The following is a 115343-nucleotide window of genomic DNA, read 5'->3' as shown; positions in this document are numbered from 1 at the left end:
TCGACGACGACGAGGTCGCGCACGAGGTCGGGAGCGGATGCCGCGACGGCCGCCGCGGTGAGGCCGCCGAGCGAGTGCCCGACCAGCACCTGGGGGCCGTCGGTCCACGCGCGGATCCCCGCCGCGACGTCCGGAGCGAGGACCCGGGCGACGTACGCGGCGTCGTCCCGCCAGGATGAGTCGCCGTGGCCGGGGAGGTCGATCGCGAGCGCGGGGAGCCCGAGCGCGAGGATCGTGGTGTCCCAGGTGTGGGCGTTCAGACCCGCCCCGTGGAGGAAGGTGATCGCGGGACCCGTCGTCGCGGTGACAGGGGTGTACCGCAGCGCGCTCAGCGTCCGGCCATCGGCGAGGGCCAGCGACAGGCGTTCGGCGCGGGGGAGCGGACCGGTCGCGCCGGCGTCCGAGGCCTGCGCGGGGAGGAAGGAGAACTCGTTCTCGGGCTCGGTCATCCGCCCATTCTGTCCCGTCGAGGCCCCACCGCGCGTGGGTAGGCTGACGGCATGAGTCCGGAATCGCGCGTGCATCTGTCCCGCTCGGCCCCCGCGGCCTACAAGGCGCTCGCCGCGTTCTCCACGACCGTGGGGTCGCTCGCGGCGTCGAGTGCGATCGAGCCGCGGCTGAGCGAGATCGTGCAGATCCACACGTCGCAGATCAACGGGTGCGCGTTCTGCGTCCGCGTCCACGTCGACCGCGCGGCGAAGATCGGCCTCGGCGCCGACGTCATCGCCCAGATTCCGGTGTGGCGGGAGTCGGGGGTCTTCACCGACCGCGAGCGCGCGGGACTGGAGCTGGCGGAGGCGTACGCCCGCATCCACGACGGAGGGGTGTCCGACGAGCTGTACGACCGGGTCGGCGGGATCCTCAGCGAGGACGAGTACGTCGCGCTCAGCTGGATCCTTGTGGCCATCAACGCCTTCAACCGGGTCGCGATCGCGGGGCGATACGCGGTGCCGCCGCGCGAAGATCTCCAGGGAGAGGATCGCGACGCCGCCGCGGGGTCCGCGTGGTGAGCGGGGAACCGGTCGACCTCGCCGCGGTCGCGGGGTCGATGAACCTGCGCGACGTCGGCGGACTCCGCGCAGGCGGCGGGATCACGCGGGAGCGGACGCTCTACCGGTCCGGGACGCTGGCGCACCTCGCCGACGACGGTGTCGCGGCGCTGTCCCGGCTGTCGCTCCGCCGCGTCGTCGATCTGCGTGATGCGGCGGAGGTCGACGCGAACCCCAGTCGGCTTCCGGCGGCGGTGCCGGTGGAGCGCGTGCCGCTGTTCCTCGGATCAGTGACGTCGTTCTTCGCCGAGGACATCGGGCTGGAGGAGATGTACCGGCGGATCGTCGACGACTCATCCGACGCGGTGGTCCGGGCGGTGCGTGCCGTGGTCGTCGATCAGCCGGTGCTCGTGCACTGCACGGTCGGGAAGGACCGCACCGGTGTGACGGTCGCCGTCGCCCTGTCGGCGGCCGGTGTCGACCGCGACGAGGTGGTTGCGGATTACGCGCGCACCGCGGCGCTCCTCCCCGTTGAGCGGACGCGCGCCGTCATCGACTGGCTGCGCGCGCAGCATCCGGGGTCGACGAACCTCGAACAGCTCGTGGCGGGGTCGCCCGCCGACGTCATGGAACGGCTGCTCGGTCGCATCGACGCCGAGTACGGATCCGCGCGCGACTATCTGCTCGCGCACGGACTGAGCGACGACGAAGTCGTCGAACTCGGTCGGGTGCTCGTCGCCCGCTGACCCGATCGCGCCGACCCCTGCGACGGCTCACGACGGCAAGGCTGCTGATCCGGGATCGGCGTCGTGGAAATCCCCGAGTGAGGTAAGGCAACCCTTCATCGGGGTTATGCTGGACGCATCATGTCGCACAGCACCGAGCACTCCGCCGCCGCGTGCCGGGCTTCCCGTCACACGCGCGTGCAGCACCTCATCACCGCCGACGAGTCGTCGCTGGTCGAGCTCGAGACGCTGCTGTCCACGCTCCCCCTGTGCTCCACGGGCCGCGTGTTCATCGAGGTGTCCGACGCGTCGCACGTCTTCGCGCTCCGCGCCCCGGCACGCATGACGGTCACGTGGCTCGACCGCTCCCGTCGCTCGGGCGCCCCGGGCTCCGCCCGCGCCTGCACGCCGGGCCTCGCCCTGGCTCGCGCGGTCGGTGCATGGGCCGACGAGATGCTCTGCGCCGACGACGACCAGACCCGCATCCACCTGCTCGGCGGTTACCTGGGTACCGCGGACATCGTCGACCACCTCACCGACCTCGGCATCCCGGCCGAGCGCGTCCACGCGCCCGAGCGCTTCGGACTCACCGCCCGCCGCTGACCCGCGGCAACCGACGCGGGCCACCGACCCGGCGCCGCCGATCTCGACCCGGTGTCATCGCGTTCAGCGCGCGACCGGCTCCATCCGCGTCGTCCCGCGGCGGCGGGGCAGATACCGCCCGTCCTCCAACCCCGCCTCGATCTCGAAGCGGTTGCGCAGAGGGTCGCGCCCTGCGAGGGCGTAGAGGAGCGGCATCAGGAAGCCGTACCGCTGCCACTGGCGCTTGTGCACCGCTTCGTGGCGCAGCAGCCGATCGTCGATCGCGCCGCTCCCGGTGAGGAAGCATCCGCCCACACACACGCCGCCGCGCGGGAAGGTCCAGCGCGGCATACCGCGGAACACCCACAGCCCGCCGCGGCGCTGCACCCGACCTGTGCTCCAGAGCGTCCCCCACACCCAGCCGACGGTGCAGCCGTACAGGTAGCCGAGCCGGCTGATCGGCGAATCCAGTAGCACGGGCGGGATCCAGCGGTCGATCCGACGCCCGGTGGCGAGGGCGTGCGCGGCGGCGGCCGCCTGCGCGGTGTTCACGCGAGCGCTCCGACGATCCGCAGCAGCGGGCCGAGGTCATCGGTTGCGACCGCTGCCGAGGCGGGGGAGTAGCCGCTCAGCGACGCACCGACGAGCGGAACCCTCTCCCGCGCGCCGGCGACGGCGGCGGTGAGCTCCGTCACACTCGGGCCGAACGGCACCGGACGCACCATCCCGGTGACCGCGGACGGGTCGAGGGCGGCGACGTCCACGTGCACGTAGAGCCCGTCGGCGTCCATACCCGACAGCGCGGCGAGGAGCCCGTCGGTGTCGCCCGGGATCATGAACGAGAGGATGCCGAGCGCCGCCGCCACCGTTTCCTCCGCCGTGTCCGCGGCCCGCGCCGCCGCCAGCAGCACCCGCTCGGGAGCGACGGTGCCGGGGGCGAGGCCGAGTCCGGCATCCGTGCGCCCGAGCACCGCGCCGAGCGCCATGGTCTCGAACGCGCCGCTGGGCGACGACGACGGATCGTGGAGCGCCGGATGCGCGGCGACCCACAGCACCGCGAGCCGCGAGCACCGCGCGGCGGCGTGCGCGATCGCGGCCGGGGCGACGCCGGCGTCACCGCCGACGGTGAGGACCGGCTCTGCGGACAGCTCCAGGGCCGCGTCGAGCTGCGCACGGATGCGGCGGAGCGAGCTCGCCCGCAGCACCCCGGTGTCGAGCGCCTCCCCGGCCTCCATGGGCACGTCGACGACGACGGTGCGCGGCCGCGGAAGATCCCCCGCGAGGGCCTCCGCGCCGTCGATCAGCTGCATCGCGCGCGACGACGCGCTGCCCTGCCACTGGGGGACGACGATGAACCGCGTCATCGGCGGTCTCCTTCCGCTCGCTCCGACATCGCACCCGGAATGCGCCGTGGGGCGCCGATCGCGATGATCGACGCCCCACGGCCACGGGTCACGGGGTGGTGGGCGCGTTGATCGCGGCGGGGGCGGTTCCGCCGGACTTCAGCATCGCCAGGCGCGCCTCGACCTCGGTCAGCTCGCCGACATCCTCCAGCGCCGTGAACTGCGCGTCGAGGCTCGACGCGGCCAGCTCCTGCTTGCCCTGAGCAAGGGCCTCCTGGCGGCGGACCTTGTCTTCGAACCGGCCGAGCTCGCTCGTCGGGTCGAGGACGTCGATCGACTTGACCGCGTCGTGGACCTTGTTCTGCGCTTCGGCGACCTTGGCCCGCGAGAGCAGCTCGCTGCGCTTGGAGCGCAGCTGGTCGAGCTTCTGCTTCATGCCGTTGAGGCCGTCCTTGAGCTTGTCGACGACCTCGGTCTGCGCGGCGATGGTGGGGGCGATCGACTTCGCCTCGTTCTCCTCGCTGATCTGACGCTGCAGCGCGATCTTGGCGAGGTTGTCGAACTTGTCGGCGTCGACGGTGTTGCCCTGTCCGCGCAGTTCGTCTGCCTTGCGGCTGGCGGCGAGGGCCTTGTTGCCCCACTCGGCCGCGGCCTGGACGTCCTCCTGGTGGTCGCGCTCGAGGAGGCGCAGGTTGCCGATCGTCTCGGCGATGGCGGCCTCGGCGTCGGCGATGGAGTTGGTGTAGTCGCGCACGAGCTGGTCGAGCATCTTCTGCGGGTCCTCGGCGGAGTCGAGAAGCGCGTTGATGTTGGCCTTCATGAGGGTCGAGATGCGACCGAAGATGGATTGCTTGGCCATGGTGTTCCTTCCTGTCGAACGATCGAGATGAGGGGAGAAGCGGATGCCGCGGCGCGGCGCGCCGCGTCGGTCGCGGCGGATCAGAAGCGACCACCTCCTCGGCGACCGCGGGTGCCGCCGCCGCCGAAGCTGCCGGGACGCATCCCGCCCCCGGATCGGCCGCCGCCGCCGCTGAAGCCGCCGAAGCCGCCGCCGAATCCTCCGGAGGAGCCGCGGGACGAACCGCCGCCGAGGAGGGAGTTGATGACGATGCCGCCGAGGACCGCGCTCATCATCCCGTTGCCGCCGCCGCCCTGCGCAGGGCCGGCCGAGAAGGCTCCGACGTCGGCCTGCGCGCGCTGCATCGCCTGCGCGGCGAGCTGCTCGGCGCGCTGGGCCTGTTGGAGCGCCTGCGCGGGATCGGCGGCCTGAAGCTGCTGGGCGCGCACGAGGGAGGCGCCGGCCTCGGCGAGGCGCGTGCGTGCTTCGGCGCCGACGCCGCCACGGCGGGCGGTGATGTAATCCTCGGCCGCGGAGACCTGGGCCTGGGCCTGCAACAGGTGCTGGGCGAGCATCTGCCGTGCGCGCTGGGCGGCCGCCTCGGCGTCGCGTACCCCTTGCACCACGGCATCGATCTGCGTGTCGACCGACTCCAGGCCCTGCAGCATCGCCAGCGGGCGCCGCGCCGTGCCGGCGAGGTTCTCGCGGGCGGTGTCGATCTGCGTCCGGGTGGCGGCGATCGCCGCGGCGACACGTCCGTCGCCGTCGGGGAGCGTGGAGGCGGTGACGATGTCCCGCTCGAGCTCGGTGATGAGCGCCTGCGCGCCGCGCTCACCCTCGACGAGATCGACGGCGAGGGCCTCGACGGCCTGCTCGAGCAGGCGCGCCTGCGAGACGGCCTCTTCGGCCGCGCGGATGCCGACGGCGGCCTCTCCGCCGCGCCCGGCGCCGATCGCGGCGGTCGCGATCGCGATCTGCTCGTCCGCGAACTCGATCCGTGACCGCGCCTGGGAGGGGTTGTCCGCCACCGCCGCCAGCGCCTCGTCGGCGTACGACCCGCGGAGCCGCGCGAGGGTCGCGTCGGCCGTCGCGAGGGCGCCGAGCACCTGCTCGCGCTCCTCCTGCACCCGCGCGAGGGCTTCGGGCGCGTTCTGCTCGAGGCGGCGAAGTTCGTCGAACGCCTCGGCCTTGTCGTCGAGGCGCGCCCCGGCCCCCTCGCACAGCTCGATGATGCGGGTGGTGGCGGCCCGCACCTCGGCATCCGAGTCGGGGGTCTCGTCGTCGAGGGTCTGCTGGATCTCGAAGGCCTTGTCGAGGTCGGCCCGCGCCTCGGCGAGGACGCGGGAGAACTCCTCGGTGGCCGCCTCGCCGAACTGGGCCGTGGCGAACCCGAGCTCCTGCGTGCTGGTCTTGATCGCGTCGTCCATCTCCACCAGAGCGGAAGCCGCGCGGCGGGTGAGCTCGGACGTCGGCACGGCCGGGGGACCGGAGGTGCCCACGGCACCCCCGCCGACACCGGAACGGCGTCGCCGGACGAACACCACGATGACGGCGATCGCGGCACCGACCGCGGCGATCGCGAGGATCACGGTGAGGATGCCGCCTCCGGACCCGCCGTCGGATCCGCCCGTGCCCCCGGCACCGTTCCCGGTGGCCGCGGTGATCCCGGCCGCCGCGGCGTCGACCGCGCCGAGCCAGTCCTCGGCGGCCAGCGCCGGCTGCACGTCCTGCTGCTCGATGGCGCCGAGCTGGTCGAAGGTGACCGGGCCCTCGCTGTCGCCGGAGATGTAGAACTGCCGGCTGTCGACGGCGACGGCCATGAGGTACTGCGTCGGTCCGAGACCGTTGCGGTCGGCCGTCTCGTTCGCCCACGCCTCCGACGAATCCGGATCGGTGAAGGTGTCCACGAACACGACCCAGAGGTCGACGCCGGTCTCCGCGCGCAGCTGCGTGAGGCGTTCCTCGGCGGCATCCGCGTCGGCACTGGAGAGCACGCCGGCGTCGTCGAGGACGTAACCGGAGCCGAGGTCGACCGGGGGCGTCGCGGACGCGGCGGTCGCGGGGACGCACACCAGCGCGAGCACCAGCGCGAGCATCGCCGCCCACCGTGCGCGCATGGAGATCCCCCTTCGGTGAGAGCCGTTCCCGACCCACGGGGCGAGTCTATGCACCGCCGCGCATACCGCGGAAGTCCGCCGGGATCCTCTCGGCGTTCCCGCGGGTCGGGCCACCCACGACCTGCTATGCGGGTAGCGTGCCGTGGCGGAGGACGCATGGACGATCGATACGGCACCGACGTGCTGGCAGCCGGGTGGAAGCAGCGCGCGGCGAAGAAGCTCGCGCGGGTGGAAGCGGCGCGCGACACCGTGGTGGAGGTCGCCGACGACGGCTTCTGCGGCGCCGTGACGGCGGTCTCCGGCGGCATGGTGGAGCTCGAGGACCGGCTCGGGCGCCGGCGCCTGTTCCCCCTCGGCGCGGGCTTCCTCATCGACGGCGCGGACGTCGTCCTCATCCCCCCGGCGCCCACGGCGCCCGCGGGCCGCCGCCGCACGGCATCCGGTTCCTTCGCGGCGCCCGAGGCCCGTGCCCGCACCGCCCGCGCGAGCCGCATCCTCGTCGAGGGCCGGCACGACGCCGAGCTGGTCGAGAAGGTGTGGGGCGACGACCTGCGCGTCGAGGGTGTCGTCGTGGAGTACCTGCAGGGCGTGGACCTCCTCCAGGCCACCCTCGACGACGAGCCGCCCTCGGCCGCGCGCCGGTACGGCGTGCTGGTCGATCACCTGGTCCCGGGATCGAAGGAGTCCCGCGTCGCCGACGCGGTCGCCCGGGGCCCGCACGGCGCCCACGTGAAGATCGTCGGCCACCCGTGGGTGGACGTCTGGCAGTGTGTCACCCCGCGCGCGGTCGGCATCGAGCGCTGGCCCGACGTCCCCCGCGGCATCGAGTACAAGGTCGGGGTCTGTCGCGCGCTCGGGTGGCCCGCGCGGGATCAGGCCGACCTCGCCCGCGCGTGGCAGAGGATCCTCGCTTCGGTCCACTCCTACCGCGACCTCGAGCCGGAGCTGCTCGGCCGGGTGGAGGAGCTCATCGACTTCGTCACCGCCGTGGACTGACGCCGCACCGTCGGCGGGGCACCCCGCCGGTAGCCTGGGGGAGTGTCCGAGACCGCGTCGCCGAGCCCCGTCCCCTCCCGCGGATTCCGCGACCGCCCCGTCTCGTTCGTCCGCCGGAGCGGTCGGATGTCGGAGGCCCAGGAGCGCGCGTGGCGCGAGCTCGCGCCCGCCTTCGTCCTCGACGTCGACCGCGACGAGGCCGCCACCAGCGTCCGGCCGGGGACGGTCATCGACCCGGCCTCGGTCTGGGGGCGCATGGCACCGCTCATCGCCGAGATCGGATCCGGACAGGGGCACGCCATCGTGCACGCCGCGGAGGCCGCACCCGACACCGACTTCCTGGCGGTCGAGGTCTTCGCCGCGGGCCTCGCGCGCACGATGCTGGACGCCGAGCGCGCGGGTGTCGAGAACCTCCGCCTCGTCGAGGCGAACGCGCCCGAGGTCCTCCGTCACCTCCTGCCCGCCGGCGCACTGAGCGAGCTGTGGGTGTTCTTCCCCGACCCGTGGCACAAGAAGAAGCACAACAAGCGACGCCTCGTCACGGCCGAGTTCGCCGGGATCGCCGCATCCGCTCTCCGTCCCGGGGGAGTGCTGCGTCTCGCGACCGACTGGGAGGATTACGCGCTGCAGATGCGCGACGTCCTCGACGGCGCCGACGGGTTCGCGCGGTCGTTCGAGGGCGACTGGGCGCCGCGGTTCGACGGGCGGGTGCTGACGGCCTTCGAACGCAAGGGCATGCGGGTCGGGCGCGAGATCCGAGACCTCGCCTACCGCCGGAGCGGCGGCGTGTGAGCGAGACACCGGACCTCCGCGCGACCGGTCCGCAGCCGACGGGACCCATCCCGATCGGTGCGCACGCCCCGGGGGCGGCGCCGCGCGATCGGTGGCGCATGGTCCGCCCGCTCGGGCATCCCGACTTCCGGATGCTGTTCGCCGCGGTCGTCCTGTCGGTCTTCGCCGCCGGCATGTGGGCGGTCGTGATGGTCTACACCGTCATCGACGCCGGGGGTGATGAGGTCGCCCTCTCGATCGTCGCCGCGGCGAGTGCGGTGGGCCTTCTCGCCTGCGCGATACCCGGCGGCATCGTCGCCGATCGGGTCTCCCGCCGCACCGTGCTGCGGGTCGTCGAGGCCGCGAACGTCGTCGCGATCGGATCGGTCGTCGCCGTCAGCTTCGCCGCGACCGTGACGATCGCGCACCTGGCGATCGTCGCGTTCATCCTCGGCGCCGGTGCCGGGTTCTTCTTCCCGGCCTACAGTGCGATCCTCCCGCGGATCCTCCCCGCCGAGCAGCTCTTGGCCGCGAACGGGCTGGAGGGGGCGATCCGTCCCGCCCTGCAGCAGGCCGCGGGCCCCGCCGCGGCCGGCATGGTGGTGGCCGCCGTCATCGCCCCCGCGCACGCCACCGTCGGCGTCGCGCTGGCACACCTGATCGCGCTGGTACTGCTCTTCTTCGTCCGGAGCGAGGATGCCGTCCCCGAGGCGGAGAGCGACGTCGCACCGTCGCGGGGCGTGCTCGGCGACCTCGCCGACGCCGTCCGCTTCACCGTCCGCACCCGCTGGCTCCTGTGGACGCTGCTGTTCGCGACCGTGTGGGTCCTCGTCGTCCTCGGCCCCGAAGAGGTGCTGCTGCCCTTCCTGACCCGCGACCGGATCGGCGAGGACCCGCGCTGGTTCGGCTTCCTCCTCGCCGTCTACGGCATCGGCGGCGTCGTCGGGTCGCTCGTCGTCTCGGCCCGCCCCCTCCCGCGCCGCTACCTCAGCGTGATGACGCTCGTCTGGGGTGCGTCGACCCTGCCGTTCATCGTCATCGGACTGACCGACGTGTACGCGCTCATGATGGCGTCGGTGTTCGTGATCGGCTTCGGCTTCAGCTACGGCAACGTCATCTGGGGCACGCTCCTCCAGCGCCGCGTCCCGCGGCACATGCTCGGCCGGGTGTCGTCGCTGGACTTCTTCGTCTCGCTCGCCCTCATGCCGGTGTCGATGGCGCTCGCCGGACCCCTCGCCCAGGTCGTGTCGATCCCCACCATCTTCATCGTCGCCGGCCTCGTGCCCTTCGTCCTCAGCTTCGTCGTGCTGTGGGCGGCGCGCATGCGGCAGGACGAGATCGCCCACCCGCTCGACCGCTGACCTGCTCGACCGCTGACCTGCACGACCGCTGACCTGCTCGACCGCTGAAAGGACACTCCATGCCCGCTCATGCCGCCGTACCCGTCGCCACCCGTCCCGCCTGGACGTGGCGACTCCTCCCGGCGTTGGCGGTGTGCCTCGCGGCCCCGGCGTTCTTCGTCCTCCTCACCCCCTGGCTCGCCTGGGTGCTCCTCGCCGTGGGCGTGGGCGCTGCGCTTCTGATCGAGCGGCGCGAGGCGTTCGAGCGGCCGCCGTCGACGGATGCCGCGGGGGACGGCATCCGTCGCCCCAGCCTCACGCGCGACCTCTCGCTGATCGCCGTCGGCCTCCTGGTCGTCAGCGTCATCCCTCTGAAGGCGGAGCTGGACAACCTCGCCTTCCTCCGCTTCACCCTCGCCCTCGGCGGCGCCGTCGTGGTGCCGTACGTGCTCTCGCGCTGGGTCTACCGCGATTACGCGATCCGGTTCCCGTGGCGCGGGGGCGGGCGGTGGACGAAGTTCCAGTGGTCGTGGCTGGTCGCCGTTCTCGTCCTCGGCTGGCTGATCCTGCCGTTCTACTTCATCACCTCCGGCGTCTACATGAACTGGCCGGTCGTGGACACCCCGGACCTCATCGCGCGCCTCTTCGTCGGCGTCGGTGCCGTGGGCATCTGGGACGAGCTCTTCTTCATCTGCACCTGCTTCGCGCTGCTTCGCCGGCACTTCCCCGACTGGCAGGCGAACATCCTGCAGTCGATCGTGTTCGTGTCGTTCCTGTGGGAGCTCGGCTACCAGGCGTGGGGTCCGTTCCTCACGATCCCGTTCGCGCTGCTCCAGGGCTTCATCTTCATGAAGACCCGGTCGCTCGCCTACGTGGTCACGGTGCACCTGCTCTTCGACGCGGTCGTCTTCGCGGTGCTCGTCCACGCGCACAACCCCGGCCTCCTCGACGGGTGGTTCCTCGTCTGAGCGGTGTGTCGCGGGCTCTCGCGGTGTTCGTGTGTCGCTCGTGGCCCCCTCGATCTCGCGGAGGCGGCCGCGAGCGCCACCTGAGCGCGCGCACCCACCCTGCCCAGGGGGTGCGCAGGGTCGGGCGCTAGAGTGGTCGACGGATCCCGACCGGATCCCCGGACGAGGGTTCAGTACCCGGTGAGCGACAAGACTGGCCATGGAGACGTGCCATGTCGTGGATCATCCTCATCCTGTCCGGAATCCTCGAGGCGGTGTGGGCGACCGCCCTCGGCAAGACCGAGGGTTTCACCAAGCTCTGGCCGACCGTGATCTTCGGCGTCGCGCTCGTGGTGAGCATGGGCGGACTCGCCTATGCGATGCGCGAGATCCCGACGGGCACCGCCTATGCGGTGTGGGTCGGCATCGGTGCGGCGCTCACCGTCGGCTACGCGATGATCACCGGTGACGAGAGCTTCTCGTTCGTCCGCGTGCTGCTCATCCTCGGGCTCATCGGCTGCGTCATCGGGCTGAAGCTCGTCGGCGGCGACCACGCCTGACCGCGCTCGCAGATGCTTCGCTCCGGGATTGCGCGCACCCGCGCGATCCGTACGCTGGATGAGCATGGGAACCGCCGAACTCTCCGAGATCGCCGCAGCGAAAGACCTCCAGGTCGCCGTCGCCGAGTCGCTCACCGCAGGGCTCCTGGCGAGCGCGATCGGCAGCGGTGCGGGCGCGCGCGAGTGGTTCCGCGGGGGAGTCGTCGCCTACCAGACCGGCGTGAAGAACGAGGTCCTCGGGGTCGACGAGCACCTGGATCCGTGCTCACCGGAGGTCGCGCGTCAGCTCGCCGTGGGCGTGCGAGGCCTGCTGCGCGCCGATCTCGCCGTCGCGACGACCGGCGTCGGCGGTCCTGAGGGCGATGACGGTCACCCGCCGGGCGAGGTCTATCTCGGTTGGGCGACCGCGGATGCCGTCGGCCACCGGCGGCTGGAGCTGGAGGGCGAGCCGCACGAGATCCTCGCTGCGACCGTGGATGCCGCCGTCGAGCTGCTGACCTCACTCGCCGCCGACCACGAGTGAGGCGGAACCCACCAGAAAGGGACCGCCCTTCGGACGGTCCCTTTCACGATTGGTGCCCCCGACAGGAATCGAACCTGCGACCTTTGGTACCGGAAACCAACGCTCTATCCCCTGAGCTACGGAGGCGTACCGGTCGAGATTACCACCCGGGCGCGGGCGTTTCCGCCGCGGCGACGGCCGGGACGGCGAGGGCGCGCAGCGCGTCCACGAGCCGTTCGGCGAGATACGCGTGGCCGTCGGTGGACGGATGTCGGAGCCCCACGGGGCCGATGTCGATGACCGACAGGTAGTTCTCCTCGGTGATCCACTCCTCCGACAGGGGGGAGATGTATCCCCATCCGCGCGCGGCGGCGAGCGCGGCGAGGTCTCGATCGATCGCGACCACGGCCTCGTCCACGGGCAGGACGTGGGGCGCGGGACCGAGCACGACGAATGCGGCGTCGGGGTAGGTCGCCGACAGCGCATCCCACGCTGCGGTCACCGCGGCGTCGTACCCCTCGGGGTACCGACGGCGGTCGTTGATCGACCCCTGCACGATCACCACGTCGAACGCGGCATCCGTCGGCAGTGCCGCGATGCGCTCGCCGTAGGTGCCGCCCTCCCACCCCTCGCGGAGATAGCCGCTGCCCGGCTCGCCGTCGATGACCGCGTGGGCGCCGAGGGTCGCCGCGGTCCGCGGAGCGTAGCCGAGGGCGCGGGTCAGGGCGCCGAGTCCGAACGTCCACGAGTCGCCGAAGACCAGCATCCGCTGCCCGTCCGCCACCACGAGGGCGCGGGGTGGGACGCGCGCGTCGGCCTCGGCCGCGACGTCGTCGGAGGTCGCGGGGACGGCGCGGAAGAGGCCGAAGAAGCCGGTCCCCACGGCGGTCGCGCCGAGCGCGAGGACGATCGCGAGGACGACGGCGACGCCCGTGAGGACCCACACCGGACGCCGGTGCCAGACCTCGTCCTCGTGCCGCATGGGATGACGGTACTGCACGCGGCCCGAGCGGCCTTTCCGGCGTGCGAGGATACTCCGGTGCATCGCGTCGTGACCGCCGAAATGGAGCTGGAGCTCGCCTCTCCCGTCGACCTCATCTTCCAGATCACCGCGGCCCAGCCGGTGCCCCGATCGAGCGAGCAGCTGAGCTTCACGCAGGACGATCGCGTGTACACCCCGACCGAGATCGTCGATCAGTCCGGCACGCGTCTGCACCGCCTGACCGGCGAAGCGGGACTCCTCTCCGTCCGCTACGAGGCCGTCGTGGACGGGGTCGCCACGGCCAGCCGGACGAGCGACCTCGAGGCGATCACGTATCTCCGCCCGAGCCGGTACTGCCAGTCCGACGAGGTCTTCCTGCAGGCCCGCCGCCAGTTCCGCGGTCTCAGCGGGTACGACCTCATCGCCGCGGTATCGGACTTCGTGGCCACCAGCACCACCTACACCCCGGGCCTCAGCCACGGCACCGACAGTGCGGTCACGACCCTCATGACCGGACAGGGCGTCTGCCGCGACTACGCGCACGTCGTCATCGCGCTCCTGCGCGCCATGGACATGCCCGCGCGGTACGCGGCGTGCTTCGCTCCCGGCCTTCAGCCGATGGACTTCCACGCCGTCGCGGAGGCGTACCTCGACGGCGCCTGGTACGTCATCGACGCCACGCGCCTGGCCGACCGGCGCTCGCTCGTGCGCATCGCCACGGGGCGCGACGCCGCGGACTGCGCGTTCCTCAGCTACCACGGCGGCAACGTCGGACTCCGCCACCTGCGCGTGGACGCGTGGGTCGCCTCCGATCAGGTGCCGGATGCCGACGCCGCGGCATCCGTCGCGGAACCGGACGACTTCACGGCCCTCGTGCAGATCGGCTGATCTCCGCGCTGGAGCGCCCGGACGCATCCGGCGCGCCGAGGCGGGCGAACTAGACTGAGCGGTCTATGAATCCCGACGTCCTCTCCGCCGCTCTGCTCGCCGTCATCACGCCCCTCGTCGAGGCGCGACGACCCGGCGCGGCGGAGGGTCTCACCACCGCTGACCTTCCGCTCGAGCGGCCGAAGAACCGCGACCACGGCGACTGGGCCTCCAACGCCGCGTTGAAGCTCGCCAAGGTCGCCGGCGCCAATCCGCGTGAGTTCGCCGCGGAGATCGCCGCCGGTCTCGAAGCGGTCGAGGGCATCGACTCGGTCGAGGTCGCCGGCCCCGGATTCATCAACATCCGACTGGATGCCGCGGCGGCCGGGGCTCTCGCGAAGACGATCGTCGAGGCGGGGGACAGCTTCGGCACCACCGACGCGCGCGCCGACGAGATCATCAACCTCGAGTTCGTCAGCGCCAACCCGACCGGCCCCATCCATCTCGGCGGCACCCGCTGGGCCGCCGTCGGCGATGCACTGGCCCGTATCCTCGCCTCGCAGGGGGCCCGCGTCACCCGCGAGTACTACTTCAACGACCACGGTGCGCAGATCGACCGCTTCGCGCGCAGCCTCATCGCCGCCCACGAGGGGGCGCCCACGCCGGAGGACGGTTACGGCGGGGCATACATCGCCGACATCGCCCGGCGCGTCGCCCTGGCCTACGACGGCGACATCGATGCCCTCGACCCGGCGGCCAAGCAGGAGGCGTTCCGCGAGCTCGGCGTGAACTTCATGTTCACCGAGATCAAGCAGTCGCTGCACGAGTTCGGCGTCGACTTCGACGTGTACTTCCACGAGAACGATCTGCACGATTCGGGAGCCGTGGAGCGGGCGGTGGCGCGTCTGCGCGAGCTCGGCCACATCTTCGAGGCGGACGGGGCCACGTGGCTGCGCTCGACCGACTTCGGCGATGACAAGGACCGCGTCGTCATCAAGTCCGACGGCAACCCCGCCTACATCTCCGGCGACCTGGCCTACTACCTCGACAAGCGCGAACGCGGGTTCAACCGCTGCATCATCATGCTCGGCGCCGACCACCACGGGTACGTGCAGCGGCTCATGGCGATGTGCGCGGCGTTCGGCGACGAGCCGGGCGTGAACCTGCAGATCCTCATCGGCCAGATGGTCAACCTCGTCAAGGACGGGCAGCCGGTCCGCATGTCCAAGCGCGCCGGCACCGTCGTCACGCTCGAGGACCTCGTCGAGATCGTCGGGGTGGATGCCGCGCGCTATGCCCTGACGCGCAGCTCCGCCGACTCGAACCTGGACGTCGACCTCGACGTCCTGCAGCGGCGCACCAACGACAACCCGGTCTTCTACGTGCAGTACGCCCATGCCCGCACGCACAACGTCGGGCGCAACGCGGCGGCCTCGGGTGTGGACCGGAGCGACTTCGCCCCCGAGACGCTCACGCACGAGACCGAGGCCGCGCTCCTGGGCGCCCTGCAGGAGTTCCCGCGCGTGCTCGCCTACGCCGGCGAGGTGCGCGAGCCGCACCGGGTCGCGCGCTACCTCGAGGAACTCGCCGGTCTGTATCACCGGTGGTACGACAACTGTCGCGTGATCCCGCAGGGCGACGATCCCATCGAGCCCGTGCACCGCACGCGCCTGTGGCTGAACGACGCGACCGGACAGGTGCTGCGCAACGGACTGCGCCTGCTCGGCGTGGGTGCTCCCGAACGCATGTGACCGGCTGAGGAACGGGTGGAGATGGCAGATCAGGGGCAGACCCGACCGACCGAGCCGCTGCCCGACTGGGCCGTTCCCGCGGCGGCACCCGAGCGCCGGCGCCGCCGCGCGTGGCCCTGGATCGTCGCCGTCCTCGTGGTCGTCGCGCTCGCGATCGGCGCCTGGTTCGCCGGCGAGGCCATCGCCCGTTCGATCGTGACCGCGACGGTGCGCGAGCAGGTGATCACGGCCCTCGATCTCCCCGCCGATCAGCCTCTGGAGGTCGAGGTCGCCGGCACCGTGCTCCCGCAGCTCATCGCGGGGCGTCTGGACGAGCTGACCCTGTCATCCGAGGACGTCGCGCTCGGCGACGCCTTCACCGGCGACATCCGTGTGGTCGCGCAGGGCGTTCCGATCAGCGGCGGGGCGATGGAGGCCGGCTCCGCGACGGTGACGATGGACGCCGATCAGCTCCGTGCGCTCCTCGCGACGATCGACTCCTTCCCCGTCGACACGGTCGATCTCGCCGCCCCCGACGTGACGGTGTCGATCGACGTCCCGGTCTTCGCCGCGGAGATCCCGGTCGGCGTCGCGCTGACCCCGGTCGCCGACGACGGCGACATCGTCCTGACCCCGTCCGAGATCGAGGTCGCCGGCACGGCACTGTCGGCAGAGCGCATCCGGCAGCAGTTCGGGCTCGTCGCCGATGTCATCCTGCGCGACTGGACAGTGTGCGTGGCCGATCAGATCCCGGCCGGCGTCACCCTGCGGGAGATCTCGGTGCAGGAGGGCGCCGTCGTCGCCGAGCTCGACATCGACGGTGCGATCCTCTCCGATTCCGCACTCCAGGCGGAGGGTGTCTGCGCGTAGCGCACGGCTTCGGCATCGCGGATGTCACAGAGTGCGCAGCGCGCGGGGTGCCGCGGGCGTGTGCCGTAGACTTCAGGCACTGTCCGCAGGGACGCCCCGGCGCGTGATCGCACCGGCCGGGACGCCCGCACCTTTCGGATCCCGGCGGGCCGCGCCGAAGCATCCATCGATTGGTCTCACCCGTGTCCGCCGCCCCGCACTCCTCCTCGCCCGCCTCGGCATCGCCCGCCGCGCCGGGCGACGCCAACGCCCTGGTCGCGGCGGTCTGGCCGAGCCGCGCGACACGCGACGACCGCGGCGTCCTGACCCTCGGCGGCATCCCCGCCACCGAGCTCCGCGACCGCTTCGGAACGCCCCTGTGGGTGCTCGACGAGGACGAGGTCCGCGCGCAGGCGCGTCGGGCCCGGTCCGCGTTCGAGGTCGCCTCCGCCGCGCACGGCGTCGCGGCGCGCGTCTACTACGCGGGGAAGGCGTTCCTGAGCATCGAGGTCGCGCGCTGGGTGACGGAGGAGGGGCTCGCCCTCGACGTTTGCACCGGCGGCGAGCTCGCCGTGGCCCTCGCCGCGGGTGTGGATCCCGCCCGACTCGGCTTCCACGGCAACAACAAGAGCGAGCTCGAGTTGCGCGCCGCCCTCGACGCCGGAGTCGGCACGATCGTGATCGACAGCTTCGTCGAGATCGAGCGTCTCGCGGCCCTCACCTCCGGGCGTGCCGCACCCGCCCGCGTGATGGTCCGCGTCAACAGCGGCGTGCACGCCGAGACCCACGACTTCCTCGCCACCGCGCATGAGGACCAGAAATTCGGCTTCACCCTGACGGATGCCGTCGCCGCCGCCGCGCGGATCCGCGAGGTTCCGGGACTCGAGCTGGTGGGCCTGCACGGCCACATCGGCTCGCAGATCTTCGGAACCGCCGGATTCGTGGAGTCGGCCGCGCGCCTCGTCGACCTCCACGCCGCGCTGTCGGCGGACGCGCCACTGCCGCTGCTGAACCTCGGCGGGGGCTTCGGGATCGCCTACACCGCGGCGGACGACCCGACCCCGATCGAGGATCTCGCCCGGGGGATCGTCGACGCGGTCGCGGCCGAGTGCGCCGCCCGCGGCATCCCGATGCCGGACCTCGCCTTCGAGCCGGGCCGCTCCATCGTCGGTCGCGCCGGCGTGACGCTGTACTCGGTCGGCACGACCAAGCCGGTCACCCTCGACGAGGGGCTGACGCGTCTGTACGTCAGCGTCGACGGCGGCATGAGCGACAACGCCCGTCCCGCGTTGTACGGCGCGCAGTATTCGGTGCGCATCGCCTCGCGCGCCAGCGACGCCGACCCGGCACTCGTGCGCGTGGTCGGCAAGCACTGCGAGTCCGGAGACATCGTCGTGGACGCCGACCACCTTCCCGGCGACGTCGCGCCCGGCGATCTCCTCGCCGTTCCCGCGACCGGCGCCTACTGCTTCTCCCTCGCCAGCACCTACAACTACGTGCCGCGTCCGCCCGTCGTCGCCCTCCGCGGCGGTGAGGCGCGCGTGATCGTCCGCGGCGAGACGGTGGACGACCTCCTCGCGCGTGATGCCGGGTACACCGGCGCGGCCCGTGCACTCCTGACCTCCGCACCCGAATCCCCGATGGAAGGGACCGCATGACGACCGACTACCGCCGCCTGCGCGTGGCTCTGCTCGGCGCGGGAGCCGTCGGCTCCCAGGTCGCCTCGCTGCTGCGACAGCACGCCGACGAGCTCGCCGACCGTGCCGGCGCACGCCTGGAACTGGTCGGCATCGCCGTCCGCGACCTGGACGCGCCGCGCGAGACGGAGTTCCCGCGTGAGCTCCTGACCACCGACGCCGAACAGCTGATCCTCGGCGCCGACATCGTCATCGAGCTGATGGGCGGGATCGAGCCGGCGCGCGAGTACCTCCTGCAGGCCATCGGCGCGGGCGCGGACGTCGTCACCGCCAACAAGGCCCTCCTCGCCACCCACGGCCCCGAGATCTTCGACGCCGCCGACCGCGTCGGCGCGCAGGTGTACTACGAGGCCGCCGCGGCAGGAGCGATCCCCATCATCCGCCCGTTGCGCGACTCGCTCGCCGGCGACCGGGTCGTGCGGATCATGGGCATCGTCAACGGCACCACGAACTACATCCTCGACCGCATGGACACCGAGGGTGCGGAGTTCGGCGACGTCCTCGCCGACGCGCAGGCGCTCGGCTACGCCGAGGCCGACCCGACCGCGGACGTCGAGGGCTACGACGCGGCGCAGAAGGCCGCGATCCTCGCGAGTCTCGCCTTCCACACCGCCGTGCCGTTGGACGCCGTCCACCGCGAGGGCATCACCCACATCGACAAGGCGATGATGGATGCCGCACGCCGCGCCGGGCAGGTCATCAAGCTCCTCGCGATCTGCGAGCGTCTGCCGGAGTCGGCCGACGGGGCGGCGGGCGAATCGATCTCCGTGCGCGTCTACCCGGCGCTGGTATCCCGCGAGCACCCGCTCGCCACGGTCCACGGCGCCAACAACGCCGTGTTCGTCCAGGCCGAGGCCGCGGGCGACCTCATGTTCTACGGCGCCGGCGCCGGCGGCGTGCAGACCGCCTCCGCCGTCCTCGGCGACGTGGTCTCGGCCGCCCGCCGCCACATCGCCGGCGGCGTCGGCGTGGGCGAATCCACCCGCGCGAACCTCCCCGTCGTCCCGATCGGACGCGTCATCACCAGCTACCAGATCACCCTCGAGGTCGATGACGAACCCGGCGTCCTCGCCACCGTCGCCGGCATCCTGAGCGAAGGACGCGTGTCGATCGCGACCCTCGAGCAGACGGTGGTCGCGGATGCCGCCTCCGGTGGCACGGCCCGCATCGTCATCGGCACCCACACAGCTCGCGAGCAGGATCTCAGCGACACCGTCGACCGCCTCGCCGCCAGCGGGGTCGTCGAGCGGGTCGTGTCGGTCCTGCGCGTGGAAGGAGACTGACATGGCACACCTCTGGCGCGGAGTCCTCCGCGAGTACGCAGACCGGCTGGGCGTCACCGACGCCTCGACCGTCGTCACCCTGGGGGAGGGCGGTACGCCGCTGCTGCCCGCTCCGGCGCTGTCGCACCGCACCGGCGCCGACGTGTGGGTGAAGTTCGAGGGGATGAACCCCACCGGATCCTTCAAGGACCGCGGCATGACCGTGGCCCTCTCCCGGGCGGTCGAGCACGGCGCGAAGGCGGTCATCTGCGCGTCGACGGGCAACACCTCCGCCTCGGCGGCCGCCTACGCCGCGCACGCGGGGATCACCGCGGCGGTCCTCGTGCCCGAGGGCAAGATCGCGATGGGCAAGCTCAGCCAGGCCGTCGCCCACAACGGCCGCCTCATCCAGATCCGAGGCAACTTCGACGACTGCCTCGAGATCGCCCGCGAGCTCGCCGACCACTACCCGGTGCACCTGGTCAACTCCGTCAACCCCGATCGCATCGAGGGCCAGAAGACCGCGGCCTACGAGGTCGTCGAGGTGCTCGGCGACGCGCCGGACTTCCACTTCATCCCCGTCGGCAACGCCGGCAACTACACCGCCTACTCGCGCGGCTACCGCGAGGAGGCCGCCCGCGGCGCCGCCACGCGCGTCCCGCGCATGTTCGGATTCCAGGCCGAGGGCTCCGCGCCGCTCGTCCGCGGCGAGGTCGTGCGCCAGCCCGAGACGATCGCCAGCGCGATCCGCATCGGCAACCCCGCCTCGTGGGAGCTCGCTCTGGAAGCGCGCGACGCCACCGACGGCTGGTTCGGCGCGATCGACGACGAGCGGATCCTCGCGGCCCAGAAGCTCCTCGCGGGCGAGGTGGGCATCTTCGTCGAGCCGGCCTCGGCCATCAGTGTCGCGGGCCTTCTCGACCGTGCCGAGAAGGGGATCATCCCCGCCGGCTCCCGCGTCGTGCTGACCGTGACGGGCCACGGCCTGAAGGACCCGCAGTGGGCACTTCGGAACGCCGACGGTTCGCAGGTCGAGCCCACCGTGGTCGACGCGGCGACGTCCGAAGTGGCGTCGGTGCTCGACCTCGTCCCGGTCGAGGCGCCGGCGTGACCGCACCCGTCGCGCCGGAACCGGGGCGACGCGTCCTCGTGCGGGTCCCCGCGACCAGCGCGAACCTCGGGCCGGGGTTCGACACCCTCGGACTCGCGCTGAGCATCTACGACGAGCTCGACGTCACCGCCCTCCCCGAGGGCGAGCTCGAGATCGACGTCGAGGGGGAGGGGATGGGCGACGTCCCGCGGGACGCCTCCCACCTCGTCGTGCGCGCGATCGCCTACGCCTACGAGGCGGTCGGACGCCGGATGCCGGGCCTGCGCCTCCGCGCGCGGAACGTGATCCCGCACGGCCGCGGCCTCGGCTCCTCCGGCGCCGCGGTGGTCTCCGGGCTCCTCGCCGCGAAGGGACTCCTGCGCGGGGACGTCGAGATCGGCGACGAGACGCTCCTGCGGCTCGCCACCGAGCTCGAGGGCCATCCCGACAACGTCGCGCCCGGGCTCTTCGGCGGCCTCACGATCGCCTGGGTCGACGAGACGGGGCCGCAGCACAAGAAGCTCATCGTGCACCGCGGCGTGTCGCCCCTCGTGTTCGTGCCGGACTTCACGATGTCCACGAGCGTCGCTCGGAGCCTGCAGCCCCTGCAGGTGCCGCGCGAGGATGCCGTCTTCAACGTCTCGCGCTCCGCGCTCCTGATCGCCGCACTCACGCAGAGCCCCGAACTCCTGCTCGCCGCGACCGAGGACAAGCTCCACCAGAGCTACCGCGCGCAGGCGATGCCGGGCACCGATCAGCTGGTCCGGGCCTTGCGCGCCGAAGGGTTCGCCGCCGTCGTGTCGGGAGCGGGACCGAGCGTCCTGGTGCTCGCCGACGGTCCCGGCCGACGCCTCGAAGCGGCCGCTCTGGCCGCGAAGACGGCGGACACCCCGTGGGAGGCGCACATGCTCGCCGTCGACGTCAAGGGTGGTACAGTGGGCGAGTACGCGGAGAGTGCCACGTAAACACGTGATCTGGCCTCCGTCGCAATCTGCGAAACCCGCACAGCCCCTTCCCGCTGACGGTCTCTGTACGCCATCGCGACCTTCGAGGTCGTAACGGCTCTCTGAGCACGCTTCGGGTTCGGCGCCCATCATCGCCGCGCGTTCGTGCATATTCCATTCGTTTCACAAGGGAGAACTCGTGGAGTCCATCTCCGAGATCCACACCGACGTCCAGGCCGACGAGCGCGCTGAGGCGCCCGAGAACGCCGAGACCGTCGAGACCACCGACGACACCGCTGCGGCGGCATCCGTCGACGACGCCGACGAGGCGCCTGCCGCCGACGAGGCGCCGGAGGCCGACGCCGTGGAGCCGGCAGAGGCGTCCGTCGACGCCGAGGCCGTCGCCCCGACCGAGGAGGCCGCGCCCGCCGAGGCCGTCGCCCCGACCGAGGATGCCGCGCCCGCCGAGGACGCTGTGCCCGCCGAGGACGCGGCCCCCGCCGAGGAGGAGGCGCCCGCCAAGGCGCCGCGCAAGCGCGCACCGCGTCGGGCGAAGACCGGCGACGCCCCGGTCCGCAAGACCGCGGCCAAGAAGGTCGCCGCCGATGCGGCGGAAGCCCCCGCCGAGACGCCCGCCGAGGACGCACCCGCGAGTGCCGCCCCCGCCGCGGACGCCGGCGCCACCGCCGAGGCCGTGTCGACCGACGATGCAGCTCCCGCGACGAGCGAGACGCCCGCCGTCGCCGAGGCCGCCGAGGCCCAGCCCGCCGCCGAGACCGAGGAGCCCGCCGCCGAGGCGCCCAAGGCCCCGCGCGGTCGCGGTCGCGGCTCGCGCGCCAAGAAGCCCGCCGTCGAGGAGGCGCCCGCCGCCGAGGCCGTCGAGCCCGCGGCCGACTCCGCCGCCGAACCGGCATCCGACGCTCCGGACTCCACGCCCGCCGCAGACGCGACGGACGGGGCCGCCGAGGGCGACCGCTCCGAGGGCGACCGCTCCGACGGCGACGAGACCTCCGGCCGTGGCCGCGGCCGCAGCCGCAGCCGGAACCGCAACCGGAACTCCGGCGGCCAGAACGCGCAGAACGGCCAGAACGGCCAGAACGCCCCCGCCGGGAACACCGGTCCGGCCCCCCAGAACGCCTCCGACGACGACGGTGAGGCGGGCGGGAACGCCCGCGGCCGTCAGCGCAACAAGCGTCGTGGTGCCCAGAACGCCGACGAGTTCGACACGGAGATCGGCGAGGACGACGTCCTCATCCCGATCGCCGGCATCCTCGACGTCCTCGACAACTACGCCTTCGTCCGCACCACGGGGTACCTGCCCGGTCCGCAGGACGTCTACGTCTCGCTCGGTCAGGTCAAGAAGTACCACCTGCGCAAGGGCGACGCCGTCGTGGGTGCGATCAAGCAGCCGCGCGAGGGCGAGCAGTCCGGTCGTCAGAAGTACAACGCGCTGGTCAAGGTCGACGCCGTCAACGGCCTGTCCGTGGACGACGCCGCCGGTCGGGTCGAGTTCGGCAACCTGACCCCGCTGTACCCACAGGACCGCCTGCGCCTGGAGACGGCGCCCGAGAAGCTGACCCAGCGGATCATCGATCTGGTCGCCCCGATCGGGAAGGGCCAGCGCGGTCTCATCGTCGCGCCGCCCAAGGCCGGGAAGACGATCGTGCTCCAGCAGATCGCCAACGCGATCGCGACGAACAACCCCGAGGTGCACCTGATGGTCGTCCTCGTGGACGAGCGTCCAGAAGAGGTCACCGACATGCAGCGGACCGTGAAGGGCGAGGTCATCGCCTCGACCTTCGACCGTCCCGCCGAGGACCACACGACCGTCGCCGAACTCGCCATCGAGCGTGCGAAGCGCCTCGTGGAGCTCGGTCGCGATGTCGTCGTGCTGCTCGACTCGATCACCCGCCTCGGGCGTGCGTACAACATCTCGGCGCCGACGTCGGGTCGCGTGCTCACCGGTGGTGTCGACGCCTCGGCGCTGTACCCGCCCAAGCGCTTCTTCGGCGCGGCGCGCAACATCGAGAACGGCGGATCGCTCACGATCCTCGCCACGGCGCTCGTGGAGACCGGGTCCAAGATGGACGAGGTCATCTTCGAGGAGTTCAAGGGAACCGGCAACAGCGAGCTGCGTCTGTCGCGTCAGCTCGCAGATAAGCGGATCTTCCCCGCGGTCGACGTCAACGCCTCCAGCACGCGTCGCGAAGAGATGCTGCTCTCGGCGGACGAGGTCAAGATCACCTGGAAGCTCCGCCGCGCGCTCGCGGGCCTGGACCCCCAGCAGGCGCTGGAGGTCGTGCTCGGCAAGCTGAAGGAGACGCAGTCCAACGTCGAGTTCCTCGTGCAGATGCAGAAGTCGATCCCGGCGCCCACCGGCTCCCACGCCGGCGGTCACAGCCACGGTCACGACAACAGCATCCGCTGAGTCGTCCCCGCCGTGTTCGATTCCGTCGCCGCGCTGATCCAGGAGCACCAGGCCGTCCAGGTCGAGCTCTCGGATCCCGCGGTGCACGCGGATGCCGCGCGGGCCAAACGGGTCAACCGGCGCTACGCCGAACTGTCGCGGATCGTCGCGGCCCACGACGCGTGGGTCGCGGCGTCCGATGACCTCGCCGCCGCGCAGGAACTGGCCAAAGAGGACGCCGTCTTCGCCGAGGAGGTCCCCGGCATGCAGACGCGCGTCGCCGAGGCGCAGGAGAAGCTCCGCCGACTGCTGATCCCGCGCGATCCGGACGACGCCCGGGACGTGATCATGGAGATCAAGCAGGGGGAGGGGGGCGCCGAGAGCGCCCTGTTCGCCGCGGACCTGCTGCGGATGTACATCCAGTACGCCACCGCGCAGGGGTGGAAGACCGAGCTGCTCGAACGCAACGAATCCGACCTCGGCGGGTACAAGGACGTCCAGATCGCGATCAAGGGATCCTCCAGCGACCCCGCCCAGGGAGTCTGGGCCCATCTGAAGTACGAGGGCGGCGTGCACCGCGTCCAGCGGGTGCCGGCCACCGAGTCGCAGGGGCGGATCCACACCTCCACCACGGGAGTCCTCGTCTTCCCCGAGGTCGACGAGCCCGAGGAAGTCCAGATCGACCAGAACGATCTGAAGATCGACGTCTTCCGCTCCTCCGGCCCCGGCGGACAGTCGGTGAACACGACCGACTCGGCGGTGCGGATCACCCACGTGCCGACGGGCATCGTCGTGTCGATGCAGAACGAGAAGTCGCAGCTGCAGAACCGCGAGGCGGGCATGCGCGTCCTCCGCGCGCGTCTGCTCGCCCGACAGCAGGAGGAGCGCGACGCGCTGGCCGCCGACGCGCGCAAGTCGCAGATCCGCGGCATGGACCGCTCCGAGCGCATCCGCACCTACAACTTCCCCGAGAACCGCATCGCCGATCACCGGACCGGCTACAAGGCCTACAACCTCGACCAGGTGATGGACGGCGCCCTCGGTCCGCTCATCGAATCGGCGATCGCGGCCGACGAAGAGGCGCGCCTCGCCGCTCTCGGCACCGACGCCTGACGGACGGCACGGGCTATCCTGAGCCCGTGATCACGTTCCTCATCCGTGCCTTCATCTTTCTGGCGTCGGCAGCGCTCGGCCTCCTCGTCGCCGACCTCCTGCTTCCGGGCTTCCGGATCGACTGGTCGAACTGGTGGGGCTTCGTCCTCGCGATCGTGATCTTCGCGACGCTGCAGAGCGTGCTGAGTCCCTGGGTCGCGACCGTCGCGCGGCGGAACGCCCCCGCTCTGCTCGGCGGGATCGGCATCTTCTCGACGCTCATCGCGCTGGTCATCGTGGTCCTGATCCCGGGCGCCGGCCTCACCATCGGCCAGCCGTTCCTGCTCACCTGGGTCCTCGCGCCCGTGATCGTGTGGCTCGTCACGGCTCTGGCGACGCTGTTCCTGCCGATGCTCCTGCTGAAGAAGCGCCTCGACGAACGTCGGGACAAGAAGGCCGGCGCCGCCGGCGCCTGAGGCGGGAACCCCGCCGCCCGGTCAGATGATGTACTCCGGGGCGGCGAGGAGGGCGCGGGTGTCCTCGCCGGCCTTCCGCGGTCGCGCCTTCGCGGGCACGCCGACCAGCACGCTGTCCGGCGGCGCGTCGCGCGTCACGACGGCGTTGGCGCCCACCGCACTGCCGGCCCCGATCATGATGGGGCCGAGGATCTTCGCTCCCGCGCCGACGGCGACCCCGTCGCCGAGGGTGGGATGCCGCTTGCCGCTGTCGCGGGTGCGGCCGCCGAGCGTCACCCCGTGGTAGAGCATGACGTCGTCGCCGACCTCGGCGGTCTCGCCGATGACGATCCCCATCCCGTGGTCGATGAAGAACCGGCGACCGATGCGGGCACCGGGATGGATCTCGATCCCCGTCAGCCAGCGCGTCACCTGCGATCCGGCGCGGGCGAGGAAGCGCGCCCGCCGACGCCACAGCGCGTGCCACACGCGGTGGGCCCAGATCGCGTGCAGACCGGGGTAGAGCAGGGCGATCTCGAGCGCGCCGCGCGCGGCGGGATCGCGAAGCTTGGCTGCGGCCAGGTCCTCCCGGATGCCGGCGACGGCGCGGACGAGGACGGGACGGCGGCCACCGGGCCGTGCGGCGCTCACGCGGACTCCGCCGGCTCGCGCAGATGCGCGTACAGCGCGGTCGAGAGGTAGCGTTCCCCGCTGTCGGGGACGATGACGACGATGCGGGATCCGCGGGCTTCCGGTCGGGCGGCGATCTGCAGAGCCGCCCACACGGCGGCGCCCGCGGACATCCCCGCGAGGATTCCCTCCCGGGTGCCGAGCGCACGCGCGACATCGATCGCCTCGTCGAAGCCGACCGTCATGACTTCGTCGATGACGGACCGGTCCAGCACCTCGGGGACGAAGTTCGGACCGATGCCCTGGATCCGATGACCGCCCGCGCGCCCCTCGCTCAGCATCGGGGAGTCGGCCGGTTCGACCGCGACGACCTTCAACGCGGGGGAGCGCTCCTTGAGCGCCTGCCCGACGCCGGTTAGGGTCCCGCCGGTTCCGGAACCGGCGACGAACCAGTCCACGCGGCCGTCGGTGTCGCGCCAGATCTCCTCCGCGGTCGTCCGTCGATGGATCTCCGGATTGGCCGGGCTCTCGAACTGGCGCGCGAGGATCGCCCCCGGTGTCTCCGCGACGATGCGCCGGGCGGTCTCCACCGCCTCGGTCATCCCCTTGTGCGGGTTGGTCAGGACGAGTTCCGCCCCGTAGGCCTTCAGGAGCGTGCGCCGCTCCTTCGACATCGAGGCGGGCATGGTGAGGATCACCCGGTATCCGCGCGCGGCGCCGGCGAGAGCCAGGGCGATCCCGGTGTTGCCGCTGGTGGACTCCACGACCGTCCCCCCGGGACGGAGCTCGCCGGAGGCCTCGGCCGCGTCGAGCAGCGCGATGCCCAGGCGGCACTTCACACTCCGACCGGGGTTGTAGAACTCCAGCTTCGTCACGACCTCGGCGTCCAGGCCCTCCGTGAGCCGGTTGAGTCGGACGAGGGGAGTGCCCCCGAACGCGGTGGTGATGTCGTCGTGGATGCGCGGGGGAGTATCGACCGGCGCTGCCGGCGCGGTCATCCCTCGCGGAGGTCTTCGAACAGCGCCGTCGAGAGGTACCGCTCGCCGAAGGAGGGGATGATGACGACGATGTTCTTGCCGGCGGCCTCGGGGCGGGCCGCGATCTGCAGAGCCGCCCAGACGGCTGCGCCGGAAGAGATGCCGACGAGGATGCCGTCCTTGGTGCCGACCGCGCGAGCGGTGGAGATGGCATCGTCGAACGCGACGTCGAAGACCTCGTCGATGATGTCGCGGTCGAGGATCGCGGGGACGAAGTTGGGGCCGATGCCCTGGATCTTGTGCGGTCCGGGAGTGCCGGTGGTCAGCAGCGGCGAGTCGGCCGGCTCCACGGCGACGACCTTCGCGCCGGGGACGCGCTCCTTCAGGACCTGGCCGACGCCCGTGATCGTGCCACCGGTGCCGATGCCGGCGACGAAGTAGTCCACCTTGCCCTCGGTGTCGCGCAGGATCTCCTCGGCGGTGGTGCGACGGTGGATCTCGGGGTTGGCCTCGTTCTCGAACTGACGCGCGAGAACGGCCCCGGGGATGTCGGCGACGAGCTCCTCCGCCTTGGCGACGGCGCCCTTCATGCCCTGCGCGGGCTCGGTCAGAACCAGCTCGGCGCCGTACCCCTTGAGGAGGAGGCGGCGCTCGATCGACATCGACGCGGGCATCGCCAGCACGACGCGGTAGCCGCGGGCGGCGCCGACCATGGCCAGGGCGATGCCGGTGTTGCCACTGGTGGCCTCGACGATGGTTCCGCCGGGCTGCAGCGCACCGGAGGCTTCTGCGGCGTCGACGATCGCGACACCGAGGCGGTCCTTCACGCTGGAGGCGGGGTTGTAGAACTCGAGCTTGGCGAGGATCGTGCCGGGCAGGCCCTCGGCGACCCGGTTCAGGCGCACCAAGGGGGTGTTCCCGAACGCGCTGGTGATATCGGAGTGGATGCCGGTCATCTTCGGGCCCTTCAGAGTCGGTCGTGACAACTGTTCCAGCGTAGGCGACGGGCCTGGGAGGGGGATCTGCCCGGTCGCATTGTGACGTGCCGCGCGGTCTATCGTGGAACCCGCCATGACCGACCCCGCCGCCGCGCCCGTCCCCCCGCCCGCCCCGCTCGCCACCGAGCTGGATGCCGCCGTCGCGGTCCTCTCCCGGTCGGGCGTCGAGGACCCCCGGGTGGACGCCGAGCTCCTCGCCGCCCACGTGCTCGGCATCGGTCGCGGCGAGCTGCAGGCGCGGCTGGTGACCGGCGGGACGCTGGGCGATGACGAGCGCGACGCACTCCGACGGGCGATCGAGCGGCGAGCGACCCGCGAACCTCTTCAGCACATCACGGGGGTCGCCGCGTTCCGGCACCTCGAGCTCCGCGTGGGGCCGGGGGTGTTCGTGCCGCGCCCGGAGACCGAGATCGTCGCCCAGATCGCCATCGACGCCCTCGTCGCCGCGGCGACGCCGGAGCCGATCGCCGTGGACCTCGGCACGGGAAGCGGCGCGATCGCCCTCGCCCTGGCGACAGAGGTGCCGCACGCGCGCGTGCACGCCGCCGAGAACTCCGTCGACGCCTTCCTCTGGACCAGGGAGAACTTCGACCGGGTCGGCGCCCCGAACGCGCGTCTGGCCTTCATCGATCTCGCCGAGGCGTTCCCCGAGCTCGACGGCGCCGTGTCGGTCGTCGTCTCCAATCCCCCCTATGTCCCCGACGGTGCCGTTCCGCGCGATCCGGAGGTCCGCCTCTACGATCCCCCCGCGGCCCTGTACGGCGGAGCCGACGGCCTCGACGTCGTGCGGGTGCTGAGCGACACGGCGCTGCGCCTGCTCCACCCCGGGGGGACGCTCGTGATCGAGCACGGCGAGTGGCAGGGCGCACCGATCCGCGACCTGCTCACCGCCGCGGGCTGGCGCTCCGCCGCCACGCACCCCGACCTCACCCTGCGCGATCGGGCCACCACCGCGGTCCGTCCCTGACGCGCGGGACGCCCCGGACGCCCCGGGGCGCGGCATCCGCCCGGGACGGCTCGGACACGGCTGCCGCGCCCGCGCGCCGTAGAATGTGCGGGTTATGTCCCCGATCTACGATTGCCGCAGCGAGGCCGACCTCCTCGCCGGACTCCGTGAAGCCCGCCGCGCCCTCGGGCGCGGAGAGCTCGTGGTGCTCCCCACCGACACGGTCTACGGCGTGGCCGCCGACGCCTTCTCGCCCCAGGCCGTCACACGTCTGCTCGAGGCCAAGGGCCGCGGGCGTCAGTCGCCCCCGCCCGTGCTCGTCGCGGGCGTCTCCACCCTCCGCGCCCTGGTGTCCGAGGTTCCGGAGGCGGTCGAGCGTCTCGTGGAGGAGTTCTGGCCCGGCGGACTGACCATCGTCCTCCCGGCCCAGCCGTCGCTGTCGTGGGATCTCGGCGAGACCCGGGGCACGGTCGCGGTGCGGATGCCCGCCCACCGGATCGCCCTCGAGGTCCTCGAGGACGTCGGTCCGCTCGCCGTGTCGAGCGCCAACCTCACCGGCAAGGCGGCCGCCGTCACCGCGGGCGACGCCGAGGCGATGCTCGGCGAGAGCGTCCGGGTCTACCTCGACGACGGATCGTCGAAGGACGGCGTGGCCTCGACGATCGTGGACGCGACGTCGCTGGCGACCGGGTACGACGGCGAGCCGATGGTGCGGGTCCTCCGAGAGGGCGCCGTGTCGCGCGAGCAGCTGCGCGGTGTGCTCGGAGACCTGCTGGAGCCCGATCCCGACGCCGAGGACGCGGACTCCGCGTGAAGCAGTACGTCTTCACGATCCTCTTCACGGCAGCGGTGACCTTCGCCCTCTCGTGGGGGGTCTGGCGACTCAGTCTCAAGTACAAGCTCTATCCCGGTATCCGGGAACGGGACGTGCACACCACCCCGACCCCGCGGCTCGGGGGAGTGGCGATGTTCCTCGGCGTGGTCGCGGCGTTCCTGGTGTCGTCGCAGCATCCGTTCTTCTCGCTCTTCTGGGTCAACCCCGGCCCGGTGTGGGCGATCCTCGGTGCCACGGCGCTCATCGTCGTCGTCGGCGTCGCCGATGACCTGTGGGACCTGGACTGGATGATCAAACTCGGCGCCCAGTTCCTGGCCGCCGGGGTCATCGCGTGGTTCGGCGAGCTGCAGATCTACTCGCTGCCGATCGGCGGTCTCGCCGTCGGCTCCAGCTGGGTGAGCTTCACCCTCACCGTGCTGTCGATCGTGATCGTGATGAACGCGGTGAACTTCATCGACGGCCTCGACGGTCTCGTGGCCGGCGTCGCCCTCATCGCCAACGGCGTCTTCTTCGCCTATTCGTACATGCTCGTGCGCGACACCGGAGCCAGCACCTACTTCAACCTCGCCTCCTTCATCGCGGCCGTGCTCATCGGCGCCTGCATCGGATTCCTGCCGATGAACTGGAGCCCCGCGCGACTGTTCATGGGCGACTCGGGTGCGCTGATGCTGGGGCTGCTGATGGCGTGCTCGGCGATCGCCATCACGGGCAGCCTCGACCCCGCCATCGTCGGCGACAACGACGAGTTCGGCCGCTCCCAGCTTCTCGGTGCCTTCATCCCGATCCTCCTGCCCATCGTCGTGGTGCTCCTTCCCCTCCTGGACTTCGGGCTCGCCGTGGTCCGACGGATGCGGGCGGGGAAGTCGCCGTTCTCGCCCGACCGCAAGCACCTCCATCACCGCATGCTGGACATGGGCCACACCGATCGCGACGCGGTGCTGATCTTCTACGCGTGGACCGCGGTGGTGAGCTTCGCCGTCCTGCTGATGTACATCGGCACCTCTTCCGAGTGGCCGGGCGATTACCTCCTGGGCGTCCTCTTCGGCGTGATCGGCATCGCCGCCTGCCTGTTCCTGACCTTCCTGCCCTCGCGACGCGGCGGCAGGCCCGTCGACCCCTTCGAACCCGACCCCCGCGACAGCGGTACCCACCTGGAGGACGCCCGATGAGCGCCAGCCCCGTGTCCAGCAACCCGATCCTCCGGGTCACCCTTCTCGCCGGCGGCGCGGTCGGTCTCATCGTCATCGTCCTGGCGACGCTCATCGGATGGTGGGCGGCCGGAGGCGAGGGGGCGGCGAGCGGCGCGATCGGTGCGGCCGTGGGGATGATCTTCCCGGCGCTGACGGCGGTGAGCATCCTCGTGGCCAACCGCTGGTTCGGCAGTCCGGCCTATCTGCAGATCTTCTTCGGCGTGGTCCTCGGCGGCTGGCTGCTGAAGTTCGTGCTCGTCATCGTCGCCTTCCTGGTGCTGGCGCAGGTGGAGTGGCTCGTCGACATCGTCTTCTACGTCTCGCTCGTCGTGGCCGCCGTGGCCTCGCTCGTGGTGGATCTGGTGGTCATGAGCCGCATGCGGCTCCCCGGTGTTTCCGACATCGCCCTGCCCGGGGAGTAGCCCGTGCACACAGGAGCCCCGCGTCCCTGGTAGGCTCTAAACATTCCTGCGGCTGGTGTGCAGCGGTGACGCTGAGGCCCCGCGAGATGATCTCTTCTCATTCCACCGCGTTGGCATGCTCAGCGCGAGAAGCTGGAGCCAATCCGTTGACTCAAGCGAGCACGATCGTGTCTGCGGCAGATAACCAATTCTCCCCGCCCTCGATCTCCGACTTCTTCCCGCCGGCGCTGCTGTTCGAAGGAACCCCCTTCGAGTTCACGCGCATCAGCATGATCCAGTTCATCGCCACGGCGGTGCTGGTCCTCATCCTGGTGCTCGGGACGCGGCGCATGAGCGTCGTCCCCGGTCGCTTCCAGAGCGTGATCGAGTTCGCGTTCGGGTTCGTCCGCGAGCAGGTGGCCTTCCAGGTCCTCGGCGAGAAGGACGGGCGGCGCTTCCTCCCGATCCTGACGGCGATGTTCTTCGGCATCCTGTTCTTCAACCTCACCGGTGTGATCCCGTTCGCGAACATCCCGGGAACGTCCGTCGCCGGGGCACCGCTGGTGCTGGCGCTGACGGCGTACGTGCTGTTCATCTACGCCGGCATCCGGCGTCACGGACTGCCCCGGTTCCTGAAGAACTCGCTCGTCCCCTCGGGTGTGCCGATCTACCTGCTGCCGATCATCGCGGTGGTCGAGCTGATCTCGACCTTCATCGCGCGTCCGGTCTCGCTGTTCCTCCGACTGCTGCTGAACATGATGGTCGGGCACCTCATGCTCGTGCTGTTCTTCTCGGCGACGCAGTTCTTCCTCCTCAGCGGCGGCTGGCTCATGCCGCTCGCCGGTGGCACGCTCGCCCTCGGCTTCGCCTTCACGCTCTTCGAGATCTTCGTCTCGCTGCTGCAGGCCTACGTCTTCACCATCCTCACCGCCGTGTACATCCAGCTCGCGGTGGCGGAAGAGCACTGACGAGTAGCTGTCCGGCTACTCGACCTACGAAAGGAAACCCTCAGTGGACGCAACGACTGTTCTCGCGCAGATCACCGGCAACATCGCGACCGTGGGCTACGGCCTCGCCGCCATCGGCCCGGCCATCGGCCTCGGCATCATGATCGGCAAGACGATCGAATCCACCGCTCGCCAGCCCGAGCTCGCCGGTCGCCTCCAGACCACGATGTTCATCGGTGTCGCCTTCATCGAGATCCTCGCGCTCATCGGCATCGCGACGCCGTTCATCTTCAACGCACTTTGATCCCGGTTCGCCCGTAGGAGTAAGGAGACAGGATGCTGAAGCCTCTTGTCGCGATCGCCGCCGACGAGTACGGAGGGGGAAACCCCCTGCTGCCCGCGGTGTACGACATCATCTGGTCGGGGGTGTGCTTCGTCATCATCCTCCTCGTGGTGATGTTCGTCGCCCTCCCGCGGCTGAACAAGGTGCTCGACGCCCGTAGCGCCGCCATCGAGGGCAACATCGCCAAGGCCGATGAGGCCCAGCGACAGGCCGAGGCCGCGCTGGAGGAGTACACCGCGCAGCTCGCCGCCGCCCGCAAGGAAGCCGGTGAGATCCGCGACGCCGCTCGCGAGGACGGCAAGAAGATCCTCGCCGAGGCGAAGGACGCCGCGTCCACCGAGGCCGCGCGCCTGACCGCGTCCGCGCACGCGCAGATCGAGGCCGAGCGCCAGACCGCTCTGGTGTCGCTGCGCAGCGAAGTGGGCACGCTCGCCCTCGACCTCGCCGGCGGTGTCATCGGTGAGACCCTCTCCGACGACGCGAAGGCGCAGGCCGTGGTCGACCGTTTCCTCGCCGACCTCGAGGCATCCGAAGGGGCGAAGGCGTAATGGGCAGCGCGACCACTCAGGCCCTCGCGGCGACGACGCGGGCGCTGGACACCGCGTCGGACATCGACCTCGGCGTGGCCGGTGAGCTCTTCGCCGTCGCCCGCGCCGTGGGCGACTCGTCGCAGCTGAGCGGCGCGCTGGCCGACTCCGCCGCCGACCCGGCCGCTCGCCGGAAGGTCGTCCAGGACGTCTTCGGTCGCGCGGTCTCGCCGGCGACGCTCGGGCTCCTGGGCGCCGCCGTCGATCAGCGCTGGTCCTCCTCGGCCGACCTGGTCGAGGGGATCGAAGAGCTGGCGATCCGCGCAGCGGCGCGTGCCGACGGCGCCGCCGACATCGAGGATGAGCTGTTCCGCTTCTCGCGCACCGTCGCCGCCAACCCGGAGCTGGAGCTCGCGCTCGGCAGTCGCCGTGGTGACGACGCGGCGAAGGGCACGCTGGTGTCGTCCCTGCTGAACGGCCGCGCGAGCACCGCGACCGTGCTCATCGCGTCCTCGCTCGTGCAGCAGCCGCGCGAACGACGCGTGCGCCGCCTCCTCTCGTGGGCCATGCGTCTGGTCGCCGATCAGCGCGGGCGCACCGTCGCGACGGTGTTCACCGCCGTCCCGCTCAGCGAGGCCCAGCGCAGCCGCCTGGCAGCGACCCTGTCGACGCGCTACGGCACGCAGGTGTCCGTCAACGCGGTCGTGGACCCGAATGTCGTCGGAGGCCTGCGCGTGCAGATCGCCGACGACGTCATCGACGCCAGCGTGGCATCGCGCCTGGCCGACCTCCGTCAGCGACTGGCCGGCTGAGACAAGACTTCCCGCATCAGGCGGAGATTTCGGGGCTGAGGCCCCACGAACGAAGGAAGACAATGGCAGAACTCTCTATCAGCCCCGACGTCATCCGTGACGCGCTGAAGGACTTCGTCGCCGCCTACGAGCCCACGGGCGCCGCGGCCAACGAGGTCGGCACCGTCATCGACGCCGCCGACGGCATCGCCCACGTCGAGGGTCTCCCCGGCGTCATGGCGAACGAGCTGGTGCTCTTCGCCGACGGCACCCAGGGCCTCGCGCTGAACCTCGACGAGCACGAGATCGGTGTCGTCGTGCTCGGTGACTTCTCCGGCGTCGAGGCCGGCCAGCAGGTCACGCGCACCGGTGAGGTCCTGTCCGTCCCGGTCGGCGACGGCTACCTGGGCCGGGTCGTCGACCCGCTGGGAAACCCGATCGACGGCCTCGGCGAGGTCGCTGCGACCGGCCGCCGCGCCCTCGAACTTCAGGCGCCCGGCGTCATGCAGCGTAAGAGCGTGCACGAGCCGATGCAGACCGGCATCAAGGCCATCGACGCGATGATCCCGATCGGCCGCGGTCAGCGCCAGCTGATCATCGGCGACCGCCAGACCGGCAAGACCGCCATCGCGATCGACACGATCATCAACCAGAAGGCCAACTGGGAGTCGGGCGACGCCACCAAGCAGGTGCGCTGCGTCTACGTCGCCATCGGCCAGAAGGGCTCGACGATCGCGGCCGTCAAGGGCGCGCTCGAGGATGCCGGCGCCATGGAGTACACCACCATCGTCGCCGCCCCGGCATCCGACCCGGCGGGCTTCAAGTACCTTGCTCCCTACACCGGCTCCGCCATCGGTCAGCACTGGATGTACGACGGCAAGCACGTCCTCATCATCTTCGACGACCTGTCCAAGCAGGCCGAGGCCTACCGTGCCGTGTCGCTGCTGCTGCGCCGCCCGCCGGGCCGTGAGGCCTACCCGGGTGACGTCTTCTACCTGCACTCCCGTCTGCTCGAGCGTTGCGCGAAGCTCTCGGACGAGCTCGGCGCGGGATCGATGACGGGTCTTCCCATCATCGAGACCAAGGCGAACGACGTCTCGGCCTACATCCCCACCAACGTGATCTCGATCACCGACGGCCAGATCTTCCTGCAGTCCGACCTGTTCAACGCCAACCAGCGCCCCGCGGTCGACGTGGGTATCTCGGTGTCGCGTGTCGGTGGTGACGCCCAGGTGAAGTCCATCAAGAAGGTCTCCGGAACGCTGAAGCTGGAGCTGGCGCAGTACCGGTCGCTGGAGGCGTTCGCGATGTTCGCGAGCGACCTGGACGCCGCGTCGCGTCGTCAGCTGGCCCGCGGAGCGCGCCTGACGGAGCTGCTCAAGCAGCCGCAGTACTCGCCGTACCCGGTGGAGGAGCAGGTCGTCTCGATCTGGGCCGGCACCAACGGCAAGCTCGACTCGATCGAGGTCGAGGACGTGCTGTCGTTCGAGCGCGAGCTGCTGGACTACCTCCGTCGCAACACCACGGTGCTCGACGACCTCCGCGCCTCCAACGTGCTCGATGACGCGATCCTCGCCGAACTCGAGCGCAAGACCGACGAGTTCATCCTCGAATTCCGCTCCGGCAAGGGCCAGGCCATCGGCAAGCCGGGTCACGAGGAGGTCGCCGCCGCCGAGGCTGCCGACGTCAACCAGGAGAAGATCGTCAAGGGCCGCCGCTGAGGCGGACGAGGACACAGACATGGGCGCACAACTGCGGGTCTACAAGCAGAAGATCGCTTCTGCTCAGACGACCAAGAAGATCACCAAGGCGATGGAGCTCATCGCCGCCTCGCGCATCCAGAAGGCGATGGCGCGAGTGCGCGCGTCCTCGCCGTTCGCGACGGCGGTGACCCGCGCCGTCTCGGCGGTCGCGACGTACTCCGACGTCGACCACCCGCTGACGGTGGAGCGGGAGAACATCCGGCGTTCGGCCGTGGTGATCTTCACCTCCGATCGGGGTCTGGCCGGCGCGTTCAACTCGCAGATCCTCCGCGAGGGGCTCGAGCTGGCGGAGCTCCTGCGTCAGCAGGGCAAGGAGCCGGTGTTCTACCTCGTCGGCCGGAAGGCGGTCGGGTACTTCCAGTTCCGCCGGATGGCCGCCGTGGCCGAGTGGACGGGTGACACCGACACCCCGCACTTCCACACCGCCGAGGAGATCGCGGCGAGCCTGCTGGACGGGTACACGCGCGGCAGCGAAGACGGTGGGGTGGACGAGATCCACCTCGTGTACAACCGTTTCGTCAGCATGATGACCCAGTCGCCGGAGCAGGTTCGTCTGCTGCCGCTCGAAGTGGTCGAGGCCGACGACAGCGCGCCGTCCCAGGTCTACCCGCTGTACGAGTTCGAGCCCGATGCCGAGGTCGTCCTGGACGCCCTGCTCCCGGTCTACATCCAGAGCCGCGTGTTCAACGCCCTCCTGCAGTCGTCGGCGGCGAAGCACGCAGCGACGCAGAAGGCGATGAAGTCGGCCAGCGACAACGCCGACAAGCTCATCACCGATTACACGCGCCTCCGCAACAACGCCCGTCAGGCCGAGATCACCCAGCAGATCGCCGAGATCGTCGGCGGCGCCGACGCCCTGGGCTCCGGCAAGTGACCTCCGCGCACACAGACCACACCGAAAGAGAAGAAGCCATGAGCCTCACCGCTGAGAAGACGGAAGCCCCGGTCGTCGGCCGCGTCGCCCGTGTCACCGGTCCCGTCGTGGACATCGAGTTCCCGCACGACGGGATCCCCGAGATCTACAACGCCCTCAAGACCACCATCGTCATCGGGGACACCTCCACGGAGATCACCCTCGAGGTCGCACAGCACCTCGGCGACGACCTGGTGCGTGCCATCGCCCTGAAGCCGACCGACGGCATCGTCCGCGGCCAGGAGGTGCGCGACACCGGCGAGCAGATCACGGTTCCCGTGGGAGATGTCACCAAGGGCAAGGTTTTCAACGTCACCGGCGACATCCTCAACGCCGCGCCGGGTGAGACGATCGAGATCACCGAGCGCTGGCCGATCCACCGTCAGGCGCCCAACTTCGACCAGCTCGAGTCGAAGACCGAGATGTTCGAGACCGGCATCAAGTCGATCGACCTCCTCACCCCGTACGTCCAGGGTGGGAAGATCGGCCTCTTCGGCGGTGCCGGTGTCGGCAAGACCGTCCTCATCCAGGAGATGATCCAGCGCGTGGCGCAAGACCACGGTGGTGTCTCGGTGTTCGCCGGCGTCGGCGAGCGCACCCGTGAGGGCAACGACCTCATCGGCGAGATGGAGGAGGCGGGTGTCTTCGACAAGACCGCCCTCGTGTTCGGTCAGATGGACGAGCCGCCGGGAACGCGACTGCGCGTCGCCCTGTCGGCTCTGACGATGGCGGAGTACTTCCGTGACGTGCAGAAGCAGGACGTGCTGCTGTTCATCGACAACATCTTCCGCTTCACGCAGGCCGGTTCCGAGGTCTCGACGCTCCTCGGCCGCATGCCCTCCGCGGTGGGCTACCAGCCGAACCTCGCGGACGAGATGGGTGTGCTCCAGGAGCGCATCACGTCCACGCGCGGTCACTCGATCACCTCGCTGCAGGCGATCTACGTCCCCGCGGACGACTACACCGACCCCGCCCCGGCGACCACGTTCGCGCACCTCGACGCGACCACCGAGCTCTCTCGTGAGATCGCATCGAAGGGTCTGTACCCCGCGATCGACCCGCTCACCTCGACGAGCCGCATCCTGGACCCGCGCTACATCGGTGAGGACCACTACCGTGTGGCCACCGCCGTGAAGCAGATCCTGCAGAAGAACAAGGAGCTGCAGGAGATCATCGCGATCCTGGGCGTCGACGAGCTCTCCGAAGAGGACAAGATCGTCGTGTCGCGTGCGCGCCGCATCCAGCAGTTCCTCTCGCAGAACACCTACATGGCGAAGAAGTTCACCGGCGTGGAGGGCTCGACGGTCCCGATCAAGGAGACCATCGAGTCGTTCGACGCGATCGTCAAGGGCGACTTCGACCACGTCGCCGAGCAGGCCTTCTTCAACGTCGGCGGTATCGGCGACGTCGAGGCCAAGTGGGCGCAGATCCAGAAGGAGAACGGCTGATCATGCCGCTGAAGGTGAGTCTCGTCTCCGCCGACGCGGAGGTCTGGACGGGGGAGGCCTCGCTCGTCGTGGCCAAGACCGTCGAGGGAGAGATCGGCTTCATGCCCGGTCACGAGCCCGTCCTGGCGATCCTCGCCGAGGGACAGGTGCGCATCACGCAGAGCTCGGGATCGAAGATCATCGCCAATGCGCAGGACGGTTTCCTCTCGATGGAGGGCGACCAGCTCACCATCGTCGCCGGAAACGCCGCGCTGATCTCCTGATCGACCCGCGCACACATCGCGCCGAACCGGCCGAGCCCCACCCGGGTGCTCGGCCGGTTCGTCATTCACCCTCGACCCCACGGATGCCATGCTGATCCTCCTGCCCCCGTCCGAGACCAAGCGATCCGGTGGGCGGGGTGCATCCATGCGCCCCTCGGACTGGGCGCACCCCGGGCTGCTGCCGCAGCGCGCCGCCGTCGCGGAGGCGCTCATCGCGCTGTCTGCGGATGCCGAGCGCGCCGCCGCGGTCCTCGGCCTCGGCCCGCGCCAGCTGGATGACATCCCGCGGAACGCGGAGCTCGCCTCGGCGCCGACGATGTCGGCCGTCGACCGTTACACCGGTGTCCTCTTCGACGCGCTCGACGCCGCGTCGCTGCCCGCCGCGGCACGTCGGTGGCTCGGCGCACACGTGCAGATCCATTCCGCACCGTTCGGCCCGGTCGGAGCGCTCGACCCGATCCCGGCTTACCGCCTCGGCGCGTCGGCGGCCCTTCCCGGGCTCGCGCCGCTGAAGCGCGTGTGGGCGGACGCCGTCTCCACCGCGATCGCGGTGTCGGCTCCCCGCTTCCTCCTCGACCTTCGGTCGCAGGCGTACGTCGGGCTCGGTCCGATCCCCGCCGAGGTGCCGTCCGCGTACGTGCGTGTCGTCTCCGCGGGGCCTGACGGCGTCGTCCGGGCGCTGAACCACTTCAACAAGCGGACGAAGGGCGAGCTGGTGCGCGACCTCGCCCAGTCGCGCCCGCGGGTGCGTTCACGCGGGGACTTCCTCGCCTGGGCCGAGGAGGCCGGCTGGGACGCGCGCGAGGACGTCTGCGGGGAGATCCTGCTCGTCGCCCGGCATCCGGCGAGCTGATCCGCGCGTTCGCGCGCGTCATGTCCTGTAGCGGGCACGCTCGCACCGCTAGCATGTGGCGTGCGGGACCGGGGGTTCCGACGGCGTAGGACGCCGACCGACGTTCTTGGGAGGACGCTCATGGATCCATATGGCAGTGACGGAGGCATCCTCGCCTTCTATGCCGCTTTCCTGTTCATCGCCTTCATCTTCGCGATCGCGGGCTACATCATCGGATCGATCTTCCTCATGAAGATCTTCGACAAGGCGGGTGTGCAGGGCAAATGGCGCGCCTGGATCCCGGTCTACAACTGGATGGTGTTCTCCAAGCTCGGAGACCTGAGCCCCTGGCTCGTCCTGATCGCCTTCGGCGCCTCGGTGCTCCTCGGCTGGATCCCGGTCATCGGACAGCTCGTGCTCATCCTTCCGGCGCTGGTCATCCTCATGGCGGCCTGGCGCGTGGGCCTGAAGCTGCAGAAGGAAGCGGTCTGGCTGATCCTCTTCTTCTTCCTCAGCATCGTGTGGCTCGGCATCAACGCCTTCGACAAGTCGCGCTGGAACACCGCGATCCCGGCCGCGCCGTGGGCGAACAACGGGTTCCTCTCCGACCGCACGACCTGGGCCGGTGTCCCGGCGCAGGCGCCCGTCGGCGGATACCCCGCCAACCCCGCGACGACCGGCTACACGCCCCCGCCCGCGCCGCAGGGTCCGCCCGCCGGCTACACGCCCCCCGCCGCCCCGCCCGCCGGCTACACCCCGCCCGCCGCACCGCCGGCCGGAGGGCAGCCGCCCACGGCGCCCCCGCCGCCTGCCGGACAGCCGCCGCAGGTCTGACCGATCGACGAAGACCCCCGGGATCCCGACGGATGCCGGGGGTCTTCGTCGTCCCACGGCCCTGAGGAGGGCTAGCGTGAAGGGATGACCTCACCGCTCCCGCATCGGCGCCTGGGCGCCTCGGGTCTCCTCGTCTCCGCCGTCGGTCTCGGTTGCAACAACTTCGGCCGGCCGGGGACGCTCACCGAGACGCTCGAGGGCACGCGGGCGGTCCTCGACGCGGCCCTCGAGGCGGGCGTGACGTTCCTCGACACGGCGGACATGTACGGGGGAGAGCCGGGGCAGTCCGAGACCCTCATGGGTCACGCCCTGCGGGGACGCCGCGACCAGGTCGTCCTCGCGACGAAGTTCGGCCACAGCGGGCGCGACATGGGCTACGGGGTGTCGGCGGGGAAGGCATCCCGCTCCTATATCCGACGCGCGGTCGAAGCCTCGCTCACCCGGCTCCAGACGGAGTGGATCGATCTCTACCAGCTGCACACCCCGGATCCCCTCACGCCCGTCGAGGAGACCCTCGACGCACTCGGCGATCTCGTGCGCGAGGGGAAGGTCCGCTACATCGGCCACTCCAACCTCGCCGGGTGGCAGATCGCGGATGCGGCCCACATCGCCGAGCGCCGCGGAGACGTGCCGTTCGTGTCGGCGCAGAACCACTACAGCCTCCTCGCCCGCGCGGCCGAGCGCGAGGTCCTCCCCGCCGTCGAGCGCTACGGCCTGGGCTTCCTGCCCTACTTCCCCCTGCACAACGGCCTTCTCGCGGGCGGCTTCACGCGCGACCACGCCCCGGAGGATTCGCGGATCATGCGTCAGCGGCCGCACATCTGGCGGGACGCGCCGTGGGAGGCGCTCGAGGCCTTCGACGCGTTCTGCCGCGAACGGGAGATCTCGATCCTCGAGGCGACCCTCGGGTGGCTGCTCGCGCGCCCCGCGCTCTCCAGCGTGATCGCCGGGGCCACCCGCCCGGAGCAGGTGCGGGCGAACGCGGCCGCGGGGACCGCGTGGACCCCCACCCCGGCGGACGTCGCGACGATCGACGTGATCTTCCCGCTTCCCGAAGATCCCGGTGCGCGGGTCTGACGCGCCCGTCGAAGGAGACAGAATGCTCGGCACGCTCCTGGTGCGGTACCTCCGCCCCGCCTGGCCGCTCATCGTGGCGGTCGTGGTGTTCCAGCTGGCGCAGTCCATCGCGGCGCTGCTGCTGCCCACCCTCAACGCCGAGATCATCGATCGCGGCGTGGTCGTGGGCGACATCCCCGTGATCTGGTCGACCGGCCTGGTGATGCTCGGAGTGACGGGCGTGCAGATCGTCTGCGCGATCATCGCGGTGTACTTCGGCTCCCGGCTGGCCATGGGCCTCGGGCGAGATCTCCGCGCGGACCTGTTCCACCGGGTGGTCGCCTTCTCGCAGCGCGAGGTGGGCAGATTCGGCCCCGCCTCGCTGATCACCCGCAACACCAACGACGTCCAGCAGGTCCAGATGCTCGTGCAGACGGCATCCACTCTCATGGTCTCGGCCCCGATGCTCGCCATCGGCGGCGTGATCATGGCGATCCGACTCGACCCCGGGCTCTCCTGGCTGATGGCGGTGTCCATCCCCGTCCTCGTCCTCGTCGTCGTCCTCATCGTGGTGCGGATGGTCCCCGCCTTCACCGTGATGCAGAAGCGCATCGACCGGATCAACCAGATCATGCGCGAACAGCTGACCGGCATCCGTGTCGTCCGCGCTTTCGTCCGTGAACGCGAGGAGACCGCGCGCTTCACCACGGCGAGCGACGCGGTGCAGGAGGCCGCGTTGCGCGCGGGCAACCTCATGGCGCTGATGTTCCCGGTGGTCATGCTCGTGATGAACGTCTCCAGCGTTGCCGTGATCTGGTTCGGGGCGTTCCAGATCCAGCAGGGCGAGACGGAGATCGGCACGCTGTTCGCGTTCCTCACCTACCTCATGCAGATCCTGATGGGCGTCATGATGGCGACCTTCATGTTCGTCATGATCCCGCGCGCGGCGGTCTCCGGCTCGCGCATCGGCGAGGTCCTGGACACGCCGCCCTCCGTGAAAGTCGCCGAGCGACCGGTCGCGATGCCCGCCGCTCGGGGCCTCATCGAGTTCGACGGCGTTGACTTCTCCTACCCCGGTGCGGAGGACCCCGTGCTGCGGGGGATCTCGTTCCGCGTGGAGCCCGGGACCACGACGGCCGTCGTCGGATCGACGGGGGCGGGCAAGACGACCCTGATCGGGCTGGTGCCGCGTCTGTTCGACGCGACGGCGGGGAACGTGCGGGTGGACGGGGTGGATGTCCGCGACGTCGATCCCGACGCCCTGTGGGAGCGCATCGGCCTCGTCCAGCAGCGCGCGTTCCTCTTCTCGGGCACCGTGCGCTCCAACCTCCTCTACGGCGACGCGACCGCCGATGACGGCGAGCTGTGGCGTGCGCTGGAGATCGCTCAGGCGCGCGACTTCGTCGAGGCGCTTCCGGAGGGTCTGGACGCCCCCATCGCGCAGGGCGGGTCGAATGTGTCCGGCGGTCAGCGCCAGCGGCTCGCGATCGCGCGGGCACTGGTGAAACGGCCGCCGATCTACATCTTCGACGACTCGTTCTCCGCCCTCGATCTGCGGACGGATGCCGCCCTCCGCGCCGCCCTCGACGTGCACCTGCCGGGCGCGACCCGACTGGTCGTCGCGCAGCGCGTGTCGACCATCCGCGGCGCCGACCAGATCGTCGTCCTCGACCACGGCGTCGTCGTCGGGATCGGAACCCACGACGAGCTCGTGGCCGACAACGACACGTATCGCGAGATCGTCGACTCCCAGCTGTCGGCGGAGGCCTCGGCATGAGCGGCGCACAGCCCGGCCGCGCACCCGCCCGCGGCCCGTTCGGCGGCCCGATGGGGCGTGGTGCGGCGCCGATCGAGAAGGCCCGCAGCTTCGGCCCGAGTGCACGGCGTCTCCTCGGGACGCTCCGCCCGGAGCGGGCCGGACTCATCGCGGTCGTCCTGTTCGGCATCCTGTCGGTGGGCCTGACGGTGCTGGGACCGAAGCTGCTCGGCGACGGCACGAACATCGTCTTCGCCGGCTTCATCTCCCTGCAGTTCCCCGCGGGTACGAGCGAACAGCAGGTCGTGGACTCCCTCGTCGCCGCGGGACAGCAGGAGCAGGCCGACATGATCTCCGCGATGAGCTTCACCCCCGGCGCGGGCGTCGACTTCGCCGCCCTCGGGGCGATCCTCCTGATGGTCCTGACCGTCTACGTCCTCGGCAGCATGTTCGCGTGGCTCCAGGCTCGGCTGCTCAACGGCATCGTCCAGCGCGCCATGCACCGGCTCCGGATGCAGGTGGAGCACAAGGTGCACCGGCTGCCGCTGCGCACCTTCGATCGGATGCAGCGCGGTGAGCTGCTCAGCCGCGTGACGAACGACGTGGACAACATCGGACAGAGCATGCAGCAGACGGTGTCCCAGGTCGTGACGTCGCTGCTCACCGTCGTCGGCGTGATGGTGATGATGTTCGTCATCTCGCCCCTTCTGGCGCTGATCGCCCTCGTGACGATTCCCCTGACCATCGGCATCACCGTCCTCGTGGCGCGGCGCTCGCAGAGTCTGTTCGCGGCGCAGTGGAAGAACACCGGCATCCTGAACGCGCGCGTCGAGGAGACCTTCTCCGGCCACGCGGTGGTGAAGGTGTTCGGGCGTCAGAAGGCCGTCGAGGCGGACTTCCGCGCGGAGAACGAGGAGCTCTACCGGGCGAGCTTCGGAGCGCAGTTCGTCTCGGGCATCATCATGCCCTCGATGATGTTCATCGGGAACCTCGTCTACGTCGCCATCGCGGTCGTCGGCGGCCTCCAGGTCGCGGGCGGGATGCTGTCGATCGGCGCGGTGCAGGCGTTCATCCAGTACTCGCGGCAGTTCACCCAGCCCCTCAGCCAGCTCGGTTCCATGGCGAATCTGCTGCAGTCCGGGGTCGCGAGCGCGGAGCGGGTGTTCGAGTTCCTGGACGAGGCGGAGGAGACCCCCGACGACGACGCGGCCCCGACCCTGCGGCCGGATGCCGGTCGGCTCGCCTTCGAGGACGTCTCCTTCCGTTACGTCGCGGACACGCCCCTCATCCACGGGCTCTCGCTCGTCGCCGAGAGCGGGGGGACGGTCGCGATCGTGGGACCGACCGGGGCGGGGAAGACCACCCTGGTCAACCTCGTGATGCGCTTCTACGACGTCGACGCCGGTCGGATCACCCTGGAGGCGGCATCCGGGGATGCGGTGGACATCCGACGGATGTCGCGTGCGGACCTTCGCCGGCGCACCGGCATGGTGCTGCAGGACACGTGGCTGTTCGCCGGCACCATCCGCGAGAACATCGCCTACGGTCGGCCGGACGCGACCGAGGAGGAGATCCTGGCGGCCGCGCGCGCCGCCTACGTCGACCGCTTCGTCCACGCGCTGCCCGAGGGGTACGACACCGTCCTCGACGACGACGCGACCAATCTCTCGGCGGGGGAGCGGCAGCTCGTCACGATCGCCCGTGCGTTCCTCGCCGATCCGCGTCTGCTGATCCTCGACGAGGCGACCTCCTCGGTCGACACGCGCACGGAACTCCTCATCCAGCGTGCCATGTCCCGGCTGCGCGCGGATCGTACGTCGTTCGTGATCGCCCACCGTCTGTCGACGATCCGCGACGCAGACCTCATCCTGGTGATGGAAGCGGGCGCGATCGTCGAACAGGGCACGCACGAGACGCTTCTGCGTGCCGGTGGCGCCTACCGTCGCCTCTACGACGCGCAGTTCGAGGCGGCGCCGGATGCCGGTGCGGGGGTGGACGCGGTCGAGGAGGCGGCACTCGCCGCGGCCCCGACGGAAGCGGATCGGCCCTGACCCCTTAGGATGTGAGAACGCCGTGAACGCCGGATCGCGGCGAACCGGCTCGCGGAGAGGAACTGAGCGTGCTCGATGTCTCGACCCGCTCGCGGACCGTGCGTGTCCCGGGTGGAGAACTTCACCTGTCGTGGGCGGCGATGACCCACACCGGGCGCCGCCGCGAGGTGAACCAGGACGCCGTCTTCGCGGAGTTCCCCCTCTTCGTCGTCGCCGACGGGATGGGCGGTCACGTCGGCGGCGAGATCGCCAGCGCCAGCGCCATCACCCGCCTGCACGAGACGGTCGACGCGGGGACGGTCTCGCCGAAGACCATCGAGAAGGCCCTCGCCCGCGCCGTCAAGGACATCGCCTCCCACCCCGACGCCACCGACGAGGGCACCGGGACGACGGTGACCGGCGTCTATCTCGAGACCAGCGGGGACGAAGCGCACTGGGTGACGCTGAACATCGGGGATTCCCGGGTCTACCTCCTCCGGGATGACGCGATCGTGCAGATCACCACCGACCACTCCGTGGTGCAGGAGCTCATCGCCGCCGGGCGATTGAGCCCCGAGGAGGCGGAGAACCACCCGTACGGCAATGTCATCACGCGTGCCGTGGGTCCCAGCGACGGGGTCGTCCCCGATTACGTGCGTCTGGACGTCGTGTCCGGGGATCGGTTCGTGATCTGCTCGGACGGTCTCACGAAGGAGCTGACCGACTACGGGATCCGGCATTTCCTCACCGAGAACGCCGATCCCGCCGCCGCGGTGTCGGCGATGATGGACGCCGCGCTCGAGAACGGCGGACGCGACAACATCACCATCGTCGTCCTCGACGTCGCCCCCTCCTCCCCAGCCGCGGACTGACCCCCACTCGTCCACAGACCGGACGCTCCGGTGCGCCTCCGAGGCTGCGCCGGAGTTGACTCGCCTGTGTGAGACGCCCTTCCGCCACGCCGACGTCCGACCCGCGCGAGCCGCCGGATCCGCCGCACGACGATGCGCTCGTCCTGCCGGCCGCGTGGGCGGCGCCGCCGCGCCCTCCGATCCCGATCGTCGCCGCGACGGTGCCGGTCATCGGGGCGGTGGCGCTGTGGCTGGTCACCGGATCGATCCTCTCCCTGTGGCTGGCGGCGCTCGGGCCGCTGGTGGCACTCGCCACCGCGGGGGATGCGGCGCGCACGGCGCGACGGGATCGGCGGCGCCATCGGATCGAGGGCGACGCGCAGCGCGTCGCCCTCGCCGAACGCGTCACGCGCCGGCACGAGATCGAGCGCCGGCACCGCCGGTTGCAGCATCCGGATGTCGCGTCCTACCTCGACCGGGACGGCGAGGTCTGGCGATCGCGGACCGAGCGGGGTGAGCTGCTCGTGCTCGGATCGGGTGACGTGGAATCGGGCGTGCGCATGAGCGGAGGCGAGGGGGATCCGGCCTCCCTCGCCCTCCGCGCGCGGGCGGCACGGCTCACCGACGCTCCGCTGGTCGTCCCGGCCCGGGCGGGTGTCGTGGTCTCCGGGGCGCCGGTCCTCGCGCGCGGGGTCCAGCGCGCGCTGGCCCTGCAGCTGTGCCTCGCGCTCCCGCCCGGAGAACTCCGGATCGTGGGAGCCCTCGACGCCGATCTCGACTGGGCGGAACACCTCCCGCACCGTCGGGCCACCTCGGGTGTGCGGCTCATGCTCCTGGCGCCGGGCGAGCGCGCGGACGGCACCGCCGACATCGTCCTCGCACGCCGGAGCGCGGGAGAGCCGGCGCCGCTCGGATGCGCGGTCACCGTGGACGTGGAGGCACCGACCCGCGCCCGGGTGGATCACGCCGGCGCCGTGGGAGCCCTCGCGATCGAGGCGCTGTCCGCCGCACAGGCCAGGGCCGTCGGGGAGGCCCTGTCCGAGCGGGCGCGCGTCTCCCTCCGGGACGTCCTGGCCGGGGCCGCGCCGGTGGCCCTCGCGGAGCTCGTAGCCGACGCCCCGCAGCCTGCCCCCGGGACGCTCCCCGCCGCGATCGGACGCGACGCGCAGGGGGCGGTGACGATCGACCTCGTCCGCGACGGCCCGCACGCCGTGGTCACCGGTGTCACCGGTGCCGGCAAGAGCGAGCTGCTGATCACCTGGGTCCTCGCTCTCGCGTCCGCGCACACCACCGCGCAGGTCAGTTTCCTCCTGGCGGATTTCAAAGGCGGGACCGCCTTCGATGCGCTCGCCGACGTGCCGCACGTGACCGGAGTCATCACCGACCTCGACGGCGACGGAGCGCGGCGGGCGTTCGAGAGCCTCCGTGCGGAAGTCCGGTGGCGGGAAGGCGCGCTCGCCGAGTCCGGTGCGCGGGACATCGCCGACGCGCGGGTGCAGCTGCCGCGTCTCGTCGTGGTGATCGACGAGTTCGCCGCCGTCCTGGCCGAGCACCCCGAGTTGAACGCGCTCTTCTCGGATCTCGCCGCCCGCGGCCGCGCGCTCGGGATCCACCTGATCCTCGGCACACAGCGCGCATCCGGGGTCATCCGCGACAGCCTCCTGGCGAACTGCCCTCTGCGGATGAGCCTCCGGGTCACCGATGCCGCCGACAGTCGCCTCCTCCTCGGCGCGCCCGACGCCGCTGAGCTTCCCGGAGACCGCGCGGCGGCGGGGCTGGCCCTGATCCGCAGGGCCGCCGACGCCGAACCGCAGCGGGTGCGCATCGCGCTGTCCCATTCGGACGACGCCGCCGCCATCGTCGCGCGCGGCGAGCCGCGGCCGCGCCGGCCGTGGCTGCCGGACCTCCCGAACGAACTCCGCGCGCGGGATCTCCCCGCGGGGGATCCGGGAACGCTCGTGCTCGGGCTCGCCGACGAACCGGACCGGCAGCACCAGGGCCCGGCATCCGTGTCGGTGGCCGACGGCAGCCTCCTCGTCGTCGGTGGTCCGCGCGCGGGGAAGAGTACCGCGCTGCACCTCGTCGCGGATCGGGCACAGGACAGCGCCCCGGAGCCGCCCGTGGTCGTCCCGGCGGACGCCGAGGCGGCGTGGGACCTGTTCGCGACCTGGCGGTGGGCGCCGCCGCCGCGAGGGACGGTCATCGTCCTCGACGACCTCGACGGTCTCGTCGGCCGCTTCCCGGGCGATCACGCCCGCGCCTTCGTCGAGGCCGTGGAGGACGTCGTCCGCGCTGCGCGGGAGCGCGGCATCCTGATCGTGGCGAGTATGCAACGGGTCGCCGGTGCTGCGGCGCGGACCGCCGAGCTCTTCCACCGTCGACTGCTGCTGAGCCTGCCCTCGCGCGCGGATCACGTCGCCGCAGGCGGCGACCCCGCGCATCATGCCGCACGAGCGCCGGCGGGCCGAGGCCGCCTCGATGACGTGCGGGTCCAGATCGCCCTGCCTCGGACCGCCCCGGGGAGCGTCGGTCTCGTGGCCGCCGAGGCGTGGTTCCCGGAGGCCCCATTCACGGGCCTCGTCGCCCGGCGCACGCCGGCGGTCCGCGCCGCGCTGGAGTGCTGGGAACGCGCGGGCGCGATCATCGTGGGGGTGGAGGATGCCGACCCCGTCCTCGCGCCCGGGGAGCGGCTCGTCGCAATCGGCGAGCCGGACGAGTGGCAGCGGAAGTGGCCGCTGCTCACCCGCGCACGCGTCGAGCACGATCTCGTGATCGACGCGTCGTGCGCGGCGGAGGTGCGCCTGCTCACCGGTTTCCGCGAGCCCCCGCCGTTCTGCCGAGCGGGCGCCCCGCGGGGCTGGCTGATGCGCTCCGGCGCGGATCCCGTGCGCATCGTCCTCCCGGCGACGGATTCCCGGGCGGATCGTGTCGTCGGCGATGCTTGACCGTCGAGGGGCCGACCCCTAGCGTCGCAGTCATGTCCACCACGCCGATCAGACTCGAACGGCCGGACGGCAAGGGATTGGCCGCGGGAACGCTCGGTCTGTGGGGATCCACCGTCATCGGCCTCGCCTCCACGGCGCCGGTGTACTCCCTGGTGGCGACCCTCGGATTCGTCGTCCTCGCGGTGGGCGCGCAGGCGCCCATCGCCTTCGTCGTCGCCTTCGTGCCGATGCTCTTCATCGCCTTCGCCTACCGTGAGCTGAACAACGCCGTCCCCGATTGCGGAACGACCTTCACCTGGGGCACGAAGGCCTTCGGCCCGTGGGTGGGGTGGATGGGCGGCTGGGGTGTGGCCGTCGCCGGCATGGTGGTGCTCGCCAACCTCGCCCAGATCGGCGGCATCTACTTCTGGGCGCTCGTCGACGGCATCATCGGGTCGGGCCAGGACGCCCTCCTCTCCGACAACGTCCCGCTCGTCACCGCCACCGGCGTCGTCTTCATCGCCCTCATGACGTGGATCAGCTGGCGCGGGGTGGAGATCGGCGAGCGGGTGCAGAACGTGTTGCTCGCGATCCAGTACCTGGCGCTGGCGATCTTCGTCGTCGCGGCGCTGTGGCAGTACTTCGCGGGATCCGCGCCGGGCGCCACCCCGTTCGCCTGGGACTGGTTCAACCCGCTCGCGTTCGAAGAGTGGTCCGGATTCACCGAAGCGATCCTGCTCGCGCTGTTCATCTACTGGGGTTGGGACACCTGTCTCGCCCTCAACGAGGAGACGAAAGACCCGAAACGCATTCCGGGGCTGGCGGCGCTCCTCACGTGCGTGCTGCTGCTGTTCACCTACGTCTCGGTCACCGTCGCCGCGATGATGTACGCCGGGCTCGGCGACACCGGGACGGGACTGGGGAACGAGGCGAACGCCGACGACTTCTTCCTCGCCATCAAGGACGGCCTGCTCGGACCCGTCGGGTGGGTGCTCGTCGTCGCCGTCCTCATCTCCGCCGTTTCCTCGACGCAGACCACGATCCTCCCCACCGCGCGCGGCACGCTCGCGATGGGGGTCTACCGCGCGCTCCCCGCGCGGTTCAAGACCGTGCACCCGCAGTACAAGACGCCGTCGTTCTCCACGCTCGTGATGGGCGTGGTCGCGTCGGTCTACTACATCGGCATGACCCTGATCAGCGACAACATCCTGCAGGACTCGATCCTGTCGCTGGGTCTCGCGATCGCCTTCTACTACGCCATCACCGGCTACGCGTGCGTCTGGTACTTCCGCCGCGAACTCTTCACCTCCGCACGCAACGTCGTCTACCGGCTCGTGCTGCCCCTCCTCGGCGCGCTCATGCTCACGTACGCGTTCGTCCAGTCCGCCATCGACATGTTCGACGTGGATTACGGCTACACGGTGCTCTTCGGCATCGGGGGGACCTTCGTCCTCGGGGTGGGGTCTCTCGCCCTCGGGGTGGTGCTGATGGTGCTGTGGTTCCTGTTCCCGCGCTCGAAGCGGTTCTTCCGCGGCGAGAGCCTGAACCGGGAGACGCCGGTGATGGTGCCGGACGAGCCTGCCGCCGCGGCGCGGTCCGTCGACGGCGGACTCGCCTGACAGCGGCCCGCCCGCGAGGCGCGCGCCGCGTGGCGGTCGTAACTCCTCAGTTCCGCGTCGACACGCCGCGGGTGGCCCTGGGTTCGGGGTCGTGGGGGCCGGATCGGAGGAGTTCGGCCCGCGCCCGGGGTCGGGTGCGCGCGGGGCGCGGGCCGGGGTGACTCAGGCGAGCGCGTCGGCGAGGTCGCCCGCGGGCAGGTCGTGCGCGGCGGCGACCCCGGGATTGACCACGTGCCCACCGTGGGTGTTCAGCCCCGATGCCAGCGCGGCGTCCCCGCGCAGCGCCTCGCGCCAGCCACGACGGGCGATCTGGCGGATGTAGGGGAGCGTGGCGTTGGTGAGGGCGGAGGTGGAGGTGTTCGGCACCGCGCCGGGCATGTTCGCGACGCAGTAGAACACGGTGTCGTGGACCGCGAACGTCGGGTCGGCGTGGGTCGTCGGGCGCGTGTCCTCGAAACAGCCGCCCTGATCGACGGCGATGTCCACGAGCACCGAGCCGGGACGCATCCGCGACACCATCTCGTTGGTGACGAGCTTCGGCGCCTTCGCGCCCGGGATGAGGACGGAGCCGATCACGAGGTCGGACGCGACGACGGCGCGGTCGAGGTCGAGCGGATTCGACGACGCCGTCTTCACACGCCCCTGGAAGTGGTCGTCGAGGTGCCGCAGGCGCGGGATGTTGGTGTCGAAGACGGTCACATCGGCGCCCATGCCGGCCGCGATCACCGCGGCGTTCGCTCCCGCGACACCGCCGCCGATGACCGTCACCGTGGCAGGGCGCGTTCCGGGCACACCCGACATGAGCAGGCCGCGGCCCCCGGCGGAGCGCATCAGGGTCGACGCGCCCACCATGGGCGCGAGCCTCCCGGCGACCTCGCTCATCGGCGCGAGAAGGGGCAGGCCTCCGCCGGCGACCTGGACCGTCTCGTAGGCGATGGCCGTCACACCGTCCGCGACCAGACGTTCGGTGAGAGGACGGTCCGCGGCGAGGTGCAGATAGGTGAAGAGCACGAGGTCGTCACGGAAGTAGCCGTACTCGCTCGCGATCGGCTCCTTCACCTTCAGCAGCAGCTCCGCGCGGGCCCAGACCTCGGCGGCATCGTCGAGGAGCGTGGCGCCGGCCTCGTGGTACTCGGCATCCGGCATCGAGGAGCCGGCGCCGGCGCCGGTCTGCACGATGACCTCGTGACCGGCGGCGACGAGATCGTGCACGCCCGACGGGGTGAGAGCCACCCGATACTCGTTGTTCTTGACCTCGGTGGGGACGCTGATCCTCATCGTGCGATCCTTTCCGCTCCGCCGTTGGAGCGCTCGGGCTCCGGATCGGAGCGCCTCTAGAACGCGGGGCGGATGGCCCCGACGGTGCGATCGCCGCCGCTGAGCGACAGCGAGAGTCTGGTCATCGTCTCGGCGACGTCCGCCGGCGCGAGGGCCCCGGCGCGTTCGAGGAGACGCAGTGCGACGGCGGTCGCCGCGCGACCGTTCCCGTCGAGGATCTTCAACGCCACCGTCGTCCCGTCGGGGGCGACCATCACGAGAACCCCTTCGGCGCCGGTCTTGGCGAACACGCCGAGGCGCTCGATCGCGACGGTGTCGGGCCGGTCGGGGCCGTCGATCGTCCAGGGATGACTGCGGACCGCCGCAACCAGCGCCCCGGCGCTGCGGTGCAGGGCGAACGGCGACGACGGCGACGCCGTGCCGATGCGGTGGATCGCGCGCGCGAGCGCCGTCAGCGACACGGGGTACACCGGCGCGCCGCAGCCGTCGACGGCTGCGGCGCCGACCTTCTCACCGAGGAGCCGTTCCGCCGTCTCGCGGATCTGAGCCTGCAGCGGATGGGCCGGGTCGAGGTAGGTGGCGGTGTCCCACCCATTGACGGCGCACGTGAGCAGCATCGCGGCGTGCTTCCCGGAGCAGTTCATCCGGATGCGGGCGGGCGCGAGCCGCTCGCGCACGAGCTCATCGCGCGTGGCCGTGTCGCCGGGCCAGGCCGGCGGGCATTGGAGGGCGTCTTCGCCGAGGCCCGCGGCGTCGAGGATGTCGCGGACGACCGCCACGTGTCGGTCGGTGCCGGAGTGGCTGGCCGTCGCGAGCCCCAGGCGCTCGCCGTCCAGCGGTGCACCCGCCGCGAGGAAGGCCAGAGCCTGGAGGGGCTTGAGGCTCGACCGGGGGAGGATCGGCGCATCGACGTCGCCGAGACGGTCGCGGACCGTGCCGTCGGGGGCGAGCACCACGGCGACACCCACGTGGCGGGACTCGACGAAGCCGCTGCGTTCCACGAGGGCGAGCTCGACGGCGTCGGCTGCGGAGAAGGTCTGCGGCACCGCACCAGCCTACCGCCGGGACGTTCGGCACCCCCATGACAGACTGTGCTCATGTTCGGCGAGCATCGATACTCCGTCCGGGCGACCTGGACCGGAGATCGCGGCTCGGGGACGTCCGGATACCGCGACTACGACCGCTCGGTGACGCTGGCGGTGCCCGGAAAGCCGGAGCTGGCGGCATCCGCCGACAAGCCGTTCCGAGGCGATCCCACCCGCTGGAACCCCGAAGATCTGCTGCTGGCGGCGCTCAGCGAATGCCACCTGCTGTCGTACCTCCACGCGTGCGTCGGCGGCGGCGTCGTCGTCCTCGGGTACGAGGACGACGCGACCGGGCTCATGGTCGAGGACGGACGCGGGGGAGGCGCGTTCCGCGAGGTCGTCCTCCGTCCACGCGTGACGGTGGCGGAGGAGTCCATGCGCGAGGCTGCGCAGTCCCTCCACGACCAGGCGCACGCCTGGTGCTTCATCGCCAACTCGGTGAACTTCCCGGTGCGGCACGAACCGACCGTCCTCGTCCGACCGCGCTGACGCCGCTCAGAGCCGCTCGTGCGGCAGCACCTGCTTGATGCGCTCGATCGGGTTCTGCGCGGGCACCTCGTTGTAGGCGCCGGCGAGCTCCTGTCCGGAGAGCGCGTGGATCGCGGCCATGATCTCGTCGGTCGCACCCCGTCGCGCACGGCCCGACGTCGCGGGACCGTGGTGGGACAGGTCCAGCGGCGCGCCGAACTTCACCGTCACGCGGTGGCGCAGGGAGGGCATCTTCGCGCCCACCGGCATGACGGCATCCGTTCCGATGAGACCCACCGGGACGACGGGTGCACCCGTCTGGAGTGCGAGGAAGGCGACGCCGGTGCGCCCCTTGTACAGTCGGCCGTCCAGGGACCGCGTGCCCTCGGGGTACAGCGCCACGGCGCGTCCCTCCTGAAGGATGCGGCGCTGCTGGTCGAGCGCGTCGAGAGCGGCCTGGCCCGCCCCGCGCTGGACGGGGATCGCCCCGATCGAGGTGAAGAACCAGCGGGATCCGGCGCTTTCGAAGTAGCTCGACTTGGCGAGGAAGTGCACCGGGCGCGGGGCGGCGACGGGGATGGCGATCGAGTCGAGGAACGACAGGTGGTTGCTCGCGAAGATCACGGGACCGTGGCGGGGGACGAGGTCTCGGCCCTCCACACGCGGACGGTAGAGCAGGCGGCCGAGGGTGGAGATCGCGAACCGGCCGATCGCGTACGTCGCCCCCATTTTCCGCGCCGAGGCGGGCGCCGCGTCCGCGGTGGACTCGGAGGTCTGAGAGTCGTCCTCGGGGGTGGCTGCCGGGTCCGATGTCACCCGACGAGGGTACTCCGGATCGCATTCTCACGGGGGAATGCCCGTACTCCCAGCACAGACAAAGAAAAAGTGCGCGAAGATGAACACTCCCGTTCTCAACTTCCGAGGTCTTCTCCGTGCGCTTCCGCCCGCTTGCCGCTCTGTCCTTCGCCGCCCTGACGGCCCTCGTCCTCACCGGATGCGCCGGCGGCGCACCCGAGGCGACTCCGACGGCCACCGAGGCCGCAGCCGGTGACCTGTGCGCCGTCGCGGCACCGACGGGCGACGTCGTCAGCTCGATCACGGTGGACGGCGAGGTCGGCGAGAGCGCGACGGCGACGTTCGAGGCGCCGCTGGAGTTCACCAGCGCGGAGCGCGAGGTGCTTGTGGAGGGCGACGGCGCCGCGATCTCCGACGGCGACTACGTCTCGTACGCGCTCGCCGTCTTCGACGCCGCGACCGGCGAGAGCCTGCAGGAAGGCGGCTTCGGCGGTGCGGCCCTCCCCGCCATGCCGATCACCCTCGGTTCCGGCGCGGACTTCTACTTCGGATGCGCCACCGAAGGCTCGCGCGTCGTGGTGACGGTGCCCGACACGACCGGCGCCTCCGCCGGTCAGGTTTACGTCATCGACGTGCTGGGCGTGACCCCGGCGGACGAATGGTGTGCGGTGGCCGAGCCCGGTCCCGACTTCCCGACCGTGGAGTTCGACGGCGAGGGTGTCCCGACGATCACCATCGCGGATGCCGAGCCGCCGGCCGAGGTCCAGCTCGAGGTTCTCGAAGAGGGCGACGGCGCCGTGGTCGAGCCCGGCGACAACGTCACGGTGGACTACACCGGCGTGAAGTGGAGCGACGGAACCGTCTTCGACTCGAGCTGGGAGCGCGGCGAGCCCGCGACCTTCTCCACCCTGGGCGTCGTGAGCGGCTTCCAGCGCGCGCTGGAGGGCCAGACCGTGGGGTCGACCGTCGTGGTCGCCATGCCGCCCGCGTGCGGCTACGGCGACACCGGATCCAGCACCCATGAGCTGGCCGGGGAGACCCTGGTCTTCGTCGTCGACATCATCGACGCCGCCCGCGCACAGCAGTAAGGCGCGCTGGAGCACGGTGTCGGCCTCGAGCGGGGTGTCGGCGCGGCGCTAGGCTGGCCCGATGCGACGCGTCATCGTCCTCGGCTCCACCGGTTCCATCGGCACCCAGGCTCTGGACGTGATCCGGGCCAACCCCGAGCGTTTCGAGGTCGTCGGTCTGTCCGCCTTCTCGCGCGCGGAGGAGATGCGCGCCCAGGCCGCGGAGTTCGAGGTCGAGCACGTCGCCGTCGGCGCCGCGGAGGCGGAGCAGCTCGTCGCCGATGTCGAGGCGGATGTCGTCCTCAACGGCATCACCGGGTCGGTCGGACTCGGTCCGACCCTGGCGGCACTGTCGGCAGGTCGGACACTGGCGCTGGCGAACAAGGAATCCTTGATCGTCGGCGGAGAACTCGTCACCCGGGTCGCCGTGCCCGGTCAGATCGTCCCCGTCGATTCCGAGCACTCCGCGATCGCGCAGGCACTCCGCAGCGGCACCCCCGCAGAGGTGCGTCGGCTCATCCTGACGGCATCCGGTGGTCCGTTCCGCGGGCGCGATCGCGCCTCGCTCGCGACGGTGACCCCCGCCGAGGCGCTCGCGCACCCCACCTGGGACATGGGACGCGTGGTCACGACGAACTCCGCGACGCTGGTGAACAAGGGGCTCGAGGTCATCGAGGCGCACCTGCTCTTCGACGTCGACTACGCCGACATCGACGTCGTCGTCCACCCCCAGTCGATCGTCCACTCGATGGTCGAGTTCGTCGACGGGTCCACCATCGCCCAGGCGTCGCCGCCGGACATGCGGCTGCCGATCTCTCTGGGCCTTGACTGGCCGCACCGTGTGGCCGGTGTGGGTCGGCCGCTCGATTTCACCGCCGCCACCGCGTGGACGTTCGAGCCCCTCGACGAGGACGCCTTCCCCGCGGTGCGTCTCGCGAAGCACGTCGGTCGGGCCGGCGGCACCCATCCCGCGGTGTTCAACGCCGCGAATGAGCAGGCTGTCGACGCGTTCCACGAGGGCCGGATCGGCTTCCCCGGCATCGTGGAGACGATCGAGCGCGTGCTCGACGCGCATTCGGCGCCCGCCGAGCTGACGCGGGACAGCCTCGCCGAGGCGGAGCGTTGGGCGCGGGAGACCGCCGACCGGATGATCGCGAAGGCCTGACCTCGGCGGGTATCGGTCGACTCAGGCCGGTCGGAGCGGATCCGAGGCGGGCGTGGAGTCTTCCGGGTACGGCACCGGCCACGCCGGTTCCGGCACCGGCCACCCGGCATCCCGCAGCGCGCGGCGGGCGAGTTCCCTGGCGGAGTACGGCGTCCGCACGCCCCGGATGTCGCGGTAGTCCTGGTGCCCGGGACCGGCCCACAGGATCGCGTCGCCGTCACCGACGAGGGCGACCGCCTCCCGGATCGCGCGCTCCGGCGGCGAGGATTCGTGGATCTCGGCATCGGGTCGCGCGCGCCGCGCCCCCTCGATGAGCGTCGCGCGGATGCCGTCGGGATCCTCGTGCCGGGGGTGGTGATCGGTGACCACCAGGATGTCGCTGCCGAGCACGGCGGTGCGCCCCATGTCGTGACGCTTGGTCTTGTCGCGGTCGCCGTCCGCGCCGAAGAGCATGACGACGCGGCCGGGGGTCACCCGGCGCACGGCCGCGAGCGTCTTCTCGAAGGCATCCGGGGAGTGTCCGAAATCCACGAAGACCGCCGGGCCCCGCTCGCCCGAGACCAGCTGGGTGCGCCCCGGCAGAAACGCCCGGATCCGGCCGCCGTCGAGTGCCGCGACGAGGCGCTCCCACGGGTAGCCGCCCTCGAGGATCATCACGATCGCGAGCCCCGCGTTGGCGGCCATGTGGCGTCCGATCACGGGGACCACCGTCGTGAGCGCACGACCGTCCTTCGCCGCGAGACGGAAGCGGGTGCCGTCCTTGCGCTCCTCGAGGATCTCGACGGTCCAGTCCGCCGCGGCCGCGGCATCCGGGTCGTCGGCGATCGCCGGGGTTCCCACGGTGACCGCGGGCACCTCGCAGCGCTCCCGGACCTCGGCTCCGGTGGCGGCGTCGACGCAGATCACGGCGCGACGCGCGCGATCGGCGCGGAACAGCGGCATCTTCGCCTCGAAGTACTCGCGCATGTCGGCGTAGTCGTCGAGGTGGTCGTGGGTGAGGTTGGTGAACCCGGCAACGTCGAACACGATGCCGTCGACGCGCCGGCGGCTGAGGGCCTGCGCGCTGACCTCTACGGCGACGGCCTCGACGCCGCGCTCGCGCATGAGCGCCAGGAGCGCGTGCATCTCGTATGCCTCGGGGGTGGTCAGGCGCGACACGATGATCTCGCCCGCGATGTGACGCTCCGCGGTGGACGACAGACCGGTGACGGCGCCGAGCTGCTCGAGGATGCCCTCCAGCAGATGCGACACGCTGGTTTTCCCGTTCGTCCCGGTCGTGCCGAACAGGATCGGCAGGTCGTCGTCCCGACCGGTGCCGTACACCCAGGCCGAGAGGGCACCGAGCACGGCCCGCGGGTCGTCGACCACGAGGACCGGCAACGCGGATGCCGACGCGAGCGCCGCGCCCGCGGCATCCGTCATCACCGCGACGGCGCCGCGTGCGGCCGCATCCTCGACGAACTCCGCGCCGTGGCGATTGACCCCTCGGGTCGCGACGAACAGGTCGCCGGGCCGCAGGTCGCCGGTGGCGAGGGTCAGTCCGTGGATCGTCACGCCGTCCGCCTCCCCGTCGACGTCGGCGGCGAAGGCGTCTGCGAGAGCACGCAGGCTCACGGCGGGTGCAGTGCTCGGTCGGAGCACGGGAGGCAGGTTCGAGGAAGCGTCGCTGGGCATGGCGCTCCCATCTTCTCACCCGCTCCGGGTGGGACGGGATCGGTGCGACGCGACCGGTCGCGCTCCGATGGTCACGGCCGATTCAAAGGCGGGCGGGGGTAGCGTGAGCGCGTGGAAGTGATCGCGTTCGTCGTGGGAGTCGTGCTGCTGGTCGTGGGGCTCGCCGTCTCGATCGCCCTGCATGAGCTCGGCCACCTGTGGCCGGCGAAGGCGTTCGGCGTCCGCGTCGGCCAGTACATGATCGGCTTCGGGCCGACGCTCTTCTCCCGCCGTCGCGGCGAGACCGAGTACGGCGTCAAGGCCATTCCGCTGGGCGGCTACATCTCGATGGCGGGCATGTACCCGCCGTCACCGAAGGAGCAGGCCGCCCGCGCCGCGGGGGAGCGCACGGGACGCGCCGGCGGCGGATTCTTCGCCACCATGGTCCAGGATGCCCGCGCCGCCAACGACGAGACCCTCGACGGCGACGGCGACCCTCGGGTGTTCTACCGCCTTCCCGTCTGGAAACGCGTCGTGATCATGCTCGGCGGACCCGTGATGAACCTCCTCTTCGCGGTGTTCCTGTTCACGCTCCTCTTCTCCGGCATCGGCGTGCAGTCCGCGACGACGACGGTTGCGAGCATCAGCGAATGCGTCATCCCCGCCGGGGAGGAGCGCACCACATGCGCGGCTTCCGATCCCGCGGCCCCCGCGGCCGCTGCCGGCATCGAGCCCGGGGACGTCGTCGTCGAGGTCGCCGGGCAGCCGGTGGAGACGTTCGCGGAGATGACATCCCTCATCCGCTCGTCCCCGGGTGAGCCGCTGACGCTCGTCGTCGAGCGCGACGGGGAGCCGCGGAGTGTCCGACTCACTCCGGCGGCTGTGGAGCAGCCGGTCGTCGACGACCTGGGCCGCGCGGTGACCGACGCGGACGGCGACGTCGTCACCGAGACGGTGGGGATCGCCGGCATCCGTCAGGAATCCGCCTACGTCCGCCAGCCGATCTGGACGGGCCCGCAGACGGCCGTCGAGAACGTCGGCGCCGTCGCCGGCATCATCTGGCAGCTGCCGGTGAAGGTGTGGGAGACCGGTGCGACCCTCATCACCGGCGAGGAGCGCGACCCCAACGGGCCGTTGAGCGTCGTCGGCGCAGGAGTGCTCGCGGGCGAGGTCGCCTCCGCCGAGGCACCCGTGCTGAACCGCGTGGCGGGCCTGCTGTCGCTTCTGGCGTCGCTGAACATCGCCCTGTTCGTCTTCAATCTGCTGCCCCTCCTGCCGCTCGACGGGGGACACGTCGTGGTGGCCCTGTGGGACGGCATCAAGCGCGCGTGGGCGAGGATCACGAACCGTCCGCCGCCGAAGCCGGTGGACGCCACCAAACTGGTCCCGGTCACCTTCGTCGTCTTCATCGCCCTGGTGGTGATGGGTGGCGTGTTGATCCTGACCGACATCGTCAACCCGCTCTCGCTCTTCTGAGCGCGGGCGTCCCGGGTCAGGGCGCCGTCGTGAGGGCGTGGGTCACGAGGCGCTCGAGGGTCACCATGCCGTCGCGCGAGAGGATCGACTCGAGGTGGCCCTGCACCGAGGCGAACCCCGGTCCGCGGAGCGCGTAGACGTCTCCGCTCGCATCGGCGGCCACCTCCGCGTCGCCCACCTCCCGGGTGCCCGGCGCCACGCGCGCGGTGAAGGTGTTGTAGAAGCCGATGGATGCCGGCATCCCGAACACGTCCACGGTCTTCTGCAGGCCCTGGTGCGGGGTCGTCAGAGGCGCGAGATCGAGGCCGACGTCGTCACTCAGGATCTGGTGGCTGAGGCACACCGCGAGGAGGGGGCGCCCCGAGGCGCGACGCTCGGTCACGATCCCGCGCATGCGACGCATGCGCTCCGACGCGGGGTCGCGCGGGTCGCCGGGGCCGGGGCCGCAGACGACCAGCTCCGCGTCGCGGACGTCGTCGGCGGTGACCCGGTGCCACGGCACGATGCGGACGTCGAGGCCGAGGTGGCGCAGCTGATGGGCGAGCATCGTGGTGAACCGGTCCTCGGCGTCCACGACGACCGCCTCGCGACCGCGGAGCGGGCCGTCGGGAGCGGACGCCTGAGGGTTCAGCCAGAATGCCGCGAGGCGGGAGTTGCGCGACGCCAGGAGCGCGGCGATCGCGGGATCGTCCGCCAGGCGCCGGGGCTCGGCGGCGGGCTCGTCCTCGTCGACGGCGTCCGCGCGGGCGGCGAGGGCCGCCTCCTCGGCGACGCGATCGCGGGGGATCGCTCCGATGGCGCCGAGGACTCCCGCCGCCTTGCCGTGTGTCTCACCGACCTCGCCGTACGGGTCCGAGTGACGCACCAGCGTCGCCCCGACCGGCACGCGCAGGCGTCCGTCCGCGAGATATGCCGTGCGGATGAGGATCGGCGCGTCGAGATCGTGCGTCGGCACGGCATCCGCGGCAGAGGCGGTACCTGCATCCGCGTTCTCCGGGCCGCCGGCATCCGCGCGGGGGGTGAAGAGGGCGGCGACGCCGGAGTAATAGCCGCGAGGGGCGCGTTCGTGTCGCGTGATGACGGTGCAGGCGTTCTGCATCGGGGAGCCGGTGACCGTGGGCGCGAACATCGTCTCGCGGAGGATGTCCCGCGGGTCCAGACGGCTGCGGCCGCGGAGGACGTACTCGGTGTGGGTGAGCCGGGACATCTCCTTCAGGTGCGGCCCGGTGATGCGTCCGCCGTCCGAGCACACCGCGCTCATCATCTTCAGCTCTTCGTCGACCACCATGAACAGCTCCTCGGTCTCCTTGGTGGAGGCCAGGAACTCCGTCAGCGTCTCGGCGGTGGCACCGCCGGCGGGGTGGCGGAAGGTGCCCGAGATCGGATTCATCGTGACCACGCCCTCCCGGGCGCTCACGTGCGCCTCAGGGCTCGCCCCGACGGCGACGTGACCGTCCGTGACGATCGCGAACGTCCAGTAGGCGCCGCGCTCGTGCTCGAGGAGCGCACGGAACCAGGTCAGGGCGGCGACGGCGGGGTCGGCGTCGACCTCGGCGGTGAAGTCCCGACGGATGACGAAGTTCGCGCCCTCGCCGCGACCGATCTCGTCGGCGATGACGCGCCGGACGATGTCGGCGTAGGATTCGTCGTCGATGTCGAAGCCGGCGTCGCGCAGGGCGATCGGTGTCGCGGGGAGTCCCGAGAGCACCTCCGCGCGCGGAAGCGCGATGTGGTCGGCGACCACCAGGCAGCGAAGCGGCGCGCCGTCGTCGTGGCACGCGAACCCGCGCTCGCGCACCTGACGGAACGGCACGAGCGCGAGCACCTCGCGCGGCGCGCCGGTGGAATCGTGCAGCGGGATGTCGGCGAGGAGGTCGACGTCGTGGACGTCGCCGGTGAGGACCTCGATGGTCTCGGCGTCGCGCGAGATCAGCGCGAAGGGCGCGCCGGATGCGGCGAGTTCGAGCAGGAGCGATGCGGCGGGGGCGTTCATGTCGATCTTTCGTCGTGGGGGCGGTCGCCCTACGAAGAAGAAAGACCGCCCCGGGGGCGGTCTGTCCTCACGCGCAGCCACCGCCTATACGGTGGGCCACCAGGCGGAGCGCGCGAACATGCGCCGAAACTACCACAGCGCGTGCGCGGGATCCGGGGTGCGGAGGGTGGGAGGGGCCTGGGCGTTGGTGATCCGCCGCGCCTTCGGGCGGTGCGCCGCGTAGGCTGTGGTCGTGCCCGCTGTGAATCTGGGGATGCCGAAGGCTCCTGAAACCCTCGCCCCGCGTCGCAAGACCCGACAGATCAAGGTCGGGAAGGTGCTCGTCGGAGGCGACGCCCCCGTCAGCGTCCAGTCGATGACCACGACGCCCACCACCGACATCAACGCGACCCTGCAGCAGATCGCCGAGTTGACGGCATCCGGCTGCGAGATCGTGCGCGTCGCCGTGCCGTCGCAGGACGACGCCGATGTGCTGCACATCATCGCGAAGAAGAGCCAGATCCCGGTCATCGCCGACATCCACTTCCAGCCGAAGTACGTCTTCCAGGCGATCGACGCCGGATGCGGTGCCGTGCGGGTCAATCCCGGCAACATCCGGAAGTTCGACGATCAGGTCGGCGCCATCGCCGCAGCGGCGAAGGCCGCGAACGTCTCGCTGCGCATCGGCGTGAACGCCGGGTCGCTCGACCGCCGCCTCCTCGAGAAGTACGGCAAGGCCACGCCTGAGGCGCTCGTGGAGAGTGCCGTGTGGGAGGCGTCGCTGTTCGAGGAGCACGACTTCCACGACTTCAAGATCTCGGTCAAGCACAACGACCCGATCGTCATGGTCAAGGCCTACCGGCAGCTCGCCGAACGCGGCGACTGGCCGCTCCACCTCGGCGTCACCGAGGCCGGACCCGCGTTCCAGGGAACGATCAAGAGCGCCACGGCCTTCGGCATCCTGCTCTCCGAGGGCATCGGCGACACCATCCGCGTCTCGCTGTCGGCGCCGCCGGCCGAAGAGGTCAAGGTCGGCCACCAGATCCTGCAGTCGCTGAACCTCCGCGAACGCAAGCTCGAGATCGTGTCGTGCCCCTCCTGCGGGCGCGCTCAGGTCGATGTCTACACGCTCGCCGACAACGTCACCGAGGGACTGAAGGACATGACCGTGCCTCTGCGCGTCGCCGTCATGGGGTGCGTCGTCAACGGTCCGGGGGAGGCCCGCGAGGCCGACCTCGGGGTCGCCAGCGGCAACGGCAAGGGCCAGATCTTCGTCAAGGGCGAGGTCATCAAGACCGTGCCCGAGGCCGAGATCGTGCAGACCCTGATCGAAGAGGCCAACCGGATCGCCGCGGAGATGGGTCCGGACGCTCCTCTCGGGACCGCCCAGGTCGTCACGTCCTGACCCGGGCGGCCGCGGGCGGTCTGCCCTCGCGGGGGCTCAGGGCCAGAGCGAGTGGTACGCGTTGATCGCCGGCTGTCCGCCGAGGTGCGCGTAGAGGACGGTGGAGTCCTTGGGGATGTCGCCCGAGGAGACGAGATCGATCAGTCCCGCGAGGGACTTGCCCTCGTAGACCGGGTCGGTGATCATCGCCTCGAGCTGCGCGCCGAGGGCCATCGCCTCCATCGTCGAATCGACCGGGAGTCCGTAGAGCTCGCCCGCCCAGCCCTCGAGCACCTGGATCTCGTCATCGCGCAGGTCCCGCCCGAGCTCGATGAGGGCGGCGGTGTTGCGCGCGATCCGGGCCACCTGATCGCGGGTCTTCGCCAGCGTCGCCGACGCGTCGATCCCGAGGATGCGGCGCCGCACGCCGGTGAGGTCCTCGAGCGCGGCGAACCCCGCGATCATCCCCGCGTGGGTCGACCCGGTCACGGTGCACACCACGATCGTGTCGAAGGTCAGCCCGAGTTCCTTCTCCTGCGCGGCGACCTCGAACGCCCAGTTCGCGAATCCCAGGCCGCCGAGCCGGTGCTCGGAGGCGCCGGCGGGGATGGCGTACGGCGTCCCGCCGGCATCCTCCACCTCGGCGAGAGCCTCTTTCCACGAATCGCGGATGCCGATGTCGAAGCCCGCGTCGTCCAGCCGCGAGTCCGCGCCCATCATGCGCGAGAGCAGGATGTTGCCCACGCGATCGTTGGTGGGGTCATCCCACGGGACCCACTTCTCCTGCACGAGACGGGCCTTCAGCCCCAGGTGCGCGGCGACCGCGGCGACCTGACGGGTGTGGTTGGACTGGTAGCCGCCGATCGAGACCAGCGTGTCGGCGCCGGAAGCGAGGATGTCCGGAACGATGTACTCGAGCTTGCGGATCTTGTTCCCGCCGTAGGCGAGCCCGCTGGAGACGTCCTCGCGCTTGGCCCAGATCTCCGCGCCGCCGAGATGCTGCGTGAGGCGCTTCAGGTGCTGGAGGGGACTCGGTCCGAAGGTGAGGGGGTAGCGCGGGTGCTGATCGATGTTCACGGGGTGTCTCCTCCGGTGCGGGTGGGTGCGGGTGTGTCGAGGGGTGTGAGGGTCTGCCAGATCTCGGCGACGCAGCTGCCTGCGAGCTCGACGTCGCCTCGCTCGCACAGCTCGACGAGCTCGTCGTGCCGTGCGGAGGAGTCCCGGCCTTCGTGGGAGGCGAAGCGCAGGCGCTCGGCCCGCTCGAGGACCGGCTCGTAGGTCGCCAGGACTGCCGCGAGGGCGGCGTTTCCGCACCGCTCGACGGCGACGGCGTGGAAGGCGGCATCGGCTGCGAGCGCAGCGTCGACGTCGCCGCGCTGCTGTGCGTCGGCGAAGGCGGCGTTGGCATGCCGCATCCGCTCGTGGTCCTCGCCGTTCATCTGCGGTATCGCCGTCTCGACCGCCCAGCGGTGGAGCGCGGCGACGACGCCCTGCGCATCGCGGACGGCGTCGACGTCCAACGGGGCGACCACGGTCGAGCGTCCCGGCGTCGCCTGCACGAGACCCGCGCGGGAGAGCGCGAGCAGCGCCTCGCGCACCGGGGTTCGGCTGACCCCGAGCCACGCCGCGATGTCGGCGTCCCGCAGCTGCTCCTCGGGCGCGAGGGTCCCGTCGACGATCGCGTCGCGCACACGGGCGTAGACGTCGTCGCGCAGGAGCGCGCGCGGGGGGAGCGGGATCGCGGGGAGCGGCACGCAATATATTGCATACTGCGAAGGGTGCGGTGTCAAACCCACGGCTCACGTCTTCGCGGCCTCGCGGGCCGAACTCCTCAGATTCGGTGGTCGCGGGCGGGAATCCGGCCGGTCTGGGGCGATCCGGCCCGGATCGGAGGAGTTCGGCCCGGGGGAGCGGCGTCAACCCCGCCGTGCGGCGGCGCGGTGGAGGCCGGGGCGGCGGAGCCTCGGGGGCGCGGCGGGGCGGGCCGAACTCCTCAGATTGCGCGGGTCCGGGCAGGAATCCGGCCGGTCTGGGGCGATCCGGCCCGGATCGGAGGAGTTCGGCCCGGGGGAAAGCCGGGGGGAGCGGGGTCAGCTGAGGGCGCCGCCGACGAGGGGCGGGTCGACGGGGGTGCGGAGCGTCGTCTCGAGCACGAGCGCCAGGGCGCGGGCGACGTCGGCCGTCGAGACCACGGCGTCCGCCCGGTGATCGGTCGTCCAGGGGACGTGCACGAACCCGGCGCGCACGCCCGCCACCCCGGTGGTCGCATGGAGCGCGTGGAACATCACGTGGTTGCAGACGAACGTTCCCGCCGAATGGGAGACGGATGCCGGCACCCCCGCCGCCCGGAGGTCGGCGACGATCGCCTTCACCGGCAGGGTCGCGAAGAACGCCGCGGGGGCCCCGGGCACGCTCGGCGCATCGATCGGCTGCGCCCCGTCGTTGTCCGGGATGCGCGCGTCCGCGAGGTTCACTGCGATCCGCTCGGGAGTGATGCCGCCGCGGTCGCCGGCGAGGCCCGTGGCGATGACGACGTCGGGGCGGTGCTCGTCGATCAGGGAGCGGAGGGCGGCGGCGGCGCCGTCGAACGAGACCGGGAGGATCGCGGTGACGAGCGCGGCGGGGCCGCTCCAGGACGCCGCCAAGAGCCGGACCGCGTCTCCCGACGGATTCGCGGTATCGCCGGCGAACGGGACGAATCCGGTGACGAGCGCGCGGGTCATCGTCTCAGCGTACGCGCGCCTCAGGGCCATCCGAGATCGGTGCGGATCCGCTCGCGGACCTCGACATAGGCGGGCAGGTTCCAGAAGAAGAGGATCTTCTCCGCGACCGGCGAATCCGGGGCGGGCTCGTCCTCGAGGACGAATGCCTGGAAGGTCTCGGCGAAGTCCTCCACGACGTTGGTGGCCGCGTAATCCGAGACGAAGTCGTCGGGATACGCCTCGAAGAGCGCCTCGCCCCGCTCGGCGTCGGTGTCGTCGGGAGCCGGCGCGAGATCTCCGTACGCGATCCAGAACGTCTCGTCGAAGGCGAAGAGGGCGGAGGATGCCGCGACGCACCCCACGTCGATCCAGAACGTCGCGCAGTCGTCGGCATCCGGATCCACGCCCGCCAGTCCGAGACTCAGGATGTGTCCGTACTCGTGGATGAGCGTCGAGGTGAGCAGGTCCTCGTCGTCGGCGTAGGCGATGTTCGCCGCGAGGGTCCAGAGGGTCGGGTCGTCCTCGTCGCGGTGGACGTAGGCCATCGTGTCGCTGTCGGGCGCATCGCCGACGCGGTACTCCGACATCGCCTCCGCCGCGAACGCGGGGGTGGTGGCGACGCGGACGAACAGGTCCCACACCCGCTGCGCCTCGGGGCCCGGCTCGGGCACCGGTGCGCCGTCGAGGTCGATCGCGTACACCCGCACGTCGCCGAAGTCCTCGTCCGCCTCGAGCGGAGCGGCGTCGCCGGCCGGGCGGAGCAGGACGACGACGGTGACGGCGACCACCGCAGCGAGCACCGCGGCGACCGCCGAGATCAGCACCGCCTGAGCACGCAAGGCGTCAGCGTAGCGCGCCGCGCGGCGCGACCGGCCGCGCGCGTAGACTCGTCGCTCGTGGTCACCCGTCTGTCGAACTTCTTCCTCCGCACCCTCCGCGAAGACCCGGCCGATGCCGAGGTCACGAGCCATCGTCTGCTCGTGCGCGCCGGCTACATCCGCCGCGCCGCGCCCGGCATCTTCACGTGGCTGCCGCTGGGCCTGAAGGTCAAAGCGAAGATCGAGGCCGTCATCCGCGACGAGATGGCGGCGGCGGGGGCGTTCGAGGTGCATTTCCCGGCGCTGCTGCCGCGGGACCCGTATGAGCAGTCCGGTCGCTGGACCTCCTACGGCGACGGCATCTTCCGCCTGCAGGACCGCAAGGGCACCGACTACCTGCTGGCGCCGACCCACGAGGAGATGTTCACGCTCCTGGTGAAGGACCTCTACTCGTCGTACAAGGATCTGCCGCTGACGATCTTCCAGATCCAGGACAAGTACCGCGACGAGGCCCGGCCCCGCGCCGGACTCCTGCGCGGTCGCGAGTTCACGATGAAGGACGCCTACTCGTTCGACTACACCGACGCGGGACAGGATGCCTCGTACCAGGCGCAGCGCGACGCCTACGAGCGCATCTTCCAGCGCCTGGGCCTGGAGTACGTCGTCGTCGCCGCCGACAACGGGCTCATGGGCGGTGCGCGCAGCGAGGAGTTCCTCCACCCCACACCCGTGGGGGAGGACACCTTCGTCCGTTCCGCCGGCGGCTACGCCGCCAACGTGGAGGCCTTCACCACGGTCGTCCCCGACGCCCTCCCGATCGACGGTCTTCCCGAACCGCAGATCTTCGATTCGCCCGACACCCCCACGATCGACACGCTCGTCGCGCACGTCAACGCCCACCTCGACGGCGAGTACACCGCAGCAGACACGCTGAAGAACGTCGTGCTGGCCCTCACCCACCTCGACGGCACGCGCGAACTCGTCGTGGTCGGACTCCCGGGTGACCGGGGCGTGGATGACAAGCGCGCCGAGGTCGCCTTCGCTCCTGCGGCGGTCGAGCCCGCCACCCCGGAGGACTTCGAGCGGCATCCGCTCCTGGTCAAGGGCTACATCGGCCCCTGGTCGCCGACCGGACCCGTCCTGGGCGAGGAGTCGGCGACCGGCATCCGCTACCTGCTCGACCCGCGGGTGGTCGACGGGACGTCCTGGATCACCGGCGCGAACATCGACCAGAAGCACGTGCACTCCCTCGTGGCCGGCCGGGACTTCGCTGCGGACGGCGTCGTCGAGGTCGCCGAAGTCGTACCGGGCGATCCGGCACCCGACGGATCCGGGCCCGTCGAGCTCGCCCGCGGCATGGAGATCGGTCACGTCTTCGCCCTCGGCCGGTTCTTCGCCGAGACGCTCGGGCTGAAGGTCCTCGACGAGAACGGCAAGCTCGTCACCGTCACGATGGGCTCCTACGGCATCGGTGTGACCCGCATCCTCGCGATCCTCGCCGAGCTGAACAACGACGCGAAGGGACTGGTGTGGCCGGAGTCGGTCGCGCCGTTCGACGTGCACGTCATCGCCACGGGTAAGGATGCCGCGGCCTTCGACCTGGCGACGACGCTCGCCGCGGACCTCGAGGCCGCCGGACGCGACGTCCTCTACGACGACCGACCCAAGGTGTCGCCCGGGGTGAAGTTCGCCGACGCCGAGCTCATCGGCGTCCCGCGGATCGTCATCGTCGGCCGCGGTGCCGCCGATGGACAGGTCGAGCTGTGGGATCGGCGCACGGGGGAGCGCGAGGTCGTCGCGGCCGCCGAGGCCCTGCGCGTGCTGGCGGGCTGATCGGGCCCGAGGCCCGCACCGATCAGATGTCGGCGTACCGCGTGCGGGCGAAGAGGAACAGCGCGTAGGCGAGGAAACCCGCGCCGACGGCGCCTCCCAGCCACGAGCCGAACGGCAGGGCCATGAGGGCCTCCACGGCGCCGTCGAACCCGCCCGCGTAGGATCCGTCGACGGTGACGGCGGCCATCGTCAGCAGCACCCCGACGATGCCGAGGGCGATCCCCTTGGCGATGTACCCGATGACCCCGAGGCCGATCACCGCCACACCGAGGACGCCGCCGGGGATGACCATGAACGGTCGGAAACGGGTGAGGACGCCCATCACCGCGAAGGCGATGCCGCTGCCGAGGACCGTGAGGCCGATCGCCCCGAGCAGCCACGGACCCCCGGGCATCTGCAGAAGCGCCGTACTGGCCTGCTGCAGCGACCGATCGCCCTGCGGGCGCGCACCGAGCGCGATCGCACCGGCGATGAATCCGAGGGCGAGGTAGATGACCGCCTTCCCCCACTCGACCGCACGCCGCCGCCATTTCGCCACCGTGCTGCGGTCGCGGACCAGCAGACCCTCCACGACGTAATAGACCCCGAGGGCGGTGACGGCGATGACGAGCGCCCACAGCGCGAAGAGTCCGAAAGGGGCGGCGGCGAGGGCCTTGAAGGCCCCGGCCTGATCGGATTCGCCCTCCCCGCCGAAGACGACGACCACGATGATCACGCCCATCAGCAGGTGGACGAGGCCGTTGCCGGCGAATCCCGCGCGCGCAGCCCACCGCACCGGGGTGGATTCCTCCACCGACCGGGCGGCGCGCTTGGCCTCACGTCTCATCCCATAGACGCTAGACCCTTCGCGTCACGAGTCCGTGCGACCGGCCGATCCGTGCAGGTGGTCGCGGTGCTTCGCCGACTGTCGGCGGCTGGTCGGAAGGTCGATGGGGCCTGTGACGGACAGCTCGTCCTCCCACACCTCGATGTTCTTCACGTCCGGCATGAGGTCGCGTGTGAAGACGGGATCGCGGCCCTCGCGCCGCTGCCGCGTGTAGTCCTTCAGCAGTCGGAAGGCGATCCCCGAGAGGAGACCGATGGCCACGAGGTTGACGAGGGCCATGAAGCCCATCGCCCCGTCGGCGAAGGTCCAGATCGCCCCGGTGGACACCAGGGCGCCGACGAGGACGGCGAGGACCGCCACGACCCGATAGCCGGTGAGCACCGCGCGGTTCCCGGTGATGAACTCGATGTTCGATTCGCCGTAGTAGTAGTTGCCGAGGATGGAGCTGAAGGCGAGGAGGAAGATGATGATGCTCAGCACCACGTTCGACCACTCGCCGAGCGTGCCGACCACCGCACCCTGCGTCAGCCCGATGCCCTGCGTGGCCCCGGCGAGGTCGGGGACGGAGACCAGGATGATGAACGCGGTGATCGAGCAGACGAGGAAGGTGTCGAAGTAGACCCCGAGGGTCTGCACGAGACCCTGCTTGACGGGATGGGTGACGGCGGCGGAGGCCCCGGCGTTCGGGGCGGATCCGAGACCCGCCTCGTTCGAGAACATGCCGCGGCGGACACCGGTGAGGATGATGTAGCCGAGCGTGGCGCCGACGACCTCGTTGTAGCCGAACGCCGAGGTGAAGATCTCGGCGATGACCGCCGGGATCCGATCCGCGTGGATGACGACGATGACCAGGCCCAGGATCAGGTAGAGGATCGCCATCGCGGGGACCAGAGTCTGGGTGACCGAGGCGATGCGGCGGACGCCCCCGAAGACGACCAGGGCCATGAGGACTGCGAGGCCGATGCCCGTGGCCCACGGCAGCCACGCCGAGGCGGACTCGTCGAAGCTGCCGGCGAGCGTCGCCTGGATCGTGTTCGCCTGGAGGGACGAGAAGGCGAGAGGGAAGCAGATGATGAGGATGACGGCGAAGACGATCCCCATCCACCGGGCGCCGAGGCCGCGCTGCATGTAATACGCCGGGCCGCCGCGGAAGCCGTCCTTGTCGCGGGTCTTGTACAGCTGCGCGAGCGACGACTCGATGAAGGCGGACGCGCCACCGACGAAGGCCATCAGCCACATCCAGAAGATCGCGCCCGGGCCGCCGAGGGCGATCGCGGTCCCGACGCCGGCGATGTTGCCGACGCCGACACGGGAAGCGGCGGAGATCGTGAACGCCTGGAACGAGGACACCGACTGCGGCTCGCCCGATTCGGTGCGGGGCGTCTTGTCGGTGAGGGTCCGGAACATCTCCGGGATGAGCCGGAACTGCACCACTCCGGATCGGAGTGTGAAGTAGAGCCCGAGGAGCACCACGATGGGCAGGACGATCCAGGTCCACAGGTTGTCGCCCCACGTCGCCATCCAGTCGGTGAGCGCGTCCACATCGATCAGCTGATCCATTGGGCCCAGTATGGCGGCCCGGCGTCGGCGCGCAACACCTTTCCGCCCGGTGATCGACGATGTCGCCGCGCGTTTAGCATGGTGTCGGTGAGGCGCGAACACCGGGCACGTCCCGCGTCGAGGTGGAGTATCCTCCCGCGGCTCGTCGCCGACGCCCCACCCGCGATCACCCTCGTCGTCGGAGCGATCGTCCTGATCCTCGCGCTGCTCATCATCACGCGGCCGCTGACGTCCCTCGTCCTCCTCACGGTCTACGTCGGGGTGAGCGTGGTCCTCTCCGGTGTCAGCGAGGTCGTCCGGACGACGGATGCCGGGTCGCTGCCCCGACGCCTCTTCGGCGGCGCCTGGATCGTGGTGGGTCTGGCGCTCCTGATCGGACTCGGGCGGACGCTGGAGGAGCTGCCCGGCATCCTCGCCGTGCTGCTCGTCCTCGCCGGCCTCGCCTCGCTCTTCGACGCGATCACCCAGGGGTCCGTCAGCGAACGGGTCCTCGCCACCGCGTGGGGCGGCGCGCAGATCGTCTTCGGCATCCTCGCCCTCACGTGGCCGGACGTGACCCTGCTCGTGGTCGCGGTGGTGTTCGGTGTGCGCTCGGCCGTGTTCGGTCTGACCCTGATCATCCGGGGTCTGCGCGGATTCGGCCCGGGCTCCGGTGGGCGACGGGCGATGTCGGACGCCTTCACGGCACCGCCCGAGTACAACGACGCCCCCTTCCGTGTCGCGCACCGCTGGCGCGCGACCGGTCGCTTCGCCCTTTCTCTGGTCCTCGTGCTCCTGGCCTCCGGCAGCTGGTATCTGGGGAGCTGGATCCAGAGCGGCGCGCCCGTGGTCGACGCCTTCTACGATCCTCCGGCCGTCGTTCCCTACGACAACGGCCGGCTGATCCGCGCGGACGCGTTCTCGGGACAGTCTCCGCCCGGGGGAGACGTGCAGCGGATCCTCTACACGACCCGGGACGCCCTGGGTCGTCCCGCGGTGGCGAGTGCGCTCGTGATCACCCCCACCGAGTCGCGTCCGGGTGCACGCCCGGTGGTGGTCTGGAACCACGGCACGACGGGCGTCGCCCGGGGGTGCGCGCCGAGCCTCCGCGATGCCTCCGCGACCCACTGGGCGATTCCGGGGCTCAACGACGCCCTCGAGCGGGGGTGGGTCGTGGTGGCCTCCGACTACTCCGGCCAGGGAGCACCGGGCGTCTTCCCGTACCTCATCGGGCGCGGCGAGGCCCGGTCCTCCCTCGACGCGGTCCTGGCCGCGAGGGAACTGGACGGTGTGGCGCTGTCGCGCTCCACGGTCGCGTGGGGGCACTCGCAGGGGGGACACGCGGCACTGTGGATGGCGGAGATCGCCGCCGACTACGCCCCCGACATCGACCTCCTCGGCGCGGCGGTCCTCGCCCCCGTCACCGACCCGCTCGAACTCGCCGACGAGGTGACGCGCAACGTCGCCACGGCCGAGCTGTCGATCATCAGCTCGTGGGTCCTCGTGCCGTACGCCGACACGTACGACGACGTCGACCTGTCCCGATACGTCGCGCCCGGTGCGCAGACGCTCGTGCGCGAGATGACGCAGCGGTGCCCCACCGAGCCGGGCGTGATCGTGTCGGTGGCCACCGCCCTCGGCGTCTCCGAGGACAGTCCTCTGTTCCCCGCCGATCTCACCACGGGCCCTCTCGGGGCGCGACTGGCCGAGAACGCGGCCACGGGGCCGTGGGACGTGCCGATCCTCGTCGCGTGGGGCGATGCGGACGAGGTCATCCCCGCGCGTCTCCAGGAGGGATTCGTGGAGCGGGCGTGCGCGCAGGGTGACGAGGTGCGCTGGACCGTCTACGCCGGATACGACCACCTCGCCACGGTCCTGCCCCGCTCGCGCTTCCTGCCGGTCCTGATCTCGTGGACCGACGCGCTGTTCACGGGACGGGACGCGCCCACGGACGACTGCGCGCGCTACGCCGACGCCGCGCCCTGACCGCGGCCCGTCCACCGGCCCCCGATGCCTTCCACCGCGGCATCCGGTAACGTAATGGGGTTCCGGCCGCTATCTCGGGTCGGTGAGAGCTGAATACGGAGGCCCCCTGTGGACATCGATCTCGGACTGCTGCGAACGGTCGAGCGTGAGAAGGAGATCCCCTTCGACGAGCTCGTCAGGATCATCGAGCAGGCGATCCTCACCGCCTACGCCAAGCACACCTCGCCCGATGGAGAGCTGCCCGCGGGCGCCCGGGCGGAGCTGAACCGCAAGACCGGCCACGTCGCGGTCTTCATCCCCCTCCTCGACGAGGACGACGCCGTCATCGGCGAAGAGGAGTCGACGCCGGAGAACTTCGGTCGGATCGCCGCCTTCGCCGCGAAGCAGGTCATCAGCCAGCGTCTGCGCGACATCGCCGACGACGCGGTCCTGGGGGAGTTCCGCGGCAAGGAGGGCGACATCGTCGCGGGTGTCGTCCAGCAGGGCCCCAACCCCCGCATGATCCACGTCGATCTCGGCACGGTCGAGGCGATCCTCCCGCCCGAGGAGCAGGTGCCGGGCGAGGACTACTCCCACGGGTCTCGTCTGCGCGTCTACGTCACGTCGGTGTCGAAGGGGACCAAAGGCCCGCAGATCACCGTTTCTCGCACGCACCCCGGCCTCGTCCGCAAGCTCTTCGCCCTCGAGGTCCCCGAGATCCCCGCGGGCCTCGTCGAGATCGTCTCCCTCGCGCGGGAGGCCGGTCACCGCACGAAGATCGCCGTGAAGGCGAACGACTCCACGATCAACGCCAAGGGCGCGTGCATCGGCGAGCTCGGGCGTCGCGTGCGCGCGGTGACGGAGGAGCTCGGCGGGGAGAAGATCGACATCGTCGACTACGCCGCGGACCTCCCGACGTTCGTCGCGAACGCGCTGTCGCCGGCGAAGGTGACCTCCAGCTTCGTGCTGGACGCCTCGACCAAGGCGGTGCGGGCGCTCGTGCCCGACTACCAGCTGTCCCTCGCCATCGGCAAGGAGGGTCAGAACGCGCGCCTGGCCGCCAAGCTCACCGGCGCCAAGATCGACATCCAGCCCGACTCGATCCTGGAGTCCTGACCCTCTTCCGCGCCGGGCGCGCTCCGCACCCGGCGCGGGGTCAGGGAGCGAGGTGTACCATGGAGCCCGTACGAATGTGCGTCGCGTGTCGCGCACGCGTCCCTCGGACCGCCCTCCTTCGGGTGGTCGCCCGCGAATCCGTCCTCGTCATCGATGAGCGTGCGGTGTTGCCGGGCCGGGGCGCGTGGGTCCACGCGTCGAGTGCGTGCATGGGTGTCGCCGTGAAACGGCGGGCGTTCGTGCGTGCGCTCCGTGTGTCAGGGCCACTTGACACGCAGACCATCGAAGAGCACCTACAGCAAGACAAAGGCTGAACGGCTATGGAAACAAAGTGAACGGCTCGAAATGAGTCCCGTCCGCGACTAATGGTCTGCCCTGTGTGGGGTGGACCCCAGACAGGAGAATTGTGGCAAACGCCAAACCACGCGTGCACGAGATCGCTTCCGAACTCGGCGTCGACAGCAAGGTCGCCCTCGCCAAGCTCAAGGAGCTCGGCGAGTTCGTGAAGAGTCCGTCGTCCACCATCGAACCCCCGGTGGCCCGGAAGCTCCGCGCCGCCCTTGAGGCCGATGGGGCAGGTGGCTCGTCCGCCGCTCCGGCCCCGGCGGCCAAGCCCGCCGGACGCCCCGGCCCTGCCCGTCCCGCTGCGCGCCCCGGCCCGGCCGCCCCGAAGCCCGCCGAGGCGGCTCCGGAAGCGACCCCGGCCCCCGCGCCCAAGCCCGCCGCCGCGACGCCGGCGGCGCCCGCATCGGCGGCACCCGACGCGACTCCGTCTGCTCCCGAGCAGCCGGCGGCCGACGCGGCCCCTGCCCCCGCGGCCGGTCCCAAGCCCGGTCCCGGCGCGCCCGCGGCACCGGCGGCTCCCCGCCCCGGCGGCACACCCCGCCCGGGCAACAACCCCTTCTCCTCGCAGCAGGGCATGGGCCAGCGTCCGGCAGGCCCCCGTCCGGGCAACAACCCGTTCTCATCCCAGCAGGGCATGGGCCAGCGCCCGAGCCCCGGCAACATCCCGCGCCCGCAGGCTCCGCGTCCGGGCGCTCCGCGTCCGGGTGCTCCCGGCGCGCGTCCCGGCCGTCCCGGTGGCGGCGGCGGGCGTCCCGGTGCGCCGTTCCAGCAGCGTCCGGGCGGCCCGGGTCGCCCCGGCGGTGCCGGCGGCGGCTTCCAGCGCCCTGGTGGCGCACCCGGCGGCGGTTTCGCCGGTCGCCCCGGTGGTGGCGGCGGTCGCGGCCGTGGTCCTGGCGGAGGCACCGCCGGTGCGTTCGGTAAGGGCGGCGGCAAGTCCAAGCAGCGCAAGTCGCGTCGGGCGAAGCGTCAAGAATTCGAGATGAGGGATGCCCCGCAGGTCGGTGGCGTCAACGTCCAGAAGGGCAACGGCGAGATCATCCGCCTGCGTCGCGGCGCGTCGATCTCGGACTTCGCCGACAAGCTTGAGGCGATCCGCGGGTACACCGTGCAGCCCGGCACGCTCGTGACGATCCTCTTCAACCTCGGCGAGATGGCCACGGCCACCGAGTCGCTGGACGAGGCGACCTTCGAGGTGCTCGGCGCCGAGCTCGGCTACAAGATCCAGATGGTCTCGCCCGAGGACGAGGACAAGGAGCTCCTCGAGGGCTTCGGTCTCGACCTCGAGGCCGAGCTGGAGGCGGAGAGCGAGGACGACCTCGAGATCCGTCCCCCGGTCGTCACCGTCATGGGCCACGTCGACCACGGTAAGACCCGACTGCTCGACGCGATCCGCCAGACCAACGTCGTGGCGGGCGAAGCCGGCGGCATCACCCAGCACATCGGTGCCTACCAGGTGTGGACCGAGCACGAGGAGATCGAGCGGGCCATCACCTTCATCGACACCCCGGGTCACGAGGCGTTCACCGCCATGCGTGCCCGTGGTGCGCAGGTGACCGACCTCGCGATCCTCGTGGTCGCCGCCGACGACGGCATCATGCCCCAGACGGTGGAGGCGCTGAACCACGCCCAGGCGGCGAACGTGCCGATCGTGGTCGCGGTCAACAAGGTCGACAAGCCCGACGCCAACCCGGCGAAGGTCCGCCAGCAGCTGACCGAGTACGGTCTGGTCGCCGAGGAGTACGGCGGCGACGTCATGTTCGTCGACGTCTCGGCGCGTCAGGGCACGGGCATCCAGGACCTCCTGGACGCCGTGCTCCTCACGGCGGACGCCGGACTCGACCTCACGGCCAATCCGAACAAGGCTGCCCGCGGTGTCGCGATCGAGGCGAAGCTCGACAAGGGCCGCGGTTCCGTCGCGACGGTGCTGATCCAGTCCGGAACACTCCGCGTCGGCGACGCGATCGTCGCCGGAACGGCCTACGGCCGCGTCCGCGCGATGATCGACGAGAACGGCGACCCGGTGGACGAGGCGTACCCGTCGCGTCCGGTCCAGGTGCAGGGACTGAACTCCGTGCCCCGCGCCGGCGACACCTTCATCGTCACCGAGGAGGACCGCACCGCTCGTCAGATCGCCGAGAAGCGCGAGGCCGCCGAGCGCAACGCGCAGCTGGCCAAGGCCCGCAAGCGCATCTCGCTCGAGGACTTCACCCGTGCGCTGGAAGAGGGCAAGGTCGAGTCGCTCAACCTCATCATCAAGGGTGACGTCTCCGGTGCCGTCGAGGCGCTGGAGGAGTCGCTGCTGAAGATCGAGGTGGACGATTCGGTCCAGCTCCGCATCATCCACCGCGGCGTCGGCGCGATCACCGAGTCGGACATCAACCTGGCCACGATCGACAACGCGATCGTGATCGGCTTCAACGTCCGTCCCGACACCAAGGCGCGCGAGCGCGCGGCCCGCGAGGGTGTGGACGTCCGGTTCTACTCGGTCATCTACAACGCGATCGACGACGTCGAGCAGTCGCTCACGGGCATGCTCAAGCCGGAGTTCGAAGAGGTCCAGTCGGGCGTGGCCGAGATCCGCGAGGTGTTCCGCTCCTCCAAGTTCGGCAACATCGCCGGTGTCATCGTCCGCTCGGGCACGATCACGCGCAACGCCAAGGCGCGCGTCATCCGCGACGGCGTCGTGATCGCCGACGGGCTCGCCATCGAGTCGCTGCGCCGCTTCAAGGACGACGTCACCGAGGTCCGCACGGACTTCGAGGCCGGTATCGGACTGGGCAAGTACAACGACATCCAGATCGGCGACGAGATCGAGACCACTGAGATGGTGGAGAAGCCGCGAGGCTGATCCTCTCCCGTCAGGGGCGCCCGCACATCCGTAAGGGGCGGGCGCCCCTGCTCCGTTCGAAAGGAACACACATGGCCGGCGAACGTCAGGCACGCCTCGGAGACCGCATCCGCGTCATCCTCGCCGAACGTCTCGACAAGGGGCTGCGCGACCCGCGGCTCGGATTCGTCACGATCACGGATGTCCGGGTCACCGGAGATCTCCAGCACGCCTCCGTCTTCTACACCGTGCTCGGCTCCGAGGAGGATCGGGAAGGCTCCGCGGCGGCGCTGAAGGCGGCCACCGGGATGCTCCGATCCGAGGTCGGCAAGCACCTGAACACGCGGCTGACGCCGTCGCTGGAGTTCATCCTCGACGGCATCCCCGAGAACGCCGGTCACATCGAGGACCTCCTGCGCGAGGCGCGGGAACGCGATCAGGCCGTCGCCGGACTCGCGGCGTCCGCGTCGCCGGCGGGCGAGGCCGACCCGTACATCAAACCCCGCGTCGACGACGAGGACTGATCCGGCTGCGCGGCTCTCTCAGCGGGGGAGCCGCGCCCGGTCCGCCACGACCTCCACCAGGCCGTCGGCGACGAGAGAATCGATCGCGCGGTCCCGTTGGCGTGGATCGGGCCACTCCGCCAGCAGCGCGGCGAGGTCCACCTCTTCCGGTGCCGCGCCGCGCAGGATGCCGAGCACCGCACCCCGCGCGTGGCGGTCGCTGCCCTCGTAGCGCGGCTGACGGCGACGCAGGTCGGGCGACGCGGGGAAGCCTTCGGCGCGCCATCGACAGATCTCCGCGAGCGGGCATGCGTCGCACCGCGGAGACCGTGCCGTGCACACGGTCGCGCCGAGCTCCATCGTCGCGGCGTTGACGATCGCGGCATCCGCGCGGTCCTCCGGAAGGATCCCCTCCATGCGGACGAGGTCCCCTCTCGCGGGAGGACCGGGCTGCGCCCGCCCCTCGAGGACGCGGGCGAGAACGCGGCGGGTGTTCGTGTCGACCACCGGATGTCGGTCTCCGTAGGCGAAGACCGACACCGCCCGTGCCGTGTAGTCGCCGATGCCGCTGAGGGCGAGCAGCGCGTCCACGTCCCGCGGGACGACGCCGTCGTGCCGGTCGCGGACCTCCACCGCCGCGCGGTGCAGCCACAGCGCGCGACGGGGATAGCCGAGATTCGCCCACTGCGCGACGGCCTCCCCCGGTGCGGCCGCGGCGAGCGCGGCGGCATCCGGCCACCGCGAAAGCCAGGCCTCCAGGTGCGGGATGACGCGCGCGACCGGTGTCTGCTGGAGCATGAACTCGCTCACGAGGATCCCCCAGGCTCCGAAGCCGTCGCGGCGCCACGGCAGGTCGCGGGCGTTCTCGCGGTACCAGGCGATGAGGGGCGGTGCGAGTGCGGACATCCCCACGAGCCTAAGCTGGTGAGCATGCCTGTGGATCCCGGGGACGACCGATGACGGCCGGCGGCATCCTGCTGGTGGACAAGCCCGGCGGCATCACCAGCCACGACGTGGTAGCCCGCGCCCGCCGCGCACTCGGCACCCGCAAGGTGGGTCACGCCGGGACGCTCGACCCGATGGCCACGGGGCTGCTGGTCGTCGGTGTCGACGCGGCGACGCGCCTGCTCACCTATGTCGTCGGCCTCGGCAAGACCTACGAGGCCACCATCCGGCTGGGGCAGGCGACGACCACCGACGACGCGGACGGGGAGCAGACCGCGCAGACGGACGCCTCGTCCCTCACCGCGTCGCAGATCGAGGCCGCGCTGCAGCCCCTGCGCGGCGTGATCTCGCAGGTTCCGAGCACCTTTTCCGCGATCAAGGTCGAGGGGCGCCGGGCGTACGATCTGGCCCGGGCGGGGGAGGACGTGCACCTGAAGGCGCGCGAGGTCACCGTATCCAGACTCGACGTCGTGGCCGAACGTCGGCACGGCGTCGTCGTCGATCTCGATGTCGTCGTCGACTGCTCCAGCGGCACCTACATCCGTGCTCTCGCCCGCGATCTCGGATCGGCCCTCGGGGTCGGCGGGCATCTCACCGCCCTCCGGCGCACGCGGATCGGTCCGTTCTCCGTGTCGGATGCGGTGCGCCTGGACGACATCGGCCGGGATCGCCTCCGCACCTCCGCGGCCGCCGCCGCCGAGGTGCTGGGCCGGTTCGACGTCACCGGGGAGGAGGCCCGAGACCTCCGTCACGGCAAGCGCCTCTCCGGAGCCGCCGAGCGTCTCCCGTCGTCTCCGATCGCCGCCGTCGACCCTGACGGTGTCCTCGTGGGCATCGTCGAGCGACGCGGAGCGGATGTGAAGAGCGTGATGAACATGCCCGAAGGAGACAGCGCATGATCCTGTGGTTCACCCTCGCTCAGGTGGTCCTCGCCGTCGTGGCGGGGTTGTTCTGCGTCATCGCCGGTCTCGCCGGTCGACGCCCAAGCGATGTGAGCGTCGGATCCCTCGCCCTGGTGGAGCTGTTGCTGATCGTGCAGATCGTCGCGGCCGTCATCGCCCCCTTCGCCGGGAACCCGCCCTCGGGGAGCGCCCTGGAGTTCTGGGTCTACCTGGTCTCGGCCGCGCTCCTTCCGGTGGCGGCGGTGGCCTGGGCACTGCTCGAGCGGAGCCGCTGGAGCACGGTCATCATGGGTGTCGCCGCCCTCTCGGTCGCCGTCATGGTGTGGCGGATGCAGGTGATCTGGACCGTCCAGGTCGCGTGAGCGGGGTCCGCCCGTCGCGCGCCGCGCCTAGGATCGAAAGGTCATGAGCGCCTCCTCCCGTCCCCGCATGAGCGGCATCGGCCGCGTCCTGGTCATCGTCTACGCGGTGATGGCCCTCGCCGCGACCGGTCGCTCGTTCGTGCAGATCGTCGAGCGCTTCGACGAGGCGCCGCTGGCATACGCCCTGTCGGCCCTCGCGGCGCTCGTCTACATCCTCGCCACGCTCGCGCTCGTCTTCGCCGGGTCGGCGCGGTGGTACGTCGTGGCGTGGGTCGCGATCGTCTTCGAGCTGGTGGGTGTCCTCGTCATCGGCACGCTGAGCCTTGTGCTCCCCGCCCTCTTCGCGCACCCGACGGTGTGGTCGGGCTTCGGGTACGGCTACCTCTTCATCCCCCTCGTGCTGCCCTTCCTGGGCTTGTGGTGGCTCATCACGCATCGCCCCGGCGTCCCCCTGGAGCGTGCCGCAGAGGTCGCCGCGTGATCGTCTTCCGCGATCCGATGGATGTGCCCCGCGACTTCGGTCCCTCCGTCGTGGCCATCGGCAAGTTCGACGGCGTGCACACCGGCCACCGTGCCGTGATCGACCGTGCGCGTGTGGACGCCGCGGCCGCGGGAGCCCGCGTGGTCGCCGTCACGTTCGACCGGAACCCGCTGGCCGTCCTCCGCCCGGACCTCTGCCCCGAGTCTCTCGTGGGACCGGAGCAGAAGCTGCGCCTCCTCGCCGAGGCCGGTGTCGACGCGACCCTCATGCTGACCTTCGACGAGACCCTCGCGGCGCTACCTGCCCGGGCCTTCGTCGAGCACGTCCTCGTCGGCGCGCTCGCGGTGCGCCTGGTCATGGTCGGCAGCGACTTCCGTTTCGGTCGCGGTGGTTCCGGTGACCCGGAATTCCTCCGCGCGCTCGGCTCCGAGCTCGGATTCGACGTCGAGGTCGTCGACGATGTGCGCGCGGCGGATGCCGGGCGACGCGTGTCGTCCACGTGGGTGCGCGAGCTCCTGGCCGACGGAGCCGTCGACAACGCCGCCCGCGTCCTCGGCCGTCCGCACGCGGTGCGCGCGGAGGTCGTCCACGGACTCAAGCGCGGTCGCGCACTCGGGTATCCCACCGCGAACCTCGCCGCCGACCTCGAAGGGTTCGTCCCCGCCGACGGCGTCTACGCGGGATGGCTGGTCGACCACGGGGCACGCGGAGGTGCCGACGCACTGCGCAGCAGCATCCGTTATCCCGCGGCGATCAGCGTCGGGACGAACCCCACCTTCGACGATGTCCCTGTCCGTCAGGTGGAGGCCTACGTGCTCGACGAGACGGACCTCGACCTGTACGGCCACGTGGTCGACGTGCAGTTCGTCGCCCGCATCCGCGGGATGCAGGCCTTCGACGGCATCGACCCTCTCATCGCGCAGATGGGTCAGGACGTCGCGGACGTGCGGGCGGCGCTGGGCTGAGCCCGCGCCGCCCGGTCCGTGATCCTCAGTAGGAGGAGTCGTCCACCGCGCCGGTCGCGGCGGCGCCCTCGTCGACGGCGCGCGCTTCCGCGAGGATCGTCGCGGAAGCACTCGTGCCGAGGCGCGTCGCGCCGGCATCCAGCATCGCCACGGCCGTGTCGAGGCTCCGCACCCCGCCGGAGGCCTTGACCTGCACCGTCTCGCCGACGTTCGCGCGCATCAGTCGGATGTGCTCCACGGTCGCGCCCCCGCCGGCGAACCCGGTGGAGGTCTTGACGAAGTCGGCGCCGGCGGCTTCGGACGCGCGGCAAGCCCGCACGATCGCGTCGTCGTCGAGGTACGAGGTCTCGAAGATCACCTTGACGATGTGCCCGTCGGCGGCGGCGACCACCGCGCGGATGTCCGCCTCGACCTCGGAGTCCATTCCCGAGAGGAGCCAGCCGATGTTCAGGACCATGTCGAGCTCGCTCGCGCCGTCGGCCAGCGCCTGGCGCACCTCGGCGATTTTCGTCGCGGTGGAGGTCGTGCCGTGCGGGAAGCCGATGACGGTGCCGACGGCCACGCCGGTTCCGGCGAGACGCTCCACGGCGTGCGGGATGTCGGAGGGGCGCACACACACGCTGAACACGCCCCACTGCGCGGCGATGTCGAGCTCGGCGTCGACGGCGGCGCGGGTGAAATCGGGCTTGAGGATCGCGTGGTCGATGGCGGCGGCGATCTGGTCGTGCGTATACGTCATGGTGAAAGCCTACGTTCGAGCGGGCGCAGCCGCACCCGTGCCCATGCCGCCGGTTCGGGCAGCTCCCCATAGCGGACGTCCGCGCCGTCGCCGTCGATCGACGCGACGCAGACGAGCAGCGACTGGGTCGGGTATCCGTGGGGACGGTTGTCGCGGACGATCGCCTCGTCGTCGGTGGCGGCGAGGCCGGCGCTGGTGTCCAGGACATCGAGCCACGGCTCCCACCACGCGTCGCCCGCGGCGGGTGGTGCCGAGCGGAAGGCGTCCAGCCACCGGGCGATCCGCGGGGTGGCGGGGTCGTCGAGATCATCGTGGGCGATCATGTGGGTTCCCGGAGGGATCGCGGTCTCGCGCTCCGCGATCCCGTTCCACTGGAGCAGGCGCGCCCTCCGGGCGGCGACGTCGACGAGGTTGAAGCCGTGCGTGCGCGGCGGGCGCGTCCATCGCCTGCCGGCGGCGCGAGCGAGGACCAGGCCGCCGCGAGAAGCAGGGGAGGGGTCGGCGAGAGTCTCCGCGCGGTTCAAAAGGACCGCCAGGCGCCCGGTGTCCACGTCGGCGGCCAGCCACGCCCCGCCGGCGCGGACGTCCTGCACCCCGACGAGCGCGGGGTGCGTCTGCGGCCACCACGGTCCGAGCGGTCTCCACGGGCGCTCCGGATCCTCGTCGCGGATCGCCAGCAGCCGGACGGCGCGATCATGTGCGGGCGCGTCCGGCTCGGGAACGTGGATCACGACCGTGCACACGGGAAGACCTCCGAGGTCGGGGCGGAACGTGCCAAGATCGGAACGTGTTCGTCGTGGTGGGAGTGACGGGCGGCATCGCCGCCTACAAGGCCGTCGCCGTCGTCCGCGCGTTCGTGCAGGAGGGGCACGACGTCCATGTCGTCCCGACGCCGGATGCGCTCCGCTTCGTGGGCACCGCGACGTGGGAGGCGATCAGTCGGAACCCGGTGACGACCTCCGTCCATGACGATGTCGCGCGTGTGCGTCATGTGTCCCTCGGTCAGTCGGCCGATCTGATCGTGATCGCCCCGGCCACGGCGAATTCGCTCGCGAAGATGACGGCCGGCCTCGCGGACGACCTCCTCGGGACGACCCTACTGGCCACGACCGCACCGGTGGTCGTGGCCCCTGCGATGCACACCGAGATGTGGCGGCATCCGGCCACCCAGCACAACATCGGAATCCTGCGCGGTCGCGGCGTCGAGGTGGTCGGGCCCGAGGACGGCCCGCTCACCGGTGGCGACAGCGGCCCCGGGCGGATGTCGGAGCCCGACGTGATCGTCGCGGCGGCGCTCGCGGCGGTCGGTTCCCCCGCCGACGCCGGCGCGTCCGGAGAGGGGGCCGAGCGCGGGCGCGACCTGCAGGGCCTCCGCGTCGTCGTGAGCGCCGGCGGGACGCGGGAGCCGATCGACCCGGTCCGCTTCCTCGGCAATCGCTCGAGCGGTCGCCAGGGTGTGGCGGTCGCCTGCGCGGCCGCCGATCGCGGCGCCGAGGTCACGCTCGTCGCCGCCCACATCGACGCCGACGTCCTGGCTGCGGCATCCGTGTCGCCCCGGGTGCGGGTCGTCCGGGCGGGGACGGCGGCCGAGCTGGGAGACGCGGTCCGCGAGGCCGCGGTGGGGGCGGATGTGGTGGTGATGGCCGCCGCCGTGGCCGACTACCGCGTGGCGGAGGTGTCCGCGCACAAGCTCTCGAAGGAGCAGGCCGACGGGCCGGAGGTCTCGCTGCACCTCGTCCAGACCGAAGACATCCTCGCCGGACTCGCCTCCGGCCGCGCTCCCGGACAGACGATCGTCGGGTTCGCCGCCGAGACGCCCGCTCCTGACGAGACGCTGCTCGAGCGCGGTCGGCGCAAGGCCGTCCGCAAGGGCGCCGATCTCCTGGCGGTGAACCGCGTCGGGTGGGCCGAAGGGTTCGAGGTCGACGTCAACGCGCTGCTCCTCCTCGACCGGCGCGGTGAGCTCGTGGCCGAGGCCCGGGGAGACAAGCGTGCCGTCGCCGACGCGCTGTGGGACGGCATCCGGAAAATCCGCGCCGAAAGGTAACGAACAGGTAACGACGTGGGCTAGGGTGATCGCACCCGCACGTCCGGCCCATCGATGCCGATGGGACGACCCGAAGGACGCCCATGCCGCTCGATCCTGCGCGCGACCGACTCGCCTCGCTCGTGGTCGCCTGTGCCCTCGCCGCCGTCGCGGTCGTCGTCGCCGTCGTCGGGGCGAGTCCTGCGCGGGTGAGCGCCGGCGAGCTGCTCGGCGACACGCGCGATCCGGGGGAGGCGGCGTTCATCGCCAGTCACCGGGGCGGCGCGGCCGTCGCGCCGGAGAACACCCTCGAGGCGGTCCGGATCGCCCTGGACGCCGGGTTCTCCTACGTCGAGGTCGACGTCGGACGCACCGCAGACGGGCATCCCGTCCTCCTGCACGACGCCACGGTGGACCGCACGACCGACGGCACCGGCCGGCTCGACGCGCTCGACCTCGCCGAGGTGCGGTCCCTCGACGCCGGGTCCTGGTACGCGCCGGAGTTCGTCGGCGCCCGCGTCCCGACGCTCGAGGAGTTCCTCGACGTCCTCGGCGGAACCGACGCCCGCGCGCTCCTCGAGCTGAAGGGGGAGTGGGACGAAGCGGGGGTGACGCGGGTACTCGCCGCGATCCGCGACCGCGCCCTCGACGACCGCGTCGCGACGGCGAGCTTCGACGCGACCGCGCTCGCCCACGTCGCGGCGCAATCCGACACCGTCCACCGGATGCTGATCCTCCGCCGTCTGCCGGATGACGCGGCCCGTGCTGCGGCCGAGGCGGGGGTCCGGGCCCTGATCGTGGACCGGGCCGCGGTCATCGACCGGCCCGCGGTCGTCGACGAGCTGCACGATGCCGGCATCCGGATCGTCGTCTACACCCTCAACACCGATCGGGACTGGGGCGAGGTCACCGCGCTCGGGGTCGACGGCATCATCACCGACGACCCCTTCACCCTCTCGGACTGGCAGGAGGGCGTCGCGCTTTCCCGCTGACGCGGGGCGTCGCCGCGGGCCGACGCGCTCCGGGACGTAGGCTCGCCTCCGGAGTGTTCGGAGGTCTCATGGTCCACGTCCGTCGTCGGCGCCGCGCCGCGCCCGTGCTGCTCGCGGCCGGCATCCTGCTCGCCGTCCTCACCGGGTGCCAGCCCGAGCCGGTCACCGCCACCGCCACGCCCGCCCCCACTCCGACCGCCTCCGTCGCCTCTCCCGCGGAGACCTTCGCCCCGTCCGCCGAGCCGACGGAGACCGCACCCGCCGCGGCGCTTCCCGGAGAGTGCGCGGCGCTCTACTCCGAAGGGATGCGCGCGTCGCTCGAGGCGACCGTCCCGCCGGCGAACGACCCCGTGGTGACGATGCTCTCCTCGCAGAACGCCCAGCTGGCGGAGCTCCTCGCTTCGGGCATCCCGGTGCTGCGGTGCACGTGGGGCGGTGCGGAAGGGCCGGGCATCGCCACGACCGTCGCGTCGATCGAGCCGGCGCAGGCGGATGCCGCGCGCGCTGTCATGGCCGAGTCGGCGTTCGGGTGCGAGAGCATCGGCGACGCCGATCTGTGCCGCATCGAGCGCCGGGGGATCACCCTCGACGACGTCGAGTACGTCAGCGGCGAGGATCACCTCTTCGCCGACGGGCTGTGGGTCGCCACCAGCTGGATCGACGTCCTCCCCGAGGGGTACTCCGCTGACATCGCCGCGCAGCTGTGGGGATGAGGACGGGTCGCGTCCGCTAGACTCTACGCCGGGGGCTGCCACGCGACGCCGCACCGCGCCAAGCGCGGGCCCGCGGCATCCGGCGACACACCCCCTCCCGCGTTCGCGACGGCGTCCGCGCCGCCCGCGGGACGCACGCTGCCAGGCCGATCCTCGATCGGACAACGCCGGGTTCTCCGGCATCCACGCTCAGGAGGAGCATGCCGACCACGGCGCCCACCCAGACGTCCTCTTCGCGACGACGCAGGCCCTCGTCCGCCCGTCGGGACGACGAGTCGCCGATCATCCCGATCCTCGCCCGCAAGGTGCGCGAAGTCGAGGCCAAGGCCCAGCGCGGCAAGCTCGGACCGACCAACCGCGTGAAGTTCCAGGTCATCGCCTTCCTCGTCCGCGAGGAGCGGGCGCGGGTCAAGGCCGACACCGAGGCGAGCGACGCCACGCGCGCCGAGCTGCTCAAGCGCCTGGACGGGGTCGCGACCATCCTCGCCAAGACCGCCGCGCGCGACACCTCCCTCATCCAGTTGCTCGAAGTGGACCAGGCCACATCTCCCGTGGCCCGCCGGATGCGGCGGGACTGGCTGCTGGAGTCCGGGGCGGAGCTGCCGCCGGACGAGCTGATCATCACCGACGCCGCGCCCGCCGCGGCCCCCGTCGTCCCGGCAGCCCTCGCCGAGCGGCAGGTGTTCCCGCCGCAGGTCGAGGCGCGGCAGATGGCCAACCCGTTCCTCGCCCCCGATCTCACCGCCCGCGCCCCCGCATCCACCGTCCGACGGCGTCTGGACGGGTGGGAGCTGATGGGTCCGCTCTACAAGGCGTTCGAGATGGGCGCCGGCGGCACGGCCGCGTCGATGGAGCTCCCTCCTGTTCCGGAGTTCGACCGGCTCTCGCCGCGGGGCCTGCAGATCATGCCCCACCAGTCGCGCTTCCTCGAGGCGGTCCGCGAAGGCCACCGCGCCTTCCTCCTCGCCGACGAGCCGGGGCTCGGCAAGACCGCCGAGTCGGTCCTCGCGGCATCCGTCGCCGACGCGTACCCGCTGCTGGTGGTGGTGCCGAACGTCGTGAAGATGAACTGGGCGCGCGAGGTCGAGCGGTGGACGCCGCAGCGTCGTGCGACCGTGATCCAGGGTGACGGCGAGAACATCGACGCCTTCGCGGACGTCTTCATCGTCAACTACGAGATCCTCGATCGTCACCTGTCGTGGCTCAGCTCCCTGGGGCTGAAGGGAATGGTGGTCGACGAGGCGCACTTCATCAAGAACCTCACCTCGCAGCGCTCGCGGAACGTGCTCGCGCTGGCGGGCCGCATCCGTGAGCAGACCGGCAACCCCCTCCTCCTCGCCCTCACGGGTACGCCGCTGATCAACGACGTCGAGGATTTCGACGCGATCTGGCGGTTCCTCGGCTGGACGAACGGCGAGAAGCCGGGGCCGCTGCTGATGGAGAAGCTCGATGCCACCGGCCTCACCCCAGCCGACAAGGCGTTCTATCCCGAGGCGCGCGACGCGGTGATCTCGATGGGCATCGTGCGGCGAAAGAAGAAGGATGTCGCCGCCGACCTCCCGGACAAGCTCATCGCCGACCTCCCCGTGCAGCTCGACGACGACTTCGGCCGCTCGATCCGCGCCGCCGAGCGCGAACTGGGCGCGCGGCTCGCGGCGAAGTACCGCCGGATCATCGACGCGCGCGGCGACCGTGGCCTCGCGCCCGGTGAGGTCGACGACGACATCGTCCGCCTGGTCGCGCACAACGAGCTCGAGGAGTCCAAGGCCGCCGGCACCGGAGGCGACAACGTCTTCACGATGGTGCGGAAGATCGGCCAGGCCAAGGCGGTGCTCGCCGCGGACTACGCCCTGCAGCTACAGCGCTCCGTCGGCAAGGTCGTGTTCTTCGCCAAGCACATCGACGTCATGGATGCCGCGGAAGCGCATTTCGCCGCGGCGGGTCTGCGGACGGTGTCCCTGCGCGGCGACCAGTCCGGCGCGGCCCGTCAGGAGGCGATCGACGCCTTCAACGACGACCCCGAGGTCGGCGTCGCGGTCTGCTCGCTGACGGCCGCGGGCGTCGGGGTGAACATGCAGGCCTCGTCCAACGTCGTGCTCGCCGAGCTGTCGTGGACGGCCGCCGAGCAGACGCAGGCGATCGACCGCGTGCACCGCATCGGTCAGGAGGAGCCGGTCACGGCATGGCGGATCATCGCCGCGCACACGATCGACACGAAGATCGCCGAGCTCATCGACTCCAAGCAGGGGCTCGCCCAGCGCGCCCTCGACGGAGACGCCGTCGACCCGCAGTCGAGCGATTCGGTGCAGCTGTCGGCGCTGATGCACCTGCTGCGGCAGGCGCTCGGCGGCTGACCCGCGCCCGGTCCCGGCCTCCGGCCCGCCGTGTAGCACCGCGCTCGCGCGGACGCTAATGTCGGGTGAGGCAGCGTGGCCGACCCGATTTCCCGACAGCGAGGACCACAGCAATGAAGATCGGCATCCTGACCAGCGGCGGTGACTGCCCCGGACTCAACGCGGTGATCCGCGGCGCCGTGCTCAAGGGCACGACCACGTACGACCTGGAGTTCGTCGGCATCCGTGACGGATGGCGCGGCGTGGTGGATGGCGACTTCTTCCCGCTGACCCGGCACGAGGTGAAGGGTCTGTCCAAGGTCGGCGGGACGATCCTCGGCACCAGCCGCACCAACCCGTACGAGGGCCCGCGCGGGGGTGCCGAGAACATCGCCAAGACGATGTACGGCCACCGCCTCGACGGCATCGTCGCGATCGGCGGCGAGGGCACCCTCGCCGCGGCGAACCGACTCGCCGGCGACGGCATCAACGTCATCGGCGTGCCGAAGACGATCGACAACGACCTGCGGGCCACGGACTACTCGTTCGGATTCGACACCGCGGTCAACATCGCCACCGACGCGATGGACCGACTCCGCACGACCGGTGATTCGCACCAGCGCTGCATGGTCGCCGAGGTCATGGGACGCCACGTCGGCTGGATCGCCCTGCACGCCGGCATCGCCGCCGGCGCCCATGTCATCTGCATCCCCGAGGTGCCGTTGTCGATCGAGGAGATCACCCAGCAGGTCACCCGGGCGCACGACCGCGGCCGTGCGCCGCTGGTGGTGGTGTCGGAGGGCTTCAAGCTCAAGGACATGGACGAGGCTTACAGCGACAAGGGGCTGGACGCGTTCAACCGCCCGCGTCTCGGCGGCATCAGCGAGATCCTCGCTCCCGAGATCGAACGGATCACCGGAATCGAGACCCGGGCCACCGTGCTCGGCCACATCCAGCGCGGCGGCTCGCCGTCGGGCTTCGACCGGGTCCTGGCCACCCGCCTGGGCCTGCACACTGCGGACGCGATCGTGCAGGAGGCGTGGGGGCAGATGGTGGCGCTCCGCGGCACCGACATCGTGCGCGTGCCGTTCGCCGACGCCCTCGGCGAGCTGAACTCCGTGCCCCTCTACCGCTACGAAGAGGCCGCCGCCCTCTTCGGGTGACCCGGCAACGGGCCTTCATGTGGCACTCGTGGCCGCCTCATCGTGCGCGAGGCGGCCACGAGTGCCACATGGAGCGTCCGTCAGGCGGCGCCGACGACGTCCAGGAGCCAGGCGATCTCGTACGCGCGCTCGTGCCAGCTGTTGTATCGGCCGCTGACGCCGCCGTGACCGGCGACCATCTCGCACTTCAACAACGCGTCGGCCCCGACCTCGCGTAGGCGCGCCACCCACTTCGCAGGCTCGACGTAGAGCACGCGGGTGTCGTTGAGCGAGGTGACCGCGAGGATCCGTGGGTACCGGACGCCTTCGCGGACGTTCTCGTACGGGGTGTACGACTTCATGTACGCGTACACGTCCGGGTCGTGCAGGGGGTCGCCCCACTCGTCCCACTCGATCACCGTCAGCGGCAGTGAGGGATCGAGGATGGTCGTCAGCGCATCCACGAAGGGGACGCCCGCGAGGATGCCCGCGAACAGGTACGGCGCGAGGTTCGCCACCGCGCCCATGAGCAGTCCGCCGGCCGACCCGCCCTCCGCGACGAGGATCTCCGGCGTCGTGTACCCGGAATCGACGAGGTGGCGGGCGCAGTCGACGAAGTCGGTGAAGGTGTTGCGCTTCGCGAGGAGCTTGCCGTCCTCGTACCACTGGCGGCCCATCTCTCCACCGCCGCGGACGTGCGCCACCGCGAAGATCACACCGCGGTCGAGTTCGGACAGCCGCGAGACCGAGAAGCCCGGGTCGATCGAGTGCTCGTAGGAGCCGTAGCCGTAGAGGTGCATGGGGCGGGGTGCGCGCCCCGCCTCGCCGAACGAGGTCTTCCACACCAGGGAGACCGGGATGCGGGTGCCGTCGGATGCCGGGGCCCACACACGCGCCTGCGCGTAGTCGGCCGGGTCGTACCCGCCGAGCACCGGCTGGCGCTTGCGCAGGTGGCGCTCACCGGTGGCGATGTCGAGGTCGTACACCGTGCCCGGAGTGACGAACGAGCCGAACCCGACCCGCAGGACCGGGGGAGCCCATTCCGGGTTTCCGCTCGCACCGACGGTGTAGAGCGGCTCGTCGAAGCCGATCTCCTCCACGGTGCCGTCGGCGTAGTCGAGCAGACCGAGGCGCGCGAGCCCCTCGCGGCGATATCCCAGGACGCCCCAGTCGCGGAACGTCGAGAGGCCGAGCAGGCGTCGGCCCGGGAGGTGGGGGACGACGACGGTGCGGGCTCCGGCCGGGTCCTCTGCGCTCACCCGGACGAGCTCGAAGTCGAGGGCGTCGTCGTTGTGCAGGATGAACAGGACGTCCTCGCCGTCGACGACCGCGTGCTCGCTGTCGTACTCCACGCCCTCCCGGCGCGGCCAGACCACGCGGGGTTCGCCGCGCAGATCGTCGGCATCCAGGATCCACTCCTCCGACGTGATCGAGGATCCGAGCCCGATCATCAGGTACCGGTCGCTCCGGGTGAAACCGGCGCCGACCCAGTACCGCTCGTCGGGCTCGTGGAAGAGCTTCTGATCGGCGTCGACGGCCGTGCCGATCTCGTGCAGCCACACGGTGTCCGGACGCCACGCGTCATCGACGGTCGTGTAGACGATGAACGCGCCGTCGGGGGAGAACGTCGCTCCGGCGAAGGTGTCGGGGATGACGTCGGGCAGGTTCTCCCCGGTCACGAGATCGCGGACGCGCAGCGTGTAGCGCTCGTCGCCCTCGACATCCACGCCGTAGAGGAGGCGGGTGCCGTCGGTCGACACCTCGAAGCTGCCCAGCGAGAAGAAGTCATGCCCCTCGGCCTCGACGTTGCCGTCGAGCAGGATCTGCTCGCCCGGCACCTCGGTGTCGGCATCCAGCCGTGGTGGGGTCCAGTCCTCGGGCGAGGCGAGCGGTGCCCGGCAGTGGATGCCGTACTGGCTTCCCTCCACGGTGCGGGAGTAGTACCACCACTGCCCTCGGCGGACGGGCACCGAGAGGTCGGTCTCGAGCGTCCGCTCCTTGATCTCGCTGAAGATCCGCTCCCGGAGGCCCGCGAGGTGCGCCGTCCGCGCGTCGGTATAGGCGTTCTCGGCCTCCAGGTGCGCGATGACATCGGCGTCGTCCTTCGCGCGCAGCCATTCGTAGCGATCCTCGACGTCGTCGCCGTGATGACGGCGGATCGTGGGGCGGGGCTCGGGCGCGGGGGCGGATGCCGGGAGGGTGTCGTGTGAACTCACCCGTCCACGCTAGCGGCGCTCCGCCCGGGGGTGGCGGTCAGGACCCGTGCTTCGTCGATGCGGGAGGGTCGTGTCAGGCTGAGGGCATGGACGCCGCCCTCCCGCAGTTCGGTCAGTACGCCGCGCCCCGGCACACCCTCGTGCATCTCAGCGATACCCATCTCCTGGCGGGCAACCCGCCCCTCGGGGGTCGCTTCGACACGGCGGCGAATCTGGATCGGATGCTCGAGGCGCTCGAGCGGACCGGGCTGACACCCGACGCGCTCGTCTTCACGGGAGACCTCACAGACCTGGGCGAGCCCGAGGCCTACCGGACCCTCCGCGCGGCGGTCGAGCCGGTCGCGGAACGTCTGGGCGCTCCGGTGGTGTGGGTGGCGGGCAACCACGACGAGCGCGCGGCGATGCGGCAGGGGCTGTTCGACGCCGCACCGACCGAGGAGCCGGTGACGGGGGTGTGGGACCTGAACGGCCTGCGCCTCGTGGCGCTCGACACCAGTGTCCCCGGGTGGCATCACGGCGAGCTCGACACGGCTCAACTGGAGTGGCTGGCGGGCGTGCTCTCCACTCCGGCGCCGCACGGGACCGTCGTCGCACTCCACCACCCACCCCTGCCCTCGCACGTCCCGCTCTTCGACATCCTGGAGCTCCGTGAGCAGACCCGTCTCGCCGAGGTGCTGCGGGGGAGCGATGTTCGGGCGATCCTCGGCGGGCATCTGCACTACGCCACCACGGGGACGTTCGCGGGGATCCCGGTGAGCGTGGCCGCCGCCAGCTGCTACACCATGGACATCTCCCGCCCCGCCGTGGAGGTCAACGGCATGGACGCCGGTCAGTCCTTCCAGCTCGTCCACGTCTGGGAGGACACCGTCACCCATTCGGTGGTTCCGGTCGTGGACGCGCCGTCCGCGGATTTCTTCTCCGCGGAATGGGTCGCGCGGATGGCGCGGATGACGCCGGAGGAGCGCCTGGAGGAGTTCTCGCGGAAGCGCGGGTGACCAGACGCGGTGTACAGATGACGTCTCGAGAACGCCGTGGTGTACAGGGTGTCGGTGGGGCGACGCGGGTAGGGTCGGGGCATCCCTTCACACCGCCGTGACCAACCCACGAGGACTGCACACATGGCTCTGGACGCGATGACGCGCACACGTACCGAGACCGACTCCCTGGGATCCCTGGAGATCCCCGCCGACGCGTACTGGGGTATCCACACCGCCCGCGCGTTGGAGAACTTCCCGATCTCCAAGAGACCGATCTCCGTCTACAAGGACCTCGTCTGCGGTCTGGCGATGGTCAAGCAGGCCTCCGCGCGCGCGAACAAGGAGATCGGCGTCCTGGATGCCGAGAAGGCGGACCTCATCGACCGGGCCGCCCAACTGGTGATCGAGGGACGGTTCCACGACCAGTTCGTCGTCGGGGTGATCCAGGGCGGGGCCGGAACCTCGACCAACATGAACGCCAACGAGGTGATCACCAACATCGCCCTCGAACTCGCCGGGCGCGAGAAGGGCGACTACGCGTTCCTGTCGCCGATCGACGACACCAACCGCAGCCAGTCGACCAACGACGTCTACCCGACCGCGATCAAGGTCGGCCTGAGCCTGGATCTGCTGACGCTGATGGAGGAGCTCGACCTCCTGCGGAAGGCGTTCCTGGCCAAGGCCGTGGAGTTCCACGACGTGCTGAAGGTCGGGCGCACCCAGTTGCAGGATGCCGTGCCCATGACCCTCGGGCAGGAGTTCCACGGCTTCGCCACGACGCTCGGGGAGGACCACAAGCGCCTCACGGAGAACGCGTACCTGCTGTACGAGATCAACATGGGCGCCACGGCGATCGGGACCGGCATCACGACGCACCCGGATTACGGGGCGGCGGTGCTGCGTCATCTGCGGGAGATCTCCGGACTCGACCTCGAGCTGGCGACCGACCTCGTTGAGTCGACGAGCGACACGGGCGCCTTCATGTCGTTCTCCTCGACGCTCAAGCGCAACGCGATCAAGCTGTCCAAGATCTGCAACGACCTGCGGCTGTTGTCCTCCGGGCCGCAGGCGGGTCTCGGTGAGATCAACCTGCCCGCCCGCCAAGCGGGTTCGAGCATCATGCCCGGCAAGGTCAACCCGGTCATCCCCGAGGTCGTGAACCAGGTGGCGTTCGCCGTCGCCGGCGCCGACCTCACCGTCACGATGGCGGTGGAGGGCGGTCAGCTTCAGCTCAACGCGTTCGAGCCCGTCATCGCCCACTCGATCTTCCAGTCGATCACGTGGATGCGGCGTGGGATGCACACGCTGCGGGTGAACTGCGTCGACGGCATCACGGTCAATCGCGAGCGTCTCGGTGCGATGGTCGGATCGTCCGTCGGGGTCATCACCGCGCTCACGCCGCACATCGGATACGCGGCGGCGGCCGCCCTCGCCAAGACGGCGCTGCTCACCGGGCACAACGTCGCCGATCTCGTGGTGGAGGCGGGGCTGATGTCGCGCGAGGACGTGACGAAGCAGCTCTCCCCGGCACGGCTGTCCGGTCTCGAGGCGGTCACCGCGGCCATCCCCGTCATCGCCGCCGGCGACATCGACGGTGACGACACCGGGGCGTGAGCGCGGCGCGGGAGCGCGAGATTGCAGCGCCGATGCGCAGCCGATACGGTCAGGCAGAATCCGAGTGAGAGGAACCCCATGACCGACCCCCAGAACCCCGCGGACCACACGCCGCCGCCCGCCCCCTCCGCAGCAACGCCCCCCGCCTACTCCGCCGCCCCGCCTGCCGCTCCGTCGGGTCCGGCGACCGGCCCCGTCCCGGGCAAGACCCTCGGGATCGTCGCTTTCGTCCTGTCGTTCTTCATGCAGGTCATCGCGCTGATCCTCGGCATCGTCGCGCTGGTCCAGAGCCGCAAGGCCGGCGCGAAGAACCCCTGGGCCGTCGCCGCGATCATCATCAGCTCGGTTCTGCTGGTCCTGGGGGTCATCGCGGCGATCGTGTTCTTCGCCGTCGTCTTCCCGACGCTCATGCAGGCGACCGAAGAGGTCGTCCGCCAGTGCCAGCAGCTCGGTGGCGGCGTCTACGAGATCAACGGGGTCATGGTCGACTGCGACCAGATCCTCGGCTGAGCCGTCCTCTTCGGGGCGCTGTCCGCGCCGCCGCTCCTCAATCGAGGATGCGGCAGTGCGTGGTCAGCGCCCCGATGCCGTCGATGCCCACGGTGACCGTGGAGCGATCGCGGAGGAACACCTGAGGATCGCGGGAGTACCCGGCGCCTCCCGGGCTCCCGGTGGAGATGAGGGTTCCCGGCAGGAGCGTCGCCGAGGACGACAGATGCGAGATCAGGGTGGCGACGGGACGGACCATCTGATCGGTGGAGGCATCCTGCAGGGTCCGGCCGTCGAGGACCGTCCAGATGTGCAGTCTCTGCGGGTCGGGGACCTCGTCGGCGGTGACCACGAACGGTCCGGTCGGGGTGAACCCGTCGAAGGACTTGCAGCGCGACCACTGCGCTTCGGAGTACTGGATGTCACGCGCGGTGATGTCATTGACGACGGTGTAGCCCCACACATGGTCGAGGGCGTCTTCCGGGGAGACGTCCTTCGCGGGCGTTCCGATGATCACGCCGAGCTCGGCTTCGTAGTCGACCGCTTCGCTCAGGGAGCGGGGCCACGCGGTGGTGGCCTGGTGGGCGGCGAGGGAGTTCGGCCACAGCACGAAGACGGTCGGGGTGGAGTCGGTCTTCAGACCCAGCTCGCTCGAGTGCGCGGCGTAGTTGAGGCCGACCGCGAGGATGACCGGCGGTGCGAGCACGGCGGAGGCGAAGGGCATGCCCGCCAGCGGATGCCGAGGCGCACGCCCGGCCGCATCGCGCACACGGTCGAGCAGCTCCTGCCCGCCGGCGATCAGGTCTTCCAGCACGCGGGGCGCGCCGTCGAACAGCTCGGACACGAAGATCGCCTCGTCGCCCTCGGCGATGACGAGCTGCGCTGACTCCGAGCCCGGGGGGATGACGTGGGCGAAGCGCATCCTCCCAACCTAGCGGGCGGGTGGGGCGGGGGAGCGTTGTGGTCTTTGTGATCACGCCCCGCCGAACGCGGACCGTAGGCTGTCAGCCATGACGAATCCGTCCGGTCCCGCTCCCGGGAGACCGTCGCTGACGCCGCCGCCGTTCCCCTCCGCCCTGGCCCAGCCGCCGCACGCGAGCGCCGCCGCGATCCCCGCGACCGTGGTCACCGACGCCGTGGTCCCGGTGCCCGCGCGGAAGGGGCGCTCCGCCCCGATCTGGGCGATCGGCATCCTCGCCTTCGTCACGGTCGGGCTCGTCGGATACTTCCTGACCTTCCTCGGGGCGGGGGCGTCGCTCCTCGGGATGGTCCTGGCCCTGGTGCCGCTCGCGCTCGTCCTCGTCGCCGTCCGGCTGGTCGACCGGTGGGAGCCGGAGCCGCGCGGCCTGGTCGTGTTCGCCGTCGCGTGGGGCGCGGTCGCCGCCGTGGGCATCGCGCTCGCCGTCGATCTCGGGATCACCACCTTCTTCGGCCCCGCCGACACCCCGCTCCGCGAGGCTCTGCAGTCCGTGGTCCAGGCGCCGATCGTCGAAGAGGTCGGGAAGGGGCTGGGTCTCCTCCTGCTATTCGCGACGGCCCGGCGCGCGTTCGACGGGCCCGTGGACGGCATCGTCTACGGCGCCCTGATCGGTGCCGGCTTCGCCTTCACCGAGAACATCCAGTACTTCGCGGTGAGCTTCCTCGAGGGCGGCGCGGAGACGGTCACGGCGACGTTCTTCGTCCGCGGCATCCTCTCGCCGTTCGCGCACGTGATGTTCACGTGCCTCATCGGCTTCGCCCTCGGTCTCGCGGCGCGCCGCGGGGCGTCCTTCGGCGCGGCCCTCGGGCCCTGGCTCCTCGGGCTCGCCGGCGCGATCGGCCTGCACGCGCTGTGGAACGGCTCGGCGGTCTTCGGCGATTTCTTCGCCCTCTACGTCGTCCTGCAGGTGCCCCTCTTCGTCGTGTTCGTCCTGGGCGTGCTGATGCTGCGCCGCGAGGAGGCCCGGCTCACGCGCACCCGACTCGGCGAGTATGCGGCGGCGGGCTGGTTCACGCCGCAGGAGGTCGAGATGCTCGCGAGCTCCCCGGGGCGCCGGGCCGGCATGGCATGGGCGCGGACGCTGCGCGGCGACCGGACGGCCGTCATGCGCGAGTTCATCGCCGACGCGACCCGCCTCGCGGCGGCGCGGCAGCGCGCGATCACCGGTCGAGACCCGCACGCCGCCCACGACGAGCAGGAGCTGCTGGTGAAGACCGCGGCGGCCCGCGCGGCCCTGTTCGCACCCTGATCCGTCGGGGGAAGGATGCTCCGGGAAAGACTCAGCGCCCGGTGCCGCGGCGATGCCTGCGTGACTCCCGAGCGCTGAGTTGGTCTTCCCTCAGGATGCCGAATGCGCGCCCTCGCTGTCAAGGGTCCTGTGGCACGTGCTTGGATGGAGGAATGACTGACGACCGCACTAAGCCCGAGATCGACGCCCCCACCGGACCCGCACCGGCCGACCTCGTCATCCGCGACATCATCACGGGTGACGGCGCCGAGGCGAAGCCCGGCGACAACGTCACCGTCCACTACGTCGGAGTCGAGTACACCTCCGGCGAGGAGTTCGACTCCTCCTGGAACCGCGGCGAGACCATCCAGTTCCCGCTCCGCGGTCTGATCCAGGGCTGGCAGGACGGCATCCCCGGCATGAAGGTGGGCGGCCGTCGCGAGCTGGTCATCCCGCCTCACCTCGCCTACGGCACCGGCGGCGGCCACTTCCTCGGCGGCAAGACCCTCATCTTCATCATCGACCTCGTCGCCGTCGGCTGACCGACCGGCAGGGAACGGGCGGGATCGGGATTCACCTGGTCCCGCCCGTTCACGTTCCGGTCAGGTTCGATTCATTCATGGGAATAGAATCGTGGGATGCCCCGGTTGGGGAGATCGAACCGCCACCGAGCGGCCTGACCTGAAGGATTGACCTCTATGACCACCACTGCCACCGACATCCCCGGCTACCGTCCCGGCGTCTGGGAGCTCGACCCCGCGCACAGCGAGGTCAGCTTCGTCGTCCGTCACATGATGATCTCCAAGGTGCGCGGCGCCTTCGACATCAAGCGCGCGACCCTCACCGCCCCCGAGAACCCCCTCGAGGCCACGCTCACCGCCCAGGTGGACGCCGCCTCCCTCACGACGAAGGATGCCGGGCGTGACGAGCACCTCCGCTCCGCCGAGTTCTTCGACGTGGAGAACCACCCCACCATCGACTTCGTGTCCACCGGTGTGCGCATCGAGAACGGCGACTTCCTCGTCGACGGCGACCTGACCATCCGCGGCACCACCAAGCCCGTCACCTTCGACGTCGACTTCGGTGGCTTCGGGTCCGACCCGTGGGGCAACTACAAGGCCGGCGCGACCGCGAAGACGGTCATCAACCGCGAGGAGTTCGGCCTGACGTGGAATGCTGCGCTGGAGACCGGCGGCGTCCTCGTAGGCAAGGACGTCACGATCGAGCTCGACCTCCAGGGCGCTCACCAGGCGTGACACCCGGAGGGGAGGGGGCGGCGGCTGCGGCTGTCGCCCCCTTCGTCGTCTTCGGTCGTCGTCTCAGGCGGTCCTGTGCGAGGAGGATGCCGAGGAAGACGATCACGGCACCGGCGGGTTCGTTCCAGTGCAGCGGTTCGCCGAGGATCAGGATGCCGAGGGCGACCCCGACGACCGGGGTGATGTAGGTGACCGTCGAGGCGCGCGTCGGCCCCCACGCGCGGACGGTGTTCTGGCTCCAGATGTAGGCGATTCCCGTGCCGAGGCAGCCGAGCAGGAGGACGCTGATGAGGACCGGGACGTCCGGTTGCAGGGGAGAGAGGGCCACCGCGGGTGTGAGGACGATCATGATCGCCGCCGCGATCCCGATGTTCAGGAACGAGAACGTCAGCGCCGTCATGCCGGAGGCGGAGACGAAGCGCCGCATGTACGCCAGGCTGAACCCGTAGCACGCGGTCGCGCCGAGGATCGCGAAGGAGGGCACGAGACCCTCGCCCTCGGCGGCCCCCGGCCCGATGATGACGGCGACACCGGCGATGCCGAGGAGGATGCCGAGGATCTGCGTGCCGCCGAGGCGCTCGACGCGGAACACGGCCCATGCCATGATCGCCGTCATGATCGGCGTGGTGGCGTTGAAGATGCTGGCGAGTCCGCTCGTCACGTACTGCTGCGCCCACGAGAAGAGGAGGAACGGCGCGACGCAGAACGACACCGCCAGGACCGTCATGTGACCCCAGACCGCGAGGCTCCGGGGGAGTCGATCGCGACGCAGCGCGACGAAGACGCCGAGGGTCAGGGCGCCGAGAACCAGGCGGGACCATGCGACCTGTCCGGGGGACATCCCGGTGAGCGCGATCTTCATGAACAGGAAGCTCGATCCCCAGATGGTCCCGCAGAGGATGAACTGGATCGCGATCGAGACGCGGGAACCCTTCGCGAGGTCGCGGGCGGGAGCATCGGCGGTCACCGCCCGACTCTAGCGCCGCCCCGCGACATCGTCCGTGCGTGCCACCTGGTAGACTCGTGCAGTTGCCGTTGGATCGGCCGCGGATAAAGAGAGCTCACGCATCCTGCGTCGGGCGCCGCGCAACAAGCAGAGAGGGGATCGAATCTATGGCACTTGAAGCAGATGTCAAGAAGGCGATCATCGAAGAGTACGCGACGCACCCCGGTGACACCGGATCCCCCGAGGTGCAGGTCGCGATGCTGTCACAGCGCATCAAGGACCTGACTGAGCACCTGAAGCAGCACAAGCACGACCACCACTCGCGTCGTGGGCTGTTCCTGCTCGTGGGTCAGCGCCGTCGTCTGCTCGGCTACCTCCAGGACATCGACATCGAGCGCTACCGCTCGCTGATCGAGCGCCTGGGTCTGCGTCGCTGACGCGACCGGAGGTCGAGCACCGCGTCTCACGCGGAGCACGCACCAGCGTTCAATCGCGCAAAACTTTCTTGGAAGGCCGCCCCAGGTGTGGGGCGGCCTTCGTCGTTCCCGGAGGTCTCACCGCCCGTTACACACGCATCGGGCAGCGGAAACACCGGGGAAATCTGTCTGAGTAACGTCTGTGTCAGGGCTCCTCGCCCCCCACGGTCCCTCTCCTCCGGCCCTTCCGGCGACCCGCCGAACGGCTCTCCTTGGCGTACCCGCAGAAGGGCGCAGCGGCCGTGGCACCCCGCATCCCCGGAAGGACACCGTCCGTGCACTCACCCCTCCGCAGCGTCTCCCGACGCCTGCGCCGCGCCGCCGCCGTCGGCACCGTCTCCGCTCTCGCCGCGTCGGGACTCGTCGCGGCATCCGTCGTGGCCGCCGCCCCCGCCGTCGCCGCCGAGAAGCCGAAGGTCACGGTCGTCGCGACCGGCGGCACGCTGGCCGGCAAGGCCAACGGCCGTGACACCTACACCAGCTACCGCGCCGGAACCTATCCGATGGCGGACCTCATCGCCGGCATCCAGCCGGAGGTCTCCGCCTTCGCCGATGTGGACGTCGTCCAGTTCGGCAACGCCGGATCCGGCGGCTACACGATCGCCCAGTATCGCGAGCTGACCCTCGCCGTCGAGGCCGCGCTGACGACCTCGGATGCCGTCGTGGTGACCACCGGCACCGACACCATGGAGGAATTCGCGTACTGGCTCGACCTCACGGTCCAGAACAAGAAGCCGGTCGTGATCACCGGTGCGATGCGCCCATGGGCAGCCGGCGACACCGCCGCCGATGCGACCGTGCTCGGATCGGACGGCCCGGCGAACCTCCTGCAGTCGATCCGCCTCGCCGCGAGCCAGTCCACGTTCTGCTTCGGGACGGTCCTCATGCTCAACGACGAGATCCACGCGGCGCGTGACGTCACGAAGGGGAACTCGACCCGCAACGACACCTTCGTGACCCGGATGTCGGGCGTCCTCGGCTGGATCGACGGGGCGAACGTGGTGGTCAACCGGGCGCCGGCGCGCGTCCTCGACTGCGCCTCGGAGGACTGGTTCACACCCTTCGACCTCGACGAGGTGTCGGGCGACCTTCCGCGGGTGGAGATCTTCTACAACTACCAGGCCGCGGGAGGCGAGGCGATCGCCGCCTACGCCGCCGCGGGCGTGAAGGGCATCGTCACGGCCGGAACCGGCGCCGGCGGGATCTCCGCAGCCCCAGGCCGCGAGCGCACGGCCGCCATCAACAACCAGGGCATGTGGTTCGTCAGCACGACCCGGACCGGAAGCGGCTCGGTGTCCGGCGGCTCGGGCAACATCATCCCCGGTGGCGACCTGCTCCCGCAGAAGGCACGCCTGCTGCTGCTGCTGAGCCGCACCTTCACCGAGGACGTCGCCGTCGCCCGCGGGTGGTTCTCGGACTTCGGCAACCCTTCCTTCAGCACCGCGTCCCTCGCCGGCTCGGTCGACCCGCTCCCCGGGGGCTCGACCCCCGAGCCGGAGCCGACGGGAGAGCCGACGCCGACCGGTGAGCCGACGCCCACCGGAGAGCCCACGCCGACGGAGGAGCCCACCGCGGAGCCGACCGGTGAACCCACCGCGGAGCCGACGGGCGAGCCCACGCCGACCGCCCCGGGCGCTGTGGCCGGTGGAGGCACCGGCGGCGGTTCCGACGGCGGATTCCTCGCCGTGACGGGAATGGGCGGGATCGGCGCCGTCGTCTTGGCCGCCATGATGATGCTTGGCGCCGGCGTAACCGCCGTCATCCGGCGCCGCCACCGTCATCTCGGTGAGCAGGTCATCTCGCACTGACCCGACGGATGTCGCGATGACGACGATGCGGCCACGGGGAATCCCCGTGGCCGCATCGGCATTCCTCAGGCGCTGTCGTCCGCGCGACGCCGGGCCAGGAGATCGGCGTGGTGGATCTCGGCGACGTCGGGGTGCGCCCGCAGCCGCGACTTCAGGGCGTTCTCTCCGAACACCGCGTGGATCGGGTTCGCGGGGTCCTGCGTGACGCCGCGTGCCGCGGCGGCGAGGTCGGCCTGAAGCTCGATGAGCGGCAGGCGGGCATCCAAGGACGGATTGAAGAAGAACGGCACGGAGATGCGATCCTCCGGGAACCGCGGGGAGACGACCCGGTGGTTCGTCGCCACCAGATACCCCTGCGTGGCGTACTCCAGCATCTCGCCGATGTTCACCACGAAGGCGCCCTCGACCGGCGGTGCATCCACCCAGGTCCCCGCCTTCTCGACCTGCAGTCCGCCGCGGCCCGGCTCCACCCAGAGCAGGGTGAGGACGCCGGCATCCTTGTGCGCTCCGACACCCTGCTGCGGCTCCGGCGCCGTGGTCCCGGGGTAGCGCACGACCTTCAGCAGGGTCGCGGGCTCGGCGAAGGAGGCATCGAAGAACGTCTCGGGCGCACCGAGTGCGCGCGCCCACGCACCGAGGAGTCGGCGAGAGATCGCGATGAGGTGCGCCTGCCATTCCTCGAGCACGATGCGCAGCTCCGGTTGCGCCGGTGGCCAGAGGTTCGGCCCGACGAGTCGGGTGTGATCGGGCGCGGTCGGGTCCTCGACGGCGGGGAGCTCGGGTCCGACGTCGATCTGCTCGCGCCAGTCGACCCGTCCCTGCGTGCGCTCGCCGCCGACGCGGGTGTAGCCCCGGAAGTGCGGACTGCGGATGTTCTCGATCGCGAGCTTGTCCGCCTCCGGCAGGGCGAAGAAGGCGCGCGAGACCCGCAGGAGATCCGCCTCGAGCTGCGGCGGGATGCCGGTTCCGGTGAGGTAGAAGAAGCCGACCTCGTGCGCGGCGCGGCGGAGCTCGGCGCGGAAGCGTGCGGCGTTCTCCGCGCCGGCGTCGAGGTCGGACAGGTCGAGGATCGGCAGGGACAGCTCGGACATCCCCCGACGATACGCCTCCGGACGCCGGCGGTCGGAGGCGTGTTGCCCCGCGTTACCGCTCGGGCCGGCGGGCGCCCGTCGGATCGGTGCGGCGCCCTTCGCGTCCGGCGAGCGTGGGATCGGCGAAGAGCCAGGCCGGGCGCGGTTCGACCAGAGGCCGGAAGACGCGACGGACGGGCCCGGACGACAGGAATACCGCGATGGCCACCGAAGCCAGCAGCATGACGGGAAGCCAGACCCAGTCCGGGCGCGCGTCCCGGAGGATGCCGGTCTCGCGGAACGGATAGAGGACGAAGGTGTGCAGGAGGTAGACGTACATCGTGTACTGGCCGAGCGTCGTCCACCGCTTCTGTCCGCGGGGGATGAGGACGAAGAACGCGGCGCTCAGCACGAGGGCGACCGTGATCAGCAGCAGGCGGATGCCGCCCGCCCACCATGCGGCGAGGCCGAGGCTGGAGTAGTCGTCGCGGTAGAACATCCATGTCCCGAGGCCGACATCGCGCCACGTGTCCGAGAAGAACCACGCGATCGCCATGGCGCCGAGGAGGATCGCCGCGGCGAACACGACGAGCGGCCATGGGCGGGGGCGGAGGAGCCGGTGCCGTTCGACGATGTCGTGCTGATGCAGCCACCAGCCGATGGTGAAGAACGGGAGGAGGCCCAGCGCGCGCGACAAGGAGAAGGTCGCGTCGATGTGGGGGAGGTAGCCGGCCCCGACGGAGATGGCCACCGTCCACAGCACCGGCCACCGCAGGAGCGCGAGATAGGGCAGCGCGACGCGGAAGATCGCGAGCGCGAGGAGGAACCAGAGCGTCCACGACGGCTGGGTGGGGTCGATTCCCGGGTCGCCGTCGATCACCCATGACAGGAGGGACCAGATGGTCTCGAAGATCAGGTAGGGGATCACGATGTCGGTGAGCACGCGCGCCATCTGCCGTGACGTGGGGGCTCCGGACTTGGAGAAGTACCCGGCCATGATCGCGAACGCGGGCATGTGGAAGGCGTAGATCGCCAGATACACCGCGTACGCAGCATCCGAGTCGTAGGTGAGGCGCTGGATCGCGTGACCCGCGACGACGAGGATGATCGCCGCGAATCGTGCGTTGTCCCAGAAGGGCGTTCGCGTCTTCCGGGGTGCGGTGGTTTCGCTCATGACGCCGCCACGTTACTCCTGGCGGACCTCCGGGAATACTCTGAGAGCGTCGGCGTTGCAGGGGATGCATTCATTTGCATAGATTGGCCTCGGAGGATCCCGAGGACCCAGAGCGGAGAGATCGTGAACGACACCACCCCGTGGCCCGCGATGCAGTTCGGCATCTTCACGGTGAGCGACATCACCGAAGACCCCACCGACGGACGCACGCCCAGTGAAGCGGAGAAGATCCGCAACACCATCACCGTGGCCCGGCACGCCGAAGCCGTGGGGCTCGACGTCTTCGCGCTCGGCGAGCACCACAACCCCCCGTTCTGGTCGTCGTCGCCGACCACGACGCTCGCGTACATCGCCGGTCAGACCGAGCGGCTGCTGCTGTCGACGGCGACGACGCTGATCACGACGAACGATCCGGTCAAGATCGCCGAGGACTACGCGATGCTCCAGCACGTGTCCGGCGGGCGCACCGACCTGATCCTCGGCCGGGGCAACACCGGACCGGTCTATCCCTGGTTCGGAAAGGACATCCGCCAGGGTCTCGCGCTCGCGATCGAGAACTACAACCTGCTCCACCGCCTGTGGCGGGAGGATGTCGTGGACTGGGAGGGACAGTTCCGCACGCCCCTCCAGGGGTTCACCTCGACCCCCCGGCCCCTCGACGGCGTCCCCCCGTTCGTGTGGCACGGGTCGATCCGCACCCCTGAGATCGCCGAGCAGGCCGCCTACTACGGCGATGGCTTCTTCGCCAACAACATCTTCTGGCCGAAGGAGCACTACCAGCGCCTGATCTCGCTCTACCGTCAGCGCTTCGCGCACTACGGCCACGGCACCCCCGAGCAGGCGATCGTGGGCCTGGGCGGACAGGTCTTCATGGCGAAGAACTCTCAGGACGCCGTCCGCGAGTTCCGCCCCTACTTCGACAACGCCCCCGTCTACGGGCACGGGCCGAGCCTCGAGGACTTCAGCGAGATGACCCCACTGACCGTCGGATCGCCGCAGCAGATCATCGATCGCTATGCCGGTATGCGGGAGACGTTCGGCGACTACCAGCGCCAGATGTTCCTCATCGATCACGCGGGGCTTCCGCTGAAGACCGTGCTCGAGCAGCTGGACATCCTCGGCGGCGAGGTGATCCCCGTCCTCCGGCGCGAACTGGCGAAGGACCGTCCCGCCGACGTGCCGGATGCGCCCACGCACGCGGGTCTGGTCGCTCGCGCCTACGGCGACGCGGCTCCCCGTCAGGCGGTCTCGGCCGGCAACCGCGGCGACAACCTGACGGCGGGCTCTCCCTACCGGGACGCCGCGGTCGCGTCGGCGGGGTCGGCATCCGGCGCCGCGGCGATGAAGAAGGGAGCCTGACATGACCCGACGTCGGATCGCGGTCATCTCGGCGGGGCTCTCCAGCCCGTCCTCGACCCGGTTGCTCGCCGATCGCCTGTCGGCGGCGACCGCCGCAGCGCTGACGGAGCGCGGGGTCGAGACGGAGGTCGAGGTGTTCGAGCTGCGCGACCTCGCCCACGAGATCACCGACAACCTCCTGACCGGATTCGCCCCGCCCGCGCTCGCCGCCGCCATTGAGGACGTCGTCTCCGCGGACGCCCTCATCGCCGTCACCCCGATCTTCTCCACGAGCTACTCGGGACTGTTCAAATCCTTCATCGACGTCCTCGAACCCACTTCGCTCACCGGGAAGCCCGTACTTCTGGGCGCGAACGCCGGCACGCCCCGGCACTCGCTCGCCATCGACTACGCCATCCGGCCGCTGTTCGCCTACCTGCATGCCGAGCCCGTGTCGACAGGCGTGTTCGCGGCGTCGAGCGACTGGGGGGCGGATGCCGACACGGTGACTCCGCTCGGCGACCGCATCGACCGGGGCGCGCGCGAGCTCGCCGACGCGATCGTCGGTCGGGCGCCCGCTGCGGCGGCGGATCCGTTCGACCCCGCCCACTACCTCGGCGAGGGACGGTCCTTCGCGGACCTGCTCGGGGGAGGGACCGGCTCCTGACGGGCGCAGTCCCTCAGCGGCGCCAGCGGTACTCCGACTCCGGTCTGCCCGGAGCGCCGTACCGCGCACCCCGCTCGATGCGGCCGGCCTCGACCAGGTGCTCGAGATACCGTCGCGCGGCGACTCGCGACATGCCCAGCCTCCCGCCGGTGGAACAGGCGGTACTGCTCGAGGCGTTCGTGGAGAGCCGCGAACGTGAACGGCTTGACGAGATAGTGCGTCGCCCCCAGGCTGATCGCCTGGCGCACCACTTCCGCGTCGCGCACCGACGTGATGGCGATGACGTCGACCTCCGCCCCGTGGGCTCGGAGGTGACGGAGCACGTCCAGACCGGAGCCGTCCGGCATCGTCATGTCCAGGAGGATGAGGTCGACGCCGTCCCCCGGTGCGTCCTCGAGCACGGCGGCGACCGCCGCGCGCGCCCCGGAGCATTCGGCGACGACCTCGAACCCTTCGATGCGGTCGATGTATCCGCGGTGCAGCTCCAGCGTCAGAGCCTCGTCATCCGCCAGCATCTGACTCTGTCGGGCGGACGCGGTGAGCAGGCTGACGGCCTCCTCCGTCCTGCCGAGCTCCAGGAGCGCGACGGCGGTGTGCATGCGATTGCCGTGCTCGTGCGTCTGCGCACGGAGCGCCTCCCCGAGGGTGCGCATCGACGCGGCGGCGGCGAGGGTGTCGCGCACGGCGCGCGCCGGAAGGTCGCCGGTGACGCGCCGTGTCGCGCGGCGGGCGAGAGCGGCTCCCCCGAGGCCCGCGGCGACGAGCCCTGCCGCGATCCCGACGGCCACGAGGACGCGGGTCACGATGGGTGATCCGGATGCCGCCCACGTCCATGACCGTGACGAAGTCCGCCGGGGTGCCCTCCATGACGCCGACGGCGACCGGCTGCAGGACCTCCGTCGCGCGTGCGGGATCGTCGTCGGCGACCGCCTCGACCACCGTGGGGCTGACGGACAGGGTGTAGGCGATGGCCGCGGTGACGCGCTCCGCCTCGGATCGCGTGGCGCGCTGAGCCTCCCAGAGGCGCGAGTCCCCTCCATCCGATCACACCCGGGGACGACCGCGCGAGAGACCGATACGACCGAAATGGTCTCAGGGGCGGGAGGACCTCCCGCCCGCACGGGAGAGGGCGACGTCGATCAGGATGCCCAGCGTGAGGGCCACCGCGATCGACACCGCCACCGCGGTGGTCGGTCCGCCGGGGACCAGACGCGCAACCACCGCGCCTACGACAGCCTGATACGCCGCCCACGCCGTTGCGGCGGTCGCGGCCAGCGCGAGGTGCTTCGCCGCCGGCACACCCGCGGCGCCCGCCGTGAGATTCACGGCCAACCGGGCGAACGGCACGAAACGCGCGGCGAAGAGGACGACGGCGGTGCTCCGGTCCAGTCGCGTCCGGGCCCACGTGAGCGCGGCACCGACCCGGCGCGCGCGCATCCATCGCCATCGGTCCGTCCCGACGCGTCGTCCGATGAGGAAGCAGACGGCGTCGCCTGCGGTTGCGGCGGCGGCGGCGACGAGGATGATCGACACGAGGCCGGGCGAGCCGGTACCGGCGGACACGGCACCGAACGCCGTGACGACGACCTCGCCCGGAACGACGACGAGCAGCGCATCGGCGAACACCAGCAACGCCATGAGCGGGAGGGCCCACGCGCTCGCACCCACGATGGGGAGCATCTCGTCCAGCACACGCCGAGGGTCTCACCCTGCGGTGAACTGCATCCGAACGGAGTGCGAGGGTGACGCGCGAGGGTGACGCGCGAGGGAGCGTCGGATGAACAGTCGGCGAAACCAGCCGGGGAGGGCGATGGTCGTGACGGAGGGCGGTCACCCTGGTCTTGTGAGAGTCGCGCTTCTGGCCGAGTCCTTCCTTCCGCACATGAACGGCGTCACCGGGTCGGTCCTGCACGTCCTACGACACCTCTCTGACGCCGGGCACCAGACGCTCGTCATCGCGCCGCGGTCCGACGATGCGGACGACCCGAGCGCCGGCCACGGCGTCTCGGCGGAGCTCCGAGCGTCTGCGTCCGGAGCTCCGCTGTACGGTGCGCGGACGGCCCTGCTGCGGTCGGTGCCGCTCCCCGGGTACCCGCAGGTGCGCGTCGTGTTCGCCCGGGCGGCGCGGCTGGCGGCGATCCTCCGCGCGTTCGAGCCGGACGTGGTCCACCTCGCTTCGCCGTTCGTACTCGGGTGGCAGGGTGTCGCCGCCGCCGATGCCCTGCGCGTGCCGACGGTCGCGATCTACCAGACGGATGTCGTCGCCTACGCCCGCCGGTACGGACTTCCTCACGCGACCTCCCTCGTGGAACAGCACACCGCGCGCCTGCACCGGCGGGCGACGCTGACACTCGCACCCTCCACCGCGTCGCTCCGACAGCTCGAGGAGCTCGGCGTCGACCGCCTCCGGCACTGGGGGAGGGGTGTCGACGCCGACCTGTTCGCGCCGCACCGGCGCGACGAGGGCGTGCGCGCGCGCCTGGCGGGCGGTGACCTCGTGATCGGATACGTCGGCCGCCTCGCACCCGAGAAGCAGGTGGAGGATCTCCGCGTCCTCTGCGACCTCCCCGGAGCGCGCGTCGTGATCGTCGGCGACGGTCCGTCGCGATCCGCGCTCGAGCGGGCGATGCCGTCGGCGGTGTTCACCGGGCACCTCGCCGGGGAGGACCTGGCGCGGACCCTTGCGGCGTTCGACGTCTTCGTGCACCCCGGAGAGAGCGAGACCTTCGGCCAGACGATCCAGGAGGCCCTCGCGTCCGGGGTTCCGGTCGTGGCCACCGGCACCGGCGGGCCCGTCGACCTCGTGCGCTCGAGCGTCGACGGATGGCTGTATCGGCCGGGCGACCTCGGCGATCTGCGCGCGCGGGTCGTGGATCTGGCAGGTGACGCCGGGAAGCGTCGCGCCTTCGCCCTCGCCGCAAGGGAGTCCGTGCGGTCACGATCGTGGGCGGCGCGTGTCGGGGAACTCCTCGGGCACTACCGGGACGCGCAGGAGCTCCGCCCGATCGACGATGCACTCCTGCGCCGAGCGGGCACGCGCCCTGCCGCGCCATCCCCCGCGGTCCGCTCCGCGGTCCCGTGGCGCCGGTACGTCGCCCTCGGCGACTCTCTGACCGAAGGGCTGTGCGACAGCTCCCGGGAACCGCGGGGCCGCTACCGGGGGTGGGCTGATCGGCTGGCGCAGCTCCTCGCCCATGCGGGCGACGACGGAGCCGGACTGCGGTACGCGAACCTGGCGGTGCGCAGTCGGCGCGTCCGCGACCTCGCCGTGGACCAGGTGCCTCGTGCTCTGGCGCTGCGTCCCGATCTCGTGTCGGTGTTCATGGGTGCGAACGACCTCGTGGGGCACGCGGCGGATCCGGTGCGCCTCGCCCGGGAGCTGCGCGCGTCCGTGGAGACGTTGCGCGCGTCGGGCGCCGATGTGCTCCTGGTCACTCCCTTCCTGCCCCGGCGGCGTGCGGCGCGCATCTTCGGACGGCGATTCGCGGTGTTCGCCTCGGAGCTGCGGCGGATCGCCGCCGAGACGGGGGCGGTGCTGCTGGATCTCGAGGCGCTCCCGGAGATCGGCGACCCCGCCATGTGGGCGGACGACCGTGTGCACCTCCGCTCCCGGGGACACCGCTTCCTCGCCTACCGCGCCGCGGACGTCCTCGGCGTGCCCGACGCCGAGGCGCTGGGAGAGCTGGACGCGGCGCTGCACGAGACCGTCGACCCTCCGGCATCCGGGGCGTGGATCACGGCCCACGCCCTCCCGTGGGTCTGGCGGCGGATGCGCGGGCGCACGGCGGGCGACGGTGTCCGCTCCAAGCACGACGATTACGTCCTCGTCGGAGGCCGCGGCCGGGCGACGGTGACGCGCTCCGGGTGACGTGCACGGCGCGGTCAGGTCCGCCCTGGTACGCTTGCTCCGGTCGCTCCGGCGGCCGCTCAACTCCATATGAGCTCACGGAGCAGGCCGGCAGGAAGCTGGTCCCCTGTGGTGGTCTCCTCGTCGCGTTCGCGCCGGGTGGATTTCTACTGGTGGCCAGCGCTGGCGAGTCAGCGGGGGAGACCCGCACGCCGAGATCTGCCTGTTCCTGCTCCTTCGCACGATCTCGCGCGCGAAACGCGCGTGCGAGTCTAAACAAAGAAGGAGGGACCTCTTGGAAGGTCCGGAAATCACTTTCGCCGAAGCAGTCCTCGACAACGGACGCTTCGGAACCCGTACGGTCCGGTTCGAGACCGGCCGTCTGGCTCAGCAGGCGCAGGGCGCCGTTGCGGCCTACATCGACGAAGAGACGATGCTGCTGTCCGCCACCAGCGCGGGCAAGCACCCGCGGGAGGGCTTCGACTTCTTCCCGCTGACGGTGGATGTCGAAGAGCGCTCCTACGCCGCCGGCAAGATCCCCGGCTCGTTCTTCCGTCGTGAGGGTCGCCCCTCCACGGAGGCGATCCTCGTCTGCCGTCTGATCGACCGTCCGCTGCGCCCCTCGTTCGTCGAGGGCCTGCGGAACGAGGTGCAGATCGTCGTCACGGTGCTCTCGATCGCCCCGGGCGAGTTCTACGACGCCCTCGCCATCAACGCGGCGTCGCTGTCGACCCAGATCTCGGGTCTGCCGTTCTCCGGCCCCATCGCCGGTGTTCGTCTCGCGCTCATCCCGGGCCAGGGCGGCACCGAGGATCAGTGGATCGCCTTCCCCAAGGCGGAGCAGCTGCAGGAGGCCGTGTTCGACCTGATCGTCGCCGGCCGCGTTCTGCCCGACGGTGAAGTGGCCATCATGATGGTCGAGGCCGAGGCCACCGAGCACAGCTGGAACCTCATCAAGGCGGGCGCCACCAAGCCCAGCGAGGAGGTCGTCGCGCAGGGTCTGGAGGCCGCGAAGCCGTTCATCAAGCAGCTCGTGGAGGCTCAGAACTCGGTTGCGAGCTCCGCGGCGAAGGAGATCAAGGAGTTCCCGGTCTTCCTTCCCTACTCGCAGCAGACCTACGACTTCGTCGCGCACCGCGCGTACGACGCGCTGGTGCCGGTGTACCAGATCGCCGACAAGGTCGAACGCCAGAACGCCGACGACGAGATCAAGGAGCGCGTCAAGGCCGAGCTCCTCGCCGCCGTCGAAGCCGGTGAGCTGCCGGCGGTTGCGACCCTCGAGTTCAACGCCGCCTACAAGTCGGTGACGAAGACGATCGTCCGCGGTCGCATCCTCTCCGAGGGTGTCCGCATGGACGGACGCGGTCTCGCCGACATCCGTCCGCTGGATGCCGAGGTCCAGGTGATCCCGCGCGTGCACGGTTCGGCGATCTTCCAGCGCGGCGAGACCCAGATCCTCGGGGTCACGACGCTCAACATGCTGAAGATGGAGCAGCAGATCGACTCGCTGTCGCCCACGACCAGCAAGCGGTACATGCACCACTACAACTTCCCGCCCTACTCGACCGGTGAGACCGGCCGTGTGGGCAGCCCCAAGCGTCGCGAGATCGGGCACGGCTTCCTGGCCGAGCGCGCACTCGTGCCCGTGCTGCCCAGCCGCGAGGAGTTCCCGTACGCCATCCGCCAGGTCTCCGAGGCCCTCGGGTCGAACGGCTCGACCTCGATGGGCTCGGTGTGCGCGTCCACCCTGTCGCTCCTGAACGCCGGTGTGCCGCTGCGCGCGCCCGTGGCCGGTATCGCGATGGGTCTGGTCACCGACGAGGTCGACGGACAGACGCGCTACGCCGCGCTGACCGACATCCTCGGTGCCGAGGACGCCCTCGGGGACATGGACTTCAAGGTCGCCGGTACCAGCGAGTTCGTCACGGCGATCCAGCTGGACACCAAGCTCGACGGCATCCCCTCGAGTGTTCTGGCTGCGGCGCTGACGCAGGCCAAGGACGCCCGGATGACGATCCTCGACGTCCTCAACGCCGCGATCGACGGACCCGACGAGATGGCGCCGACCGCACCCCGTGTGATCAGCGTGCAGATCCCCGTCGACAAGATCGGCGAGCTGATCGGCCCCAAGGGCAAGACGATCAACGCGATCCAGGACGAGACCGGTGCGCAGATCTCGATCGAAGAGGACGGCACCGTCTACATCGGCGCCACCGACGGGCCCGCCGCGGAGGCGGCGCGCGCGCAGGTCAACGCCATCGCCAACCCGACCAACCCCGAGGTCGGCGAGCAGTTCCTGGGCACCGTGGTGAAGATCGCGACCTTCGGTGCGTTCATCTCGCTCCTGCCCGGCAAGGACGGTCTGCTGCACGTCAGCGAGGTCCGCAAGCTCGCCGGTGGCAAGCGCGTCGAGAACGTCGAAGACGTGCTCGGCGTCGGACAGAAGCTGCTCGTGCGCATCACCAAGATCGACGACCGCGGCAAGCTGTCGCTCGAGCCGGTGGTCGAAGAGGCCGCCGCCGACGACGCGGAGGCTCCCGCCGAGGCCTGATCCTCCTCTGCACGACGCCCGTCCCGCTCGCGCGGGGCGGGCGTCGTGCGTATGTCCGTGACCGAACCGTTATGCGGTGTTCACGGACTGTCTGCCGCAATGGTCACCGATGTCGCACGGCTGGCCTACTCTCGAAGAACGCGCCGGGGGGCTGCGGACACGGTATCTGCGCACCTGTCGCGGCTCGTCGTGAGGGGGTGGCAACGGGTGCACACGCAATCGCACACGCACACCGAGTCCGCCCTGCGCGCATCGGCCGGTGCCGCGGCGTCGCACCCGTCCGCGCCGATCCCCGTGCAGGGGCCGCCGGTGGGATCCGCGGTGCGGGTCGCCCTCGGTGAGAGCGGACTGTCGGTCTTCCCTCTCATCCTCGGAGGGGCCGAGTTCGGCTGGAACGTCGATCTGGAATCCAGCCACGACATCCTCGACGCCTACCTCCTGCGCGGCGGAAACGCCGTGCACACGTCGGACGCGTACTCCGCCGGTCGCAGCGAGCACATCATCGGCCAGTGGCTGCACTCGCGCGGCGTGCGCGACGACATCGTCCTCACCGTCAGAGTCGGAGGACACCCCGACAACCCGGGTCTCGGGCCGGTGAGTCTCGTGCGCGCCGTGGAAGCCTCACTCGTGCGATTGGACACCGATCGCATCGACGTGCTCACCCTCGACGCGATGACCGACTCGGCGACAGCTCTCGAAGACACCCTCGCGACCGTCGAGTGGCTGGTGGAGTCCGGAAAGGTGCGGGCCATCGGCGCGGCCGGCTACACCGCCGCCCAGCTGGTCGAGGCGCGGATCCTCTCGTCGGCCGGCTACCCGCGTCTGACCGTCCTGGACGTGCCGTTCAACGTGCTCCGCCGCCACGAGTTCGACGCCGATCTCCGCCTCGTCGCCGGTGCCCAGGGGATGGCGGTCACTCCGAGCCATGCACTGGAGCACGGCTTCCTCTCGGGGCGCCACCGCTCGCGTGTCCGCACCGGCCTGTCGGTGCGCGGCGCGCAGATGGCCGCGCACCTGAACCGGCGCGGGTCGCGCACGTTGCGCGCGCTGGACGAGGTCGGAGTCGAACTCGGCGTCCCCGATGCCGCGGTGGCGGTGGCGTGGCTCCTGTCCCAGCGGCTGGTGACGGCGCCGATCGTCAACGCCTACGCTCCGGCCCATGTCGAGGAGCTGGTGCAGGGCGTCGGGGTGCGACTGAGCCGGGCCCAGCTCGCCGAGATCGGACGTGCTTCGCAGTAGCGGGGCGGGCGTGCGGCATCCGCGCGCTCTGACATAGGGTGGGAATGCGTGCCCTCGGGCACCGGATCCCCGACGAAGTGAGCAGCGTGACGCACTACATCTACCTCGTGCGGCACGGCGAACACCAGGACGCCGAGCACGGACTCATCGACGGACCCCTCTCTCCCCGTGGGCGACGCCAGGCCTCGCTTCTCGCGGACCGCCTGTCGGGCGTCCCCTTCGACGCCGTGTGGCATTCGCCGCTGATGCGTGCGAGTCAGACGGCGGATGCCGTCGCCGAGCGCATGCCGTCGGTGTCTCCGCAGCCGTCCGCTCTGCTGTTCGACTGCATTCCGACGGGGATGACGCCGGAGACCCCGGCGGTGTTCGAGCCGTTCTTCGGCTCCATCACCGAGGCGGAGGTCGAGGCGGGCCGGGCGCAGATGGACGACGCCGTCAGCGCCTTCCTCGTGCGCCGTACCGAGGACGTGCACGAGCTCCTCATCACCCACAACTTCGTCATCGCGTGGTTCGTGCGAGAGGTCCTCCAAGCGCCCGAGTGGCGATGGATGACGCTCAACCAGGCCCACTGCGGCCTGACGGTGCTCGCCCAGAAGCAGGGACGCCCGTGGACCGTGCTGTCCCACAACGACACCGCGCACCTGCCGGTGGAGATGCGCACCGGCCTCCCCGAGCCGTACGCCTTCTGAGCCGCGCCTAGGATGGAGCGCATGACGACGCGCGTGGCCATCGTGGGCGGCACCGGCAAACTCGGACGCATCATCTGCGATGTCCTCGCCGCCGAGGCGGACTACGACGTCGCGGCCGTGCTCACCTCCCGGTCGCCTCTCACGGACCTCGACGGAGCGGACCTCGTCATCGACGCGTCCGTCCCGGCGGTGTCCATCGACGTCGTCCGCGCCGCGGCCGAGCGCGGGATCGACATCATCGTCGGCACCTCGGGTTGGTCGGCCGAGCGGATCGCCCTGGTACGGCCGGCGATCCAGGCCTCCGGGATCGCCGCCCTCTTCGTCCCGAACTTCTCCCTCGGGTCGGTTCTCGGGTCGGCGATCGCGGCCGCCGCCGCGCCCTTCTTCCCCTCGGTGGAGATCATCGAAGCCCACCGTGAGACGAAGATCGATTCGCCGAGCGGCACCGCGGTGCGCACGGCCGAGCTCATCGCGGACGCGCGTCGGGAGGTCGGCCCGGTGGCGGCACCGTACGTGGACCAGCGTGCCCGCGGCCAGCAGGTCGCCAGCATCCCGGTGCATTCGCTGCGCCGACCCGGTGTCGTCGCCCGCCAGGAGACGGTCCTGTCCGGTCCCGGAGAATCCCTCACGATCGTCCACGACACCGTGGAACCCGCACAGGCCTACGGGCCCGGCATCCGGCTCGCGCTCGGTGCCGTCCGCGACCTGCGGGGGGTGACGGTGGGGCTCGACAGCCTCATCGACATCGGCATCGGTCGTCCCGTTCCCGGCGACGTCGGCGACGGCGGTGTGGACGACGGCGGCGCCCCCGGTCAAGTCGCCCGCGCCACGGGAGTATGAGCGCTCGGATCGGCGTGGCCGTCATGGCCGCCGCCCTCGCTCTCTACATCGTCCTCGTCGGCCAGCGCGCGGTCATCTTCCTCGCCAGCGGAGACCCGGTCGGGGTCGCGATGGGGATCGCCCTCATCGTGCTTCCGGCGATCGCGGTGTGGGCGCTCGGCCGAGAGCTCTGGTTCGGCGTTCGTGCGCAGCGGCTCGGTCGTCTCCTGGAAGACGAGGACGCCCTTCCCGAGGTCGACGTCGCCGTGCGTCCGAGCGGGCGCATCGTGCGCAGCGAGGGGGAGGTCCTCTTCCCGCGGTTCCGTGACGACGTCACCGCCCATCCCGACGACTGGCGCGCCTGGTATCGACTCGGTCTCGCCTACGACGCCGCGGGCGATCGCCGCCGCGCGCGGGAGGCGGTCCGCACCGCGATCCGGCTCGAAAAGGACGACGACGGCTCCTGATCCGCTCTATCGTGGACTCGGCATCCCACCGCCGGGGGAGTCCGGATACATCTCCGGATGGATGTCGCGCGAGACATGCGGCGGCTATCGTGGCCCGAGTACGGTTCGCGCTCACACGGAAAGTCTCTCGCTCATGCAGAAAACACGCGCTCACTCGGTGGCCGGCGCCGCTGCCCTCCTCCTCGTCCTGACCGGATGCACCGCGGCATCCGACGGCGAATCCGCGCAGGAGGAGTCGCCGCTCGGCGAGTACATGGCGGCGCTCTGGGGCGGCGACCTCAGTGAGGACGAGCAGGCGGCGATGTTCGAAGAGCAGAACCTCGAGCGCGAGGAACTCATGGCTACGTGCATGAAGGAGCAGGGCTTCGACTACGCCCCCAACGTCGACACCGGAGCGTCCTACTCGTCCGGCGAGGAATGGCAGCCCGACGATCGCGAGTGGGTCGCGCAGTACGGGTACGGCATGGTCCGCTGGCCGGGGATGGACGAGCAGCCCGACGCCGAGGAGGTGTACGAGGATCCGAATCAGGAGTACGTCGCCTCGCTCACCGCAACCGAGCAGACGGCCTTCTACGAAGCCCTCTACGGTCCGTCCGTCCCCGAGGAGGAGCTCGACGAGAACGGCTCGTACGAGTGGGACTGGGAGACCGCCGGCTGCTACGGCTGGGCGCAGCACGAGATCGACGGCGACAACCCGCTGACGTCGGAGGAGTTCGCGCCTCTCATGGAGGAGATCAACCAGTTCTACACCGATCTGGATTCTGCGTCCGGAATGTCGGAGATCGACGCCGAGTGGGCCGCGTGCATGTCGGAGGCCGGACACGCGGGGTTCGCGCGTCAGAGCGAGGCCATGACGAGCATCACCGACGAGCTGAACGCCTATTACGAGAACCAGACCGAATGGGTGGAGGATGACCCCGCCCTCGACGAGCTGGCCGAGCGCGAGATCGAGCTCGCTCTCGCCGACCTTGACTGCCGGGAGAGCACGGACTACCGCGAGCGCCGACAGGAGGTCGTGGTCGCCCTCGAGGAGGAGTTCATCGCCGATCACCAGGTCGAGCTCGATGCGATGAAGGCCGCCGCGGAGCAGCGCTCCTGATGTCCGAACGACGTCGCA

Annotated in this window: 106 protein-coding genes, 1 tRNA gene, 1 pseudogene and 1 riboswitch (1 of these 109 running past the window's edge); of the genes and pseudogenes, 76 read left to right on the top strand and 32 right to left on the bottom strand. The window is 70.9% G+C overall.

What is annotated here, in order from left to right:
* Positions 1-449, bottom strand: partial view of an alpha/beta fold hydrolase gene (locus tag KZC50_RS14885; RefSeq protein ID WP_236968321.1) — the beginning only. 496 nt of this gene lie to the left of the window's left edge; the window shows 449 of its 945 coding nt (coding positions 1-449); it begins with the start codon at positions 447-449; its stop codon lies off the left edge, out of view.
* 51 nt (positions 450-500) lie between these two features.
* On the opposite strand from KZC50_RS14885, the gene KZC50_RS14880 reads away from it, so the two are divergent.
* From KZC50_RS14880 to KZC50_RS14870, 3 genes are all read left to right on the top strand, one after another.
* Entirely contained in the window at positions 501-1010 is a 510-nt protein-coding gene (locus tag KZC50_RS14880; protein ID WP_301132600.1) for a carboxymuconolactone decarboxylase family protein, read from the top strand.
* On the top strand, positions 1007-1735 hold the full coding sequence (locus KZC50_RS14875; RefSeq protein WP_231717959.1) for a tyrosine-protein phosphatase: 729 nt from the start codon (positions 1007-1009) through the stop codon (positions 1733-1735). The genes KZC50_RS14880 and KZC50_RS14875 overlap by 4 nt, the downstream gene beginning before the upstream one ends.
* Before the next feature lie 120 nt (positions 1736-1855).
* Entirely contained in the window at positions 1856-2317 is a 462-nt protein-coding gene (locus KZC50_RS14870; protein WP_236968324.1) for an SIP domain-containing protein, read from the top strand.
* 63 nt (positions 2318-2380) lie between these two features.
* On the opposite strand, the gene KZC50_RS14865 is transcribed toward KZC50_RS14870, so the two are convergent.
* From KZC50_RS14865 to KZC50_RS14850, 4 genes are all read right to left on the bottom strand, one after another.
* Positions 2381-2848: a Fe-S oxidoreductase gene (locus KZC50_RS14865; protein WP_301132602.1), complete on the bottom strand. Its 468-nt coding sequence runs from the start codon at positions 2846-2848 to the stop codon at positions 2381-2383.
* Positions 2845-3660 carry an arginase family protein gene (locus KZC50_RS14860; RefSeq protein WP_310892157.1) on the bottom strand — a complete coding sequence of 272 codons (816 nt, stop codon included), beginning with the start codon at positions 3658-3660 and terminating at the stop codon, positions 2845-2847. The genes KZC50_RS14865 and KZC50_RS14860 overlap by 4 nt, the downstream gene beginning before the upstream one ends.
* Before the next feature lie 88 nt (positions 3661-3748).
* Positions 3749-4498: a PspA/IM30 family protein gene (locus KZC50_RS14855; protein WP_292705527.1), complete on the bottom strand. Its 750-nt coding sequence runs from the start codon at positions 4496-4498 to the stop codon at positions 3749-3751.
* An 80-nt stretch (positions 4499-4578) separates the two neighbouring features.
* Positions 4579-6594, bottom strand: coding sequence for a TPM domain-containing protein (locus KZC50_RS14850; RefSeq protein WP_310892156.1), 2016 nt, complete (start codon positions 6592-6594; stop codon positions 4579-4581).
* Between the two features lie 156 nt (positions 6595-6750).
* On the opposite strand from KZC50_RS14850, the gene KZC50_RS14845 reads away from it, so the two are divergent.
* From KZC50_RS14845 to KZC50_RS14820, 6 genes are all read left to right on the top strand, one after another.
* Positions 6751-7590 (top strand): DUF3097 family protein, encoded by an 840-nt coding sequence (locus KZC50_RS14845; protein ID WP_301132605.1) that lies wholly within the window; start codon positions 6751-6753, stop codon positions 7588-7590.
* Positions 7591-7716: 126 nt separating this feature from the next.
* Positions 7717-8382, top strand: a complete 666-nt coding sequence (gene trmB / locus KZC50_RS14840) for a tRNA (guanosine(46)-N7)-methyltransferase TrmB (protein ID WP_375294618.1) — start codon at positions 7717-7719, stop codon at positions 8380-8382.
* A gap of 98 nt (positions 8383-8480) precedes the next feature.
* On the top strand, positions 8481-9722 hold the full coding sequence (locus KZC50_RS14835; protein ID WP_310892215.1) for an MFS transporter: 1242 nt from the start codon (positions 8481-8483) through the stop codon (positions 9720-9722).
* A 59-nt stretch (positions 9723-9781) separates the two neighbouring features.
* Positions 9782-10669: a CPBP family intramembrane glutamic endopeptidase gene (locus KZC50_RS14830; RefSeq protein ID WP_310892155.1), complete on the top strand. Its 888-nt coding sequence runs from the start codon at positions 9782-9784 to the stop codon at positions 10667-10669.
* A 138-nt stretch (positions 10670-10807) separates the two neighbouring features.
* A riboswitch (guanidine-III (ykkC-III) riboswitch) is annotated at positions 10808-10870 on the top strand.
* Between the two features lie 11 nt (positions 10871-10881).
* On the top strand, positions 10882-11208 hold the full coding sequence (locus KZC50_RS14825) for a DMT family transporter (protein ID WP_301132611.1): 327 nt from the start codon (positions 10882-10884) through the stop codon (positions 11206-11208).
* A gap of 64 nt (positions 11209-11272) precedes the next feature.
* A complete protein-coding gene (locus KZC50_RS14820) occupies positions 11273-11731 on the top strand; it encodes a CinA family protein (protein ID WP_292705536.1) in 459 nt (152 codons plus the stop codon).
* A gap of 50 nt (positions 11732-11781) precedes the next feature.
* Here KZC50_RS14820 and KZC50_RS14815 read toward each other — a convergent pair.
* Positions 11782-11857 (bottom strand) — tRNA-Arg (locus KZC50_RS14815).
* Positions 11858-11870: 13 nt separating this feature from the next.
* Positions 11871-12692, bottom strand: a complete 822-nt coding sequence (locus KZC50_RS14810; protein WP_292705537.1) for an SGNH/GDSL hydrolase family protein — start codon at positions 12690-12692, stop codon at positions 11871-11873.
* 57 nt (positions 12693-12749) lie between these two features.
* Between KZC50_RS14810 and KZC50_RS14805 the strand changes: the two genes are divergently transcribed.
* The 10 genes from KZC50_RS14805 (at position 12750) to KZC50_RS14760 (ending at position 25106) form a co-directional block, all read left to right on the top strand.
* On the top strand, positions 12750-13580 hold the full coding sequence (locus tag KZC50_RS14805) for a transglutaminase-like domain-containing protein (RefSeq protein WP_310892154.1): 831 nt from the start codon (positions 12750-12752) through the stop codon (positions 13578-13580).
* Between the two features lie 65 nt (positions 13581-13645).
* Complete coding sequence (gene argS / locus KZC50_RS14800; RefSeq protein ID WP_310892153.1) at positions 13646-15310, top strand: arginine--tRNA ligase; 1665 nt, start codon at positions 13646-13648, stop codon at positions 15308-15310.
* 21 nt (positions 15311-15331) lie between these two features.
* Positions 15332-16159 carry an LmeA family phospholipid-binding protein gene (locus KZC50_RS14795; RefSeq protein WP_310892152.1) on the top strand — a complete coding sequence of 276 codons (828 nt, stop codon included), beginning with the start codon at positions 15332-15334 and terminating at the stop codon, positions 16157-16159.
* A gap of 182 nt (positions 16160-16341) precedes the next feature.
* Entirely contained in the window at positions 16342-17796 is a 1455-nt protein-coding gene (gene lysA / locus KZC50_RS14790; RefSeq protein WP_310892214.1) for a diaminopimelate decarboxylase, read from the top strand.
* The gene (locus KZC50_RS14785; protein ID WP_053547640.1) at positions 17793-19118 is read left to right on the top strand and encodes a homoserine dehydrogenase; all 1326 of its coding nucleotides are present in this window, start codon (positions 17793-17795) and stop codon (positions 19116-19118) included. The genes lysA and KZC50_RS14785 overlap by 4 nt, the downstream gene beginning before the upstream one ends.
* A 1-nt stretch (position 19119) precedes the next feature.
* Positions 19120-20208, top strand: a complete 1089-nt coding sequence (gene thrC, locus KZC50_RS14780; protein ID WP_053547639.1) for a threonine synthase — start codon at positions 19120-19122, stop codon at positions 20206-20208.
* Positions 20205-21152, top strand: coding sequence for a homoserine kinase (gene thrB, locus KZC50_RS14775; protein ID WP_053547638.1), 948 nt, complete (start codon positions 20205-20207; stop codon positions 21150-21152). The genes thrC and thrB overlap by 4 nt, the downstream gene beginning before the upstream one ends.
* 178 nt (positions 21153-21330) lie before the next feature.
* Positions 21331-23559 (top strand): transcription termination factor Rho, encoded by a 2229-nt coding sequence (gene rho / locus KZC50_RS14770; RefSeq protein WP_301132616.1) that lies wholly within the window; start codon positions 21331-21333, stop codon positions 23557-23559.
* Positions 23560-23571: 12 nt separating this feature from the next.
* Positions 23572-24651, top strand: a complete 1080-nt coding sequence (gene prfA / locus KZC50_RS14765) for a peptide chain release factor 1 (protein ID WP_310892151.1) — start codon at positions 23572-23574, stop codon at positions 24649-24651.
* A gap of 26 nt (positions 24652-24677) precedes the next feature.
* Positions 24678-25106 (top strand): hypothetical protein, encoded by a 429-nt coding sequence (locus tag KZC50_RS14760; protein WP_310892150.1) that lies wholly within the window; start codon positions 24678-24680, stop codon positions 25104-25106.
* Between the two features lie 21 nt (positions 25107-25127).
* Here KZC50_RS14760 and epsC read toward each other — a convergent pair whose 3' ends face one another.
* From epsC to cysK (KZC50_RS14745), 3 genes are read right to left on the bottom strand one after another with little or no spacing between them, the layout of a single operon-like run.
* On the bottom strand, positions 25128-25736 hold the full coding sequence (gene epsC / locus KZC50_RS14755; RefSeq protein ID WP_310892149.1) for a serine O-acetyltransferase EpsC: 609 nt from the start codon (positions 25734-25736) through the stop codon (positions 25128-25130).
* The gene (gene cysK / locus KZC50_RS14750; RefSeq protein ID WP_053547633.1) at positions 25733-26713 is read right to left on the bottom strand and encodes a cysteine synthase A; all 981 of its coding nucleotides are present in this window, start codon (positions 26711-26713) and stop codon (positions 25733-25735) included. Before cysK (KZC50_RS14750) ends, epsC begins: the two co-directional genes overlap by 4 nt.
* Positions 26710-27648, bottom strand: a complete 939-nt coding sequence (gene cysK / locus KZC50_RS14745) for a cysteine synthase A (protein ID WP_301132619.1) — start codon at positions 27646-27648, stop codon at positions 26710-26712. Before cysK (KZC50_RS14745) ends, cysK (KZC50_RS14750) begins: the two co-directional genes overlap by 4 nt.
* Positions 27649-27763: 115 nt before the next feature.
* Here cysK (KZC50_RS14745) and prmC point away from each other — a divergent pair, with 115 nt between their 5' ends.
* The 20 genes from prmC to KZC50_RS14645 all read left to right on the top strand — a co-directional run bounded on the left by prmC (position 27764) and on the right by KZC50_RS14645 (position 49959).
* The gene (prmC, locus tag KZC50_RS14740; protein WP_301132621.1) at positions 27764-28657 is read left to right on the top strand and encodes a peptide chain release factor N(5)-glutamine methyltransferase; all 894 of its coding nucleotides are present in this window, start codon (positions 27764-27766) and stop codon (positions 28655-28657) included.
* A 94-nt stretch (positions 28658-28751) separates the two neighbouring features.
* A complete protein-coding gene (locus tag KZC50_RS14735) occupies positions 28752-29450 on the top strand; it encodes an L-threonylcarbamoyladenylate synthase (protein ID WP_292705558.1) in 699 nt (232 codons plus the stop codon).
* Positions 29447-30640 (top strand): MraY family glycosyltransferase, encoded by a 1194-nt coding sequence (locus tag KZC50_RS14730; RefSeq protein WP_292705560.1) that lies wholly within the window; start codon positions 29447-29449, stop codon positions 30638-30640. Before KZC50_RS14735 ends, KZC50_RS14730 begins: the two co-directional genes overlap by 4 nt.
* Positions 30637-31083, top strand: a complete 447-nt coding sequence (locus KZC50_RS14725; protein ID WP_053547628.1) for a Cg1360 family ATP-synthase-associated protein — start codon at positions 30637-30639, stop codon at positions 31081-31083. Before KZC50_RS14730 ends, KZC50_RS14725 begins: the two co-directional genes overlap by 4 nt.
* Positions 31084-31250: 167 nt before the next feature.
* A complete protein-coding gene (gene atpB, locus KZC50_RS14720) occupies positions 31251-32030 on the top strand; it encodes a F0F1 ATP synthase subunit A (RefSeq protein ID WP_231717954.1) in 780 nt (259 codons plus the stop codon).
* Between the two features lie 43 nt (positions 32031-32073).
* Positions 32074-32313, top strand: a complete 240-nt coding sequence (atpE, locus tag KZC50_RS14715; RefSeq protein ID WP_053547626.1) for a F0F1 ATP synthase subunit C — start codon at positions 32074-32076, stop codon at positions 32311-32313.
* 32 nt (positions 32314-32345) lie between these two features.
* Positions 32346-32900, top strand: coding sequence for a F0F1 ATP synthase subunit B (locus KZC50_RS14710; protein ID WP_053547625.1), 555 nt, complete (start codon positions 32346-32348; stop codon positions 32898-32900).
* On the top strand, positions 32900-33691 hold the full coding sequence (locus KZC50_RS14705) for a F0F1 ATP synthase subunit delta (RefSeq protein WP_292705566.1): 792 nt from the start codon (positions 32900-32902) through the stop codon (positions 33689-33691). The genes KZC50_RS14710 and KZC50_RS14705 overlap by 1 nt, the downstream gene beginning before the upstream one ends.
* Before the next feature lie 62 nt (positions 33692-33753).
* The gene (atpA, locus tag KZC50_RS14700) at positions 33754-35391 is read left to right on the top strand and encodes a F0F1 ATP synthase subunit alpha (RefSeq protein WP_301132622.1); all 1638 of its coding nucleotides are present in this window, start codon (positions 33754-33756) and stop codon (positions 35389-35391) included.
* 19 nt (positions 35392-35410) lie between these two features.
* Complete coding sequence (locus tag KZC50_RS14695; protein ID WP_292705569.1) at positions 35411-36307, top strand: F0F1 ATP synthase subunit gamma; 897 nt, start codon at positions 35411-35413, stop codon at positions 36305-36307.
* Between the two features lie 38 nt (positions 36308-36345).
* On the top strand, positions 36346-37794 hold the full coding sequence (atpD, locus tag KZC50_RS14690) for a F0F1 ATP synthase subunit beta (RefSeq protein WP_301132623.1): 1449 nt from the start codon (positions 36346-36348) through the stop codon (positions 37792-37794).
* A gap of 2 nt (positions 37795-37796) precedes the next feature.
* Complete coding sequence (locus tag KZC50_RS14685; protein ID WP_053547620.1) at positions 37797-38057, top strand: F0F1 ATP synthase subunit epsilon; 261 nt, start codon at positions 37797-37799, stop codon at positions 38055-38057.
* 88 nt (positions 38058-38145) lie between these two features.
* Entirely contained in the window at positions 38146-38910 is a 765-nt protein-coding gene (locus KZC50_RS14680; protein WP_310892148.1) for a YaaA family protein, read from the top strand.
* Between the two features lie 120 nt (positions 38911-39030).
* Entirely contained in the window at positions 39031-39723 is a 693-nt protein-coding gene (locus KZC50_RS14675) for a large exoprotein (protein WP_310892147.1), read from the top strand.
* An 84-nt stretch (positions 39724-39807) separates the two neighbouring features.
* On the top strand, positions 39808-40800 hold the full coding sequence (locus KZC50_RS14670; protein ID WP_310892146.1) for an aldo/keto reductase: 993 nt from the start codon (positions 39808-39810) through the stop codon (positions 40798-40800).
* A 22-nt stretch (positions 40801-40822) separates the two neighbouring features.
* Positions 40823-42556, top strand: coding sequence for an ABC transporter ATP-binding protein (locus KZC50_RS14665; protein WP_310892145.1), 1734 nt, complete (start codon positions 40823-40825; stop codon positions 42554-42556).
* Positions 42553-44586: an ABC transporter ATP-binding protein gene (locus KZC50_RS14660; RefSeq protein WP_375294615.1), complete on the top strand. Its 2034-nt coding sequence runs from the start codon at positions 42553-42555 to the stop codon at positions 44584-44586. Before KZC50_RS14665 ends, KZC50_RS14660 begins: the two co-directional genes overlap by 4 nt.
* 68 nt (positions 44587-44654) lie before the next feature.
* A complete protein-coding gene (locus tag KZC50_RS14655; protein ID WP_310892144.1) occupies positions 44655-45437 on the top strand; it encodes a PP2C family protein-serine/threonine phosphatase in 783 nt (260 codons plus the stop codon).
* Between the two features lie 68 nt (positions 45438-45505).
* The gene (locus KZC50_RS14650; RefSeq protein WP_310892143.1) at positions 45506-48361 is read left to right on the top strand and encodes an FtsK/SpoIIIE domain-containing protein; all 2856 of its coding nucleotides are present in this window, start codon (positions 45506-45508) and stop codon (positions 48359-48361) included.
* A gap of 32 nt (positions 48362-48393) precedes the next feature.
* Complete coding sequence (locus KZC50_RS14645; protein ID WP_310892142.1) at positions 48394-49959, top strand: APC family permease; 1566 nt, start codon at positions 48394-48396, stop codon at positions 49957-49959.
* Positions 49960-50121: 162 nt separating this feature from the next.
* On the opposite strand, the gene ald is transcribed toward KZC50_RS14645, so the two are convergent.
* Positions 50122-51237, bottom strand: a complete 1116-nt coding sequence (gene ald / locus KZC50_RS14640) for an alanine dehydrogenase (RefSeq protein WP_310892141.1) — start codon at positions 51235-51237, stop codon at positions 50122-50124.
* A gap of 56 nt (positions 51238-51293) precedes the next feature.
* The gene (locus tag KZC50_RS14635; protein WP_310892140.1) at positions 51294-52283 is read right to left on the bottom strand and encodes an asparaginase; all 990 of its coding nucleotides are present in this window, start codon (positions 52281-52283) and stop codon (positions 51294-51296) included.
* Positions 52284-52334: 51 nt separating this feature from the next.
* On the opposite strand from KZC50_RS14635, the gene KZC50_RS14630 reads away from it, so the two are divergent.
* A complete protein-coding gene (locus KZC50_RS14630) occupies positions 52335-52811 on the top strand; it encodes an OsmC family protein (RefSeq protein WP_310892139.1) in 477 nt (158 codons plus the stop codon).
* Between the two features lie 6 nt (positions 52812-52817).
* On the opposite strand, the gene KZC50_RS14625 is transcribed toward KZC50_RS14630, so the two are convergent.
* Positions 52818-53519, bottom strand: a complete 702-nt coding sequence (locus KZC50_RS14625) for a lysophospholipid acyltransferase family protein (RefSeq protein WP_053547776.1) — start codon at positions 53517-53519, stop codon at positions 52818-52820.
* 203 nt (positions 53520-53722) lie between these two features.
* Between KZC50_RS14625 and KZC50_RS14620 the strand changes: the two genes are divergently transcribed.
* Together KZC50_RS14620 and dxr are read left to right on the top strand one after the other, a co-directional pair.
* Positions 53723-54673 carry an FKBP-type peptidyl-prolyl cis-trans isomerase gene (locus tag KZC50_RS14620; RefSeq protein ID WP_053547610.1) on the top strand — a complete coding sequence of 317 codons (951 nt, stop codon included), beginning with the start codon at positions 53723-53725 and terminating at the stop codon, positions 54671-54673.
* 61 nt (positions 54674-54734) lie between these two features.
* Positions 54735-55817 carry a 1-deoxy-D-xylulose-5-phosphate reductoisomerase gene (gene dxr / locus KZC50_RS14615; protein WP_310892138.1) on the top strand — a complete coding sequence of 361 codons (1083 nt, stop codon included), beginning with the start codon at positions 54735-54737 and terminating at the stop codon, positions 55815-55817.
* 21 nt (positions 55818-55838) lie between these two features.
* Here dxr and KZC50_RS14610 read toward each other — a convergent pair whose 3' ends face one another.
* The gene (locus KZC50_RS14610) at positions 55839-57491 is read right to left on the bottom strand and encodes a Mur ligase family protein (RefSeq protein ID WP_236968347.1); all 1653 of its coding nucleotides are present in this window, start codon (positions 57489-57491) and stop codon (positions 55839-55841) included.
* 111 nt (positions 57492-57602) lie between these two features.
* On the opposite strand from KZC50_RS14610, the gene KZC50_RS14605 reads away from it, so the two are divergent.
* The gene (locus KZC50_RS14605) at positions 57603-58946 is read left to right on the top strand and encodes a M50 family metallopeptidase (RefSeq protein WP_301132640.1); all 1344 of its coding nucleotides are present in this window, start codon (positions 57603-57605) and stop codon (positions 58944-58946) included.
* A gap of 16 nt (positions 58947-58962) precedes the next feature.
* Here KZC50_RS14605 and KZC50_RS14600 read toward each other — a convergent pair whose 3' ends face one another.
* Positions 58963-60939, bottom strand: a complete 1977-nt coding sequence (locus tag KZC50_RS14600; RefSeq protein ID WP_310892137.1) for an anthranilate synthase family protein — start codon at positions 60937-60939, stop codon at positions 58963-58965.
* A 232-nt stretch (positions 60940-61171) separates the two neighbouring features.
* Here KZC50_RS14600 and ispG point away from each other — a divergent pair, with 232 nt between their 5' ends.
* Complete coding sequence (gene ispG / locus KZC50_RS14595; RefSeq protein ID WP_197272961.1) at positions 61172-62323, top strand: flavodoxin-dependent (E)-4-hydroxy-3-methylbut-2-enyl-diphosphate synthase; 1152 nt, start codon at positions 61172-61174, stop codon at positions 62321-62323.
* 36 nt (positions 62324-62359) lie between these two features.
* On the opposite strand, the gene KZC50_RS14590 is transcribed toward ispG, so the two are convergent.
* From KZC50_RS14590 to KZC50_RS14575, 4 genes are all read right to left on the bottom strand, one after another.
* Positions 62360-63379, bottom strand: coding sequence for a 1-aminocyclopropane-1-carboxylate deaminase (locus KZC50_RS14590; protein ID WP_310892136.1), 1020 nt, complete (start codon positions 63377-63379; stop codon positions 62360-62362).
* The gene (locus KZC50_RS14585; protein WP_310892135.1) at positions 63376-64056 is read right to left on the bottom strand and encodes a GntR family transcriptional regulator; all 681 of its coding nucleotides are present in this window, start codon (positions 64054-64056) and stop codon (positions 63376-63378) included. The genes KZC50_RS14590 and KZC50_RS14585 overlap by 4 nt, the downstream gene beginning before the upstream one ends.
* A 336-nt stretch (positions 64057-64392) precedes the next feature.
* Positions 64393-65025, bottom strand: coding sequence for a pyroglutamyl-peptidase I (gene pcp / locus KZC50_RS14580; RefSeq protein WP_053547774.1), 633 nt, complete (start codon positions 65023-65025; stop codon positions 64393-64395).
* A gap of 20 nt (positions 65026-65045) precedes the next feature.
* A complete protein-coding gene (locus tag KZC50_RS14575) occupies positions 65046-65843 on the bottom strand; it encodes an NADH:ubiquinone oxidoreductase subunit 4 (chain M) (RefSeq protein ID WP_310892134.1) in 798 nt (265 codons plus the stop codon).
* A 57-nt stretch (positions 65844-65900) separates the two neighbouring features.
* Between KZC50_RS14575 and KZC50_RS14570 the strand changes: the two genes are divergently transcribed.
* The gene (locus KZC50_RS14570) at positions 65901-67655 is read left to right on the top strand and encodes a proline--tRNA ligase (RefSeq protein WP_310892133.1); all 1755 of its coding nucleotides are present in this window, start codon (positions 65901-65903) and stop codon (positions 67653-67655) included.
* A 22-nt stretch (positions 67656-67677) separates the two neighbouring features.
* Here KZC50_RS14570 and KZC50_RS14565 read toward each other — a convergent pair whose 3' ends face one another.
* Both KZC50_RS14565 and KZC50_RS14560 read right to left on the bottom strand, forming a co-directional pair.
* Positions 67678-68481, bottom strand: a complete 804-nt coding sequence (locus KZC50_RS14565) for a DUF1206 domain-containing protein (protein WP_310892132.1) — start codon at positions 68479-68481, stop codon at positions 67678-67680.
* A 24-nt stretch (positions 68482-68505) separates the two neighbouring features.
* Positions 68506-70041 (bottom strand): alanine/glycine:cation symporter family protein, encoded by a 1536-nt coding sequence (locus KZC50_RS14560; protein ID WP_310892131.1) that lies wholly within the window; start codon positions 70039-70041, stop codon positions 68506-68508.
* Positions 70042-70128: 87 nt separating this feature from the next.
* Between KZC50_RS14560 and KZC50_RS14555 the strand changes: the two genes are divergently transcribed.
* From KZC50_RS14555 to rbfA, 5 genes are all read left to right on the top strand, one after another.
* Positions 70129-72006, top strand: coding sequence for a lipase family protein (locus KZC50_RS14555; RefSeq protein ID WP_310892130.1), 1878 nt, complete (start codon positions 70129-70131; stop codon positions 72004-72006).
* A gap of 108 nt (positions 72007-72114) precedes the next feature.
* Positions 72115-73101, top strand: coding sequence for a transcription termination factor NusA (nusA, locus tag KZC50_RS14550; protein WP_053547599.1), 987 nt, complete (start codon positions 72115-72117; stop codon positions 73099-73101).
* 59 nt (positions 73102-73160) lie between these two features.
* Positions 73161-73415, top strand: a complete 255-nt coding sequence (locus KZC50_RS14545) for a YlxR family protein (protein WP_082334658.1) — start codon at positions 73161-73163, stop codon at positions 73413-73415.
* A 113-nt stretch (positions 73416-73528) separates the two neighbouring features.
* The gene (gene infB, locus KZC50_RS14540; protein ID WP_301132782.1) at positions 73529-76294 is read left to right on the top strand and encodes a translation initiation factor IF-2; all 2766 of its coding nucleotides are present in this window, start codon (positions 73529-73531) and stop codon (positions 76292-76294) included.
* Between the two features lie 71 nt (positions 76295-76365).
* The gene (gene rbfA, locus KZC50_RS14535) at positions 76366-76797 is read left to right on the top strand and encodes a 30S ribosome-binding factor RbfA (RefSeq protein WP_301132651.1); all 432 of its coding nucleotides are present in this window, start codon (positions 76366-76368) and stop codon (positions 76795-76797) included.
* Between the two features lie 18 nt (positions 76798-76815).
* Here rbfA and KZC50_RS14530 read toward each other — a convergent pair whose 3' ends face one another.
* Positions 76816-77682, bottom strand: a complete 867-nt coding sequence (locus KZC50_RS14530) for an HhH-GPD family protein (protein WP_310892129.1) — start codon at positions 77680-77682, stop codon at positions 76816-76818.
* 50 nt (positions 77683-77732) lie between these two features.
* Here KZC50_RS14530 and truB point away from each other — a divergent pair, with 50 nt between their 5' ends.
* Genes truB through KZC50_RS14510 form a run of 4 tightly spaced genes read left to right on the top strand, consistent with a single transcriptional unit; the run spans position 77733 to position 80431 of the window.
* Complete coding sequence (gene truB / locus KZC50_RS14525; RefSeq protein ID WP_310892128.1) at positions 77733-78620, top strand: tRNA pseudouridine(55) synthase TruB; 888 nt, start codon at positions 77733-77735, stop codon at positions 78618-78620.
* A complete protein-coding gene (locus KZC50_RS14520) occupies positions 78617-78985 on the top strand; it encodes a hypothetical protein (RefSeq protein WP_301132657.1) in 369 nt (122 codons plus the stop codon). The genes truB and KZC50_RS14520 overlap by 4 nt, the downstream gene beginning before the upstream one ends.
* Positions 78986-79028: 43 nt before the next feature.
* Positions 79029-79466 carry a hypothetical protein gene (locus KZC50_RS14515; protein WP_310892127.1) on the top strand — a complete coding sequence of 146 codons (438 nt, stop codon included), beginning with the start codon at positions 79029-79031 and terminating at the stop codon, positions 79464-79466.
* On the top strand, positions 79463-80431 hold the full coding sequence (locus KZC50_RS14510; RefSeq protein ID WP_301132661.1) for a bifunctional riboflavin kinase/FAD synthetase: 969 nt from the start codon (positions 79463-79465) through the stop codon (positions 80429-80431). Before KZC50_RS14515 ends, KZC50_RS14510 begins: the two co-directional genes overlap by 4 nt.
* A gap of 25 nt (positions 80432-80456) precedes the next feature.
* Here KZC50_RS14510 and deoC read toward each other — a convergent pair whose 3' ends face one another.
* Positions 80457-81170 carry a deoxyribose-phosphate aldolase gene (gene deoC, locus KZC50_RS14505; protein ID WP_310892126.1) on the bottom strand — a complete coding sequence of 238 codons (714 nt, stop codon included), beginning with the start codon at positions 81168-81170 and terminating at the stop codon, positions 80457-80459.
* Positions 81167-81913 (bottom strand): NRDE family protein, encoded by a 747-nt coding sequence (locus KZC50_RS14500; protein WP_310892125.1) that lies wholly within the window; start codon positions 81911-81913, stop codon positions 81167-81169. The genes deoC and KZC50_RS14500 overlap by 4 nt, the downstream gene beginning before the upstream one ends.
* Before the next feature lie 44 nt (positions 81914-81957).
* Here KZC50_RS14500 and coaBC point away from each other — a divergent pair, with 44 nt between their 5' ends.
* From coaBC to KZC50_RS14475, 5 genes are all read left to right on the top strand, one after another.
* A complete protein-coding gene (gene coaBC, locus KZC50_RS14495; protein ID WP_310892124.1) occupies positions 81958-83217 on the top strand; it encodes a bifunctional phosphopantothenoylcysteine decarboxylase/phosphopantothenate--cysteine ligase CoaBC in 1260 nt (419 codons plus the stop codon).
* An 83-nt stretch (positions 83218-83300) separates the two neighbouring features.
* On the top strand, positions 83301-84188 hold the full coding sequence (locus tag KZC50_RS14490) for a glycerophosphodiester phosphodiesterase (protein ID WP_053547589.1): 888 nt from the start codon (positions 83301-83303) through the stop codon (positions 84186-84188).
* A 68-nt stretch (positions 84189-84256) separates the two neighbouring features.
* Positions 84257-84901 carry a hypothetical protein gene (locus tag KZC50_RS14485; protein ID WP_310892123.1) on the top strand — a complete coding sequence of 215 codons (645 nt, stop codon included), beginning with the start codon at positions 84257-84259 and terminating at the stop codon, positions 84899-84901.
* A gap of 200 nt (positions 84902-85101) precedes the next feature.
* The gene (locus KZC50_RS14480) at positions 85102-87255 is read left to right on the top strand and encodes a DEAD/DEAH box helicase (RefSeq protein ID WP_310892122.1); all 2154 of its coding nucleotides are present in this window, start codon (positions 85102-85104) and stop codon (positions 87253-87255) included.
* A gap of 113 nt (positions 87256-87368) precedes the next feature.
* The gene (locus KZC50_RS14475; protein WP_053547586.1) at positions 87369-88397 is read left to right on the top strand and encodes a 6-phosphofructokinase; all 1029 of its coding nucleotides are present in this window, start codon (positions 87369-87371) and stop codon (positions 88395-88397) included.
* A gap of 80 nt (positions 88398-88477) precedes the next feature.
* Here the strand turns inward: KZC50_RS14475 and KZC50_RS14470 are convergent, their stop codons facing one another.
* Positions 88478-90592 (bottom strand): S9 family peptidase, encoded by a 2115-nt coding sequence (locus KZC50_RS14470; protein ID WP_310892121.1) that lies wholly within the window; start codon positions 90590-90592, stop codon positions 88478-88480.
* A gap of 86 nt (positions 90593-90678) precedes the next feature.
* Between KZC50_RS14470 and KZC50_RS14465 the strand changes: the two genes are divergently transcribed.
* The 3 genes from KZC50_RS14465 (at position 90679) to KZC50_RS14455 (ending at position 93693) form a co-directional block, all read left to right on the top strand.
* Complete coding sequence (locus KZC50_RS14465) at positions 90679-91587, top strand: phosphodiesterase (RefSeq protein WP_301132671.1); 909 nt, start codon at positions 90679-90681, stop codon at positions 91585-91587.
* Positions 91588-91710: 123 nt separating this feature from the next.
* Entirely contained in the window at positions 91711-93183 is a 1473-nt protein-coding gene (locus KZC50_RS14460) for an aspartate ammonia-lyase (RefSeq protein ID WP_301132673.1), read from the top strand.
* A gap of 78 nt (positions 93184-93261) precedes the next feature.
* Positions 93262-93693, top strand: coding sequence for a DUF4190 domain-containing protein (locus KZC50_RS14455; protein ID WP_053547582.1), 432 nt, complete (start codon positions 93262-93264; stop codon positions 93691-93693).
* A 37-nt stretch (positions 93694-93730) separates the two neighbouring features.
* On the opposite strand, the gene KZC50_RS14450 is transcribed toward KZC50_RS14455, so the two are convergent.
* Positions 93731-94594 carry a fumarylacetoacetate hydrolase family protein gene (locus KZC50_RS14450; protein ID WP_310892120.1) on the bottom strand — a complete coding sequence of 288 codons (864 nt, stop codon included), beginning with the start codon at positions 94592-94594 and terminating at the stop codon, positions 93731-93733.
* Positions 94595-94682: 88 nt separating this feature from the next.
* Between KZC50_RS14450 and KZC50_RS14445 the strand changes: the two genes are divergently transcribed.
* The 3 genes from KZC50_RS14445 (at position 94683) to KZC50_RS14435 (ending at position 97135) form a co-directional block, all read left to right on the top strand.
* A complete protein-coding gene (locus KZC50_RS14445) occupies positions 94683-95900 on the top strand; it encodes a PrsW family intramembrane metalloprotease (RefSeq protein WP_301132675.1) in 1218 nt (405 codons plus the stop codon).
* Positions 95901-96052: 152 nt separating this feature from the next.
* A complete protein-coding gene (locus KZC50_RS14440) occupies positions 96053-96421 on the top strand; it encodes an FKBP-type peptidyl-prolyl cis-trans isomerase (RefSeq protein WP_053547579.1) in 369 nt (122 codons plus the stop codon).
* 156 nt (positions 96422-96577) lie between these two features.
* Positions 96578-97135, top strand: a complete 558-nt coding sequence (locus KZC50_RS14435) for a YceI family protein (protein WP_053547578.1) — start codon at positions 96578-96580, stop codon at positions 97133-97135.
* Here the strand turns inward: KZC50_RS14435 and KZC50_RS14430 are convergent.
* Positions 97095-98102 carry a DMT family transporter gene (locus KZC50_RS14430; RefSeq protein WP_310892119.1) on the bottom strand — a complete coding sequence of 336 codons (1008 nt, stop codon included), beginning with the start codon at positions 98100-98102 and terminating at the stop codon, positions 97095-97097. The two genes, KZC50_RS14435 and KZC50_RS14430, sit on opposite strands and share 41 nt — an antisense overlap.
* A gap of 146 nt (positions 98103-98248) precedes the next feature.
* Between KZC50_RS14430 and rpsO the strand changes: the two genes are divergently transcribed.
* Together rpsO and KZC50_RS14420 are read left to right on the top strand one after the other, a co-directional pair.
* Positions 98249-98518, top strand: a complete 270-nt coding sequence (gene rpsO, locus KZC50_RS14425) for a 30S ribosomal protein S15 (RefSeq protein ID WP_053547576.1) — start codon at positions 98249-98251, stop codon at positions 98516-98518.
* Positions 98519-98832: 314 nt separating this feature from the next.
* Complete coding sequence (locus KZC50_RS14420; protein ID WP_236968372.1) at positions 98833-100365, top strand: asparaginase; 1533 nt, start codon at positions 98833-98835, stop codon at positions 100363-100365.
* Between the two features lie 65 nt (positions 100366-100430).
* On the opposite strand, the gene KZC50_RS14415 is transcribed toward KZC50_RS14420, so the two are convergent.
* Positions 100431-101456 (bottom strand): isopenicillin N synthase family dioxygenase, encoded by a 1026-nt coding sequence (locus KZC50_RS14415; protein ID WP_301132682.1) that lies wholly within the window; start codon positions 101454-101456, stop codon positions 100431-100433.
* Positions 101457-101508: 52 nt separating this feature from the next.
* Positions 101509-102609, bottom strand: coding sequence for an acyltransferase family protein (locus KZC50_RS14410; protein WP_310892118.1), 1101 nt, complete (start codon positions 102607-102609; stop codon positions 101509-101511).
* A gap of 150 nt (positions 102610-102759) precedes the next feature.
* On the opposite strand from KZC50_RS14410, the gene KZC50_RS14405 reads away from it, so the two are divergent.
* A complete protein-coding gene (locus KZC50_RS14405) occupies positions 102760-103968 on the top strand; it encodes an LLM class flavin-dependent oxidoreductase (protein WP_375294617.1) in 1209 nt (402 codons plus the stop codon).
* Between the two features lies 1 nt (position 103969).
* Positions 103970-104614, top strand: a complete 645-nt coding sequence (locus KZC50_RS14400; protein WP_310892116.1) for an FMN reductase — start codon at positions 103970-103972, stop codon at positions 104612-104614.
* Here the strand turns inward: KZC50_RS14400 and KZC50_RS15700 are convergent.
* From KZC50_RS15700 to KZC50_RS14390, 3 genes and pseudogenes are all read right to left on the bottom strand, one after another.
* Positions 104557-105417 carry a response regulator gene (locus tag KZC50_RS15700; protein WP_375294614.1) on the bottom strand — a complete coding sequence of 287 codons (861 nt, stop codon included), beginning with the start codon at positions 105415-105417 and terminating at the stop codon, positions 104557-104559. The two genes, KZC50_RS14400 and KZC50_RS15700, sit on opposite strands and share 58 nt — an antisense overlap.
* 34 nt (positions 105418-105451) lie before the next feature.
* Positions 105452-105571 (bottom strand): annotated as a pseudogene (locus tag KZC50_RS15695) (hypothetical protein); the annotation flags it as partial.
* 135 nt (positions 105572-105706) lie between these two features.
* Positions 105707-106306: a DedA family protein gene (locus KZC50_RS14390; protein WP_310892115.1), complete on the bottom strand. Its 600-nt coding sequence runs from the start codon at positions 106304-106306 to the stop codon at positions 105707-105709.
* Positions 106307-106457: 151 nt separating this feature from the next.
* Between KZC50_RS14390 and KZC50_RS14385 the strand changes: the two genes are divergently transcribed.
* The 7 genes from KZC50_RS14385 to KZC50_RS14355 all read left to right on the top strand — a co-directional run bounded on the left by KZC50_RS14385 (position 106458) and on the right by KZC50_RS14355 (position 115325).
* Positions 106458-108482 (top strand): GDSL-type esterase/lipase family protein, encoded by a 2025-nt coding sequence (locus KZC50_RS14385; RefSeq protein WP_310892114.1) that lies wholly within the window; start codon positions 106458-106460, stop codon positions 108480-108482.
* 274 nt (positions 108483-108756) lie between these two features.
* The gene (locus KZC50_RS14380) at positions 108757-111012 is read left to right on the top strand and encodes a polyribonucleotide nucleotidyltransferase (protein ID WP_310892113.1); all 2256 of its coding nucleotides are present in this window, start codon (positions 108757-108759) and stop codon (positions 111010-111012) included.
* A 243-nt stretch (positions 111013-111255) separates the two neighbouring features.
* Positions 111256-112251 carry an aldo/keto reductase gene (locus tag KZC50_RS14375; protein WP_310892212.1) on the top strand — a complete coding sequence of 332 codons (996 nt, stop codon included), beginning with the start codon at positions 111256-111258 and terminating at the stop codon, positions 112249-112251.
* 86 nt (positions 112252-112337) lie between these two features.
* Positions 112338-112940 (top strand): histidine phosphatase family protein, encoded by a 603-nt coding sequence (locus KZC50_RS14370; RefSeq protein WP_301132784.1) that lies wholly within the window; start codon positions 112338-112340, stop codon positions 112938-112940.
* 21 nt (positions 112941-112961) lie between these two features.
* On the top strand, positions 112962-113780 hold the full coding sequence (dapB, locus tag KZC50_RS14365) for a 4-hydroxy-tetrahydrodipicolinate reductase (protein ID WP_310892112.1): 819 nt from the start codon (positions 112962-112964) through the stop codon (positions 113778-113780).
* Complete coding sequence (locus KZC50_RS14360; RefSeq protein ID WP_301132697.1) at positions 113777-114226, top strand: tetratricopeptide repeat protein; 450 nt, start codon at positions 113777-113779, stop codon at positions 114224-114226. Before dapB ends, KZC50_RS14360 begins: the two co-directional genes overlap by 4 nt.
* 133 nt (positions 114227-114359) lie before the next feature.
* Positions 114360-115325 (top strand): hypothetical protein, encoded by a 966-nt coding sequence (locus tag KZC50_RS14355; RefSeq protein WP_301132699.1) that lies wholly within the window; start codon positions 114360-114362, stop codon positions 115323-115325.
* Positions 115326-115343 lie beyond the last annotated feature (18 nt).

It is taken from the genome of Microbacterium aurantiacum, assembly GCF_031625015.1.
In the GTDB taxonomy this organism is placed as follows: Bacteria; Actinomycetota; Actinomycetes; order Actinomycetales; family Microbacteriaceae; genus Microbacterium; species Microbacterium aurantiacum.
Note: the sequence above shows the minus strand (reverse complement) of the source record. Positions and strands in the feature narration are given on the sequence as shown.

What these genes read in the sequence shown, in the direction of transcription:
- KZC50_RS14880 (WP_301132600.1), top strand. Translation starts at nt 501, where the DNA reads ATGAGTCCGGAATCGCGCGTGCATCTGTCCCGCTCGGCCCCCGCGGCC.
- KZC50_RS14870 (WP_236968324.1), top strand. Translation starts at nt 1,856, where the DNA reads ATGTCGCACAGCACCGAGCACTCCGCCGCCGCGTGCCGGGCTTCCCGT.
- KZC50_RS14860 (WP_310892157.1), bottom strand. Translation starts at nt 3,660, where the DNA reads ATGACGCGGTTCATCGTCGTCCCCCAGTGGCAGGGCAGCGCGTCGTCG.
- KZC50_RS14855 (WP_292705527.1), bottom strand. Translation starts at nt 4,498, where the DNA reads ATGGCCAAGCAATCCATCTTCGGTCGCATCTCGACCCTCATGAAGGCC.
- KZC50_RS14850 (WP_310892156.1), bottom strand. Translation starts at nt 6,594, where the DNA reads ATGCGCGCACGGTGGGCGGCGATGCTCGCGCTGGTGCTCGCGCTGGTG.
- KZC50_RS14845 (WP_301132605.1), top strand. Translation starts at nt 6,751, where the DNA reads ATGGACGATCGATACGGCACCGACGTGCTGGCAGCCGGGTGGAAGCAG.
- trmB (WP_375294618.1), top strand. Translation starts at nt 7,717, where the DNA reads ATGTCGGAGGCCCAGGAGCGCGCGTGGCGCGAGCTCGCGCCCGCCTTC.
- KZC50_RS14835 (WP_310892215.1), top strand. Translation starts at nt 8,481, where the DNA reads ATGGTCCGCCCGCTCGGGCATCCCGACTTCCGGATGCTGTTCGCCGCG.
- KZC50_RS14830 (WP_310892155.1), top strand. Translation starts at nt 9,782, where the DNA reads ATGCCCGCTCATGCCGCCGTACCCGTCGCCACCCGTCCCGCCTGGACG.
- KZC50_RS14825 (WP_301132611.1), top strand. Translation starts at nt 10,882, where the DNA reads ATGTCGTGGATCATCCTCATCCTGTCCGGAATCCTCGAGGCGGTGTGG.
- KZC50_RS14820 (WP_292705536.1), top strand. Translation starts at nt 11,273, where the DNA reads ATGGGAACCGCCGAACTCTCCGAGATCGCCGCAGCGAAAGACCTCCAG.
- KZC50_RS14810 (WP_292705537.1), bottom strand. Translation starts at nt 12,692, where the DNA reads ATGCGGCACGAGGACGAGGTCTGGCACCGGCGTCCGGTGTGGGTCCTC.
- argS (WP_310892153.1), top strand. Translation starts at nt 13,646, where the DNA reads ATGAATCCCGACGTCCTCTCCGCCGCTCTGCTCGCCGTCATCACGCCC.
- KZC50_RS14795 (WP_310892152.1), top strand. Translation starts at nt 15,332, where the DNA reads ATGGCAGATCAGGGGCAGACCCGACCGACCGAGCCGCTGCCCGACTGG.
- KZC50_RS14785 (WP_053547640.1), top strand. Translation starts at nt 17,793, where the DNA reads ATGACGACCGACTACCGCCGCCTGCGCGTGGCTCTGCTCGGCGCGGGA.
- thrC (WP_053547639.1), top strand. Translation starts at nt 19,120, where the DNA reads ATGGCACACCTCTGGCGCGGAGTCCTCCGCGAGTACGCAGACCGGCTG.
- cysK (WP_053547633.1), bottom strand. Translation starts at nt 26,713, where the DNA reads ATGACCGCGCCGGCAGCGCCGGTCGATACTCCCCCGCGCATCCACGAC.
- cysK (WP_301132619.1), bottom strand. Translation starts at nt 27,648, where the DNA reads ATGACCGGCATCCACTCCGATATCACCAGCGCGTTCGGGAACACCCCC.
- prmC (WP_301132621.1), top strand. Translation starts at nt 27,764, where the DNA reads ATGACCGACCCCGCCGCCGCGCCCGTCCCCCCGCCCGCCCCGCTCGCC.
- KZC50_RS14735 (WP_292705558.1), top strand. Translation starts at nt 28,752, where the DNA reads ATGTCCCCGATCTACGATTGCCGCAGCGAGGCCGACCTCCTCGCCGGA.
- KZC50_RS14725 (WP_053547628.1), top strand. Translation starts at nt 30,637, where the DNA reads ATGAGCGCCAGCCCCGTGTCCAGCAACCCGATCCTCCGGGTCACCCTT.
- KZC50_RS14710 (WP_053547625.1), top strand. Translation starts at nt 32,346, where the DNA reads ATGCTGAAGCCTCTTGTCGCGATCGCCGCCGACGAGTACGGAGGGGGA.
- KZC50_RS14705 (WP_292705566.1), top strand. Translation starts at nt 32,900, where the DNA reads ATGGGCAGCGCGACCACTCAGGCCCTCGCGGCGACGACGCGGGCGCTG.
- atpA (WP_301132622.1), top strand. Translation starts at nt 33,754, where the DNA reads ATGGCAGAACTCTCTATCAGCCCCGACGTCATCCGTGACGCGCTGAAG.
- KZC50_RS14695 (WP_292705569.1), top strand. Translation starts at nt 35,411, where the DNA reads ATGGGCGCACAACTGCGGGTCTACAAGCAGAAGATCGCTTCTGCTCAG.
- atpD (WP_301132623.1), top strand. Translation starts at nt 36,346, where the DNA reads ATGAGCCTCACCGCTGAGAAGACGGAAGCCCCGGTCGTCGGCCGCGTC.
- KZC50_RS14685 (WP_053547620.1), top strand. Translation starts at nt 37,797, where the DNA reads ATGCCGCTGAAGGTGAGTCTCGTCTCCGCCGACGCGGAGGTCTGGACG.
- KZC50_RS14680 (WP_310892148.1), top strand. Translation starts at nt 38,146, where the DNA reads ATGCTGATCCTCCTGCCCCCGTCCGAGACCAAGCGATCCGGTGGGCGG.
- KZC50_RS14675 (WP_310892147.1), top strand. Translation starts at nt 39,031, where the DNA reads ATGGATCCATATGGCAGTGACGGAGGCATCCTCGCCTTCTATGCCGCT.
- KZC50_RS14670 (WP_310892146.1), top strand. Translation starts at nt 39,808, where the DNA reads ATGACCTCACCGCTCCCGCATCGGCGCCTGGGCGCCTCGGGTCTCCTC.
- KZC50_RS14665 (WP_310892145.1), top strand. Translation starts at nt 40,823, where the DNA reads ATGCTCGGCACGCTCCTGGTGCGGTACCTCCGCCCCGCCTGGCCGCTC.
- KZC50_RS14660 (WP_375294615.1), top strand. Translation starts at nt 42,553, where the DNA reads ATGAGCGGCGCACAGCCCGGCCGCGCACCCGCCCGCGGCCCGTTCGGC.
- KZC50_RS14645 (WP_310892142.1), top strand. Translation starts at nt 48,394, where the DNA reads ATGTCCACCACGCCGATCAGACTCGAACGGCCGGACGGCAAGGGATTG.
- ald (WP_310892141.1), bottom strand. Translation starts at nt 51,237, where the DNA reads ATGAGGATCAGCGTCCCCACCGAGGTCAAGAACAACGAGTATCGGGTG.
- KZC50_RS14630 (WP_310892139.1), top strand. Translation starts at nt 52,335, where the DNA reads ATGTTCGGCGAGCATCGATACTCCGTCCGGGCGACCTGGACCGGAGAT.
- KZC50_RS14625 (WP_053547776.1), bottom strand. Translation starts at nt 53,519, where the DNA reads ATGGGGGCGACGTACGCGATCGGCCGGTTCGCGATCTCCACCCTCGGC.
- dxr (WP_310892138.1), top strand. Translation starts at nt 54,735, where the DNA reads ATGCGACGCGTCATCGTCCTCGGCTCCACCGGTTCCATCGGCACCCAG.
- KZC50_RS14610 (WP_236968347.1), bottom strand. Translation starts at nt 57,491, where the DNA reads ATGCCCAGCGACGCTTCCTCGAACCTGCCTCCCGTGCTCCGACCGAGC.
- KZC50_RS14600 (WP_310892137.1), bottom strand. Translation starts at nt 60,939, where the DNA reads ATGAACGCCCCCGCCGCATCGCTCCTGCTCGAACTCGCCGCATCCGGC.
- pcp (WP_053547774.1), bottom strand. Translation starts at nt 65,025, where the DNA reads ATGACCCGCGCGCTCGTCACCGGATTCGTCCCGTTCGCCGGCGATACC.
- KZC50_RS14565 (WP_310892132.1), bottom strand. Translation starts at nt 68,481, where the DNA reads ATGAGACGTGAGGCCAAGCGCGCCGCCCGGTCGGTGGAGGAATCCACC.
- KZC50_RS14560 (WP_310892131.1), bottom strand. Translation starts at nt 70,041, where the DNA reads ATGGATCAGCTGATCGATGTGGACGCGCTCACCGACTGGATGGCGACG.
- KZC50_RS14545 (WP_082334658.1), top strand. Translation starts at nt 73,161, where the DNA reads ATGGAGCCCGTACGAATGTGCGTCGCGTGTCGCGCACGCGTCCCTCGG.
- rbfA (WP_301132651.1), top strand. Translation starts at nt 76,366, where the DNA reads ATGGCCGGCGAACGTCAGGCACGCCTCGGAGACCGCATCCGCGTCATC.
- KZC50_RS14530 (WP_310892129.1), bottom strand. Translation starts at nt 77,682, where the DNA reads ATGTCCGCACTCGCACCGCCCCTCATCGCCTGGTACCGCGAGAACGCC.
- truB (WP_310892128.1), top strand. Translation starts at nt 77,733, where the DNA reads ATGACGGCCGGCGGCATCCTGCTGGTGGACAAGCCCGGCGGCATCACC.
- KZC50_RS14520 (WP_301132657.1), top strand. Translation starts at nt 78,617, where the DNA reads ATGATCCTGTGGTTCACCCTCGCTCAGGTGGTCCTCGCCGTCGTGGCG.
- KZC50_RS14515 (WP_310892127.1), top strand. Translation starts at nt 79,029, where the DNA reads ATGAGCGCCTCCTCCCGTCCCCGCATGAGCGGCATCGGCCGCGTCCTG.
- deoC (WP_310892126.1), bottom strand. Translation starts at nt 81,170, where the DNA reads ATGACGTATACGCACGACCAGATCGCCGCCGCCATCGACCACGCGATC.
- KZC50_RS14490 (WP_053547589.1), top strand. Translation starts at nt 83,301, where the DNA reads ATGCCGCTCGATCCTGCGCGCGACCGACTCGCCTCGCTCGTGGTCGCC.
- KZC50_RS14485 (WP_310892123.1), top strand. Translation starts at nt 84,257, where the DNA reads ATGGTCCACGTCCGTCGTCGGCGCCGCGCCGCGCCCGTGCTGCTCGCG.
- KZC50_RS14480 (WP_310892122.1), top strand. Translation starts at nt 85,102, where the DNA reads ATGCCGACCACGGCGCCCACCCAGACGTCCTCTTCGCGACGACGCAGG.
- KZC50_RS14475 (WP_053547586.1), top strand. Translation starts at nt 87,369, where the DNA reads ATGAAGATCGGCATCCTGACCAGCGGCGGTGACTGCCCCGGACTCAAC.
- KZC50_RS14465 (WP_301132671.1), top strand. Translation starts at nt 90,679, where the DNA reads ATGGACGCCGCCCTCCCGCAGTTCGGTCAGTACGCCGCGCCCCGGCAC.
- KZC50_RS14460 (WP_301132673.1), top strand. Translation starts at nt 91,711, where the DNA reads ATGGCTCTGGACGCGATGACGCGCACACGTACCGAGACCGACTCCCTG.
- KZC50_RS14455 (WP_053547582.1), top strand. Translation starts at nt 93,262, where the DNA reads ATGACCGACCCCCAGAACCCCGCGGACCACACGCCGCCGCCCGCCCCC.
- KZC50_RS14450 (WP_310892120.1), bottom strand. Translation starts at nt 94,594, where the DNA reads ATGCGCTTCGCCCACGTCATCCCCCCGGGCTCGGAGTCAGCGCAGCTC.
- KZC50_RS14445 (WP_301132675.1), top strand. Translation starts at nt 94,683, where the DNA reads ATGACGAATCCGTCCGGTCCCGCTCCCGGGAGACCGTCGCTGACGCCG.
- KZC50_RS14440 (WP_053547579.1), top strand. Translation starts at nt 96,053, where the DNA reads ATGACTGACGACCGCACTAAGCCCGAGATCGACGCCCCCACCGGACCC.
- KZC50_RS14435 (WP_053547578.1), top strand. Translation starts at nt 96,578, where the DNA reads ATGACCACCACTGCCACCGACATCCCCGGCTACCGTCCCGGCGTCTGG.
- rpsO (WP_053547576.1), top strand. Translation starts at nt 98,249, where the DNA reads ATGGCACTTGAAGCAGATGTCAAGAAGGCGATCATCGAAGAGTACGCG.
- KZC50_RS14415 (WP_301132682.1), bottom strand. Translation starts at nt 101,456, where the DNA reads ATGTCCGAGCTGTCCCTGCCGATCCTCGACCTGTCCGACCTCGACGCC.
- KZC50_RS14410 (WP_310892118.1), bottom strand. Translation starts at nt 102,609, where the DNA reads ATGAGCGAAACCACCGCACCCCGGAAGACGCGAACGCCCTTCTGGGAC.
- KZC50_RS14405 (WP_375294617.1), top strand. Translation starts at nt 102,760, where the DNA reads ATGCAGTTCGGCATCTTCACGGTGAGCGACATCACCGAAGACCCCACC.
- KZC50_RS14400 (WP_310892116.1), top strand. Translation starts at nt 103,970, where the DNA reads ATGACCCGACGTCGGATCGCGGTCATCTCGGCGGGGCTCTCCAGCCCG.
- dapB (WP_310892112.1), top strand. Translation starts at nt 112,962, where the DNA reads ATGACGACGCGCGTGGCCATCGTGGGCGGCACCGGCAAACTCGGACGC.
- KZC50_RS14360 (WP_301132697.1), top strand. Translation starts at nt 113,777, where the DNA reads ATGAGCGCTCGGATCGGCGTGGCCGTCATGGCCGCCGCCCTCGCTCTC.
- KZC50_RS14355 (WP_301132699.1), top strand. Translation starts at nt 114,360, where the DNA reads ATGCAGAAAACACGCGCTCACTCGGTGGCCGGCGCCGCTGCCCTCCTC.